Here is a 111661-nt window from a genome sequence, read left to right as displayed (position 1 = left end):
GGCGGCCAAGGGGTAGAACAGCGAAGGTATTTTTTCCTGTTTCGAAGGAGAGCAAGGTGCTCTCGCACGACCGCGTTTGGGCCGCCATCGACGCTCTTGCCGAGCGTTATTCGCTTTCGGCCTCCGGACTGGCCAGGCGCGCTGGCCTCGACTCGACCGCCTTCAACAAATCGAAGCGGCTGTCCTCAGATGGGCGGCCGCGCTGGCCGTCTACCGAATCGCTGGCCAAGATCATCGAGGCGACCGGCGCCTCGCTGGATGAATTTGCAGAACTGGTCGAAGGCCGGGGTAATTCCGGCGCACTGCCCGTGCAGAAATCGTCGGTGCCGCTGCTTGGCTTCGCCCAGGCGGGCGCCGGTGGCTTCTTCGACGATGCCGGGTTTCCGGCGGGGCAGGGATGGGACCTGATCGAATTGCCGGCACGGGCAACCGAAACCTCCTATGCGTTGAAGGTCCAAGGCGATTCCATGCTGCCGCTCTACCGCAATGGCGATGTCCTCATCGTCGAGCCGGGAGCTACCACACGAAAGGGCGATCGCGTCGTCGTCAAGACCAATGCCGGCGAGGTGATGGCCAAGGTGCTCGACCGCCAGACACCGAAGTCGATCGCGCTGGTCTCCCTCAATCCCGATCACCCGGACCGCGACATCCCCATGCGCGATGTCGAATGGGTGGCGCGGATTGTCTGGGCAAGCCAGTAGGCGCGGGGCCGGTGCGTCTGCCTCACCTTGCCTTGGCTGTTCTGGCGATCCCGGCAATGGCCACGGCAATTGTCGCCGGCGGCCGCGCCGTCCAGAGCGAAAGCGGCGGCCCCTGGGAACAAATCCAGGTCGGCGCTGAACCGCAGCCCGCCGCGCCGGCTACGTCGGCCATCCCGAAACCAGTGCCGGCCAAGCAGGCGGCGCATTCGAGGGCAATCGATCCAGAAATCGTGGTGCCGCCGCAGCTCGGTTCCAACGAGCTTGAACGGATAGAGCCGCGCGCCCCGTTGAGCGATCTAGCATTGGCCGGACCGCCCAAGCCGCCAAAAACGAAAATGCCCGACGACTGGAAAGGCACGAAACTATTCCAGCCCGTCGCGTCGGCCGCCGGGGTCATCGAAGCAAAGGGGTATTCGATTGCGGTTTCCGGTATCGACATCGTCAAGCAGGAGGAGACTTGCACCGACGGCGGCGAGTCCTGGAATTGCGGCATTCGGGCGCGAACGGCCTTCCGCGCCTTTCTCCGCAGTCGTGCTGTGGTCTGTGCCGTGCCGCCCGAAGGCGGTCGTGATCTGATCGCCGCCGAGTGCCGGATCGGCAATCAGGATATCGGCCAATGGCTGGTCGAAAATGGCTGGGCGCGCGCCGCCAAGGGCGGCCCTTACGTAGAAGCCGGCGAGAAGGCGCGTGCAGCAAAAAAAGGCGTCTTCGGGCCGGCGCCGAGCGTTTCAGGCCTGCCGCCGCTCCCGGCTGCTGCGTCGCGATCCGCGCCTGTAGCGCCTAGCTCGATCCTGGAGGAGCAGGACGGCGCCCTCATGCCGCCAGCTGACCAGCCAGCGCCCGCTGAATGAGCTCACGCGTTTCGGCGATGCCGTAGAGGGCGGCGAAGGAGCCGAAGCGCGGCCCGCGTTCCTGACCTATCAGCACCTGATAGATCATCTGGAAGAAGGCGACGGAGACACCGGGTCCGCCCTCCGGGCTCTGCTTGGAATGATCCTGGTAGCGCTCAATCTTGCGCGCAACATTGAGGGCAGCGTTCTGGATCGCCTCGCTGTCGGCATTAGCCGGCAGCGCGGCGAGCGCTTCCGAAAGCTTGGTCAGCGCCTCGCGCTCGACTGCGTCGGCGGCACGATACACTTTCGCCGGCTTCACGAAATCGTCGAAATAGCGGATGGCATATTCGGCCAGCCGGTCGAGCTCGGGATGGGTCGTCGGCGTCACACCCGGCGCGTGGCGCGAAATGAAACCCCACAGCACGCTCCTGTTCTGCGCATTCGAGGCGCTGACCAGATTGAGCAGCAGCGCGAACGATACCGGCAGGTTGATAACAGGCGGATTGCCGTCGTGCATGTGCCAGACCGGATTGCCCAGGCGCTCTTTCCACTCCTGCCGGCGATAGGCGGACAAAAAGGCGTAATACTCATCCACGGCCTTCGGAATCACGTCGAAATAGAGTTTTTTGGCCTGCCGCGGCCGCTGGTACATATAGAGTCCGAGGCTCTCGGTCGGCGCGTAGGTTAGCCATTCATCAATAGTAAGTCCGTTGCCCTTCGACTTGGAGATCTTCTGGCCGTTCTCGTCCAGGAACAACTCATAGACGAAATGCTCCGGCGCTCGCCCGCCCAGTATGTTGCAGATGCGGTCGTAGATGACGGCATTCGTCTGATGGTCCTTGCCGAACATTTCGAAATCGACGCCGAGCGCTGCCCAGCGCATGCCGAAATCCGGCTTCCATTGCAGCTTCACCCTGCCGCCGGTTATGGGAAGCGTGGTTTCGGTGCCGTCGTCGTCGAAAGTGATGGTGCCGGCCTTTGCGTCGACATGCTTCATTGGGACATAAAGCACGCGGCCGCTTCTGGGGGAGATCGGCAGGAAGGGGCTATAGGTCGCCTGGCGCTCCTCGCCGAGCGTCGGCAGCATCACCGCCATGATCTCGTCGAAGCGTTCGGCGGCGCGCAGCAGCGTTTCGTCGAAACGGCCAGCTTTGTAATATTCCGTCGCGCTGGCGAACTCGTAGTCGAACCCGAAGGTGTCCAAGAAGCGGCAAAGCATTGCATTGTTGTGGTCTGCGAAGCTCTTATAGTGGCCGCCGAAGGGATTGGGGACGGACGAGAGCGGCTTGTGCAGGTGCGGCTCGAGTGCGGCGCGATCCGGGACGTTGTCCGGGATCTTGCGCATGCCGTCCATGTCGTCGGAAAAGCACAAGATCTTGGTCTTGACCGCGTCCCTGGTGAGGACGCGGAAGGCGTGGCGCACCATCGAAGTTCGTGCCACCTCGCCGAACGTACCAATGTGAGGCAGCCCTGACGGACCGTAACCGGTCTCAAACAGGATGGTCTCGGGAAAGTCGGTACCTTTGTAGCGCTCGACGATCTTCCTGGCTTCCTCGAACGGCCAGGCTTTGCTTTCAGCCGCGGCCGCAAGCACCTCGGGATTGAGATCGATGATATTTGATCCCGCCATGTCGCTGTTTTCCAAATCATTCGCCGGCATCGCCGCAAGAAGGGGCCGGAAGAGGGGTTTCAACCGGTCTCTAGGCGTGCCTGCCGTGGGCGTCAACGATCGCCGCTCTTTTTCCTTGCGGCGCCGGTCCCTCGTTCCTAACTTCGGAACCATCTCAAGGAGTTCCAAATGCCTTTGTCGCCGCACGAAGCCATGATCTACCTGATGGTCATCACTTCGGCGTCGGACCGCGACATGACCGACATCGAACTGGCGCGGATCGGTGACGTCGTTCGATCCTGGCCGGTGTTTGAGGATTTCAATCAGGAGCGGCTGGTCGATGTCGCCCAGGCCTGCCAGGAAATGCTGCAGGAAAAGGACGGGCTGGAGGGCGTCCTGGCGCGTGTCGCCGAGGCGCTGCCCGAACGGCTGCGTGACACCGCCTATGCGGCCGCCTTCGAGGTTGCGGCCGTCGATCTCGAAATGCGCCTGGAGGAGGTGCGCGTGCTGCAGCTCGTCCGCCGGGAACTCGATCTCGATGCGCTGACGGTCGCCGCCATCGCGCGAGCCGCCAAGGCGCGCCTTCGCACGCTGACCTGAGCCGGCAGTCAGAAAAAGCTGACCGGAAAATAGCGAAGATAGAACTCGGCGAACGTACCTTTCACCGAAATTTCCTGCAGCGCGTAGTCGAATGCGGCGGCCAGTGCCGGATCGTCGGCCCTGGTGGCGATCGCCATGCCCGAGCCAAGGTATTCGGGCGCCAGATAGGGGCCGCCGGCAAAGCGGCAACAGCCAGCCGCATCGGAGCCGCCGAGCCAGAAGGCGAAACGCATGCCGTCGCCGAAGGCGGCGTCGATCTTGCCGGCTTTCAGCCTGCCATAAAGCTCCTCCGGCGTTGCGAAGGGGACGATTTGGACGTCGCCGAAATAAGTGCGCAGCATCCGCTCATGCGCGGAATCGGCTATCACGCCGACACGTTTGCTGCGCAGCCTGTCGAACATTGGTTCGGTCAGCGCCTGTGTCTTCAGCATGATGAAGCGTGCCGGAAATTGCAGGTAGGGGCGTGAGAATGCGTATTTCGACCGCGATTCCGGCGTCGCGGCGATGCCGGCAATGATCGCTTCGCCTTCGCCTTTCCCGAGCGCACCTTCGAGCTCGGCCCAGGGCAGCGCCTGGATCTGGCATTTTTCGGCAATGCCGAGCTCGGCGCAGATGGCGCGCGCCAGGTCGACATGGAAGCCCGACAGCCGGCCTGCCCCATCGAGGAAATTGAACGGCGGGAAATCCGTGGTGGTCAGGAATCGCAGCCGCGGCAGCATAGAAAGGTCCGGCTTTGGCAGCCGCTCCTTGGCGTCCCAAAACACCGGCACCTGCGGCTCCGCGGCGAGCGCATCAGCCGCAAGCGATTGCGCTCCGATCAATATCGAGATCAATGAAATGGATATGCGCCGAAACGCCACGCAACGACTCCGTCCGGTCTTGCCCCGACTTTAGTACGAAATAACACAGTTTTTTGTACGAAAATAACACAGGCACAACGGTTTTTGGTTTCATCGTGACGATTTAGGGATATTGTTTAGTGAGTTTGCAAATGACTGTGTGATGCCGGCTGAAGAGGAGCGGTAGGCCGCACAAAGGGAGCAGCTTTGCAGTCCGGGGTTGATGGCATAGTGCGGGTTGATCGCTGCCATTGGTCTCAAGAGCGGAAGGCAACATGGGGTAGATGTTGCGATGGGTCATTTCGATCGTACCCTGGAGTTGATAGATCAGTTGCAGCACGCCGGTACAGCGGCCGCCGTCTGCGCAAAGCTGCTGGGGGTAACAAGCGGGTTCGGGCTGACGGCGCTGATGGCCGGGACGGTTCCGCAACCCGGCACGCCGAGAAATCGGCAAAAGGACCATGTGTTGCTTTGCGACTGGCCGGCCGAATGGCTTGAGCGCTACGTTGCGCGCAACTATGTCGATCACGACCCAGTCGTCAGTCACATGAAGCAGCTTCAAGCGCCATTCCAGTGGCGGGAAGCGTCTCAGGGCATCCGTATCGGCAAGAGCGGCGGCGATGTCATGGGTGACGCCGGTGAATTCAAGCTGCGCGACGGATTGGCCTTCCCGCTGATCACGCTCGATGGCCAGATCGTCATGGTGTCGCTAGGCGGCGAGGCTGTCGAATTGTCGGGCGCCGAATTCGGGCTTGTGTCGCTGGTCTCGACTTATGCGATTGGCCGCGCCATGCAGCTCCACACTATGGCGGGCAAAACCATCGACCATGTCGAATTGACGCCGCGTGAGCGCGAATGCCTGCAATGGGCCGCCGTTGGGAAGTCCGAATGGGAGATTTCACAAATTCTCGGCATTTCTGAACACACGTCAGAGAAACACCTTCTTAACGCCAAAAGCAAACTCGGTGCCGTCAACCGGGTCCAGGCCGTCGCGGAAGCGATAAGGCGCGGCTATATTAACTAGGTCGGCCGCGCCGGCCTAGAAATTCTTGCCTACGCGATCGCGTAATTTTTTCGGGGAAGCACGGCCGTATCTTCCTATTGAAACTAGGAGACGGCAAATGCTTTTTTCCCTCACGACCCAGGAATTGATGGAACGGCCCGACCTCTGGGAGGCAGTTCATCGTTTGCGTTACAGAGTTTTCGTCGAAGAGATGGGATGGACCGATCTGCAGCGCCCCGACGGCCTCGAGATCGATCAATTCGACCACGACGAGGCAGTGCACCAGATCGTCATCCGCAATGGCGAGCTCGCCGGTTACCAGCGGATGTTGCCGACGACTCGGGCACATCTTCTAACCGATGTGCTGGCGGACCTTTATGAGGGAACCCCACCGTCGGGCCCGAATGTCTATGAACTGACCCGCTATGCGGTTGCACCGGGGTTCCGCGACGGCCGGCGCGGCGTGTCGACGGTCGGCACGGAGCTGATCGCCGGCTTCGTCGAGTGGGGTCTGAAGCGCAACGTCAACCAGGTTATCATCGAATTCGAGCCGATGTGGGTGCTTCGCGCGCTGCAGCTGCATTTCCTGGCAACGCCGCTCGGTTACCAGCGTACCTATGGCAACCAGCAGGTGGTTGCCACACTGCTCACCTTCAACGAGCACACGCTCGACGTGGTGCGTTCGCGCCGCAACCACTTTGCGCCGGTGCTGGCCAGAGGGTACCCGGACATGCTCGGACAGAGACGCGCCTCGTGAGATTGGAGAGAGGCCATGAACGTTCATTCAAAAGCAGAATTCCGCAATCACACGCTGATCGTCACGGTATCGTCGGGTGACGGCCGCCCGGTGCTGGACAGGCTGGCCTATGAAAGCCTGGCCAGGACATTCCATGAAGCCGCTGCCGACGACGACGTCCGCGTCGTGGTCCTGCGCGGTCTGGCCGGGTGCTTCTGCCTCGGCGCCGATTTCTCCGAATTTCTCGACGCCACCAAACATCGGCGACTGATCGACGCCGTTACCGATATGTTTCGCACGCTGGCGACATTCCCGAAACCGGTCCTTGCCTGTGTCGACGGCGACGCCGTCGGCGTCGGCTGCACCATCCTGTTCCACTGCGACATGGTGATCGCCTCGAGCAAGAGCACGTTTCGGGTGCCGTTCGTCGATTTCGGCCTGGTGCCGGACGCGGCGACCAGTATCCTGGCGCCGCAGAAGCTCGGCTATGCCGGGGCGTTCCGCTTCTTCTGCCTGGGCGACACGCTCGCCGCCGAAGATGCCAGGGCACTGGGCCTTGTCGGCGAGATCGTGACGGACGCCAGCGTCGAGGAAGCCACGTTGGCAAGAGCCAGGCAACTCGCCAAGAAGCCTGTCGCGGCGCTGCAGCAGACGCGCGACCTGCTTAGGGGCGACACCGGCGCGCTCTGCGACCGCATCGACCAGGAGATCTCGCTTTTCCAGCAGGCGCTGCAGGACGACACTACGCTGAAGCGACTGCAGCGGATTGCCCGGCTGGCGGCATGACAGCCGCGTATCGATGAGGTGAGCTTATTTTTCGAGGAAAGTCGGCCCTTCGCCGATGATCTTCTTGTCCACCTTACCGATGACGTCGAGATCGCGGCCGTCATAGGGAAGCGACAGGAGAATGCGCTGCATGACGGCCAGCCGCGCGCGCCGCTTGTCGTTCGCCCGCACAATGATCCAGGGCGCGAACTCCTTGTGCGTGCGTTCCACCATCAGGTCGCGCGCCTTGGTGTAGTCGTCCCATTTGGTGATGCCGGCGATGTCGATCGGCGAAAACTTCCAGCTCTTCAGCGGGCTCCAGCGACGGTCGTGGAACCGCTCGAGCTGTGTTTCCCGGCCGATGTTCAGCCAGAATTTGAAGAAATAGATGCCTTCGTTGCGGATCATCCGCTCGAAATGCGGAACCTCGTCCAGAAATTGCTCGTGCTGCTCGGGCGTGCAGAATCCCATCACCGGTTCAACACCGGCGCGGTTGTACCAGGAGCGGTCGAAGGTGACGAATTCGCCCGACGTCGGGAAGTGGTCGACGTAACGCTGGAAGTACCATTGTCCAAGCTCGGTGGGTGTTGGCTTGGTCAGCGCCACGTTGCGCGCCGTGCGAGGGTTCAGATACTGGCGCAAAACGAAGATCGTGCCGCCCTTGCCGGCAGCGTCGCGCCCCTCAAACAGCGACATTACCCGCTTGCCTGTCGACTGCAGCCACGCCTGCGCCTTGACCAGCTCGATCTGCAGCTTCTCTAACCTCTCGTCATACTCCTCGCTCTTCATTTTCTTGTCGTAAGGGTAGCCGCCGGCGGTGAGCTTGCGGTCCTCGATCCAGTCGGGAAGCGTCGGGGCCTCGATGTCGAACTCCCGCTCCTTGCCGTCGATCATGATCTTCAGCGGCCCCGATGAAGCTGCAGCGGGGCTTTCCTTGGCGTTTTTCATCGAGACGAACCTTTCCAGCCTCCGGACTCATGCTATTGGAAGCCTTACTGCATCGGCCCGAATATCGGAATCGATTTTCGGAAAGAACGATGCAGCAGATAAACCGGTAGAGCGTCCTTTGTGCGCCCAATTGGACGCACGGCGCTCTAGCGTCGGTCCAGCAGGAAGTTATTGAGCGTTGGCCGCACACGGAGCGCAGGCGACGGAGCGCAAATGGCCGATATCGGCACAGAGCGGAAAGGCAGGGCGCAAGCCATCGCCATGCGGCTGTGGAACAGCCGCTGGCTGCTCGCGGCCGGCTTCGTTGCCGTTCTGATCGTCTATGGTTTTGCCGGCATGTCTAGCTATGTGGTGCTGCTGGCAGGCGCCGTGCTGGTTGCCGCGGCGATACTGCCGGCCGGCGTCGCCCGTCAATCGACCGAAAATGCCGCGGCCGTCGAGGCGAGCGGCTTGCAACAACTTTCCGGCGAATATCTCGCGGCAGCGGTTGCCGATCCGCTGATCATTTTCGATCGTTCCGCCGCCATCGTCCATGCCAACGCCGCCGCCTTTGCAGCCTTTGGCGGGATTGCCCCCGGCATGTCGCTGTCGCTGAAATTCCGCGCGCCGGAAATGCAGTCCTTGCTGGATAATATCTTGGCAGGCAACGTCGCGTCGGACAGCGTTGACTACATAGAAAGGCTGCCGGTCGAACGAGCCTATCGGGTGAGCGCGTCTTCTGTCGGTCACGCCACGGATCTCTACGTGCTGGTGTTCAAGGACCAGAGCGAGGCGCGCCGGATCGACAGAATGCGCGCCGACTTCATTGCCAATGCCAGCCACGAGCTACGCACGCCTCTCGCCTCGATTGCCGGCTTCATCGAGACGCTGCGCGGGCCGGCCCGCAACGACCCTGCGGCACGCGAGCAGTTCCTGCAGATCATGCAGAACCAGACCAGCCGTATGGCGCGCCTCATCGACGACCTTCTGTCGCTGTCACGGCTGGAGATGAAGCCCTATCTCAAGCTGGGAACCGAGGTCGATCTGCGCCAGGCCATCGACAGCGTCATCGATTCGCTTGGGCCGCTCGCCAAAGAAAACGGCGTCGTGATCGAGCGTGATTTCGCGGAAGGGCCGCTCGCCGTGCCCGGCGATCGGGACGAGCTTTTCCAAGTCTTCGAAAACCTGCTGGAAAACGCCTGCAAATATGGCCAGTCGGGCGGACGCGTCGTGGTGTCGATCACGCGCAGCGACGGCGATACCGAACCGGGGATCGACGTCACTATCAGGGATTTCGGCCCCGGCATTCCCGAAGAACACATCCCGCGCATCACCGAGCGCTTCTACCGCGTCGACGTCGAGAACAGCCGGACCCAGAAGGGCACCGGCCTTGGCCTGTCCATCGTCAAGCATATCCTGACCCGGCACAACGCCAGGCTCTCCATCTGGTCGGAAGTCGGCAAGGGTGCGGCGTTCACCGTCCATTTGCCGGCTCGCTGACGCAGTACTATCTCTAGCCCATGATGGGCCGTTTCTTTTTTCTGTCATCCGGCTAGCGTATCAGCGGGGATTCGAGGGAGCGACTCAACCACAAGATCCCGGGAAGGCATTTGGTCCATGCAGTCCGTGCACATCGTCAGCGCCTATGACGAGGAGCTGAAATATCTGTCGAAGCGCATCGCGGCGATGGGCGGGCATGCCGAGCGCATGGTCGAGCAGGCCGTCGCGGCACTGGTCAATGCGGATCCGGGACTTGCCCAGAAAGTCATTCGAGACGACCTGGTTCTGGATGAGGGGCAGCGCGAGATCGACGATAAGGCGATCATCATCATCGCCAAGCGCCAGCCGATGGCGACGGATCTGCGCGAGATCGTCGGTGCGATCCGCATCTCGGCGGACCTCGAACGGGTAGGCGACCTCGGCAAGAACGTCGCCAAGCGAGTGGTTGCTGTCGCTGATGGGCGCCAGCCGAGCAGCCTGTTCCGCGGCCTCGAGGCTTTGGCTAATCTGGCGCTGACACAGCTCAAGGAAGTACTCGACGTCTACGCATCGCGGTCAGTGGAAAAAATCGGTTTCGTGCGCGACCGCGACGACCAGATCGATGCCATGTACACCTCGCTGTTTCGCGAGTTGCTGACTTACATGATGGAAGACCCACGCAACATCACGCCCTGCACGCATCTCCTGTTTTGCGCCAAGAACATCGAGCGCATCGGCGACCACGCCACCAACATCGCCGAGACGATCTACTATATTGTCACCGGCGACCAGATGCCGGCCGATCGTCCGAAGGGCGACAAGACGGACAAGATTATTCTTCCCGCAACGCAACCAGCGAAATGAGTGTCTCTCGATACCAATGCGAATTTCGGATTCGCCACCTGACCGAAAATTGCGCTAAGCTTTCGACGCGCTGACTTCTCGGTTCCGCGATGAAGGCCCCGCCTTCAGGAGGCTGCGATGGAATATGTCCGCGAGTTTGCTCCTGCGCCGCCGATGTCGGGTATAATCGCTTGCGGCGTCTATACGGCTGGGCGGCGCATCGCCGACATTCCGATCGAGGAAGCCGGCGAATGGGCCGGGAAGCCGGGCCATGTCGTCTGGATCGGACTGCTGGAGCCCGACCGCAATTTGTTACTGCGCGTCCAGGCGCAATTTCATCTGCATGAGCTGGCGATCGAGGACGCCGAGCATCCGCACCAACGGCCGAAGATCGAGCAATATGGCGATGCCCTGTTCATCGTTGCCCGCACGGCGCAGTTGATCGACAGCCGTGTCACCTTCGGCGAGACGCATCTGTTCGTCGGCGCCGGCTATATCGTCAGCGTCAGGCATGGCCCGTCGACCTCCTACGCCGCCGTTCGCCAGCACTGGGAAAGCTGTCCGCATTCCCTCGCCAAGGGCGAGGATTTCGTCCTCTACGCCATTCTCGATTTCATCGTCGACAACTACATGCCCGTGCTCGAGCAGATCGAAAACGAGGTCGAGGCGATCGAGGACAAGGTTCTGCTGAAACCGATGACCGGCTCCGATATCGAGCGGCTTTACATGCTGCGCCGCGATCTCTTGCGCCTGCGCAACGCTGCTCTGCCGCTGGTGGAGGTCTGCCGGCGGCTGACCAGCGCCGATCTGCCGCAAATCCACACAGCCATGCATCCGCTGTTTCGCGACGTCACCGACCATATCCGCACTGTCCAGGAAAAGATCGACAGCCTGCGTGAGGTTCTCGCTTTCGCCTTCGAGGCGAGCCTTCTGGTCGGTCAAAGCCAGGAGACGGCGATTTCCAAGAAGCTTGCCTCATGGGCGGCCATCTTGGCCGTGCCCACGGCATTCGCCGGCATTTACGGCATGAATTTCAGCGACATGCCGGAACTGAGGATGGAATATGGCTACCCGGCCGTCCTGGCGGCAATTGCCCTGATCTGCACGTTTCTTTACTGGCGGTTTCGCAAGAATGGGTGGCTGTAAGGGTAAGGGAATAGGCAGTAGCCAGTAGGGAATAGGCAATACGGAAGTGGGTTGTTGGCGAAACGATCCTTGTGAAGCGCTATCTTCCCCTACTGCCTACTGCCTACTCCCCACTGCCTATCGCCTATCTATGCCGCCGCCGCTCCGATGCTGGCTGAAACGCCACGCGGGCGTGGTACTTGCAGTAAGGGCCGGTTTCGGCGGCGTCGTTGCCGCAGAAATGGAAATCTTCCGAGAGCGGATCGCCATTCGGCCATTTGCAGGTGCGCTCGTTCAGCTCGACGAGTTGCAGATGCCGCGAGATTGGCACGACGACGTTCTCGACCGGGCGGATATAGTGGCGCGCTACCGGTTCGGCATCGAACTGCGCCTTGAGCGCGGTCGCACCGATCGACATCGACGTGGTGGCATGGCGCGTGGCGCTTGCTGCCCGGGACACCGATTTCTGGATCGTCGATCCCTGTACCGTCTTCTTCTGGCGTGCCGGTGAGGCGGTCGTGCGTCCGCGACCGGACAGTTTCAGCCGGTGCACTTTGCCGATGACGGCATTGCGGCTGACCCCGCCAAGCTGTGCGGCGATCTGGCTGGCGCTGAGGCCCTCCGACCACAATTTTCTGAGAAGTTCGACTCGCTCGTCAGTCCAGTTCATGAGACCGCGCTCCTGCTGAAACGTGCGGCAATCGGAATCCATTCCCGACCCGGCTTCTGCCGGGCAGACACCACATATATCGGGTGATTAGGTCCGCCGCACGAAATCTAGTTATTTCTCTACTACAATTACCTTATGCGCTGACTCGGTGACAAGAGTCCCAAGGCCAACACGAATCGGTTTTTTCGGTTTTCCCCAACTTGCCCGGTCGCTTATGAGCCGGCGTTATGCTGGAGGGCTTGCCGCACGTCCTTGCGCGACCTTTTCGTTGACTTCACGGCCGAAAAACACGATAAGCCACAAGGGCCGCCGCTTTGGCGGCTTTTTGATTTTTCCGGTTCCGGAGACGCATATAATGAGCGGTTCGGCGCTTTTCGAGACCTTTGTTCGCGCACCCCTGGCTTTCGACCACGGTGAAGGCACCTGGCTGGTCACCGATAAGGGCGAGCGATATCTCGATTTCGCCGGCGGGATCGCCGTCAATTCATTGGGCTACAGCCATCCGCATCTGGTCGCGGCCCTCACCGAGCAGGCCGCCAAGCTCTGGCACGTCTCCAATCTGTACGAGATTCCGGGACAGAGCCGGCTCGGCGAGCGGCTGGCCGACGCCAGCTTCGCCGACAAGGTGTTCTTCACCAATTCCGGCGCAGAGGCGCTCGAATGCGCCATCAAGACGGCACGGCGCTACCACTTCGTCAAGGGCCATCCCGAGCGATACCGCACAATCACCTTCGAAGGCGCCTTCCACGGCCGTACCCTGGCGACCATCGCCGCCGGGGGCCAGTACAAATACCTGGAAGGTTTCGGCCCCAAGGTCGACGGCTTCGACCAGGTCGGCTTCGACGATGTGGATGCCGCCAAAAAGGCGATCACACCTGAAACCGCGGCGATCCTGATCGAGCCGGTGCAAGGCGAGGGCGGCATCAGGCAAGTGCCGACGCAATCGCTGAAGCGGCTCAGGCAGCTCTGCGATCAGCACGGACTGCTTCTGATTTTCGACGAGGTCCAATGCGGCGTCGGCCGCACCGGAAAGCTGTTCGCGCATGAATGGGCGGGCGTCACCCCCGACCTGATGGCGGTGGCCAAGGGCATCGGCGGCGGCTTCCCGATGGGTGCCTGCCTCGCCACCGACGAGGCGGCGGTCGGCATGACCGCCGGCGTGCACGGCACCACCTTCGGCGGCAATCCGCTGGCGATGGCGGTCGGCAACGCCGTGCTCGACGTGGTGCTGGAAGACGGCTTTCTCGAGGACGTCCGGCGCAAGGCGCTGCTGTTGAAGCAGGGGCTTGCCGGTGTCGCCGACGAATTTCCGGATGTTATCGAAAGCATCAGGGGCACCGGCCTGATGCTTGGGCTTAAATGCGCGATGCCCAACACCAAGGTCACGGTGGCACTGCGTGACCAGCATCTCTTGACGGTTCCGGCCGGCGACAACGTTATCCGCCTGCTGCCGCCTCTCACCGTCACCGACGCCGAGATCCACGAGGCGCTCGAGCGCATTCGTGCCGGCGCCAAGAGCCTGGCGGATGCCATCGTCGCTGCCGCTGCGAAGTAATCCTGGAATTCCTGATGTCCCTTCGCCATTTTACCGATCTTTCTGCCGTTTCCGAAGGCGATCTGCGCTTCATGCTCGACGACGCAGCTGTGCGAAAGGCAAGGCTCAAGGCCGGAGAACGCAGCAAGCCGCTCGAAGGCAAGGTGCTGGCGATGATCTTCGACAAGCCGTCGACGCGCACGCGCGTATCGTTCGACGTCGGCATGCGGCAGTTGGGTGGCGAGACGATCATGCTGACCGGCACCGAGATGCAGCTTGGCCGCTCGGAGACCATTGCCGACACGGCCAAGGTGCTGTCGCGCTATGTCGATGCCATCATGATCCGCACCACCTCGCATGACCGGCTGCTGGAACTGACGGAAAACGCTACGGTCCCCGTCATCAACGGGCTGACCGACGAGACCCATCCCTGCCAGCTGATGGCCGACATCATGACCTTCGAAGAGCACCGCGGTCCGGTGGCCGGCAAGACGATCGCCTGGACCGGCGACGGCAACAACGTGCTGCATTCGCTCCTGGAGGCATCTGCGCGGTTCCATTTCAAGCTGAACGTCGCCGTGCCCGAGGGCAGCGAACCGGCTCAGAAGCATGTCGACTGGTCGAAAGCCAATGGCGGCAAGCTGAAATTCACCCGCTCGCCCGAGGAGGCCGTTCACGAGGCCGACTGCATCGTCACCGACTGCTGGGTGTCAATGGGCCAGGAGCACCGTGCCCGCGGCCACAATGTCTTCCTGCCCTATCAGGTCAATGCGGCACTGATGGCGAAAGCCAAGCCGGACGCGCTGTTCATGCACTGTCTGCCGGCACATCGCGGTGAGGAGGTTACCGACGAGGTCATCGACGGACCGCATTCTGTGGTGTTCGATGAGGCCGAGAACCGGCTCCATGCCCAGAAGGCGGTCCTGGCCTGGTGCCTGGGCGCTTGATACGGGCCGCGATGATCCGGGCCGGCCTGATCTGCGCCGCCTTGATCCGGGCCGCCTTGATCCGGGAGTGGGTGGTGCCTATCTCAGGCGCATCACGCAAATCGAGCGCGTCTCGTCGCATGCGCCCCGGAGGGCGGCATCGCCGCGCCCCGGAGCTTTGTCATGTTGGAAACTCATCAATTGGCTGAACATAAACCCAAGCTCGGCGAATTCGGCTACGCCGGCGACGATCATGTCGTGCCGTTCGAGGTCGGCCCGCTCGACGTGCGCGGCCGCACCGTCCAGCTCGGGCCGATGCTCGACGCCATTCTCAGCCGCCACGACTATCCCGAGCCGGTCGCCCGGCTCCTGGCCGAAGCCTGTGTGCTGACGGTACTGCTCGGAACTTCGCTGAAATTCGAGGGCAAGTTCATTCTGCAGACCCGCACCGACGGGCCGGTGGACATGCTGGTCGCCGATTTCTCCACGCCGCACGCGCTGCGCGCTTATGCCCGCTTCGATGCCGGCCGGCTGCAGGCTTTGACTTCGGCCGGCGAGACGTCACCGCAGACGCTGCTCGGCAGCGGCGTCCTGGCGCTGACCATCGACCAGGGCGCTCACACGCAACGCTACCAGGGCATCGTCCAGCTCGACGGTTTCACACTTGAAGATGCCGCACGCACCTATTTCCGCCAGTCGGAGCAGATTCCGACCGACCTCCGCCTTTCGGTTGCCAAGCTTCTGACGCCCGGCGTCGGCGGTGCCCGCGAGCAATGGCGGGCCGGTGGCCTGCTGGCACAATTCCTGCCGCAGTCGGCGGAGCGTATGCGCGTACCCGACCTTCCCGGTGGCGACGGCGATCCGCGTGAGGAAATCCATGACCCGACCGACAATTCCTGGCAGGAGCTGCTGGCGCTGCTTGGTACTATTGAACCGACCGAGCTGATCGATCCGACGATCGGCGCCGAACGGCTGCTTTACCGGCTTTTCCACGAGCATGGCGTCCGCGTGTTCGGCGGCGTGCCGGTCGCCGACCAGTGCTCATGCTCGAGGGAGAAGATCCGCGGCATTCTCGAAGGCTTTTCCGCCGAGGAGATCAGGGACAGCACCGAGGATGGCAGCATTCACGTCGCCTGCGAATTCTGCTCGAAGCAATATGACTTCGACCCGGCGGAGTTTGCAGCGGCTGGATGACGGCCCTCAATTGACGGTGCGCCGCGTGCCCGGCAAATCGAGCGAGAAGGCGGGGATGGCGACGTCGAACGTCTCGCCCCGCTTGTTGCGCATTGTGTAGTGCCCGACCATGATGCCGGACGGGGTCGAGAGCGGGCATCCGGACGTATACTGATAGCTGTCGCCGGGGTTGAGTCCGGGTTGCTCGCCGACGACCCCGGGGCCGCGCACTTCCTCGACTTTGCCGGTACCGTCGGTAATGTGCCAGTAGCGTGACAGAAGCTGCACGAACTCATCCGACTGATTGTCGATGGTCACCTGGTAGCCCCAGACATAGCGGTTTTGCGGCGGATCGGAGTGATCCTCCAGATAGAACGGCCTGACCTGCACTTCGATGTTGCGGGTGACGGCGCTGTACATAAACTGCTCCAAAGCAATGTAGATGGAACTTTCGATGCTCAGCGCAGTTTGGTCAACGATGCGCAGCATCTTCTTGCCCGATCTCAAGCGCAGGTGCCGAAAAACAATGTCATTTGAGTGACACATGACAATGATGGTGTGCAGGCTTGTGCCGGACGACTCAGCGTTCTGTCGAATTGTTGAAAACGGCTGTCATGCGGCCGGCATTTCTGGAGCGACCAGATCTCGATGGAACCGACATTCGCAGCCGCCCTCCTTTCCATAGCCCTCCTTCTTTCAAATCTCGCCAGCATCCTGTTAGCTTCGCAGAAGCTGAAGCGACCAGCCAGTATTGCACCGCCCGCGGCCAACGCGCCGCCGGTATCGATCGTCATCCCGGCGCGCGGCGTCGAGCCGTTTGCCGAAGAGACGCTGGAGCGCGCCTTCTCACTCGACTGGCCGCGCTACGAACTCATCTTCTGTGTCGCCCATGCCGACGACCCGGTGGTCAAGCCGATCACCGCCGCAATGGCGCGCTTTCCAGCTATTCGCGCCCGCCTTCTGGTCGGTGACGACCGCATCAGCGGCAATCCAAAACTCAACAATTGCGTGAAGGGTTGGGAGGCGGCGCGTTATCGCTGGGTCATCCTTGCCGATTCCAATGTGCTTATGCCGAGCGACTACGTCCAGCACCTGATGGCGGCGTGGCGGCATGACACCGGCCTCGTCTGCTCGACGCCAATCGGCTCGCGGCCGGACGGCTTCTGGGGGGAGGTCGAATGCGCCTTTCTCAACACGCTGCAGGCACGCTGGCAGTACGCTGGAGAGGCGCTCGGCCTCGGCTTCGCCCAGGGTAAGAGCATGTTGTGGAACAAGCCAATGCTCGATGCCAATGGCGGCATCCGCGCGCTTGCCGCCGAGATCGCCGAGGACGCCGCCGCGACCAAGCTGGTCAATGGGCTCGGACTACGGGTCAATCTTGTCGCCTCTCCCTTCGAACAGCCGCTCGGCCGGCGCACGCTTGGCGAGATCTGGTCGCGGCAGGCGCGCTGGGCGCGGCTGCGCCGCGTCACCTTTGCACTGTTCTTTGCCCCCGAAATCCTGATCGGAGCGGCACCGCCGCTGGTGCTTGCACTGATCGCCGCGGCTGACGCCGGCGTCAGCCTGCCGGCAACCGCCGTCGCCGTGCTGGTCGCGGCCTACCTGCCGGAATGCGCCTTGGCCTCGGCCAAGGGATGGCACCTGTCGCCGCGCACGATCCCGGCGATGATGGCACGAGACCTGATGCTTCCCGTCATTTGGGCGCGCGGATGGCTGAGCGGCGCCATCGACTGGCGCGGCAACGTGATGACTATCCAGACGAAGACTGTCGCGGAGCTGGAAGAGACCCCGTCCGGCGCCTGATCGGCACGTCCCCGCTGCCTCTGTTCGGCCAGCCCTTATCCGGCAACTCTCAGTGCCTGCTCGATGTCTTCGAGCAGGTCGTCGGCGTCCTCAAGGCCGACTGACAGCCTGAGCGTTCCCGGTCCGATGCCGAGCTCGGCGCGGGCTTCATCAGTCAAGTTCTTGTGTGTGGTCGTCGCCGGATGGGTGATCAGGCTCTTGGCGTCGCCGAGATTGTTGGAAATCAGCACGACGTCGAGTGTGTTCTGGAAGGCAAAGGCCGCCTGCTTGCCGCCCTTCACATCAAAGCAAATCAGCGTCGAGCCGCCCGACATCTGCTTCTTGACCACGGCCGCTTGCGGGTGGTCGGCGCGGCCGGGATAGATGACGCGGGCGATTTGCGGGCGCTCGGCCAGGAAATCCGCGATGCGGCCGGCACTTTCCGTCTGCTGGCGTACGCGTAGCGGCAGCGTCTCCAGGCCTTTCAGCAGCGTCCAGGCATTGAAGGGCGAGAGGCTGGGGCCGGTGTGGCGGAAATAGTCATGCAGATTCTCGTCGATCCATTTCTTGTCCGACAGAACGATGCCGCCAAGACAACGCCCCTGGCCGTCAATATGCTTCGTGGCCGAATAGACGACGATGTGGGCGCCGAGCTGCAGGGGTTTCTGCTGCAAGGGCGTAGCGAAGACATTATCGACGATCAGCCTGGCGCCGATCGAATTGGCAAGTGCCGCCACGGCGGCAATGTCGACTACCTCCAGCGTTGGATTGGTAGGGCTTTCCAGGAAAAACAGTTTGGTGTTTGGCTTGACCGCCTTTTCCCAATTGGCGATGTCGGTGCCGTCGACCAGCGTTGCCTCAATGCCGTATTTCGGCGCCAGCGTCTCGATCACCCAGCGGCAGGAGCCGAACAGCGCGCGGGCCGCTACGATATGGTCGCCCGCCTTGGCGCTACACAGCAGTGCTGCCGTCACCGCCGCCATGCCGGATGCCGTGGCGCGCGCGTCCTCGGCTCCTTCCAGCGCGCACATGCGTTTCTCAAACATGTCGACCGTCGGATTGGCATAGCGCGAATAGATGAAGCCCGGCTCCTCGCCCTTGAAGCGGGCCTCCGCCGCTTGCGCCGTCTCGTAGATATAGCCTTGGGTGAGATACATCGCCTCGGAGGTCTCGCCGAAGCCGGAACGCAGCGTCCCGGCATGCACGAGTGCGGTCTGAGGCTTCCAGTCGCGCTTCTTGGTCATCATTCCATCCAAACACCAAAATTGGTCCAAACAACAAAAAACCGGCCGCGAAAGTCGCAACCGGTCCATATGGCCTTGCGGCCGACGGTCCTTTAGCGACTTGTTTAACGTGGCTGCAAGCCGACCGGCCAAATCACCACGGGATAACGAGCTTTAGACCCGCGCCACGCTTGCGTCAATTGCCGGCATGATTAAGAGGATTGTACCAAGCAGGTGCCAAAGGCGTCCACGGTCGGACCTGCGACAGAACAAGACCTCGCCCGGCGTTCGAACGGAGCCAGACCCTTGCGGCAGACAGGCATTCTTCCCGATCAGGATATTTCCGCGCTGTTCCAGACGGGCGCGCTGAAGTCGCCGCGCATGCTCGATGCCGATCAGATCCAGCCGGCCAGCCTTGACCTCAGGCTCGGCGACAAGGCATGGCGAGTGCGTGCTTCCTTCTTGCCCGGCCCGGACCACAGGGTTGTCGACAAGCTCAACCGGCTGAAGCTGCACGAGATCAACCTCGCCGAAGGTGCGGTGCTGGAAACCGGCTGCGTCTACATCGTGCCGCTGCTCGAAAGCCTGGCGCTGCCCGCCCATATTTCCGCCTCCGCCAACCCGAAAAGCTCGACTGGACGGCTCGATATCTTCACCCGGGTAATGACCGACCGTGGCCACGAGTTCGACAAGATCGCCGCCGGCTATGAAGGCCCGCTCTATCTGGAGGTCAGCCCGCGCACTTTCCCGATCATCGTGCGGACCGGCTCGCGGCTGTCGCAGATCAGGTTCCGCACCGGCAATGCGCTCTTGTCGGAAAGCGAGCTGCACGAGTTGCACCGCGCCGAAATGTTGGTCGCCACCGAACCACCCAACATCTCAGGCGGGGGAATCGCGCTGTCGATCGATCTCGACGGCGACAAGGACGGGCTGGTCGGCTATCGCGGCAAGCACCACACCGGCCTGGTCGACGTCGACAAGCGCGCCGCGCAGGATGTCGTCGATTTCTGGGAGCCGCTCTACAAGAGCGGTGCCGGCGAGCTGGTGCTCGATCCGGACGAATTCTATATTCTGGTGTCGCGCGAGGCGGTGCATGTGCCGCCACTCTACGCCGCCGAAATGACGCCTTTCGACCCGCTGGTCGGCGAGTTCCGCGTCCATTATGCCGGTTTCTTCGACCCGGGTTTCGGCCATTCGGCGTCGGGCGGCACCGGCAGCCGGGCGGTGCTCGAGGTGCGTAGCCACGAAGTGCCGTTCATCCTCGACCACGGCCAGATCGTCGGACGGTTGGTCTACGAGCATATGCTGAAACGGCCGCAGGCACTCTACGGCACAGATCTCGGCTCGAACTATCAGGCGCAGGGCCTGAAACTGTCCAAGCATTTCCGCGCCGCGCGATGAGTTTGGAACTGCCAATCTCCCCCACGAGGGGGGAGATCACGCTGTCATCGACGCCTCAAAGCGCCTTCACCGCCACCTTCACCGGCTGCTCGATTTCAAGCGGGTTGCGCAGCGGCAGGCCGAAATCCTGCGCCTCGATTTCGAATACGTCACCGGCCTCGGTCCTGATGCCGTCGGCGAAGGACAGCGTCGCCGTGCCGAACATGTGCACATGCACGTCGCCCGGCTGGCGGAAGGCCGAGTATTTGAAGTGGTGATGCTCGAGATTGCCAATGGTGTGCGACATGTTCGCCTCGCCCGACAGGAACGGCTTTTCCCAAAGCAGCTTGCCGTGGCGCAGGATGCGTGAAGCGCCGCGAATGTCGGACGGCAGGTCGCCGATCAGGATCTCCGGCCCGAACGAGGCGTTGCGCAGTTTCGAATGGGCGAGGAAGAGATAATTCACGCGCTCGGTGACGTGGTCGGAAAACTCGTTCGACAGCGTGAAGCCGACGCGGAACGGGGCGCCGTCGTCGCCGATCACATAGATTCCGGCGATTTCCGGCTCCTCGCCGGCATCCTGGGCGAAGGCGGGCGACATGAGCGCCGCGCCGGGCGCCACTGCCATGGTACCGTTGCCCTTGTAGAACCATTCGGGCTGCACGCCGATCTGGCCCTTCGCCGGCTTGCCGCCCTCCAGCCCCATGCGGAACATCTTCATGGAATCGGTCAGCTGTTCCTCGCCGCCATCGCTGAGCTTCTTGTGCATGGAATCGCGGGTCGCGGCGGAGCCGAGATGCGTCAGCCCGGTGCCGGTGAGATGGAGATGCGCCGGATCGGGATGGTTGATCGGCGACAGCAGCCGTCCCTTCTTGTAGGCTGCATCGAGATCGACGGTTTCGCCGAAGCCCTTGCGCTCGATCAGGGCGACAAGCCCGGTGCCGGTGCGCGCGGCTTCCATCGCCAGCGAATAGACGCTGCGGGCCCCGTTGATGACGCGGGTCTTGCCGCCGTTGCGGGCAACGACGCGGATCGTCTCGGCGTCGTCGAGGATCTGGGAGATCAGCATGGTAACCCTCTCTGAATTGCGGCCTGCCTTCTTGGCAAACCCTGCCCGGCGCGGCTCAGACCCTGTCCACGCCGCGGTTGAAATTCTTCGTCCGGATTGCGCTCGCGGGTCAGGTCCCTCGGGGGACTTCTTCGCGCCGCCCGGCAGCGCCGCGATGTGACCCGTATGCCTCCTGGTTGCCTCTCAAGCCTTGTTCTTGTTGTAGACGTCGAAGACGACGGCGCCGAGCAGCACCAGGCCTTTGACCACCTGCTGCCAGTCGACATTGACGCCCATGATCGACATGCCGTTGTTCATGACGCCCATAATGAAACCGCCGACCACCGCGCCGATGACCTGGCCGACGCCGCCCATCGCCGAAGCGCCACCGATGAACACTGCAGCGATGACGTCGAGCTCGCTGCCGAGGCCGGCCGCCGGCACAGCTTGCCCCAAGCGCGCTGCGATAATCAGGCCGCCGAGTGCCGACAGCACGCCCATATTGATGAACACCATCAACGTCAGCCGTTCGGTCTTGATGCCCGATAGCTGGGCTGCCTTGGCATTGCCGCCCATCGCATAGATGCGGCGGCCGATCGTCATGCGTTTGGTAACGAAGACGAACAACGCGATCAGCACGCCCATCACCATGAGAACGATGGGGAGGCCCCTATAGGTGGCGAATTGGTAAACGAGAAACAGCGCCAGCGCGCTGATCACCAGGGTCTTGACGACGAACAGCGAGAAGGGCTCGGCTTCGTAGCCATGCTTCTCGCGGGTGCGCCGTGCCCTGAGCCCGAAATAGGCATAGGCGAGCACGGCGACGAGGCCGATCACGATCGTCGTCAGGTGCAGCGTGAGGCCGCTGCCGACAATGGTTTTGCCGGCGGCGTTCACGGTTGGCGGTATCAGCGTCAATGGGCCGATCAGGTCCGGAATGAAGCCGGAACTGAGCGCCTTGAAGCCGACTGGAAGCGGCCCCACGGAAGACCCGCCACCAAGCAGCGCCTGGCAGATGCCGCGGAAGATCAGCATGCCCGCCAGCGTGACGATAAAGCTCGGTATTCGGTGATAGGCAATCCAGTAGCCTTGTGCCGCGCCGATCGCACCACCGACGATCAGGCAGATGATCGACACCACCAGCGGATTGCTCAATGGGCCAAGCGGCCAGATGACCATCATCATCGCCGCCAATGCGCCGATGAAGCCGGCGACGGAGCCGACGCTGAGATCGATGTGACCCGAAACGATCACCAGAAGCATGCCCAGCGCCATCACGATGATGAAGCTGTTCTGCTGCACGAGATTGCTGAGGTTCACCGGCTTGAACAGCGTTCCGGACGTGGTGAACTGGAAGAACACCATGATTGCGATCAACGCCAGCACCAACCCGTATTCGCGCAGATTGGTGACCAGCGCCGAGACGGCAATGCGAGGTCCCTGTTGTAGATCCTGGGCAACGCCGGTCTGCGGCCCGGGAGCGCTTTCGGTGCTCATGATGCTTTTCCTTCTCCGCGGACGATGGCGCGCATTATCTTTTCCTGGCTGGCGTCGCTTGCCGCCATTTCGCCGACGATGCGTCCTTCGTTCATGACGTAGATGCGGTCGGTGATGCCGAGCAGTTCGGGCATTTCCGACGAGATGACGATGATTGCCTTACCCTCGGAGGCGAGACGCGCGATGATCGTATAGATTTCATATTTGGCGCCGACGTCGATACCACGTGTCGGCTCGTCGAGGATCAGCACTTCCGGATTGGCGAACAGCCATTTCGACAGCACCACCTTCTGCTGATTGCCGCCAGAAAGGTTGCCGGTCATCTGGTAGACGCTCGAGGCGCGGATGTTGGTCCTGCCGCGATAATCGTTGGCGACCGAAAGCTCGCGCAAATCGTCGATCACGCCGTGGCGCGACACGCCGGGCAGGTTGGCCAGCGTGATGTTGTGCTTGATGTGGTCGATCAGGTTGAGACCGTAGGTCTTGCGGTCCTCGGTAACGTAGGCGATGCCGTGTTCCACCGCCTTGCTCACCGAAGAGACGTCGATCGGCTTGCCGTTTAGGAACACCTCGCCGGTTATGCGGCGGCCGTAGGACCGGCCGAACAGGCTCATGGCAAACTCGGTCCGGCCGGCGCCCATGAGCCCGGCAATGCCGACCACTTCGCCCTTGCGGGCGTTGAGGTTGATGCCCTTGATGACCTGCCGCTCGGCATGGATGGGATGGTAGACCGACCAGTTTTTCACTTCGAGAACGGTCTCACCGATCTTCGGCTCTCGCGGCGGGTAGCGGTCGTCGAGCGAACGGCCGACCATCGACGTGATGATGCGGTCCTCCGAGATGTCCTTCTTGGCCAACGTCTCGATGGTCCGGCCGTCACGGATGATCGTGACCTTGTCGGCGACCCGGTTCACCTCGTTGAGCTTGTGGGAGATCAGGATCGAAGTGATGCCCTGCCGCTTGAATTCGAGCAGCAGATCGAGCAGCGCCTGGCTGTCCTTTTCGGACAGGCTCGCCGTCGGCTCGTCCAGAATGAGCAGCTTCACTTCCTTGCTGAGCGCCTTGGCGATCTCGACCAGCTGCTGCTTGCCGACGCCGATATTGGTGATCAGCGTGTTGGGGTCTTCCTTGAGGCCGACCTTCTTGAGCAGGGCGCTGGTGCGCGTCTCGTTGGCATTCCAGTCGATGACGCCGTATTTGGCCTGCTCGTTGCCGAGAAATATGTTTTCGGCGATAGACAGCATCGGCACCAGCGCAAGCTCCTGGTGGATGATGACGATGCCCTTGCGCTCGCTGTCATGGATGCCTTTAAAATGGCACTCATCGCCGCGATAGATGATCTGGCCGTCATAGGTGCCGGACGGATACACACCCGACAGCACCTTCATCAGCGTCGACTTGCCGGCGCCGTTCTCGCCGACCACGGCATGGATCTCGCCTTCCTCGACCATGAGCTTGACGTTCGACAGCGCCTTGACGCCTGGAAACGTCTTGGTGATGTCGCGCATCTCCAAAATCGTCGATGCCATTGAGAATACCACTCCTGCGAGGTCCGCAAACAATACCGGGCTGGCTCGCCAACGAAAAGGGGCCCTGCCTGCGCAGGACCCCAGGCTTTGTAACCGCGATTACTTCAGTTCTTCGGCCTTGATGTAGCCGGAGTCGACCACCAGCGCCTGGTAGTTCGACTTGTCGACGTCATGCGGCGTCAACAGGATCGAGGGAACGACCTTGACGTCGTTGTTGTAGGTCGTGGTGTCGAGGCCTTCCGGCTTGCCGCCCGAGAGCACCTTGTCGACGAGTTCGACCGTCGCCTTGGCGAGTTCGCGGGTGTCCTTGAACACGGTCGAATACTGTTCGCCGGCAATGATCGCCTTGACCGAAGCGGTCTCGGCGTCCTGTCCGGTGACGATCGGCCATGGCTGATCGGCAGTGCCGTAGCCTACGGCACGCAGCGAAGCGATGATGCCGCGCGACAGGCCGTCATAGGGCGAGAGCACGCCATCGACGCGGCTGCCGTCCGAGTAGTTGGCGGAGAGCAGATTGTCCATGCGGGCCTGGGCGGTTGCCGCCAGCCAGCGCAGCGTGCCGACCTTGTCCATGCCCATCTGGCCGGACTTCACGACGAGGGTCTTGTCGTCGATCAGCGGCTGAAGAACCGACATGGCGCCGTTATAGAAGAAGAACGCATTGTTGTCGTCCGGCGAACCGCCGAACAGCTCGATGTTGAACGGACCCTTCTTCTCGGGATAGCCGAGGCCCTTGAGCAGCGATTTTGCCTGGATGACGCCGACGCCGAAATTGTCGAAGGTGGTGTAGTAATCGACATTTGGCGTCTTCTTGATCAGGCGGTCGTAAGCGACGACGACAACGCCGGCGTCATTGGCCTTCTGCAGCGCATCGCCCATCGTGGTGCCGTCGATCGAAGCGATGATCAGCGCCTTCGGTCCCTTGGTGATTTCGTTTTCCAGCTGGCTGAGCTGGTTCGGAATGTCGTCCTGCGCATATTGCAGGTCGACAGTGTAGCCCAAAGCCTCGAGCTGGGACTTGACGGCGTCGCCGTCGTTGATCCAGCGCTGCGAGGTCTTGGTGGGCATCAGCACGCCGACCAGGCCTTCGCCCGCCTGCGCCGGCAGCGTCATAGCGGCGATGCCTAGGGCCGCGACGGCGGCCAGTGTCTTGATAATCTTCACATTAACTCTCCCTGGTTGATGGACGCGTACCCTTGGGTTTCGTGGGCCGCGCAATCGTGCAGGAGCGCCAAAGGCGCCGCTGCCGTCATCGATCTCCGGTATCCTCCCAATCGGCCCCGAAACTCTGGGTTCAATCGATACGAGTTTTCTCTCGTCACCGATCGTCAAGTCTCAGGACGCGCGAAGGGTGTGTCGCTTTGCCATAACTGTCAAATGCGATCTTTGATGGTTGCTATATCGCGACTGATATGGCTTAGGCTAGTGACGACGCTGCCGGATCCAGCTGGGGCGCCGGGCGTAGGAGTAGGGAAAAATCATGGCGGCGCTGCGAAATCCTGGTGGAATATCAGCCGGTTACGATGAGATTCCGCGCGATGGCGGAACCCTGCTGCGCAGCGGCTTGAGCCTGCGTCACATGCGTATGATCGCAGCCCTCGACGAGCACGGCCGGGTGAGTGCCGCGGCCCAGGTCATGAACATCTCGCAGCCGGCGGCTTCGCGCATGATCGCCGAGATGGAGGCGGTGCTCGACGTCAAGCTCTGCGAAAGGCTGCCGCGTGGCATCACGCTGACGCCCTATGGCAAGGCGTTGGCACGGCGCGCGCGGTCGATCCTGCTCGAGATGCGCGAGGTCGACCGCGAGATCTTCGAGCTCAAGGCGGGCAAGGGCGGCTCGGTGTTCCTGGGCGCGGTCACGGCACCGGCGATCGAGCTGGCGGTGCCGGCGATCCGCGAGATCCGGCGCCTCTATCCGCGCATCGAAATCACCATGCAGGTCGAGACCTCGAACGTGCTGGCGCGCGAGCTGATCGCCTCTCGGCACGATTTCATCATCGCCCGCATCCCCGACGACCTCAATCCGCGGCTGTTCGAGGCCCGCGTCATCGGCGTCGAGAAGGCCTGCCTGATCGTGCGCCGCGGCCACCCGCTGACCAAGGGCAAGGCAGTGCGGTTGGAAGACACCGCCGCCTATGACTGGGTTTTCCAGTCGGGCGGCTCGCCGCTGCGCCAAGCCATGGAAAGCAACTTTTTGAACCGCAACATCGCGCTGCCGGATCGCATCCTCAACACCAGCTCGCTGTTACTGACTCTGGTCATGGTCGCGCAATCCGACGCGATCGCGCCGGTGTCGATCCAGGTCGCGAAGTTCATTCAGAACCCCGAAGGGCTCGACGGCGCCATCGACGTCGTCCAGACCGAGTTCGACATCGAGGTCAGGCCCTACAGCCTGATCACGGTAAAGAACCGCGCGCTGTCGCCGGCGGCCAAGATGCTGCACGATTTTATTTTGCGGGAGGTGGGCTGAGGATTGGAGCGGGTAGCGGGGCGCATCCCGTGGCCGGCCAGACGACCAGACAGGCCCACCAGCAGCGGCGCCGATGCAAGTCGGCTACAACTGCTGCGTGATGCTCAAAAAAAGCCCGCCAGCAGAAGCCAGCGGGCCAAGGGTAGACATTCCGGTTGGGGTCATTCGAGGCCCCGCCGACCCTCAATGTGAGATATTCGACGAACTGGCACATCGGCCAAACAGATGAAGGACGGCCAGCCGAGCTGTAAAACTGTCTGTAAAGCCGCAAGTTTTCAACATCGCCAACTCAGGCGCAACCCGTGTGGCAAAAGCTGGAGCGGGTAGCGGGAATCGAACCCGCGCGTTCAGCTTGGGAAGCTGACAAGCTACCATTACATCATACCCGCGCTGGTTCCTCCGATATCATGGCCCGGCGCCGATGCGCAATCCGGTTTGAGGGCTCGGCTTGATGCCGGGCGGTCAACTGCGTATTTCTGGGCATGTGCCCGAATCGCGGCACCCGACTGTGGAGACAGGCCTTGTCCGCACTGAACCGCTTTCTCGGCGATACGCCGCTCCGGGTGATCTTGAAGCTGCTTGTGGTGTCGTTCCTCGTCGGCCTGGTCATGAACGCCTTCGGCTGGTCGCCGATGGACGTGCTCTACGGCATCCGCAAATTCTTCATCGACCTGTGGAATTTGGGCTTCCACGCCATCGACCGCTTCCTCGGCTACATCCTGCTCGGTGCCGCGATCGTCGTGCCGGCCTTCATCCTGCTCAGGATCGCCAATTTCAGGAAGTAGAGCATGATCCCAAAAAGTGGGAACCGGCTTTCGGAAAAGATCATGCTCAAACAAACAGCCTTTCACGCGTAGCCCGCAGCCACCTCGAACAGGATGGCGTGGCGTGCGGCAAGTGCTGCGACATCCGTCGAATAGCCGCCGCCGATAACGCCGCACACCGGGACGCCTAGCGTGCGGAAATGGCGGATCACCATATCGTCGCGGGCGCGCAGCCCGTCATTCGACAGCGGCAGCCTGCCGAGCCGGTCCTCGGCATGGACATCGACGCCGGCATTGTAGAAGACGAGATCCCAGCGCTTTCGCGCCGACAGCTCCGGCAGGATGGCGCCCAGCCGCTCCAGATAGGCTGCATCGCCGGTGCCGTCGGGCAGGGCGACGTCGAGGTTGGAGGCGATCTTGCGCGCGGGGTAGTTGCGGTCGCCATGCATGGAGAAGGTAAACACGCGCGGCTCGTCGTTCAGGATATCCGCCGTGCCGTCGCCCTGATGCACGTCGAGGTCGACGACCAGGATGTTTTGGGCGGCACCTTCGGCGAGCAGCACCAGCGCGGCAACCGCCACGTCGTTGAAGGTGCAGAAGCCGGCGCCTTGCGCGCGCCGCGCGTGATGACTGCCGCCGGCCGTGTTGCAAGCGATTCCGTTCAGCAAAGCCAGCCGCGCCGCCATCACCGTGCCGGCCGTTGCGAGCTGCGCCCTCAGCGAAACCCGCGGTCCCACGGGAAAGCCGATCTCGCGCTCGATCCTCACCGGCACGTCGCAGGCAAGCACCTGGTCGACATAGTCTGCCGCGTGGGCAAGCTTCAGCCATGATGGCCGCGCCACCGCTGGTATGTTGAGCGCTTCGGGCCGCGCCAGGCCGCGTGCCCGCAAGGCGTCCATCAGCAGCGGATATTTGCTCATCGGGAAGCGGTGGTTGACGGCGAAACCGGCGTCGTAATCGGGATGATGAACGATCTGCAAGGACATGGGACGGCCGGTGCGCCAGAGGCGGGTTTCGGTTGACCATGCCGGGATGGATGGTTGCGCGAGGTCCGCAAACTGGGGCACATCGGCTAGCCGATCAAGCCGCAACAGGAAGCGACACGCGTTTGGAGCAGGCTTTACCCACCGAAGCCCACGTCACCGAAGCCAGGGCTTTCGTCGTCACCAACCGTTCGGTGCTCGCCATCGCCGTGCCGATGACGCTTGCCTATCTGACGACGCCGTTGCTCGGAATTGTCGACACGGCGGTGGTCGGACAGTTCGGCGACGCCGCCCTTCTCGGCGGCCTGGCGGCCGGCGCCCTGATCTTCGACGTCGTTTTCACCACCTTCAACTTCCTGCGCTCCGGCACCACCGGCCTCGTCGCCCAGGCCTTCGGGCGCGGCGATGCACTGGAGGAGCAGGCGGTGTTCTGGCGCGCCGTGCTGATCGCGGTCGTCGCCGGCATCGTGTTTACCGCACTTGCGCCCCTGGTTTCGGCTGCCGGGCAATGGTTCATCGGCGCCGAGCCGCGCGTCGGCGCGGCGATGGACGTCTATATCCGCATCAGGATGCTCGCAGCACCGTTCTCGCTTATCAATTACGCCATCCTTGGTTATGTGCTGGGGCGCGGCGAGGGCGGGCTCGGGCTGATGCTGCAGCTGGTGCTGAACGGCATCAATATCGCGCTCTGCTTCCTGCTCGCCCTGGAGCTTGGCTGGGGCGTTGCCGGCGTCGCCTGGGCGACGCTCACCGGCGAGTTCGTCGCCATGCTGCTTGGTCTCGCCATCGTCGGCCGGCGCTTCTGGGCCGCACCCAGGCTGCCGCGCCATAGCGTCCTCGATTTGCCGGCATTCCTGCGCATGATGTCGCTCAATCGCGATATCATGATCCGCTCCTTCTCACTGCTCGCCGCCTTCGCGCTGTTCACGCGCCAAGGCGCGCAATTCGGCACGCTGACGCTGGCCGCCAACGCCGTGCTGATGAACCTCTTCCTGGTTGCCGGCTATTTCCTCGACGGTTTCGCCACCGCCGCCGAACAACTGGCCGGGCGCGCCATCGGCGCCCGTGCCGCCACGGCGTTTGACCAGGCGGTGCGGCTGACGCTGCTTTGGGGGCTCGGCCTGGCAGGCGTGGCGACGCTCGTGCTCCTGCTGGAAGGCACCGGTCTGGTCGCCCTGATCACGACCTCGACAGACGTCCGCGCCGTCGCCGACATCTACTTGCCATGGGCGGCATTCACCGCACTCAGCGGCGTGCTGGCTTTCGAGATGGACGGTGTTTTCATCGGCGCGACATGGTCGCGCGACATGCGCAACATGATGCTGGTGTCGTTCCTGGCTTTCAGCGCCGCGTTGCTGATCCTGGCGCCGGCGTTCGGCAATCACGGCCTGTGGGCGGCGCTGCACGTGTTCCTGCTGGTACGCGGCTTCAGCCTGCTCACTATATTGCGGCTGCGGGTGCGCACGGCCTTTAACTGATCGCTAAAGCGGTTTCGTCGCCCAGTGATCGAGGCGGCTGTCGCGAAGCTCGCGCAGCGACTTCAGCCCTTGACTGTCCATGAAACGGACCATGCCGGAAAGAATACGCCCCGGCAGCGCAGGCCCGGCATAGATCATGCCGGTATAGAGCTGGACGAGATCGGCGCCGGCACGGATCTTTTCCAGCGCCGTCTCGGCGGAATCGACGCCGCCGACGCCGATGATGGCGGGATCCGGGCCAAGTAGTTTTCGCATCCTTGCCAGCACGATGGTCGAGCGCTCGAACAAGGGTTTTCCCGAAAGCCCGCCAGTCTCGCCGGCAAGGCCGGCGCTGCGCAGGCCGGCTCGCGCGATCGTGGTGTTGGAGACGATGACGCCGTCCATTTGCTTGTCGGTGATCTCGGCGGCGATGTCCTCCAGTTCGGCCTCGACCAGGTCCGGCGCGATCTTGAGAAAGACGGGCGGCTTTGCCGGTGCCGCCGCAGGCGCGGCCATGACCCGCGACAGGAGTTCACCAAGCTGTTCGCGCGCCTGCATGTTGCGCAGGCCCGGCGTGTTTGGCGAGGAGATGTTGATCGTCAGATAGCCGGCGTATCGCGCAAACCTGATCACGCCGCGCTCATAGTCGCCGACGCGGTCGGCGCTGTCCTTGTTGGCGCCGATGTTGACGCCGACGACGCCGGCGCGGCCCTTGCGGGCAGCAAGACGCTTTTCCGCGGCGGCGTGGCCTTCATTGTTGAAGCCCAGCCGGTTGATCACTGCCCCGTCCGAAGGCAGCCGGAAGATGCGCGGCTTCGGATTGCCCGTCTGCGGCAGCGGCGTGATCGTGCCGACCTCGGCGAAGCCGAAGCCGAGGCCGAGCAGCGCGTCCGGCACTTCGGCATTCTTGTCGTAACCCGCGGCCATGCCGAGCGGGTTCGGAAAATCGAGCCCGCAGATGCGTGTCTTCAACCTGTCGTCTCGCAAAGGGCGCCCGGCGACCGGCAGGCCGCATCTCAGCGCGGCAATCGACAGCCCATGCGCGGTTTCCGGATCGAGCGTGAACAGCAGTTTTTGGCCGATCCGGTCGAACGCGCTCATTCGGCCTCCAGCGCCGGGAATTCATGCCGGCCGTGGGCGCCGAGCGGCAATGCCTGCACCGAAACGACCGCATCGAGGCTGAGCGCGTCGTAAAGATGCGGGAACAAGGCGCCGCCGCGCGAGACTTCATATTTCAGCGCATCGCCAAGGTGCGCGCTGTCGACGGCGACCAGCAGCAACCCGCCCTGGCCGGCGAAATGTTTGGCCGCCGTTTCCCGAACCTGCCCGGCGGTGGAAAAATGGATGAAACCGTCGGCGACGTCGATCGGCGCGCCGGTGAAGCGGCCTTCCCTTTCGGCCTCGCGCCAAAGCGCCTCGGGAACTATCTTGTAGATGATCTCGGACATGGTTGCGCTATAGTCCGAACCGACCACGCGGGGAAGGGCAGGCCCGTGTTCTTCCCCATTTCAGGTTCGTCCCCATTTCAGGCGCAAACTGTGATAGATTGCGCTGACTGGCTCATGGAGGAAAACATGCGTCTGAAACACGTTTTGATCCCCGCAGCACTGGTCTCGCTTACAGCGGCGTCGGCCTTTTCCGAGGAAGCCGATCGCTACCGGTTGGAAAAATCGGCCAATGGCTATGTCCGCATGGATACGCAAACCGGCGCCATGTCGCTCTGCGAGGAGCGCTCCGGTCAGCTTGTCTGCCAGACGGCGGCCGACGAACGTGCAGCCTTCCAGGATGAGGTCGACCGGCTGCAAAATTCGGTGAAGGCGCTCGACGAACGCGTCGCCAAGCTCGAAAATTCGCTTGCCGCACGTCTCGAATCGACTTTGCCCAGCGAGGAGGATTTCAACAAGACGATGGGCTACATGGAGCGCTTCCTGCGTAGCTTTATGGACATCGTCAAGGACATGGACAAGGACGAAGACGGCGCCAAGCCCAATTCGCAAAAGACCTAGGCAATTCGCAACAAGACCTGGGGCGGGAATAGCAAGCCGGCCACGCCGAACAGCAGGCATGGCGTTATGATCGTTCAGATCCTGCAAGGCGGAAAATCGCCAACGGGATTCGGGGAGGGAATCACCGTTGGGCTACACATTCGTCATTGCCGACGATCATCCGCTTTTTCGCGGTGCATTGAGGGAGGCACTCGCGGGCATCGGAGACGTTGCCGCCATTCACGAGGCCGGCGATTTCGAAAGCGCCAAGGCGCTGGTCCTGGCCAATGAGGATGTCGATCTGGTGCTGCTCGATCTCTCGATGCCGGGGGCAAGCGGTCTTTCCGGCCTGATTTCGTTGCGCGGCATCCATCCGGCGGTGCCAATGATGGTCGTCTCGGCGCATGACGATCCGGTGACGATCCGGCGCGCGCTTGATCTCGGCGCCTCCGGCTTCATCTCCAAATCGGCCAGCATGGAGGAGATCCGCAATGCGGTGCAGTCGGTGCTCGCAGGTGATATCGCGGCACCCGCCGGGGTCGATCTGGGCGTCGAGCGCGATCCCGAGATTTCCGACCTGATCAAGCGGCTGCAGGCGCTGACCCCACAGCAGACGCGCGTGCTCGGCATGCTGGCTGAGGGACTGCTCAACAAGCAGATCGCCTATGAGCTCGGGGTCTCCGAAGCGACGATCAAAGCGCATGTCTCGGCTATCCTGCAGAAGCTCGGCGTCGACAGCCGCACCCAAGCGGTCATCCTTTTGTCCAAAATCGGCAGCGACCCGCTGCAGACGGCCGGCTGACTCCTATTCGGCCGCCGGCGCCAGCGGCCTGACCCTGGCCATCATCGAGCGCAGCATCGCCGGTTTCAGCGGTTTGCTGATCACCGGCACGTCGAGCCTGCCAGCAGCGGCGCGAACCTCGCTGGAGCGGTCGGCGGTGACCAGCACGGCCGGCAGGTCCTCGCCATGGATCGCACGCAGCTGGGCGATCAATTCGAGGCCGGTCCTGTTGTCGAGATGATAGTCGGCAAGCACGATGTCCGGCCGATGCATGCCGGACCTGTCGAGCTCCTCCGCGCCGGAAAGCGTGTCGACGCTGCAGCCCCAGCCCTCGAGCAGGAGCCGCATGCCGTCGAGGATGCGGCCGTCATTGTCGATGCAGAGCACATTGAGCCCGGCAAGCGAGGCCGCGGCACGGGCAGGCGGCTTCGCCTCCGCCTCGCGTCGCGGCGCCTGCACGGCCGCCACAGGCAGCAGCACGGAAAAGCGTGTGCCCTTGCCGGGGTTGGAAAAGATCCGGACTTCGAGGCGCAGGACGCGGGCGATGCGGTCGACAATGGAGAGCCCAAGGCCAAGGCCTTCCGCCTCGCGTGCGCCTTCGTCCAGCCGGGTGAATTCGCGAAACACGGTGTTCAGCTTGTCGCCGGCAATGCCGATGCCGGTGTCGATCACCTGGATCTCGGCCAGTTCGCCGCGCCGCCGCACGCCGACCAGGATACGGCCACGGCGCGTATACTTGATGGCGTTGGAGACCAGGTTCTGGATCAGGCGGCGCAGCAGATTGCGGTCCGTCATCACGCTGAGCGACGACGGCATGATCGAGAGCTCGAGCTTCTTTTCGGCGGCAAGCGGCCGGAAGTCGTTGCCGATCTGGCGCAGCAGCCCGTCGAGGCCGAAGGTCGTATCGTCCGGCTTCATCGCGCCGGCATCGAGGCGCGAAATGTCGAGCACCGCGCCGAGGATGGTCTCGACCGATTCCAGCGACGATTCGATGTTCATCGCCGCCTTGCCGGCGGGCCCCTTGCCGGTCTTCTCGATCAGCGACGAGCAATAGAGGCGGGCGGCGTTCAGCGGCTGCAAGATGTCATGGCCGGCGGCAGCGAGGAAGCGGGTCTTGCCGAGATTGGCCTCCTCGGCCAGCATCTGCGCCTGCGCCAGCTCCTCGTTGACGCGGGTGAGCTCGGCGGTGCGGCTCTTCACCCGCTGTTCCAGGGATTCGTTGGCGCGCTTGAGCGCCAGATCCTGCTCGACGCGTCCGGAAATGTCAGCGTAGGTGGCGACGATGCCGCCGTCCGGCATCGGGTTGGAGCGCAATTCGAGAATGCGCCCGCTGGTCTTCAGCTCCATCTGCCAGGGGCTGACGAAGCTGGTCAGGCGGTTCAGCATGGTAACGCGTTGATCTGCCGGTATATCGCCGCGCTCGGCAAGGTGGCGCAGGATACGATCGAGTGAGACGCCGACCTGGCCCATCTCGTCGGGCAGGTCGAACAGCGCCCGGTACTGGCGGTTCCAGCAGATCAACCGAAAATCCCGGTCGAAGACAGTGATGCCCTGTTCCATCTGGTCGAGCGCGATCTGCAGCAGGTCCCGATTGTGCTGCAGCGCCTCTGTGGCGTCGTCGAGCAGGCGGAAGGCGTCCTTGGATTCGCGGTCGTTGCGGCGCAGCAGCAACGACAGGATCAGCCGCGCCGAGGACGAGCCGACGGCGCTGGCCAGAAGCTGCTCGGAGAAACGGATGACATCCATGCTGGCCTGCTCGTTGCCGTGCAGTGAAGTGCCGCTGCTCTTTTCGAATGACTGGAATGACCGCTCGGTGCGTTCGACACCGAGATAGCGCGCGATCGTGTCCTTGAGGTCGTTGACGGTGATGGTGGTGCGGAAGCGGCGCAGGCTCGGCAGCGGCCCCGCCTCGCGCGGCACGAAGATCGACGCCTGGATGCGCTCCAGCGGCACCGACGCCCGCGACAGCGAGCCGAACACAAAAAACAGCGTGTTGATCGACAGGCTCCACAGCACGCCATGGTTCAGCGGCTCGGCGACGGTGCCGAAAAGAGCTTGCGGCCGCAACGCATCTAAGCCGAACAGGCCGTGGACGAGGATGCCGGTATCGGGCGCGACGAGCGAGGGAAGCAGCAGCGTGTAGCTCCAGACGACGATGCCGGCGACCATGCCGAGTGCGGCACCCCGGCCGTTGGCGCCGCGCCAGACCAGGCCGCCGATCATTGCCGGCGCGAACTGCGCGATCGCGGCGAACGACATCAGGCCGATCGAGGACAGACGCGCGTTGTTGGTGCTCTCGCGGTAGTAGAGGAAGGCGATAAACAGCATGATGAAGATCGCCGCCCGCCGCACATTCAAGATGAGCGTCGACCAGTCCTCGTTCTCGGAGGTCGTGGTCCGCAGCAATCGCCTCACGAACAGAGGAATGACCAGATCGTTGGAGATCATGATCGACAGCGCGACGCTCTCGACGATCACCATTGCGGTCGCCGCCGACAGGCCGCCGATGAAGGCGGCCATGGCCAGCACGTCGTGGCCGCTGAACAGCGGCAGTGACAGCACATAGAGGTCGCTGCTGGTTCTCGTGCCGACCAGTTCCAGGCCGGCTAGCGCGATCGGCAGCACGAACAGGTTGATCGCCACCAGATAGAGCGGAAACACCCATGTCGCGGTGCGCAGCTCGGCCTCGCTGCGGTTTTCGACGATGGTGACGTAGAACTGGCGCGGCAACATGAGGATGGCAAAGCCGCTCAGGCATGTCAGCACCAGCCAGGTAGCGAGGGAGGTGTTGTAGCCCATCGCCTGGCGCACCTGCGTGTTTTCGGCGAGCCGGTCGAACATGTCGCCCGGCCCGCCGAAGATCAAGAACGTGACCATCAGGCCGATCGCCAGGAAGGCGGCGAGCTTGACCACCGTTTCGACTGCCACAGCCAGCACCAGCCCGTCCTGGTGTTCGGTGGCGTCGGCATGGCGCGTGCCGAACAGCACCGCGAACAGCGCCAGCAGCATGGCCACGACCAGTGAGATGTCGCTGACGAACGGATCGAAGGAGGGCGGCGCGCCGGTATAGTATTCGACCATCAGGCTGACCGAGCCGGAGATTGCCTTCAATTGCAGCGCCATATAGGGCACCGCCCCGATGGTCGCGATCAGTGTGGCGATCGCCGCGACAGCAAAACTCTTGCCGTAGCGGGCGCCGAGAAAGTCGGCGATCGAGGTGATCTTCTCGGTCTTGGCCAGCCTGATGATGCGCTGGAGCAGCGGAAAGCCGAACACAAACACCAGCACCGGTCCGATATAGATGCCGAGGAACTCGAGGCCGCGCTCGGAGGACAGCCCGACCGAGCCGAAGAAGGTCCAGGAGGTGCAGTAGATGGCAAGGCTGAGCGCATAGATGAAGGGCCGGGCGCGGCCGGGGCCGGATGAAGTCGAGCGCCGGTCGCCCAGGCTGGCGATGGCAAACAGCAACGTCACATAGGCAATCGCGATGATGACGATGAACCAGCCCTGCACGCCTCGAACTTCCTCCCTGCGCCGGCTTTTCATCCGGCCTTGCTGACGCAATCACAGCTTGGCGATCGAGTCCATCGCGGCTTTCGGCGTATTATAGCGGCTGCGTCAGGCAATCGTGACCGGCTGAAACCAGCTTTTGCTCCTGTTGCAACCGCAGGTTTTTGCTATTCTGCTGGCCGGTCAATGCCGAGGAGCGGACGGCAGAACGGCCGGTCAGGACAAGGAGGAGTCGAATGCTGAAAGAGTTTCAGGAATTCATTTCCAGGGGCAATGTGATGGACCTGGCCGTCGCCGTCATCATTGGCGCTGCCTTCGGCAAGATCGTCACCTCGCTGGTCGACGACATCATCATGCCTATTGTTGGCGCGATCTTCGGAGGACTGGACTTCAACAACTACTTCATACCCCTGTCTTCCGCGGTGAATGCAACCTCACTGGCCGATGCGAAGAAACAGGGCGCTGTCTTCGCCTATGGCAGCTTCATCACCGTGGCGCTGAACTTCCTTATCCTCGCTTTCATCATCTTCCTGATGATCAAAGCGGTGAACAATCTGCGCCAGCGGCTGGAGCGCGAAAAACCGGCTGCCCCGGCCGCTCCGCCGCCAGCCGACGTCGCGCTGCTCACCGAAATTCGCGATCTCCTCGCCAGAAAATAGCACTTGCGAGAACCTCTCTGGACCAAAACCCTGGTCGCTTGCGGCCGGGGTTTTCTGTTTTCGCCCGCCCTGAAACACGCTAGCAGTCGAGCAAACGAAAACGGACCTATCCATGACCTTGATCGATACCTTGCGCGCCGAGGCTCGGGCGGCGCCTGAAAGCGGCATTGTCGCCGTCATGAACCGTGGCCGCGGCCGCGACGGCATGATCCCGCTCTGGGCCGGCGAGGGTGACCTGCCGACGCCCGCCTTCATCACCGATGCCGCCGCCAAGGCACTCGCCGGCGGCGAAACCTTCTATACCTGGCAGAGAGGCATTCCCGAACTCAGGCAGGCGCTCGCCCGCTACTACACCAGGCATTTCGGCAAGACTTTCGCCAACGAAGAATTCATCGTCACCGGCTCCGGCATGCATGCCATCCAGCTGGCCATCGACGCGGTGGCCGGCAAGGGCGACGAACTCGTCTACCTGTCGCCGGCATGGCCGAACTTCGCCGCCGCCGCCGGGGTAGCCGGCGCCGTGCCAGTCGCGGTGACGCTCGATCAGTCGGGCAATGGCTGGTCCTGCGATGTCGACAAGATCGCAGCGGCGATCACGCCACGGACCAAGGCGCTGTTCGTCAACACGCCGTCCAACCCGACCGGCTGGACTGCCGACAAGGAAACGTTGCAGGCGATCCTCGATCTTGCCCGCCAAAGGGGTCTGTGGATTATCGCCGACGAGATCTACTCGCTGTTTCATTACGGCCACGGCCGCGCGCCGTCGTTCATCGACATCATGGCCGATGAGGACCGCATTCTGTTCGTCAATTCTTTTTCCAAGAACTGGGCGATGACCGGCTGGCGCATCGGCTGGATCAAGATCCATCCCACCTTGCAGCAGGTGTTCGAAAACCTGGTCCAGTATTCGACTTCCGGCGTTGCCCAGTTCATGCAGCGCGGGGCCGTCGTTGCGCTGGATGAGGGCGATGCCTTCATCGTCGAGCAGGTGGAGCGGGCGAGGGCGGCGCGCGACCTGGTCTGCGGTATTCTTGCCGAAACCGGCCGGGCGCGCTTCACCGTGCCGCAGGGCGCATTCTATCTGTTCTTCGCGGTCGACGGCGTCACCGATTCCCGCGCCGCCGCCTTCGACATGGTCGACCGCGCCAATGTCGGCCTGGCCCCCGGCACCGCCTTCGGCCCCGGCGGCGAAGCCTTCCTCAGGCTGTGCTTCCACCGCCGCCTCGACCAGCTCGAAGAAGCCGCGCACCGGCTGGCGAAATGGATGACGAGTGTGTGAGCTGCCTCAAAGCCTGAGTAGAGTTTCAAACGGGCTTCACCCGCCCGACTTCGGCACCAGCAACGGAATGACGCGGTCGCTCTTGGCTACTGAAGGCCGGCCGGCCGAACCGTAGGGAATCCCCAACGCGTCCCATGTCTCGACCAGCGCGTCCTGCAGGGAGGCAATCAGCGCGTCCGAATGGAACGGTGTAGGCGTGATGCGCAGCCGCTCGGTGCCGCGCGGCACTGTCGGGTAGTTGATCGGCTGGATATAGATGCCGTGCACACCGAGCAGGCGGTCGCTGGCCATCTTGCAGAGCTCGGGATCGCCGACCAGAAGCGGCACGATGTGGGTAGGCGATTCCATCACCGGCAGGCCGGCTGCGGCCAGCACTTGCTTGGTCCGTGTCGCCTGACGCAGCTGTGCGTCGCGCTCGGCCTGCGAACGCTTGAGATGGCGGATCGAGGTGGTTGCCGCTGCAGCGATCGCTGGCGGCAACGCCGTGGTGAAGATGAAGCCCGGCGCATAGGAGCGCACCGCGTCGATCACCGCAGTGTTGCCGGCGATGTAGCCGCCAAGCGTGCCGAACGCCTTGGCCAGCGTGCCCTCGATGATGTCGATGCGGTCGGCCAGCCCTTCGCGCTCGGTGATGCCGCCGCCGCGCGGCCCGTACATGCCGACGGCGTGGACCTCGTCGATGTAGGTCATGGCGTTGTAACGCTCGGCGAGTTCGACGATCTGCTTGATCGGCGCGATGTCGCCGTCCATCGAATAGACGCTCTCGAAGACGATCAGCTTGGCGCGCTCGCGGCCGGCCGTCTGCAGCAGGGTTTCGAGATGTGCCACGTCATTATGGCGGAAGATCTTCTTCTCGGCGCCCGAGCGCCGCACGCCCTCGATCATCGAAGCGTGGTTGAGTTCGTCCGAGATGATCAAGCAATTGGGAAGCAGCTTTGCAATGGTCGAGATCGACGCCTCGTTTGAAACGAAGCCGGAGGTGAAAACCAGTGCCGCTTCCTTGTCGTGCAGGTCGGCAAGCTCCAGTTCGAGCTCGACCAGCGGGTTGCTGGTGCCGGAGATGTTGCGGGTGCCGCCGGCGCCCGACCCCATCTTGCCTGCCGCCTTCTGGAACGCGGCAATGACGTCGGGATGCTGGCCCATGCCGAGATAATCGTTGGAGCACCAGACGGTGATTTCCTCGGCGCGGCCATTGGCGCGCCAGATGGCGCGCGGGAATTTCCCGACGATACGCTCAAGGTCGGCGAAGACGCGGTAGCGACGCTCTGCATGGAGCTGGTCGATCGCTTCCTCGAAAAACCGCTGGTAGTTCATGTCGCCTTCCCAATTTTGCGCGCGATCATAGTCATTGGCCCATTCATCGTCCACTTGGCCTTTTTGGTCAAAATGCCACGCCCCGAGCCTGTTCCTAACGACCACGGAACGTGGCCTATTCCCTTGATGTGGATCAATCTTGTTTCAGGACAATGCCACGCGCCGATGAGACCGGTTACCGCAGGTTCTAATGGCTCGGCGGCAGGTTTTCCAGTAAGGCGACGATTGAGACAGTTCCGACAAATCATGAATAGCGAGGATGCGGATGACGGTTTTGGTGACAGGCGGGGCCGGCTATATCGGTAGCCATATGGTCTGGGAATTGCTGGACACGGGTGACAGCGTCGTCGTCCTCGACCGGCTTTCCACCGGCTTTGAATGGGCAGTGGCTCCGGAAGCAAAGCTCGTTGTCGGCGATGTCGCCGACAGGGAACTGGTTGCCTCGATCATCCGCGACAATAAGGTCGACGCGATCATCCATTTCGCCGGCTCGATCGTGGTCCCCGAATCGGTCGCCGACCCGCTTGCCTATTACGAGAACAACACCTGCAAGACGCGCACCTTGATCGAGACCGCGGTGCGCGAAGGCGTGCCCAATTTCATCTTTTCCTCGACCGCCGCCGTCTATGGCGGCGCCGGCCTGGAACCGGTACGCGAGGATGCCCGGCTTGCGCCGGAATCGCCCTATGGCCTGTCCAAGCTGATGAGCGAATGGATGCTGCGCGATGCGGCGATTGCCCACGGGTTGCGCTATACGGCGCTGCGCTATTTCAACGTCGCCGGCGCCGATCCGAAGGGCCGCACCGGCCAGTCGACGCCCGGTGCCACGCATCTGATCAAGGTCGCCTGCGAGACGGCGCTCGGCAAGCGCTCCTTCATGCAGGTGTTCGGCAGCGACTATCCGACGCCGGACGGCACCTGCATGCGCGACTATATCCACGTCAGCGACCTGGCGGCGGCGCATCGGCTGGCGCTTCAGCGGCTGCGTGCCGGCGGATCGAGCCTGGTCGCCAATTGCGGCTACAGCCATGGCTATTCGGTGCTCGAGGTCATCGACAGCGTCCGCCGCGTCTTCGGCCATGATTTCGACGTACGGATGGGCGATCGCCGCGCCGGCGACGCCGCCGCGGTCGTCGCCAATTCGGAGCTGGCGCGCGGTGAGCTCGGCTGGACCCCGCAGCGCGACAACCTCGACCAGATCGTTGCCGATGCGCTTGCCTGGGAGCGCATCCTGACCAGCAAGAATTCGGCTCTGGGGTGAAGCGGGCTCTCCGCAAAGGTTGGTTCGGCGCGCTGGGGGCGGAATGAAAATCCTGGTACTTGGGGCCGGCGTCGTCGGTACGGCGGCGGCCTATTATCTGGCCAGCGACGGCCATGAGGTGACGGTGATCGAGCGCCATCCGGCGGCAGCACGCGGCACCAGCCGGTCGAATGCCGGCCTGGTGTCGCCCGGAGACGCCATCGCCTGGGCCTCGCCAGCCGCGCTGAAGACGTTCCTGCGCGGCCTCTACAACCACGATCTCGGCATCAAGGTGCGGCTGCGCTTCGATCCGTATTTTTTCGCCTGGAGCCTGCGCTTCCTGCGCCAGTGCACGCATAAGCGCATGCGCGCCAACACCGATGTCAAGCTGCGTCTGGCGCTTTATTCGCGCGACTGCATCAACGCCGTCTGCGCCGAGACCGGCATCCGCTATGACGAGCGCAAGAAGGGCATTCTGTATTTCTTCCGCTCGCAGCAGAGCTTTGATACCGGCACCGACAATTACCGCTATCTCGGCGAACACGGCCTGCCGATCGAGATCGTCGGCCGCGACCGGCTGGTCGAGCTCGAGCCCGGCCTTGCCGCCGCCAAGGACAAGATAGCCGGCGGCGTCTATTCGCCGATGGACCAGACCGGCGACTCCAGCCAATTCACGCAGCGCCTCGCTGCCTATGCCGCCGAAAAACTCGGCGTCCAGTTCCTCTACGGCACGACGGTCGAAGGCCTCGACATCGACGGCGGCCGCGTGCTCGCGGTGATGACCTCGGCCGGCCCGGTGGCCGGCGATGCGGTGGTCATCTCGATGGGGCCGGAGAGCGGTCTGCTCGGCCGCCGCTACGGCATCGATCTGCCCGTCTATCCGGTGAAGGGCTATACCGTGACTGTTCCGCTGGAAGATGAAAGCAAGGGGCCGATCATGGGCGGCGCCGACGAGGACCGGCTAATCGGCTATTCCAGGCTGGGAAACCGGCTGCGGATGTCCTCGACGGCGGAGTTCACCGGTTTCGACCGCACGTTCAAGCCACGCGATTTCAACTCGATCCTGAACACCGGCAAAGACCTGTTCCCCGGGGCTTTCGACGAGAGCAAGGCCGAGCTCTGGGCTGGACTTCGCCCGATGATGCCGAACTCCGTGCCGGTCATCGGCCGGGCGCGGTACGACAATCTCTACCTCGACACCGGCCACGGCCATCTCGGCTGGACCATGGCCTGCGGTTCGGGAAAGTTCCTCGCCGACCTCGTTGCCGGCCGCAAGCCGGAGATCGATCCACAAGGATTGCTCTACGTGGGCTAGGCATCTCCGAACATCAGGACGCCATGAGCTCGGCGGTCAGGCTCGTTCGTCGAACGCCGAACGCCAGGAGCGCACGTAACTTGTCCAGACCGGATCGGCCGAGGGTTCGGTCCTTTCGCCTCTGCCTTGCGGTGTCCCCCGGTCCGACGCCAGCAGCGCGGCGCCGATGCTGGTGCCTGTCGCAGCCTCGGAGGCAATGGCGGCGCGCGCAGTCGCCGCAGCCAGCATGCGGGTGAACAGCCGGTTGCGGGCGAAGGGTCCTTCGACTACGGTGGGACCGTCCGCGCCGATCAGATCGAGGCAGGTCGCGGTCATCAGCGCCAGGTAGAACGAGATGGCGACAAAGCGCTGGCCGGCGCTCATACCGTCCGCGTTAAACCATGATGCGGTACGATGCGGAAACGGCCCCGAACCTTGTTGCGTGGAAGGCAATAGGGACGTCTTGCGCGCCAGCACGGTAGCAACATCGTCTTCCGTCCAGTTCTCCGATTGGCCCTCGGTCAGCACGGAAAACTCGCGGCCGCCCATGAAGCGCGCCGACGGCACGGGATCGCCGAGTGCGTTGACATTGACCAGCGTGTCGCGTGCCGGATCGAGCGTGACCTTGCTGCCGCCGACCGCCATCGACACCACCCAGGTGCCGGTCGAGACGACGGAGAAAGGCGGCTTGCTGGATAGGAGATGCGGCAGCAGCGAGGCGTTGGAATCGTGCAGGCCGCAAAACACCGGCGTTTGCGGGTCGAGGCCGGTTTGCCGCGCCAGAGCGGGCAGGATCGGGCCCAGGCGGTCCTTGGCCTGCCGCACCGGCGCCATTAGCCGTCGCCATTGCAGCCGGTCGACCAGCGAGGAAAAATCCGCTTTCCACGGGTTCCATAGATCAGTGTGGCAGCCGAGCGACGTCACTTCGCTGGCGGCGACGCCGGTCAGGCGCAAGGCCCAGTATTGCGGGTACATCAGCATCGCGGCGGTTTTGGCGAAATCCGCCGGAAAGCGCTTCTGCTGCCAAAACAGCTGCGCACCGAGATTGAGGCCGGCCGGCAGGCGCGGCGTGCCGGTCTCGGAGAACGCGGGACGGATCGTGTCATAGTCCCTGGCAAGGGCATCCGGCCCGTCGAATTCGTAGTCGAGCACCGGCAGCGCCAGTTCGCCTGATGCGTCGACCAGCACGCCCGTTGCGCCATGGGTGGTGATCGATATCGCATCGATGCGCTGCTCGCGATCGATCTCGGCCAGGCTGCCGAGGATAAACGCCCATAACCGCTCGACGTCATGGTGGGGGTACTGGCCTTGCCGAACCGGCTCGTTCGCCACCGTGCGCAGGGCCACTTCGCTCGATGTGGCGAGATCGACCAGCGCCACCTTGGCGTTGGTCTTGCCGATATCGATGACGGCGACGTTGCTGGTCATTCCATATGGAACATTGTTTCCAGCGGCACCGCCACCGGCTCGTTGTTCGGCCTGGTCTCCATGATGTCCGCCATCTCGGCCCACCAACGCTGCATCACCGGATGCTTCGGCAATTCGTCCATCCCGTGGTCATCGCGTCGCCACAGCACGCCGAACAGGGTGTTGGTCTCCTCGTCGAGATGGATCGAATAATCGGAGATACCGGCCTGTTTCAGCAACGCTACGAGTGACGGCCAGATGTCGTCGTGGCGCCTCTTGTATTCGGCCTTCATGCCCGGATTGAGCTTCATCTTGAACGCATATTTTTCGGGCATCAGGCAAAGCGCTCCCGCCGTACGCGCCGCCACAGGATCGGCAGTGCGATGACGATGATCAGCAGCAGGCCGATGAAGATCGACATGACGATCCCCGGCACGTTGAGCAGGCCGAGGCCGAAGGTCACCAGTCCCATGATGAACGCCGCCAGCACCACACCCAGAATGCTGCCGGCGCCGCCTAGGATGCTGACGCCGCCGAGCACCACCATGGTGATGACTTCCAGCTCGTAGCCCTGCGCGATGGACGGCCGGGTCGAGCCGAGCCGCGATGTGATCAGCACCGAGGCGATGCCCGCCATCAGGCCGGTCAGGCAAAACAGGATGAATTTGATGCGGCCGACACGGACGCCGGAAAACTGCGCCGCGACCGGGTTGTTGCCGATGGCAAAGACCCGGCGGCCGAAGCTCGTGCGGTGCAGAAGGAACCAGTAGACGACTGCCGCGATCAGGAAAAGCGTCAGTTCGAACGACACCACCCACCAGACATAGCCCTGGCCGAAGAAGGCGAAGTTCGCGGGATAGCCCTTGTAGGCCTGGTCGCCCAGGATGATGAAGGCAATGCCGCGAAACAGGCTCATCGTGCCGATGGTGACGACGATCGACGGCAAGCCGAGCCTGGTGACGAGCACGCCGTTGAAGGCGCCGCAGCCGAGCCCGACGACGAGGCCGATTGCCACCAGCGCCGGAGTGCCGGCGCCGGCCTGCACTGCCATGCCCATCATCGTTGACGCCAGCGCAATGATGGCGGCGACCGACAGGTCGATTTCGCCGGAGATGATCAGCAGCGCCATGGCCAGCGCGATCAGCGCCTTTTCCGTGAAGTTGAAGGTCAGGTCCGAGAGCGACCAAGCGTCGAGGAAATAGGGCGAGGCAAAACTGTTGACGGCAAAGATGGCGACCGCCACCGCGACGAGCAGCGCCTCCCAGGAGAAGACCGCCGCGGTGAAAGGGTTGTCGAGCCGATCCGGAATGTGGCGTGCGGCAGGGGCGTTGGCGATATCGGTCATGTGACAACACCATCCGAAACTTGGCGCTGCCCCTTGTATCTGCACGGGGAGAGGGCAAGGGTGAGGGGCAGCGTCCACTTTGAAAACGGGACTGTTGCGGACGGCAACATTCCAATCGTCCCAGAGAAATGAAGCGAGGCGTCCATCATGCCGCTTCCGCCTTTTTGAGAATGATGCGGCCTTGCCGGCGTTCGCCGCGTGCGTTGAGCACCACGGCCAGGATGATGGCGCTGCCTGAAATCGCCATCTGCCAGAAGGGTGAAATGTTGATCACCGGCAGCGCGTTCGAGATGATGCCGAGGAACAGCGCGCCGAGCACCGCGCCGCCGACCGAACCGATGCCGCCGGCAATCGAAATGCCGCCGATGACGCAGGCGGCGATGATATTGAGCTCATAACCATTCGCGACCTCGACCGAGGCGATGACGTAGCGCGAGATCCACAGATAGCCACAGAGGCCGCCGATCATCCCCGAGATGCAGAAGACGATGAATTTCGTCCGGCCGACATCGATGCCGGCATAGACCGATGCGGTCGGGTTGACGCCGATGGCATAGATCGAGCGGCCGAGCGCGGTGCGCGTCATCACCAGGAAAAACAATGCAATGACCAATATGGCGATCCAGGACAGAACCGGAATGCCGAGGAAAGCCGCGCGCTGCAGGCCGATGAACTCAGCGCTCATCTGGTCGGCGTTGACCCAGGCGCCGCCTGATATGACGAAGGTAGCGCCGCGGTAGATGGTGAGGGTGCCGAGCGTTACCACGATCGAGGGAATGTTCAACCGCCATACCAGCAGGCCGTTGATGGCGCCGAGCACCAGGCCGACCAGCAGTGCGATGACGATCAGCAGCGGGATCGGGATCGCCGGATGCGCGGCGTTCAGCATCGCCACCACCATGCCGGTGAAGCAGAGGTTGGAAGCCATCGACAGGTCGATCGAGCGGGTCAGGATGACGACCATCTGGCCGAGCGCCAGGATCATCAGGATCGACGTGTCGTTGAACACCTGGCGCAGATTGGCCGGATCGGCAAAACCTGGAAACCGCGTTGAGATCAGCCCGATCAGCACGACGATTGCCGCCAGCAGCAAGACCTCGCGATATCTGAGAAAAGCCTTCATGACGCGATCCCCGCTGCCGTCCTGACCAAGGTTTCGGCGTCGAGCCCCTTATTGTCGTAGACCGCGGCAATACGGCCCTCGCGCATGACAACGACGCGGTCGGACATGCCGAGGATTTCCGGCAGTTCGGACGACACCATGATCACCGACAGGCCTTGCGCGACGAGCTCGGCCATGAAGCCGTGCACGGCCGCCTTGGAGCCGATGTCGATGCCCTTCGTCGGCTCGTCCAGGATGATCACCCTGGGCGCGGTCGCCAGCCATTTGGCGATGACGATCTTCTGCTGGTTGCCGCCCGACAGCGTGCCGACGTCCTGGCTGAGAGAAGAGGCGCGCAGATCGAGCCGCTCGGTGTAGGAGCGGGCCAGCGCGAACTCTTCGGCCAGCCGCAATATGCCGGATTTGGATGTCCGTTTGAGCGAAGGCAGCGAAACGTTCTGGAAGATCGGCAGGCCGATCACCACACCTTGTTTGCCGCGTTCCTCCGGCACATAGACGATGCCGGCATCGATCGAATCCGCCGCCGATTTCGGCGCGATCGCCTTGCCTTCCAGCGTGATCGTGCCGCGGCTGGTGCGGGTGATGCCCGATATCGCCTGCATCACCTCGCTGCGCCCGGCGCCGACAAGGCCGTAGAAGCCAAGGATTTCGCCCCTGTGCAGCTCGAAGCCTATGTCGTCGAACTCGGTCGGGTGCGACAGGCCGGAGACGGCCAGCACCGGCGCGCCGATCTCGGCCTTGCGCTGCGGAAAGATGTGATCGACCGAGCGGCCGACCATCATGCGCACGATCTGGCTCTGGCCGGCGTCCTTGATCAGCCCTTCGCCGACCATCTCGCCGTCGCGGAACACGGTATAGCGGTCGGCGATGCGGTAGATCTCATCGAATTTGTGGCTGATGAACAGGATCGCCTTGCCGTCGCTCTTGAGGAATTCGATCAGCAGGAAAAGCTCTTCGATCTCCTTCATCGAAAGCGCTGCCGTCGGCTCGTCCATGATGACGATCCGGGCGTCGATCGACATGGCGCGGGCAACCGCCACGAGGTGCTTGTTGGCGATGCCGAGATCCTTCAGCCTGGCGTCGGCTTCGATATGGCCGGCGCCCATCGTGTCGAGCACCTCGCGGGCATTCTTGCGCATGGTGCGCCAGTCGATGGTTTTGAAACGCGTGCGCGGCGCATGGCCGAGGAAGATGTTTTCGGCCACCGTCAGATCGTCGAACAGCACTGTTTCCTGGTGGATGGCGGTGATGCCGTGCCCGAACGCGGCGTGCGCGCTGGGCAGTGTGACCGGCTGGCCGTCGATGCTGATGGTGCCAGCATCCGGTTGGTAGATGCCGGTCATTATTTTGACCAGCGTCGACTTGCCGGCGCCGTTTTCGCCGATCAGCGCGGTCACCTGGCCGGGATAGAGCGACAGGCGGACGTCGTGCAGCGCGCGCACGCCGGGAAAGCTTTTCGAGATGCCGGACAGCGTCAGGCGCGGTCCGGAAGACAAAGGCGCTTCCTTTGCCATTTCGTGTTGGGCTGTCGTGTCCATAATCGTATCAAGCCCTGAAACAAGGTTCGTTTGAAAGCGCGGCGGGACCTGAGCCCCGCCGCACCGTTTCGAAGGCTCCAGGATCAATAGATCTTGGAGAACTTTTCGATGTTCGACTTGTCGAACTGGAAGGGCGGAGCCATGGCAGCCGAATTGGTGTCGTCGAGCGTGACCTTGCCGACGCGGCCGATCGACAGCGTAGCACCGGGCTTGGCTTCTTCCTTCTTCACCGCCAGGTCGTGGGCGAGGTAGACGGCGGAGTAGCCGAGATCGATCGGGTTCCACAACGCAACCGCCTGGCTGGCGCCATTGTCGATGAACTTCTTGAACTCCGACGGCAGCGCCAGGCCGGTGACGTTGACCTTGCCGATCAGGCCTTCATCGGTCACCACCTGCGCGGCGGCAACGACGCCGACCGTGGTCGGTGCGATGATCGCCTTGAGGTTCGGATAGGACTTCAAAAGACCCTTGGCTTCATCCGTGCTCTTGGCCGAGTCGTCGTCGCCATAGACGGTGGCGACGAGCTTGATCTTGGGGAACTTCTCCGGCAGCACCTTCTTGGCCGCGTCGATCCAGGCATTCTGGTTGGTCGCGGTCGACGAAGCCGACAGGATGGCGAGGTCGCCGCCTTCAGGCAGGTAGTCGGCGGCAAGCTTGATGATGGTCTCGCCGATCAGGTTGGTGTCGGAGGGGTTGAGGTGAAGCTGGCGTCCTTCCGGCGCGACGCCCGAATCCCACGAGATGACGGTGATGCCGCGCTCCATCGCCTTCTTGAGCACCGGCACCAGCGCGTCGGCGTCGTTCGCCGAAATGGCGATGGCGTTGACCTTCTGTGCGATAAGCGAATTGACCACTTCGATCTGCGCTTCGGCGGTCGCCTTGGTCGGGCCGGTGTAGATGATGTCGACATCGCCTAGTTCCTTGGCCGCCTCTTCGGCGCCTTTGTTGGCGGCGTCGAAGAAGCCGTTGCCGAGCGACTTCACCACCAGCGCGATTTTGACGTTCTCAGCATAGGCGGCATTCACGAACATGGCGGCGGAGAACGCCGCCGTAACCATCAATTTCCTAAAGAAGCTCATCGAATATCCTCCCTTGAGCGTTGCATTCCATCGCCGCTGCGGGCGTGAGTTTTCTCAGGCCTGCAGCGAAGATTCTTCTTTATTGCTTGCCGTTGTGCGGGCGATGATCAGCGTCACGCCGGCGGTCTCCAGCATCTTGGCTTCGCGATCCTCGATGCCGTCGTCGGTGATCACCGTGGCGATGCGCGACAGGCCGCACAGGATCAGGCTCGAGCGTCTGCGGAACTTCGAGGAATCGACCAGCACCACCAACTCGTCTGCCTGGTCGATCAGCTTCTGCTCGGCCTGGATCAGCAGCGGGTCGCCTTCCATCAGACCGAGCGGTCCCAGTCCCTGCGCGCCCATGAACATGCGGCGCGCGTAAAAATTGCGCGTCACGTCATTGTCGAAGGGCGACAGGATGATGTTCTGCTCGCGGTAGATGGTGCCGCCCGACAGCATTACCGTGTTCTTGGAATGTCTGAGCAGGTGCTCGGCGATCGGAAAGGAATTGGTGAAGATCGGCATGCGCCGGCCGGTCAGGAAATGCACCATCTGGAAGGTGGTGGTGCCGCCATTGATGATGATCGGCTCGCCATCCTTGCAGAGTTCCACGGCTTCCCGCGCGATTGCCCGTTTCTGCGCAGCGTTGATGGTCTCGTTGACGGAAAAGGGCCGGCCGGCAAGGCCGATGAACTGCGGCGGCGAAAGCGCCTCTGCACCGCCGCGCACCCGGCGCAGGCGTTTTTGCACGTGCAATGCCGCGATGTCGCGCCGAATCGTCGCCTCGGACGACTCCGTCAGGTCGACCATCTCCTGCACCGTCACCACAGGTTTTTCCTGGACGGCGGACAAAATGATCCTGTGGCGCTCTTTCTCGTGCATGGTTCCTCCCTGCTTGAGCATCTAGGCACCCAAAGCGCGCAGTGTCAATCATTTCCGATCAGATAATTTCATTGTGCAATGCAATATGACTGATATTGATCGTTTGTGATTGACAAGACAGCCGCTTGCGTAGAAATTCGTACAAAAGGGACCGGCGCCGTTTGCGTGTCCCAAAGGGAGGATACCTATGCTCGACAAGCGCTCCGGCACGCGCCTCGCCAATCTTTGGGATAACGCAAAAGCGCAAGCAATGAGCGAACCGGAACGTCTGGTCTATCGCTCGAACGTCCTTGGCTCCGACAAGCGCGTCACCAATTATGGCGGCGGCAACACCTCCTCCAAGATCTGGCAAAACGATCCGCTCACCGGCGAAAGCGTGGAAGTGCTGTGGGTCAAGGGCTCGGGCGGCGACAGCGCCTCGATCAAGCTCGACGGCTTCGCCACACTGTACATGGATAAACTGCGGGCGCTGAAGGGTCTCTATCGCGGCCTCGAACATGAAGACGAGATGGTCGGCTATCTGCCTCACTGCACCTTCAATCTCAACCCGCGCGCGGCCTCGATCGACACGCCGCTGCATGCCTTCGTGCCGAAGCCTTATGTCGATCATATGCATCCCGACGCCATCATCGCCATTGCCGCCGCCAAGGATTCGCAGGCGCTGACCAAGGAGATCTTCGGCGACACGATCGGCTGGCTGCCATGGAAACGTCCGGGCTTCGAACTCGGCCTGTGGCTGGAGAAATTCTGCCTCGAGAACCCCGACGCCAAGGGCGTCGTGCTGGCCAGCCATGGTCTGTTCAGCTGGGGCGACACGCCGAAGGAATGCTACGAGACCACGATCTCGGTTATCAATCAGGCAATCGACTGGTTCGAGCGCAAGAGCCAGGGCAAGCCGATCTTCGGCGGCGAAGTCGTCAAATCCCTCGATGCGCCGGCGCGTCGCGCCGTGGCCGCAAAACTGATGCCGAGGATCCGCGGCCTGATCTCCGAGAACAGCCACAAGCTCGGCCATTTCGATGATTCGCCTGCCGTGCTCGAATTCGTCAATTCCAGGGATTTGCGGCCGCTGGCGGCACTCGGCACGTCCTGCCCGGACCATTTCCTGCGCACCAAGATCCGGCCGCTGGTCATCGAGTTCGACCCTCAAAATCCCGACGTCGATGCCATCATTGCCCGTCTTGCCGATGACGTGGCGGAGTATCGCGTCGGCTATCAGGCTTATTATGACCGCTGCAAGCACCCGGATTCGCCGCCGGCGCGCGATCCCAACGCCGTGGTCTATCTGGTGCCCGGCGTCGGCATGTTCACCTTCGCCGGCGACAAGGCGACGGCGCGCATTTCAGGCGAATTCTACGTCAACGCCATCAACGTCATTCGCGGCGCCTCGACGGTGTCGGCCTATGTCGGCCTGCCCGACCAGGAAGCCTTCGACATCGAATACTGGCTGCTCGAAGAGGCAAAGCTGCAGCGCCTGCCGAAACCAAAGGCCCTTGCCGGCCAGATCGCGCTGGTCACCGGCGGCGCCGGCGGCATCGGCCGGGCCACCGCCAACCGGCTGCTGCGCGAAGGCGCGTGCGTCGTGCTGGCCGACATCGACGAAGCAGCCCTTGCCAGCGCCAATGAGGAGCTTGCCAAGGCTTATGGCAAGGATTTCGTGCGGCCCGTCGTCATCAACGTCACGTCCGAGGACCAGGTGATCTCCGGTTTTGCCGAGACGGCGGTCGAATTCGGCGGCATCGATATCCTCGTGTCGAATGCCGGCCTGGCAACCTCGGCGCCGATCGAGGACACCACGCTGGCGCTGTGGAACAAGAACATGGACATCCTGTCGACCGGCTATTTCCTGGTTTCGCGCGAAGCGTTCCGGCTGTTCCGGGCGCAAAACATCGGCGGCAACATCGTCTTCGTCGCTTCCAAGAACGGGCTTGCCGCATCGCCCAACGCCGCCGCCTATTGCACGGCCAAGGCCGCCGAGATCCATCTGGCACGCTGCCTGGCGCTGGAAGGGGCGGAAGCACAGATCAGGGTCAATGTCGTCAATCCCGACGCCGTGCTGCGCGGCTCGAAGATCTGGAGCGGCGAGTGGAAGGAACAGCGCGCCGCCGCCTACAAGATGTCGACCGACGATCTCGAGGAGCATTACCGCTCGCGTTCGATGCTGAAGCGCTCTGTATTCCCAGAGGACATCGCCGAAGCGATCTATTTCTTCGCCTCCGATATGTCGGCAAAATCGACCGGCAACATCATCAACGTCGACGCCGGCAACGCACAGAGTTTTACGCGATAAGCGACCGTCTTTGAGGGGTTGGCGCCGAGGCCGGAACTTTACCCTTCTCCCCGGGGGAGAAGGTGCCGGCAGGCGGGTAAGGGGCAGCGCCAACCGAACGCATTTGGGAGGAACCATGTCCGAAACCATCATCTCCGTCGACCTCGTCGACAAGCATAATGCCGCGCGCAACGCCGACCTCAAGCGCGATTACGACTCTCTCGGCGAGCGCCTCGACCGCCGCGGCATCGCCATCGACGCTGTCAGAGACAAGGTCGAGAAATTCGCGGTCGCCATTCCGTCCTGGGGCGTCGGCACCGGCGGCACCCGCTTTGCCCGTTTTCCAGGCGCTGGCGAGCCGCGCGACATTTTCGACAAGATCGAGGACTGTGCCGTCATCCGGCAACTGACGCAGGCGACGCCGACCGTCTCGCTGCATATTCCCTGGGACAAGGCCGATCCGAACCGGCTGAAGCAGGCGGCATCCCGCTTCGGTCTCGGCTTCGACGCCATCAACTCGAACACCTTCTCCGACGCCAGCGACCAGAAGCTTTCCTATAAATTCGGCTCGCTGTCGCATGCCGATGCAGCAACACGCCGGCAGGCGGTCGAGCACAACCTCGAATGCATCGAGATCGGCAGGACGCTGGGCTCGAAAGCGCTGACGGTGTGGATCGGCGACGGCTCGAACTTCCCCGGCCAGGTCAACTTCGCCAAGGCATTCGAGCGCTATCTCGACGCGATGAAGGAGATCTACGCCGGGCTGCCGGACGACTGGAAGCTGTTCACCGAGCACAAGATGTACGAGCCGGCCTTCTATTCGACCGTCGTGCAGGATTGGGGCACCAACTACATCATCGCCAAAGAGCTTGGCGACAAGGCGTTCTGCCTGGTCGACCTCGGCCATCACGCCCCCAACGTCAATATCGAGATGATCGTGTCGCGGCTGATCCAGTTCAAAAAACTCGGAGGCTTCCACTTCAACGATTCGAAATATGGCGACGACGACCTCGACGCCGGCTCGATCGATCCCTACCGCCTCTTTCTGGTCTTCAACGAACTGGTCGATGCCGAGCTTTCAGGCGCCGAAGGCTTCGATCCGGCCCACATGCTCGACCAGAGCCACAACATCACCGATCCGATCGAAAGCCTGATGCTGTCGGCGATAGAAGTGCAGCGCGCCTATGCGCAGGCGCTGCTGGTCGACCGCAGGGCGCTCGAAGGCTTCCAGGATACCAACGACGCGCTGATGGCGACGCAGACGTTGAAGATAGCCTATCGCACCGATGTCGAGCCGATACTTGCCACGGCACGGCTGAAGACAGGCGGCGCCATCGATCCAGTCGCCGCCTACCGCGCCGCCGGCTACCGGGCGAAGGTTGCAGCGGAACGGCCGGCGGTGGCGAGCGTCGGCGGCGGGATTGTTTGATGCTGGTGAAAATGAAAAACCCGCCTGAGGCGGGTCGTTGGAGCCAAATAGCACCATACCCAAATTAGTAGCATAGCTGCCGGCACAAAGCAAGAACAAAATTGCTTGTCAGCGTTGGATCGTGGCTTCATTTCAGCTTGGGTTCCTCTCCGCCATGAATGGGTGCCATGAATGGTGTCGATAGAAGGCGCAAGCCTCGCCATATCTTCCCATTAATGTCAGTAGACTCAACCTCTCCAAGCGCGTTTCCTAGGCCTACCCACGCCTCGGAGAACGGCCATGCACAACACCCGCCGAACCCTAATCGCCGTCACCCTTTCCCTCACCCTGACCTTCGTGCCGTTCCTCGCCTTTGCCGCCTCGCCGCAGCCGGCGAAGGGCGAGCACGGCATGGTGGTGACCGCCCAGCATCTGGCGTCGGAAGTCGGCGTCGAGGTGCTGAAGAAGGGCGGCAACGCGGTCGATGCAGCGGTCGCTGTCGGCTACGCTCTGGCTGTCGTCTACCCGACCGCCGGCAACATCGGCGGCGGCGGCTTCATGACCATCCGCTTCAAGGACGGCCGTTCGACCTTCGTCGATTTCCGCGAGCGCGCGCCGCTCGCCGCGACCAAAACCATGTATCTCGACAAGGACGGCAAGCCGGTAAAGGGCGCCAGTCTCGACGGCTATCTGGCGGTCGGCGTGCCCGGTTCGGTGGCCGGCTTCGAGATGGCGCGGGAGAAATACGGCACGCTGACGCGGCAGGATTTGCTGGCGCCGGCTATCCGCTATGCCAAGGACGGTTTCGTGCTGGAGCAGGGCGATGTGGCCTCGCTCCTGGGCGGCGCCGAGCGGCTGGCCAGGGACCCAGCGGCGGCCGTCATTTTCCTCAAGCCGGACGGCAAGCCCTATGCCGTCGGCGAGCGCCTTATCCAGGCCGATCTCGCGGCCTCGCTTGCCGCGATTTCGGAACGCGGCGTGGATCCCTTCTACAAAGGTGCGATCGCCGACGCCATCGTCAAGGCGAGCGGCGAGAAGGGCGGCATTCTGGCCAAGGCGGATTTCGAAAATTATGCCGTGCGCGAGCTCAAGCCGGTGACCTGCAATTATCGCGGCTACGAGATCATTTCCTCGCCGCCGCCAAGCTCCGGCGGCGTCATCATCTGCGAGATCCTCAACGTGCTTGAGTTCTACCCGCTGTCCTATCTCGGCGCCGGTTCGGCCGAGACGGTTCACGTCATGGTCGAGGCGATGCGCCACGCCTATGTCGACCGCAATTCGGCGCTCGGCGATCCCGGCTTCGTCGACAATCCGGTCGCAAAACTGCTCGACAAGAATTACGCCAGGGAAATTCGCGAAAAGATCGATCCGTTCCGGGCCGGCGTCTCGCAGGAATTGATGCCGAAGGGCTTTGGCGAGAGCAGCGAGACGACGCATTTTTCGATCATCGACAATGATGGCAATGCCGTCGCGGTAACCTACACGCTGAACGGCTCGTTCGGCGCCGGCGTCGTCGCCGCCGGCACCGGCATCCTGCTCAACAACGAGATGGACGATTTCACCCAGAAACCCGGCGTGCCCAATCTCTATGGCCTGGTCCAGGGCGAGGCGAATGCGATCGCGCCGAAAAAGACGCCGCTGTCGTCGATGAGCCCCACCATCCTCGCCAAAGACGGCAAGCCGTTCATGGTCATCGGCAGCCCCGGCGGTTCCCGCATCATCACCATCACGCTGGAGGCGATCGTCAACGTCGTCGACCACGGCATGAACATCCAGGAGGCCATCGACGCACCGCGCATCCATCACCAATGGTTGCCCGACACGGTCTATATCGAACCTTTCGGCCTGTCGCCCGATACCGAAAAGCTGCTTACCGGCATGGGCTACCGTCTCGATCTTGCCGACACGACCTGGGGCCAGGCGGCCGGCATCCTGGTCGGCGGCAAGAGCCTGGCGGAAATCGAGAAGGGTGGCGGCGCCCGCTACAATGGCGCCATCGACAGCCGCGCCGCAGCCGGCAAGGCTATCGGGTATTAAACCCCAAAAAGTGGGAACCGGTTTTCGGATAAGATCATGGTCAACAAGAAGATTGCGCCTTGCTTCAGGTGACCAGCGCGATTGTCGACGCAATCAGCATCAGCGCCGCGATGCCGACGAACAGCGCGTAGATGCGCGGCCGGTCGAGCAGAAGCGCATTGCCGGATATCCATGCTGCAGTGGCGCCGCCAAGCGCGAAAAAGAAGGTGCTGCGGCGCCCGAAGCTCAAGCCGGCAGCCATCAGGCCGCCGATGATCAGGGCGCCGAACACGATGATCACGGCGACTGCGTATTTTTCGAAATCGTTGCCGCCGGCGCTCGGGCCGATTGCGTTCAACCTCGACAGATCGTCCGGATCGAACGGGCTGGTCGACCCATATTCGTCTTGACCGACAGGCTCATGCATCATTCGTTCTCCGCAAACCGACAGCAAATCATCAAGCCTCGCCGAGCGCAACCGCTCGCCGAATGTGATTGGCACGGTGTTCAACACTTTCTGGCGGCGGCTTGCCAGAGATTTTTGGGTGCGTGCCTTGATCGCCCCGCTGTGCGGTCTGGTCAAGCGCTTTGCAGGAGTTGAATCTTCAGGCCGCTCTGGCCAAAGACTGCGTTGCCTGAACGGAAGCTCCAAGCACCGCCTGTGCGGTGTCGGCCTGCCTTTCATCGACGTGCGCCAGCACCAGGATCACACCCTGTTCGGCATCCCGCCGGCCTGGCTGCTTGCCGCTATCGGACAATGTGTCGAAAAGCCTGCCGGCAATGCAGCCCAAGGCTGCACCGACGAGGGTAGATGCCAGCCATCCCGCGCCGACGGGATCGACGCCTGGGATATCAAAGGCGCCGAGGCCGGCCAACAAACCCGCCGCCGCGCCAAGGGCGGCACCGCTGCCTGGACCGCGCAAGACGGCGCCGATTTCATCATCGTAGGGTCCGATGACGCTGATCTGGTGGCGCGCAATTCCTGCTGCCTGAAGCGTTTCGACGGCACGCGCCGCCTGGTCATGGGAATCGAAAAGTCTGCTGATTGTTCGCATTGAAACTGCCTGTGAGGCCCCCCGGCCGTCCATGTACGGCGGGTTCCTGCCGAGCGACGACGCCGCGGAGCCGCCTAACGCAAACGTCACCCGCCGCTCATTCTGAGGGGGGGGTGACGGCTGCCTGAATTTTCACGTCACTCGATGATCTTGACGATCTTGCGCGTGCCGGGATCGACGACGACGGTGCGGTTGTCGACGACGACATAGCGGTATTTGACGTTGGGGACTTCATGAAGCTCGACTGTATCGGGAAGCGTTGAGCCGATATTGAGCTCCACCCCAGGGATTTTCACCGAGGCCAGCGGCTGCTTCTTCACATACTCCTTGATGACCGTTTCCTGCTCCGGCTCGATGACGACGTCTTGCGCCGCAACGGCTCCGACGCCTGCCAGCAGCAGAAATCCCGCCACTGCGGTGGAAAAATGCATTCTCATGGATCGTCTCCTTTGCGAACTCGGTCCGCTCTTCACGCCAAGGCTCACTCGAACGGAAGGCAGCTGAAAACGTTCCGTCGACGGGGCTTCGGTCCTGCCCGGCAGGGACCAACCGACGTGTTACCGCAGGACCTAAGTCTGATCCGTGCGCGCAAAGGGTGGGTTTGCCGCGTGACCCGGAACCGTGGCGGCGCGTGGCCGTTTCGGGCTGCACGTGCCGGGAGGATTCCATGGAAAAGTCGACGGTTGCTCGCACCGATCTTGGCTGTTCCACTCCGATCGAACCCGACAGCTGCGCAGCCTGTCCCTTCCTGCGCCGATAGGTTCGCCCGTCAGTTTGTGGCGAGCGAAACCTCAAATTGCTGCGTGCGTCAAAGCTGACCCCCGGAAGCGAAGAGAAGGGGCGAGGAGAACAGAAATGGCCGACGACAAGAGCAAGCGAGACTTCAGCGACCGCAAGCGTGTTTCGGTGGATGAGTATTACGAGGTCGAATATTTCGCGCGGGAAAATGGTGTTTCGCCCAGCCAGGTGAGCAAGCTGATCAAAAGGACCGGCGGCGACCGGATGATCCTCTCGCAGGCGGTGAAGGCATTGCGCGAGCGCAAGTGAGATGGCGGCGAAGCCAACGGTGGAGAGGCACTGATCGCGATTGGCCGAGATCGCGGCCATCTGCCGACAACGTGCCCGGATGCCGAGCTTCGGCCAAGCGCAATGCCCCACTACTTCTTTGATTCCGATGAAGACGGAATCGTCTATTCCGACGATCAGGGAACCTTATATGACGATTTCCCGCTGGTCAGGAAAGAAGCCCTTCGCACATTGGCCGAGATGGCCAGGGATGGCCTTCCTCACCGCAGGATTGCAGTCAAGGTCCGGGACGACCGTGGCGGTATGGTCCTCGAAGTGGCTTTGACCTTTGCCGTCGAAACGCAGCATTTCGACGAGCGTATTTTCCAGATCGACTTGCGCACGAACTGACGCCTCGATCGTCATCGCGCCGACCATGAGTTTCTGGTGCAGCCGCATCTTCCCTAGACTGGAACATTAGAAGTCTCTAATTGTTATCCTAAGCAGCGGGAACCTCCCGGGTTTCTGCTGCAGATCGGGGTGCAAACCCGGTCGGCCCGCGCCCTCCGCCAGAGGCGCGGGCTTCGTTTGTTTAGCCGATGCGCAACGCCGTTCGGCAGCAGCATATTGGAGACCTGCGGGAGCATTCGTAGCATCAGTCGCTACCGCGGCGCCCTGGCGCCCAGGCAACGGAGCCCGTCGTCCGACAGGGCGGCGGGCTTTTGACCCCTTTGCGCAATCGGTGGAATTCTGGCCGGCGCCGATTCGTGTGGCATGGGTAAGGTGCCCCGACGCAGCGCCGGCCAAGCGGAAAATCAGGTCCGCCGCAGCCAGATAGTAGCCGGGTCAGCGCGGCAGGGAATTGCGTGATCGCGGAAGCTACCGCTGGCCTATTGCACTCGCCACGGGCCCGGCCTGTGCAGCGGCTGACCCGAGGCATTCATTCATTCTGACGATGCACCGGACGCCCCGACGGCGGAAATTGGACGCCGCGCTCGCTCTGGCCGGTGGTGTTCCCCCGCAGATTTCGGACGAAAGGCCATTTTATCCTTGTTGCGCCTGGATTCCTATCAGATCGTGGCAAGGATTGCCTTTCCGGCCGCGTTTGCCGGCGTTCTGCTGTTCGCCCTTTTGCCGGAGCAGCTCCTGCTGGGTCTTGGCCTGGCTTTCACGTTTGATCACGACAAGCTCAATCACGCCGCCGCCTTCGTCGTCCTGGCGGCTCTCGGAAGTCTCGGCTGGCCGGAACGCAAGGCGAAGCTGATCGTACTGCTCGTTCTCACGGGCGCAGCGATCGAGGGGCTTCAGGCCGTGCAACTGATAGGGCGCGACCCGGATCTGTTCGACTGGGTTGCCGACTGCGTGGGAATTGCGTGCGGACTGATGGTTGCAGGCTGGACAAAGCGGCTCGCTGGCGGATTGCCATAGGTGCTGAGAGCCTAACGTCGCCGGCGCACCCGCGCTCCAGGGTTGTGAAAATGGCCGGCGCCACTTGGGGGGCGCGTTGGGGTAAGTTGCCTGATCGGGCGCCGGCCAGGCGGAAAAATCAGATCCGCCGCAAAGTAACGTAGCAGGAATGGCAATGCGCGGCAGTAGCGTGATCGCGGAATGTCCGCGCTCGCGCCTCCGGTGCGGTGACCCGTTTTGGGTCAACAATTCTGGCACCTGAATTGCACTGTAAGCAATGCCGGGGAACACTCCGGCGATCGTCCCCGAATATGGGGCCTCGCCGCTTCGCAAATGGAGCGGCGGGCCTTTTTTTGAAAGTTCGGTGGCGTCGAAGGTTTCCGACGCGTGGGCGTCGAAAAGCGGCCGATCAGCGGCTTAGCTGACCACGGTGCGCTTGCCCGATTTCCCCGATCAAGTGCTTATTCTCACAAGAGAAATTCTAACGCGCGCAAGCTTCTGTGCTTGACACAGGTCTCGACAATTGGATAAGTGGATACACAGATACGCTTTTGACCGGACCAAGGACGTGGCAGCAGACGCAATCGAGCCGTTGGGTATCACGACCGCCGAGGAGGAGGCTTATCGCCACATTCAGCGGGCTCTGAGGATGGGGCGTTACCGGGCCGGGGACCGGCTGATCCCGGAAGAGATCGCGACGGAAATCGGCATGAGCCGCATGCCGGTTCGCGAAGCATTCCGCCAACTGGCTGCGGAAGGTCTTGTGGTCATTCGCCCGAACCGTGGCTGCATCGTCGCCGGGCTTACCCTCGATGAGATCTACGAAACCTTTGAAATACGCTCCGTGCTCGAAGGGTTGGCGGTGAGGCTTGCCATGCCGCACATCGATGTCGAAGTGCTTGAAGAACTGGAACGCCAGCTCGACCGGATGGAGCGCGCCAGCCAGACCGGCAGCAGCGACTGGGTCGTGCGCCATCAGGCCTTCCATCTGCAGATTTGCCAATTGAGCAACAGAGCCAAGCTGGTCCGGCAGATTGCCAGCCTGCACGTCGTGATCGAGCCCTACCTGCGCATCTGGTTCGACTATGTCGACAAACCCGCCAGCGCGCGCGCCGAGCACGAGATCCTGATCGAGGTGTTGCGGTCAGGTGATGCCGGCAAGGCAGAGATCGTCATGCGGGATCATATCGTCGAGACAGCGCCGCTTCTGGCTAGCTTTGCAAGTCCCGGCCGCCGCTAGGAATACCATCTAAATCGTTGAAGCCGGAAGATAATCCGGCACGACGAAAGGGAACTGCCACACCGGCAAAAGAGGAGATTGACATGAAAATTAGCCGCATCGCAGCCATTGCGTCGGTCCTGTTCGGCCCGGTCCACGCCGCTGTCGCACAAGAAACGCCAAAGGCAATTACCATTGCCACCGAAGGAGCCTACGCGCCTTGGAACTTCACAACGGCCGACGGCAAACTGGACGGCTTCGAGGTCGATCTCGCCAATGATCTGTGCGGGCGAATGAAGATCGAGTGCAAGATAGTCGCACAGGACTGGGACGGCATGATCCCCGCGCTGACCGTCGGCAAGTTCGACGTGATCATGGCGAGCATGTTCATCACCGAAAAACGTCTGAAGGTCATCGATTTTACCCAGCCATATGCGGTGGATCCCTCAGGTTTCGCGGTCGCCAAGGATAGCGAACTGGGCAAGCTCGGCATTTCCAACGAGCGGTTCAAGCTGGACAATGAAGCCTCTGCGCAAGCGGCAATCGACAGGCTCAAGCCATTGCTGAAGGGAAAGATCATTGGAGTTCAGGCTGCGACGGCAAACCTGGAATTTGTAAGAAAATACTTCTCGGACGTCGCCGAGATTCGCGAATACAAGACCACCGAGCAACACGATCTCGATCTCGCCGCGGGTCGCATCGACGCGCTCTTCGCACAGCAGACAGCGCTGGCTGCCACGCTGAGCAAACCGGAGTTCAGCGACTATACGCTTGCAGGACCAGGATTTGTCGGGGGTCTCTTCGGTCTTGGCTCCGGGGCCGGTATCCGCAAAGAGGACACCAAGCTGAAAGACATGCTCAACGGCGCCATCGACGCCGCGACCGCCGACGGCACGATCAAAACCCTGTCGCTTAAATGGCTCAAGAGCGACGTCACTCCAGTCAAGTAGGCGCTTGCCGGCGAACGGCCATTCCTGACCCGTTTCGGAGCTGAGCCGTTCGTCCTGCCGGGGATATCAATGGTTGACGCATTCCGGCTGCTTGGTTTCCAGAACGGAGGTTGGGGGGCTGCTCTTCTCATGGCGGCCTCGATCACAGTGCTCCTGTCTGTGCTGGGCTTTGCGCTTGGCGCTGTATTTGGCGGGCTGGCAGCGGCCGGGCGTCTCCACAACTCCCAACTGCTAAGGTTCTTGGCCCTTGGCTATTGCACGGTTTTCAGGGGCGTGCCCGACCTTCTGACCATTTATCTGCTTTACTATGGAGGTAGTGTCGCCCTGACCTCGCTTGGTCATAGCCTGGGCGGGTCCGGATTCGTTGGCGTTCCGGCCTTTGCCACTGGAACCTTGGCTATCGCAATCATCTCGGGCGCCTATCAAGCCGAGGTCTATCGAGGGGCTTACGTCGCCATCGACCAGGGACAGCACGATGCCGCTTGCGCGCTTGGTCTCAACCGGCTGCAGCGGCTGCGCCAGATTATTTTTCCCCAGCTCCTGAGATACGCGCTGCCAGGCCTCGGCAATGTGTGGCAATTGGTTCTGAAGGACTCGTCGCTGATATCGGTAATCGGCCTCGTTGAACTGATGCGCCAGGCACAGATCGCCGCAGGTTCGACCCGTGAACCGTTCATCTTCTACATTGCTGCAGCCTTGCTCTATCTGGCTATCGCTTCCGTCACGGGCAATGCCTTTTACCGTCTGGAACGAAAGGCGCCGTGGCGCGTCCGGTCGGCATGATAGATTTCAGGTTTTTCCTCGAAATCCTGCCGAAACTACTCGCCGGCCTGCCGCTTACGATGGAACTGGCCCTGACTTCCATCGTTGCCGGCTTCGTTCTTGCCGTCACATTGGCGCTTGCCCAGCAATCGGAATCGCCCTTCGTCGTCCTACCGATCCGTGGCTTCGTTGCCGTGTTCAGGGGGACGCCCCTGCTGGTGCAGATTTTTCTGACCTATTATGGCCTTGGTCAGTTCCGGCACCAACTGTCGGCAATTGGATTATGGGCCGTTTTCCGCGAACCCTACTGGTGCGCAATCATCGCGCTGACACTCAACACCACCGCCTATGGCAGCGAAATCCTGCGCGGCGCGATTCAATCGGTGCCACACGGCCTTGTCGAAGCGGCCCGGTCTGTCGGCCTGTCCACCTGTTTGACCTATCGGCACGTTATCCTGCCGCTGGCCTTTCGCCAGGCGCTGCCGAGTTACGGCAATGAAATCATCCTGATGATCAAGGGCACGTCTCTGGCTTCCATCGTAACCTTGATGGAGGTGACTGGAATTGCCCAGGGATTGATCTCCCAGACCTACCGCGCCTTTGAAGTCTTCATCTGCGCGGGCGCCATTTATCTCACTTTGAACTTCGCGATCATCCGTGCCTTGGCGGCACTCGAATACTGGATGTCGCGGCATCTGCGGCACCGCCCCTCGACGATGAGCGACGCCGCCTCTTGAGCACGACCAGAAGGGCATAGCATGCGAAATTTTGAGAAACCAACGCGCTCGGTTGTCGTTTCACGCGAGGCCATGGCCGCCACCTCTCATCCGTCGGCGACCCTGACGGCGGTGGAGATCATGGCGGCCGGCGGCAACGCCATGGATGCCGCCATCGCAGCCTGCGCGGTGCAATGTGTCGTCGAGCCAGCCTCGACCGGCATTGGAGGCGACTGCTTCGCTCTTCTGTCGCGAAACGGATCCGGCGAGGTCATCGCCTACAACGGATCGGGCAGGACACCCGCCGCCCTGACAATTGACTGGTTCCTTGAACGTGGCATGGCGGAGGTGGCCCGTAATTCTCCTGGCTCCGTCACCATCCCGGGGGCGATCGATGCCTGGACCAGATTGCACGCTGATCACGGGCATATGCCCTTCGATCAAATCCTGGCCCCCGCTATACGTTTCGCCGAGGAAGGCTACGCCATTTCACCGCGGGTCCATCGTGATTGGGCGTTGGAAGAAGAACTTCTGGCCTCTGATGTTACGGCGAAACGGATTTTCCTGCCAAACGGCCGCGCGCCAGACGTTGGCGAAGTGCATCGCCAGCCTGAGTTGGCTGCAACGCTGCGGCTGATCGCCAAGAAGGGACGAGAGGCCTTCTACACTGGCCCTGTGGCCGAAGACATGGTCGCCTATCTTCGTGGGCTCGGCGGATTGCACACACTCGAAGATTTCGCCGCGGCAACAGGCGAGTACGTGACCCCGATCAGCGCGGCGTTTCGAGGCTGCGATGTGTTCGAATGTCCGCCGAATGGCCAGGGTGTGATCGCCCTGCTGATTCTAAACATCCTCTCGCGCTTCGAAGCCCACGGCGACCCGCAATCCGCGGACCGGCTTCACCTGGAAATCGAAGCAACACGCCTCGCTTACGCCGCGCGTGACCTGCTCGTCGCCGATCCCGACACTTCCGAGGTCCCGGTGGCCGAGATGTTGTCGAATGCCTGGGCCGATCGTCTGGCCGGCATGATTGACCTAAAGCGCGCCCGCGCGGACCTGCCGGCGTTCGATATGCCGCTGCACAGCGACACGGTCTATATTTCCGTTGTCGATAAGGACCGCAATGCGGTCAGTTTCATCAACTCGGTCTTCGACAGCTTTGGCTCGGGCCTGGTCTCGCCACGCTCCGGTGTCGTCTTGCACAATCGCGGGCAAAGCTTTTCGCTTGACCCCAGGCACCCCAATGCAGTGGCGCCGAACAAGCGACCTTTGCATACCATCATACCCGGGATGCTTGCGAGAGACGGCCGGGCAGAAATGCCTTTCGGCGTTATGGGCGGCTACTACCAGGCAATGGGCCACGCGCACCTGCTGACGAAGGTGCTCGATTTCGGGATGGATCTGCAGGAGGCGATTGATCTGCCGCGGGTCGCCCCCGTCAGCGGCACCATGAACGTCCAGGCCGAACACGGGCTCGCTGGCGAAACCGTAGCTGAACTTAGCCGACGCGGTTTCGAAATCATTCCCGCCACGGACCCGATCGGCGGTGCGCAGGCCATTCGCATTGATTGGGCAAACGGGACCCTGCTGGGCGGTTCTGAACCGCGCAAGGACGGCTGCGCCCTCGGTCTGTAGAGCGGTTATGGCCAGAGCGGGATCCGAGATGCCGAAGACGTTTTCATCGACATTTGACCGGCGTCGCTGGCGCCATGGTCCAGATAATTCTCGCACGCCATCGACAACGGCAGGCAGCTGGATGTAGCGACAAATCATAAGTCGCGACTTGGGCTAATCTGGTGAATTGAGCGTGGCAAAATCGATCTGACTCAGGCGAGCGGGATCGCCGATCACTTCAATGGCTCGGATTTTCTCCCCTGCCGCGTCTATCGTCAGTGCATATCGCGCACGTCCGGTCGGCGCCACAACAATCCCTGGCGCCCCGTTCAGAAGCATTGGCGTCGCGAATTGCGTACGTGCCGCGAAGGCAAGAGCCCCCCTCGCAACTGTTGTGGACCCATGTGCTTCCACCGCTCTTCCGTCAGGAGCCGCAGACGAATCAACACGGATAACGACGTCCGGGTCGAGGAGGGCCACGATCGCATCAATGTTGCCGGAACGAACTGCGTTAAGAAACTCATCCACAAGCCGCCGCCGCCCGTTCAATTCAGCAGCGGAAACAGTGGGCTGACCCCGTATGCGACGACGAGCTCGGCTTGCCAGTTGCCGCGCCATGACCGGGGTGCGGCCGACGATAGGGGCAATCTCTTCGAAGGGCACATCAAAGACGTCGTGCAGCACGAAGGCGACACGTTCGGCAGGAGCAAGCTTTTCGAGTACGACACTCAACGCAAGGCCGACCGAATCGGCAATCGCTAATTCCTTGTCGAGGTCCGCGGCGTCTCCCGAATCCGCGCCCCACGCGGAGAGCGCCTGCAGAGTCTCCGCGCGTGATTTGCGCGCCCGCAGCATGTCGAGGCAGACGCGCGCAACGACAGTAGTGAGCCAAGCGGTAAGATTGTCGACGCTCCGGGCATCTGAGCGGCTGAGGCGCAGCCACGCTTCTTGCACTGCATCGTCGGCCTCTGTCGATGAACCGAGCAGGCGGTATGCAACCTTCCGCAGACGCGTGCGGTCAGCTTCGAAGCGCTCTGCCAGCCATTCATCAGGTTCCATCTGTCACATTTTCCCATCGCTGTCCGTCACAGTGATGACGGAGGAGGCTCATCCGATGTGACAACTCCATTTCAACGGCCTGGGATGAGACAAAGGAGATATCATCATGGAACTGACCAACCCACTGATTCCGATCTTTGTTGCCTTGCTCGGGACTTGGTTCGGCGCAGCCGTGTTTTATGTGGTGGTCATAGCCCCCGCCGTCGTTCAAGCGGGGCCGTCCGGCGTCGGATTCCTGCAGACGCTCGCGCGACGCTACGGCACCGGCCCCTTCTATGCCGTCTTGGCCTTTCTGACGGTTGCGACCGGCATGTGGATGTACGTGGCCGGTGCCCGCGGCGTGTGGACAACGCTGAGCGTAGGCTTGGCAATACTGGCGCTGTTTCTCGGTGCATCGGCCAATCGGATCGCCGAGAGGAAGTGGGTCCACCTGGTCGGGAACATCCGGGGCTCTGCAACAGGAGACCAGGGCAGCGACGTGGCGACAGCAATCGCCAAAGCCGAAAGGGTCAACGTCGTGACGACGGTCGTGCTCGGGCTCGCGCTCCTCTGCGTGGTTCTGAGTCGAACTATGGAGTAACAACTCGCAAACGCGCGGCAATCCACATTGATCGCGGGAATTCGTATTCCCTCAACCACCGGCTATTTGTTCAAGCTCAGTCCTTCTTGAACTCGAATAGCTCGATGACGTTGCCCGATGGATCTTCGAGCAAGATGGCGCGACCGGCACCGCCGTCGCTGATGTCGCCGCGGAATCTTGCATCAGCCCGGCGCAACCGCTCAATGAGCACATCGAGTCCCTTCGTAACGATCATAAATCGGTTCCACCCGCCCGGCTTCGGAACGCCGCCCGCCTGACCACCGCTCCCCGCACCTGGGGCGCTGAGATACAGCGTCAAGTCGTCACGCAGCAGCGCGGCGAACTTGCCCGGATTGCGCATTTCGATCTTGAAATCGAGATAGTCTCGATAGAATGCGGCCGCCTCATCGACGTCCGCAACGATGTATCGGACGGAAGCCATTCAACCTTCTCCTCTGTCTTGGAGCTACAACAGTCAATTTCGGCAAAGGTTTCCCTGTCGGTGGAGCTGAGTGCAGAAGCGGGCTTTCTGGATGCCAGCCGAAAAAGTCGGATGAGGTTTTTGGACAAAAAGATCAACCTCGGCCAGGTCTTCGCAGGCCAGACCGTCGGCATCAAACAGGCCGAGGACCATATCTGGCTGGTCAGTTTCCTGGACTATGATCTGGGCTATTTCGACGATGAGACATGTAGGCCCGAACCACTCCAAAACCCTTTCGGGCCAAAAGTGTTACCTATGTCTCCGGTATAAACCGTAACCTATGTGTCCAGAATGGACCGGAGGTGGATGGTGCCCAGAGGCGGATTCGAACCACCGACACGCGGATTTTCAGTCAAACGTTGATCGGCCAATAACAAGGGCTTGCGGCGAAACAACCGTCAAACCCACGATCGAAGATCAATCACTTAGCCGCGATCTGTCAAACCCGGCGACGTTCCCGGATGAACCGGAAAATTGGCAACTTCTAGCTGCCAAAGCAAGCGTCGTCGACGCTGCATGTCGAGTATTCGGACAGAAGGCGGCCAAGCAACTTTGGTCTGAGCTGGGCCTTCCGCCGATCGCGGGCAGGGCCCCCGGAACCCCCGATCCTATATTGCTGCAGCATGTGGTCGAATTCGTCGACGCGCGCCTGGTCGCAGATTGTCGCGTCGGCATTGCCGCGGCGCAGCTTCACAGAGCCTATGGCATTTGGTCCATCGAAACCGGCGCGCCGCCGCTATCCCTTACTCGATTTGGCTTGCTGATGCAGAAGACCGGCATTCGGCGTGTGGCTGGCCGCACAGTCACATACGAAGCGAGGTTCAAATGACCAAAACCCCGTACCCCCGTTTTGGGTTGGCGCACAGCCGAAAAGTAGTGCTTTCCTTGTTTTTATTAGCTTTTTCGGCGCGACACTCGCGACAGTTCGCGACAGTTCGCGACAGTTCATTCAGCGAAGATAACAAAACGAAATCAAAGGCTTGCGACAGTCCGCGACAGTTTTGTGGGGTGTATACGTAGAGACAAAAGGGTGCGGGATATTTTCTCCCACCTCTAATACGGCGAAAACTATCGCAACTGCCGAACCTATTGATATCTAACAACAATACTATCGCTAAACTATCGCTAAACTATCGCTAAGTGGTGCAGAGGAAAATAATGGATAAGGATTTGAAGCTGTCAGTGGCCGGCCGAGTGATCGGCACGAGGAGGTTGAGACAGAGCCTTTATCTGGAGGAGCCTGACTTCGCCAAGGAGCCGACCCGGATCATCCGATTGCGTCTAGCGTTACAGGCCGAGGCGGTTCGTCTGTTGGTGACCGAGCGCGGCTGGAGTGTAGATGATCTCGCTTCCTGCCTTGGCTTTCGAGCCAAGAAGGTTCGCGAGTTGATGAGATATTTTCCGCCCGCCATTCGCGAGGCAATGAAGGGTCGCGCCCCACCCCCCGGTGTAGGGACCGTATCAGCGTTTCCGCCCCATACGGGCCCGGGGGAGCCCGGGATTTTTCTAGTAGGCGACTTCGCAAGCGGTACACGCAACACGCGTTCCCCACGCGTGCAGCACACATCATGCAACCTGAAGGAGAATACGAATGATTGAGAAGACCGTCACCCTGTCCCGCCGCTATGAAGCGCATGGCGCTGTTTTCGAAACGGTGAAGGTGCGCGAGCCGCGGTTCAACGACTTGATGCAGCTGGGCGAGCCCTACGAGATGCAGCGCGCCGCCGGCAACAACGTCGTCATCGAGAACGTCGAAACGGTCGCCGCCTATGTCCGGCGTTGCGTCGTCGAGCCAGGCGTCGACATGCTTGGCGAGCTCGGCATCAAAGACGCCAGGGCGGTTCGGGTCGCTGTGCTCGATTTTTTTACGTATGGCGAGCCAGCAATCGCCTCGCCTGCCTCGAAGTCGGAACCCGCGCCGACGAGCTGATTTTCCGGTTTGGCATGCGGGCGGCGGATGTCGCCTGCATGCCCATGTCGGAAATCCTCGCCTGGTTCGCGCGCGCCGTCGCATATCACAATCGTAGGAGCCAAAAATGAGCAATCGTACCGTCGAAGCCGTGATGCGGCTTTCTGCCAAGCTGGGCCCGATGGGCGCCTTCGATAAGATGGGCGCCAAGCTGAACCAGGTCAATCAGAAGTCGATCGCGTTCAACAGGACGCAAGGCCTGCTCAATCGCACGATGTCGGCCATGCCGATCGGGCGCTTCATTGGCCCGGCCATCGCGGGATACGCCCTCACGCAATCGATCAAGGAATTTGCCTCTGTCGAGCGCCAGCTCACGCGCATCGGCCTGACGCTTGGCGCGTCGCGCGACGAGATGCAGGGCCTATATCAGGACGTGAACCACTATGCCAAAGCCTACGCCCTGCAGTCCGACCAGGTCATGGAGACCGTCGGCGCCTACGCGGCCGCCGGCGCCAGCCTCACGGACATCCGCAACGATCTGGACCTGCTCACCAAGTCGCAGCAGGCGCTCGGCGCGTCGGGCGAGGATGTCGTGAACAGCTGGAACACCGCGCGCCTGTCGCTCGGCTTGACGACGAAGGACGCCGAAAAGTTCTTCTCGATCATCGCCGCCGGCAGTTCGGCCGGCAAGTTCGAAGCGCCCGACATGGCGCGCTTCCTTCCCTCGCTGCTGCCGTCGGCGGCCAAGCAGGGGTTCCAGGGGATCGAGGGCGCGCAGCGCATGGTCGGATTCCTCGAGGTGATGGCGAACTATACCGGCACTGTCGGCGAGGCCGCGACGTCGGTCGGCGATTTTCTCGAAAAGCTTTCCAGTCCGGACGTCGAGAAGCGGCTCTCAAAAATCAGCGGAAGCTTCCTGAAACGCATGTCGGCCGCTCGCGAAAATGGCGAGGACATGCTCAAGGTGACGCATGATATTTTGATGGAAGCCACCGGCGGCAAGGCGGACCGGCTTGGCCAGATTTTCGGCGACAAGGAGGCCCGCCAGGCCGCAACCGTGATCCTCACCAAATATGACGAGATCGTCGCCGCCCAAAAGGAGATCGCGGCGAATGCGCCTGGCGTCCTCGATCGCAACAACGCGCAGCTGCTGAAGAACACGCAAGCCGGTCTTGACCGGATCAAGGAAACGCTTAGCGAGCTGCAGATTCAGGCCGGCGATTTCGCCGCATCGCTCGGCGTCGTCGACGGGCTGAAATACATTGTCGACACACTCGGTTATGCCAACTCGGTCAATGCCGGTCTCGAAAAAATCGGCGTCCATGGGTTCGCCGCGCGCACGGCGTGGGGCATCACCCACGGCGACGAGGACAAGGACCAGATGGCCCGGATCGGCGGCTATCGATCGGATGAAGAACGCCGCGCCGCTGCCGCCTACAAGCAATATGGCGATTCGCGACGTGCCGGCATGCCTCGCGATCCCAGTTTCGGCGCCGGCACCGACGCCAATGGCGTGCCCATTCCGCTGCCCTACGGCGCGCCGACGCCGCTCGGTCCGGTGGTGCGCAGCAACCTTTACCCGGCACAGCACGGCCGAGGATCTTCGTACCGGCCGGATAGCGACTGGTCGCTGCCGCCAGGTGCGGGCGGCGGGTCGCAGCCGGCCGGCGACTGGTTCGCCCCCGTAGGCGCCGAGATCGAGGATAAGATCGCCAGCGGCGGCCAGCAGGCCGGCCAATCGATCACCGACGGCGCCAAACAGGCCGGAGGAATATTTGCAGCGATGGTCGCCGGCATTGGCAAGCAGCTCGGCACCGAGGCCGGTGCAGCGTTCAACGCGACAGCAAGGGCGCCGACGCCGGCAGTGCGTGCGGATACTGGACGCTCGAGCGCTGGCCGTCTGATGGGGCCGAGGTGATGGCGGTCGATATCGACTATCTCACCGAACGCGTTCGCCTCATCGCCGACGAGCAGGCTGACATGATCCGGATGGCTTGCGCCATGGGCGCAATCGACGATCGGGACGATCGATTGTTTCGTGGGAGGGTGATCGTCGAGGCAGGTTCACGCATCGCCGACCTCTGGAAGGAGATCGCAGCGCACATAGCGGGTGGGGGCGCGGGGGTCGATGCGTAAGAGAGCGGTCTCATTGGCTGGAGGCACTATCTCACCGTCGTTTCAGTGCTCTTCCCGTGAAACATTGCCGACGTTTCACGCTCGCGCCGTACCCTCGCTGCCGGCTTTGAGCATCGCCACAGCGCAAACCGCTTCTACGCGGCGAGCCACCGCACGCGGCCATGCCATGGGTGCCTGGCGCGGTGAGAAGGGCGCATGGTGCTCGTCGTGCGACCGCTGCGGAGAATCGCTAGACCTAGCCATAGGTGCGCTCAGCGCGGCCGGCGTGGCTGCCGTGAAGGCGCATGGTGGCATTGCTGGCGAGATGGAAAGCGGCGTGGTTTACGTGCTTGGCGGTGCCTTGGAGCCCTGTCCTGTCGATGTCTAAGGGCGATAGTTTGCGGGCGGGGCTCAAAAGCTCATGGGGGCCGGGGGTAAACGATCCCCGACACAAGGGTTTGAGCGAAGCGGCCGAAAGGCTTCGCCGTCTCGCTGACTTCATTGTGGCCGACAGGCCGGTCGACCGGGGCGACGCGCTCTGGTTAATGCTGATGCTTCGCGACATCGTCGAATTGGACGATGACCGGCCGCCAGACCCGCGTCTTATTCGCAGAAAGGCGCTGAGGCGCATCTGGCACAACTTCTATCCGACCACACCGCGCACGACGGCGGCGCGCATCATGGCGGTCGAATGGCGTAATGCCGCAGCCAAGGATAATGCGCTGGCTGGGACCATCGCAGATTATTTCCAGCGGCTCAGCCGCTCTAGCATCCGGCCTGTTTCCGAGCGCCAGATCATGGACGATCTCGACTACGACCTGTGACTGCATTTTTCTGCATTTCGGATGCGCCGCGCGGTCAAATCGCCGAAGCTTTAGCTATCTTTTCAAATCAAAAATGGCAGTTCGTCAGATGCAGAAATTCACGATCGATCCGCAAAGGCTTGCCGCGATCAGCGCGGCGGCCGATGGCGCGCGCGCGGTGCTCCTGAATGCCGGCGAAGCGGAGAGGGAAGCCAGGCAAAAGCTGTTCGAGCTCAAGCAGAGAGTCGCCCGGTACGATGACAGACGGTTTGCCAAGGCGTTTGCCGAGGAACAACAGCCTGAGATCGAAAAGCTCGAGGCCGAAGTTGCGCGCCTGGTGGAGAAAAAGAACCAGCTATCTGAAAAGTGGGACCATCTCGGGCGCATCAAGGCGAGTTGCGAAGAGTATGCAGAACCCCGCCGACCCCAGCTATTTATTCCGCGACCGGGCGAGCCAGGTGGCATTCCGATGCCGAAGGGGAGCCTTTGATCATCATGAAAGGAATTCTGAAAAGCGCGATGTCGACGCTCGATCGCACGGTCCGCACCGCTCGCTCCGACATCGACACGCTTCGCAACCGGATCGTCGACCTGCAATCCGAGCGCCATTCTGTCGAGATGAAGCCGAATGACCGCGCCACGATGGAAAGGGAAATCGACAAGGAAATCGCCGCATCGCTGGATCGCAATCCGTTGCATTTTCCAGCACTCGTTCGCTCCGAATTTTTCCTCTATCGGGGAAACCTGAGCGCCGACTTGCAGCATGCCCTCGTCGCGGATCCCTTCGCCGTGTTCGCTGCTTTCGATGGTCCTCGCCTGAAGGCGGCGATCCTCGCCACCATGCCTAGCGACGGCATATCGCCGGAAGCCCGTTCGGCCAGGCTGGCTAAAATCGACGCCGATATCCTGTCTGCTGAGATCGCAGAGGAGGTCGCCTGCCGCGAGCTGGAGCAAGCCTTAGGCGCCGACGTGTCACGCCGCGAGGACGCCAATGCCGCCATTCTGCTGGCCCCCGACCAGGAACTTGGCGTGGAGCCGGCGGAAGCCTGAACTTTCAAAAAGAGGAGCGTGACGATCGATGGCAAAAAGCATGTTGGCCGCAATTCGCGAGGCTGTGGTGACACCGCCTGAAGGCCTCACGGCCGGAAGCGGCTCCATTTCTCCGGAGGCGGCGTACGACCGGGCTTACCAAGCCTCGTACAAAGAGGGCACCAAGCTGGCAGGGGACCGATGGAAGGCGATTATGGGCGCGCCTGGCATCGCGGGTAACGGCGAGCGGATGGCCAAGGTTCTCGATGTCGGTATGCAGTTCCCGGACATGGCGGCAGCTGACGTTGCTTCCTTCGTGGTCGGTCATCTGGTCGGGACCGCCGTGAACGCAGAGGCATATGAGGCCATGCGTCTATCAACCGGCGGGATCTATAGGGCCGTTGCCGGCCTTGCACGCCCGTCGGCAGCTCGCGGGGAGGCTTCTTGGAAGGCCTTCACAGAGGCTCGGAATGCCCGGTTCGAAGCGGAAAACTCCTCCTCAACGGCAAAGTTTGACAGGGATACCTCGCCGCCGTCCGCCGGCAACGGCTCCGTCCGATAGCGACGGCGCGCAGCCAGCTGCTAACTCGGGTGCGGTCGCGGGTAAACCTTGGAAGGGCTGTATCTGATCGCCTGAACGCGAATTTCGACAGAGAAAAGGCGGTCAGGATTATAGACCCCTGACAGGGGACGCCAAGTTCGAGGCGCAAGAGACCCTTCCCCAACAAGAGCAATGGAGTGAACCAAATGGCAGCACCTGACCTATTCGGCGTTCTCGATGTCGTCAAGAAACTGACGCCGCCGGCCGGCATGGGCACCGCCCATGTCGATGGGTTCTCCTGGGCGCGCAACGGCCTGTCCTATGGCGATTCGACCAAGCTGACCGCCGACGACTGGAACCGCATCATCGCCAATCTTCGCGTCGTGCTGATCGCCTCCGGCGTCGATCTGTCAAGCCTCGACCCGGCCGACCCGGCGCTGCTGAAGACCGTGCTGGAGCTCTATCTCGGTGCGGCGGTCACCGACATCCTGTCCGGCGTCGATGTCGGCGGCTACGGCATGATGGCCAAGGCCATCTATGACGCCAACAATGACGGGCTGATCGATATCGACCATGGCGGTACCGGCGCGTCGAGCCTGATCGACGCCGCCGACAATCTGTCGGCCATGTCGACCGACATCGCCAGTGGGGTGACCACCGATCTCGGCGACGCCACCGGCATCAATGTCCGCATCATTGGCACGGACGCTATCTCTTCCTTCGGCTCGGCGCCGAACGGCGCCATCCGCCGGCTGACCTTCGCCGCGGCGCTGACGCTGACCCATAACGCCACCAGCATGATCCTGATCGGCGGCGCCGACCTTGCGACCGAGGCCGGCGATACCGCGTGGATGCAGTCGCTCGGCTCCGGCAACTGGCGGATGCTCGGCTTTTTCAGGGCAAGCGGCGCTCCGCTGAGCAGCATTCTGCGGCAAGGCTCAAACCCGCTGCCGACCGCCGAAGGCGACGCGCGCTGGGATACCGACGACAACATCCTGGTCATCGGCGACGGCGCCGGACAAAGACTGTTCCTGGCGGCGCCGGCAGGCCTGGTGGCGGGTGACCTGCTTTATGCGACGGCGCCGAAGGTTCTGGCGCGCCTGCCCAAGGGCGCGGCCCGACGCACGCTGCGCATGAATGCCGCCGCGACCGCACTGGAATATGGCGGCGGCAACGGCCTGCCCGATGCCATCCTCGAGGATCAGAAGCCGTCCGGAACCAACGGCGGCAGCTCGGCGCCAGGCAATGGGGCCTGGGTAACGCACATCCTGAACACCAAGGTTCGCGACCCCTACAGCCTGATGGCGCTGGCCAGCAATGTCTTCACGCCGGCGAACGATGGCTGGGTCGAATGGCAGGTCGCTGCGCAAGGCATCGATCTGCAAGCGCGGCTATTCGATGTTACTGCAGGCGTCCAGGTCGGCATTGGCCTTGGCGGGCAGGGCAACACGTCGCCCGATACCGGCTGCATGGCGGTCGGTGGCGCCCTGGTCGTCGGCGGCCACGCCTATCGCCTGGAATGGCGCACCACACACACACACGCCAACGGCCTTGGCCTCGCCTTCGGCTTCGGCTCGGCCGAGATCTTCGCCCGCCTTAAGTATTGGGCAGACGGGTGAACGCGGAATTTAAAGGTTGGACCTGGGGTAATCGGAGAGGTTCGGCTAACCTTCAGGTAGCCGGAGTATCCTCGTCCTCTTTCCAATGGTAGTCACCCGCTATTTCATGCAGAGCCCGCTTCACGTTTCGGACAGCGGTCGTTTGCTTGGCTCCCCAGGGGATGTCTGTCTCGGCGTACTTGGCGCGGACCTTCGCCTCGATCGAATCGAGATCGATGCCGTCAAGCAATCCTTTCGCCCGAACCACTTCGAGTAGAAACATCTCGCGAATGTTCGACATGTTCGTTGATGCCGGATGAAGGAACTTCGCCAGCGTCTCAGTTTGGCTCTTCATCACTGGCAAATCGGCCCGTCGAATATCTGATTCTAGGTTTGACACGCGCTTTTCTAAGCCCGTCAAAAAACGCTGAAGATCGAGGTCTACCATGATTCTCTCCTGCCAAGCGGGCTGCATAAAAGCACTGTTAAAACGGCCCCCAAGAATCGGGGCTAAATGAGAATGTGATCAACCCGTCGTTTCGAGTTGTAAGGACATTCCTCGTCTCGTTCCGGAAGGGCCCGCTTTTTGTGAATCGTCGATAGAACGGGATGGTCTTTTGTGTGTCGTACATGTAGCCCTTGTCGGAAATGACGACGTAGAAGGGCTTGCAGTATTCGAAGATCTCTTCGCAGCAGCCGCTTTCCCGGCCATGATGGGAGGCAACCAACACGGTTGTATCTCGAAGAGCCTGGCGGAAATTTTCTCCCTCCAGAAGCTTCAACCATCCGGCGCGCTCGATATCGCCTGGAAACATTATACCTTTGCCGTTGCAGTTGAGATGCACGACCATGCTTAGGTTGTTTTCGTCTTCAAACGTTGGGTAGGAATTGTAAAATACTTGTTTCTTCATGCCGGCGAATGTCGGCTGCGGCGTGACCGAAGCGTCTCCAGTGAACACGTTGTCGATCGCGTCGACCAGCTTGGCAATTCCGGCTCCCATGCCGTCCTCGCTTTTCAGTTCGTGGATCGTATGCGAGGTGACGGATTTGTTTCTCAGAAGCCATTTTATGTTGATGTTCCGATCGTACAGGTTTGGCAGGCCTGCAACGTGATCTTCATCGTAGTTTGTGACGGCCAGCATATCGAGGGTAGTGATATCTCGATCATAGAGGTAGTTGCCCGGGCGCCAACCGGTGAGCCCGTTCTGGCCGCAGTCCAGCATCAGCCTGGTCTGGTCATCGCAAGTGGCAAGCGCGCAGGCGCCGTGTTCAACGTCGAATATTTCTACTAACATTTTGATTGAAAAACCGCCATTTTGTTCCACTTCAGTTGCTGCCGGAGCGCTAAAAAAAGCAAGAGGCGACCTGTCACCGTCAGGGTTTTCCCACCGAGTTATTTTAGACCGCGCCTGCCTCCACAGTCGCAAATGTGACGAAGACTTCGATGCTGAACAGCCGATAGAATTTTAGATACCGCTTGAAGAGTTGAAACGAAATAATGGCAAAGCCTACCGCCGCCATGACTTCGTGAGCAGCGCTGCCGAACGTGTCCAGCCGGGGCGCGACCCAGGCTTGAACTAGCAGCAGCTCAGCGGTGACAGCCGCGATGAACGACAAGTTGCGGCAAAAGCCATAGACATTCAGAAAATTCTCAAGCCTTGGCTTAGCATGGTCGTCTCGCTTTGCCACGGTGTAAGCTACCCAATAGGCGTCGTCGCCATAAAGACCCGTTCCAGCTTTCTCCAGCGCGGTTTGGACACGCGCTCGGGTGGGCCGTGACAAAGGGGTGAAATAGGACGGCAGCAGAGACCGCAACAGACGAGAGGCCTTCGGCTCAGCCAACAGGAGATGAACGGATGGCGGCTTAAGCATGTCGTGAACAACGCCGGCCTCGAGGATCCGGGACGCAGGACCAGCCACCAGATGTCCCGCCGCGTACGAAAGAAACAGGACAAACACGCCCGTAGGAATATCCCAGCTGGCATGGATGACGAAGGTGGTTCCGAAGAAATAATCGAAAGCCGCCAGCACGAAAAAGCCCTGCGGCAGGTACGCGAACACATCGTAGTCGCTAAGGCGACCAAAAATATCCATTCTTCCCCCCCGGAACCGCCCGGCCAATCCCCCCAAGGAGGTCGCGCAATTGCGTAGTGTATGCAAGGTCTTGTCGGCGGGGAAGGGGAAGAGCATGGGGCAACGCCCCCGAGTGTTATTTAAGAGCTTATTCCCACGAAACACGATGGAAGGTGGTCTCGTTTACGTGCTTTGGCAGCGGCCTCGAACCTGTTTCTGCGAGGGTTTGCGGGCAGGGGCCAAACATCAAGGGGAAGGGAGGCCTCAAGGATGTTTATTCTTCGCCGCCAAGTGTTGTTTTACCTCCGTGGATCACACCGCCGCGTGCTTCATGCGGTCGAGCGCGGCGGTAGAGGGCCGATTCCAAGACCATCGTCCTAACCAGGTTGTCGTCTGCTTGCTTTTGCATTGCGTCAATTGCGCCCTGAAGGACGGCCTCGATATTTCCAGACAGCCTTTCGCTCATCATCTGTTTCCCGTCTTTTTCAGCCGAACGCCCGGCCCTTCGCCGTTCTCGTCGACGAAGATCACCCCGGCCACCTCGAGGGCTGCTCTGACATCCTCCAACGTGCGATCGTAGGGGGTGCGTTTCCCGCGTTCGAAATCCGCAAGGGTTTTAGTTGCGACCTTCGCGGCATCCGCGAGCTGCGCTTGCGACCAGTCTACTAGACCTCTCGCCGCGCGGCATTGCGCCGGAGTAAGTGACATGTTTTGGGAAACCTTACATAAAATAGGTTGACTTTAAACCGGTAACATTACATGAAATGGGTTATCGCACAATGCGAACCTAGGAGCAAATGCAATGCCGAACGCACTCGTTGCGGCAGCCGCCGAAGGCTTGCCGTCAATCAACCGCCGCCAGGTCCTCCATAGCCTGGCTGCATCGTCAGCCGCCGCCGCTGCCTTGGTAGCGGCTATTCCGGCCGCGCCTGCCGCCGAGCATCCTGACGCCGATCTGTTCTGGCTTGATCAAGAAATGGCAGAGGCCCAGGGTCAAATGAATCTGGCTAACAAGGCCTGCTGCCGAATCGGCAGGAAGGCCGATAAGCTCTATCCGCCGCAGCCTGCGGCATGGGAGGAACGGCGCATGCCGGACGACCTTCATGAGATGACGGGCGGCATGCTTGTGCGCGACCTTGCGTTTCCGGAGAAACAGCCGGCGCCTTTGCGGGATTTTCACAGGGCGCGTGAAGAGCAGCGGGCCGCGCACAGGGCTTTGCAGGATGCCTTCGTCGACAAAGTGGCTGAGATAAATCGCCAGGCCGGCGTTGATGCCGCAGAGGCCGCCTACAGCGCGCGCTCCGCCGAGTTTTACCAGGTCGGCGATCGCATCTTGGCAACGCCTGCCCACACGTTGGAAGGGATCCTGGTCAAGCTTCGGGCGGCCGACAGGATGGGTTGCAACTCCGCCGACGAAAACTATGCATTGTTGTCGATCGCCCCTGATATCAGGCGCCTCGCAGGGGAGGCGGCGTGATGGGCAGAACCGACGCAAAGCTTTTGCGGCTCGAGGCAAAGTTCAACGCCGCGGACGATCGACGGAAACAGGCTACCGCCACAACAGCGGAACTTGAGGAGGAGCTTGATCGTCTCATGTCACTTGTTCGCAAGGCGGAAGAGAAAGAAGCCAAAAAGGCCGCGGCGACTGCTCGCGCGTTCGATCGCGTCATGGAGGCTCGAGCAAGGAGTTTGGCGGGTCTGCTTGTCAAGGTGAGGGTTAGAAAGCGGTGGAACACCGATGACGAGGAAAGCGAGATAACGATCCTCAAAAGCCTCGTCGCGGACATAGAGGCGATGACGACGACTGCCTTGTGATAGCTCAGCGTGAGCACACGTCGCGCGATAAGTCTTGATTATTCCCGGGCGGCCCTTTCGGTCGCCCGTTTCGCGATAGTTGTGCGGTTGAGCCGTTGAACACAAGAAGGGGAGCGGGGAAATCCCCTCGTCTTATTCTTTTTTCTCAGACCTGTTCTTGCGCAGCTCGTCGAACTTTATCTTGATGACTGAGAGCATCGACAGCATGTCGCGCCGGATCAGATCGTCGGCATCTTTTTTGTACATGTTGATCAGGAAATCGACCTGTTCGAAAATCTCTTCGAGCGAAGGCGCCACAGGAAACTCGCGGTCCAAAACCTCTATGATCTCGGCATTCATTGATCGCCCGTTTCGGTGAGCCTCGATCGCAATGCGCTCCCGCATGCCGTCGGGCATGCGCAACACGAATTTGTCGACGAGATCGGAAGGGGAGATTTTCGCTGCCATTTGCCAAGCCTATTTGGTCTAGTGGCGGTCCGCTAGTAAAAAAACATTGCCCGATCGTTGACAATGATAGCGCTCCGCCATGATAGTTGCGGCTCGGAATGATTTGCCCAAAGGAGGCCCCAGCCGTGGCACAGCAGAAGCAGCCCTCGGATTTGCTGGAGAAGTTCGTTGTTCGCATGCCCGACGGGATGCGAAACCGCATCGCGGAAGTTGCGCGCGACAACATGCGGACAATGAACGGTCAGATCAATTTCATGCTGCAGAAGGCGCTCGACGCTCGAGGCGATGAACATGACAATCGCAACACTTAATCTGCGCGTTGCACCGCGCCGTATGCTTTCAGAGCGCGAGGCGGCGGCATATTGCGGTATTCCCGCCAAGCGCATTGCGGCTGCCGTGCCGCCCATCGTGATGCCGGGCGGTGCCAAGCTCTACGATATGCACGACTGCGATGCATGGCTCGACGGACTGAAAGGCGGCGACGTCGCCGCCGATGACGACATTCTCGGCAAGCTCGACTGATGGCCATTGTGCGCGCCAAGGGCTTCGCCATCTGGCAGGACCGGAAGCCGCCCTACAAGTGGCGCTGTCGGCACCGCAAGACCGGAACCATGATCGACCTTGCAAAGTTTCCCCTCGGCGGCCTGACCTTCCTTGCCGAGTGTGGGCGCATCGTGGCGCTCAACGACAAGGCGGATGATCCGAAGCCCGGCACACTCGGCCAGCTCATCGCCCGCTATCGCGCCAGTGTGTTTTTCACCGACCTGGCCGCGCGCACGCGCGCCGATTACCAGCGCTGCTTTGATTATCTACAGCCGATAGCCGGCACGATGCTGGAGCGCTTCACGCCGCCGCTGGTCGTCAAGATCCGCGATAAGGCGGCAGCAAAGCACGGCCGGCGATTTGGCAACTACGTCAAGACCGTTCTCGCCCTGACATTCGCGTGGGGCGTGGAGCGCGGCTATTTGAAAATCAACCCGGCGATGAAGATTAAGGGCATCCGTCGGCCGCGCGGATTGGCTGATGCGAATCGGCCATGGTCTGATAGCGAGCGCGATGCCGTCGCCGCCGCGCTGCCGGCGCATATGCGCGTGCCGATCGCTCTGATGATGTATTGCGGCCTCGATCCGCAGGACGCGCTTAAAATCCCGCCTACGGCCGTTTCCGAGGGCATGATCGACGCGAGGCGAGGCAAGACAGGCGTTCCGATGTGGTTTCCCCTGCCGGCGCCCGTCGTGGCCGAGCTGGCGGTGGCGCCGAAGCATGCCGCCATCACGCTCTGCGCCAACAGCTACGGCAAGCCCTGGACGCCATCAGGCTTTCGCGCGTCCTGGCGCCCGATTCGGCAGCAGCTCGAGCGCTCGGGCGCCGTGCAGCTGGGGCTGACGCTGAAAGGCCTCCGCCACACCGTAGCGACCATCCTTGCCGAAATGGGATACGACGAGCGGACGATTGCCGACATGCTCGGGCAGAAGACAATCGAGATGGCGAGGCACTATTCCAAGCGCGCCAACAAGAGCCAGAAAATGAGCGCTGTTGTCACCAATTTTGACGCCGAAGTGAACAGGCGGCGAACAAAAACTGTCAAACCCGCCTAAAGAAAACGTCAAACCGATGGACATCGACAGCATGAGTGGAGCCGAAAACGACAATGGAAACAAAGCGGTAGGATGGTGCCCAGAGGCGGATTCGAACCACCGACACGCGGATTTTCAGTCCGCTGCTCTACCAACTGAGCTATCTGGGCCTGCTCCGGTAGGCGGCAATCTGCACACCGGGTTCATGAAAGCGCCGTCGGCACCCCTTGAAAGCGCGTGGGTTATAGCACGGGAATTCGGCCTGTCCAGCGCTTAGAGCATGATCCCGAAAAGTGGAATCCGGTTTTCGGAAAAAGATTATGCTCAGACAAAAAGCATGATCCCGAAAAGTGGAATCCGGTTTTCGGAAAAGATCATGCTCAGACAAAACGCCAAAACCTGTTCCGTCCGACACTACCCGGATGGAACAGGTTCCGGACATTGATTTCAGTCAGAAGCGACAGGCAGTCCGCAAGGCCGATCATCGGTCACGATCGCGGCTGCGAAACCGTCCCAAGCCTGTGGAAAACCGCAGGTGGACGGTGCTATTTCTGGTCGTCGTTCTCATCCTCGTCGTCGCGGCCCGGGATGACGTAGACCCCCTTCAGCCAGCGGTTGAGGTCGATGTCCTTGCAGCGCGTCGAGCAGAACGGATAGGTTTCGCGCGCCGATGGTTTGCCGCATTCCGGGCAGGGCCGCTTGGGACGCAGCGGCGTGACCTTGTCGTCCGAGCTCATATCCGTGCACCCGACAGCCAGTTGGCGTGCACCTTGAAGCCTTCGCCGCTGAGCAGCGCCACCGTCTCGTAGAGAGGCAGGCCGACGACGTTGGTGTAGGAGCCGACAAGCTTGACGACGAAGGCGCCGGCAAGCCCCTGGACGCCATAGCCGCCGGCCTTGCCGCGCCATTCTCCGGATGCGATGTAGGCCTCGATCTCCTCGCGCGGCAGCCGCTTGAAACGCACCCTGGTCTCGACCAGCCGCAAGCGCTGCTTGCCGCCCGGCGTGATCAGGCAGATGCCGGAATAGACGCGGTGCGAACGGCCGGACAAAAGCCCGAGGCAGTTGGCGGCGTCGTCGAACGTCTCGGCCTTGGGCAGGATGCGCCGCCCGACGGCGACCACGGTGTCGGCGGCCAGCACGAATGTCGGCACGTAGTCGGTCTCGGTCTTCAGCGAGGCCAGCGCCTTCTCGGCCTTCTGCGTCGCCAACCGCTTGGCCAGCGAGCGCGGATGCTCGGCACGCAGCGGCGTCTCGTCGACATCAGCCGGCAACACACGGTCCGGCTCGATGCCGGCCTGCTGCAGCAGCTCTATCCGGCGTGGCGAACCCGAGGCAAGCACGAGCTTCTGCAAAATGCCCATCGCGATCCCGGCCGGGTCCTTGAACTTACTTGAAGCGGTAGGTGATGCGGCCCTTGGTCAGGTCGTAGGGCGTCATCTCGACCAGGACCTTGTCGCCGGTCAGAACGCGGATGCGGTTCTTGCGCATGCGGCCGGCCGTATGGGCGATGATTTCATGTTCGTTTTCGAGCTTGACCCTGAACATCGCGTTGGGCAGCAGTTCCGTCACGACACCCGGAAACTCGAGGACTTCTTCCTTCGGCATTCGATACCTTTGCTTGGATGGGTACTTCCAGCGCCCCGGCCGGAAAGTTGCGCGGAACCTATATGATAAACGTCCGCTTGTGAACATGCTTAATCCGCGGCGTTTTCAGCCCCGTTGCCGAGAAAACGGCGGCCGATCCGCGCCTTCAGCCGCTCGCGCACGTCGCGATAGGCAGCCATGATCTGCTCGCGCGTGCCGCTGACGCCGGTCGGGTCGGGCATCGGCCAATATTCGACCTCGACGGCCAGCGAACGGGTGAGCTCGAGCGCGGTGTGGTGGGCTTCCGGCGCCAGCGTCACGATCAGGTCGAAATAATCGTCCTCCAGGTCGTCCATCGTTCTCGGGTGCCGTTCGCCCAGTGAAAGGCCCTCTTCGGCCAGCACGGCATCGACGAACGGATCGCGTTCCCCGCCGCGCACCCCGGCCGAGGCAACGAAGGTGGTGGGCGGGAGCACCTTGCGTGCCAGCAATTCGGCCATCGGCGAGCGCACTGCGTTCATGCCGCAGACAAACAGGATCGAGCGGGGCAGGATCGGGCGGGGCAGCGGGGCGGCCAGTTCAGCCTCGCCAGTGCAGCACGCAAACCAGCGTGAACAGCCGGCGCGCCGTGTCGAAGTCAATCTCGATCTTGCCGGCAAGCCGGTCCATCAGCGTTTGCGAGCCTTCATTGTGCAGGCCGCGCCGACCCATGTCGATCGCCTCGATATGGCTGGGCGTCGCGGTTCGGATGGCATCATAATAGCTTTCGCAGATCATGTAGTAATCCTTGACGATGCGCCTGAGCGGCGTCAGCGACAGGATGTGGGTGACCACGGCTGCGCCGTCCTCGCGCGTCACGGCGAAAACCAGCCGGGATTGGGCCAGCGACAGTTTTAGTCGGTACGGCCCGGCGCCATCGTCATTGACCGGTTGAAAACGGTTCTCCTCGATCAGGTCGAAGATCGCCACCGCCCGCTCATGCTCGACATCGGGCGTCGAGCGGCCGATCGTCTCGTCGAGCTCGACATCGATCAGCCTGGCGCGGGTTTGGTCGTAGTCGGACATGTCTACATGTTCAGCCGGATGCCGACGGAGCGTCCATGCGCATCGAGGCCTTCCGCCTTGGCGAGCGTAATCGCCGCCGGCGCCAGCGCCCGCAACTGCTCCGGCCCGAGCTTCAGGACCGAAGTGCGCTTGACGAAATCGAGCACCGAAAGTCCGGACGAGAAGCGCGCTGAGCGCGCTGTCGGCAGCACGTGGTTGGAGCCGGCGACATAGTCGCCGATGGCTTCCGGCGTATGGCGGCCGAGAAACACCGCGCCGGCATTGCGCATCCGCGCCAGGAATGCCTCGGGATCGTCGATGGCAAGCTCGACATGTTCGGCGGCGATGCGGTCGACCAGCGGCAGTGCCGCCTCGATCGTCGGCACCAGGATCACGGCGCCGAAATCGCGCCAGCTCGCCGCCGCCGTTTCTCCGCGCGGCAGGTTCTGCAACTGCCGCTCCACCGCCTGTTCGACCGCCTCGCCAAAGGCAGAATCATCGGTGATCAGGATCGACTGCGACGATACGTCGTGCTCGGCCTGGGCGAGCAGGTCGGCGGCGATCCAGTCCGGATCGTTGCTGCCGTCCGCCACAACCAGCACTTCCGAGGGCCCGGCGATCATGTCGATGCCGACCGTTCCGAACACCTGGCGCTTGGCCGCCGCGACATAGGCATTGCCGGGGCCGACGATCTTGGCGACAGGTTTTATCGTTTCGGTGCCAAAGGCAAGGGCGGCGATCGCCTGGGCGCCACCGACGCGGTAGATTTCGGAGACGCCGGCAAGGTCGGCCGCCACCAGCACCAGCGGCGGCACGTCGCCGCCAGAGGCCGGCACCACCATGGCGATGCGCTCGACGCCGGCGACCTTGGCCGGCACCGCGTTCATCAGCACCGAGCTCGGATAGCTCGCCGTGCCGCCCGGCACATAGAGCCCCACGGCCTCGATCGCCGTCCAGCGCGAGCCGAGCTCGACGCCGGCGGCATCGGTGTAGCGGTCGTCCTGCGGCAGCTGGCGCTGGTGATGGGCGCGGATGCGCTCGCGGGCGAATTTCAGCGCCTCGACCGTTTGCGGATCGGCTGCATCGTAAGCCTGGGCAATGTCGTCCCTGGAGACGGCGATGCCGAGCTCGGCCAGGTCGCCGCCGCCGAATTTCTGCGTGTACGCGACCAGCGCGGCGTCGCCCTCGGCGCGCACCTTGGCGATGATCTCGCGCACGACGGCGTCGACATCGGCCGAGACTTCCCGCTTGGTCAGCAGGAACGCGGCAAAGCGCTGCTCGAAATCGGCGTCGGACTGGCGAAGCGTGATGGCCATCGGCTCAAACCCTGTGGGCCGGGCGCGACGTCGCTTCCCAGGCGCCGCCGACATCGGCAAGCCGCGCCTCGATGCATTCGACATCGAGCATGATCGCGCCGCCGCCCGAAAAGATCAGCTCGACGATGCCGGCCGGCTTGTCGAGCGCGAGAAAGCTGATCGCCAGCAGCGACAGCACTTCGTCGGGCTTGTCGCGGGCAATGCCGCTGGTCTTGGCGCCGAGCACCCGGTCGAAATGCAGCACAGCCTGCCGCCGCTCGTTGTGGTGGCGAAAGAAGCCGGATTTGGCCTCCCAGACGAAGCGATTCATGGTCAGCACGAAGCGCTTTACCGAAGGCAGGTATTCAAGATCGCTGACCTTCATGACGGCATCCTGGACATGCGCCGAGATGATGCTCAGATCCTGATCGTCGAGCGCGACAAGCTTGAGGGCCATGCGGATTTCACACCTGAAGGTTGGACTATTCAGCCTTCTGTTAGGCGGTCTTTCCGGTCCGTGCAACCGCGCCACAAGCCCTGCGGAAAGGCTCTAGCCCGAAATGCGCTCGATCTCCGCGCCGCAGCCGGACAGCTTTTCTTCCAGCCGCTCGAAGCCGCGGTCGAGATGATAGACGCGGTTGACCGTGGTCTCGCCTTCTGCCGCAAGGCCGGCGATGACCAGCGACACCGAGGCGCGAAGGTCGGTTGCCATGACAGGCGCGCCCTTCAGCTTCGCCACGCCGTCGACGATCGCCGTCTGGCCGGACAGCGTGATGTGGGCGCCGAGCCGGGCGAGCTCCTGGACGTGCATGAAGCGGTTTTCGAAGATCGTCTCGGTGATGCGCGACTTACCCTTGGCCATCGTCATCAGGCCCATGAACTGCGCCTGCAGATCGGTCGGGAACGCCGGGAACGGCGCCGTCGTCACGTCGACCGGCGAAATGCCGGCGCCGTTGCGCCTGACGCGGATGCCGGAATTGGTCTGCGTGATCTCAGCACCGGTCTGCGAAATGATGTCCAGCGCCGTCTGCAACAAGTCGGGCCGCGCGCCTTCCAGCACGACGTCGCCGCCGGTCATCGCCACCGCCATCGCATAGGTGCCGGTCTCGATACGGTCGGGGATCACCCTGACGCGGGCGCCCGACAGCGCCTCGACGCCGTCGATGGTGATGGTCGCGGTGCCAGCGCCGGAGATCTTCGCACCCATGGCGTTGAGGCAGTCGGCAAGGTTGACGATCTCGGGCTCGCGGGCTGCGTTTTCGAGCACCGTCTCGCCCTTGGCCAGCGAGGCCGCCATCATCAGCACATGGGTGGCGCCGACCGAGACTTTCGGGAACACGTAGCGGTTGCCGACCAGCCGGCCGTTCCTGGTCTTGGCGATGACATAGCCGGTGTCGACGTCGATATCGGCGCCCAGCGCCTGCAGGCCTTCCAGGAAGAGGTCGACCGGCCGCGTGCCGATGGCGCAGCCGCCGGGCAGCGACACCTTGGCCTCGCCCATGCGGGCCAGCAGAGGGCCGATCACCCAGAACGACGCCCGCATCTTCGACACCAGCTCGTAAGGCGCCGTCGTGTCGACGATGTTGCGGGCGGAGAAATTGATGGTGCGCGAATAGCCCTCATGCTGCTTTTCGCGGCGGCCATTGACCGAATAGTCGACGCCGTGATTGCCGAGGATGCGGATCAGCTGCTCGACGTCGGCCAGATGCGGCACGTTTTCCAGCGTCAGCGTGTCGTCAGTCAAAAGCGCGGCGATCATCAGCGGCAGCGCGGCGTTTTTCGCGCCCGAGATCGGGATGCTTCCGGCAAGCTTGTTGCCGCCGACAATTCTGATGCGATCCATGAAGAGCGTCCCCTCGGCCGAAAAGCCGGTTTAAATCGGTTGAGTCAGTTGCGGCCCATCTAGACCATTGGCCGGCTTGGTTCAAGAAACAGGCTATTTCCCCGCGTTGGCCCACGATACCTTGGCCAAAATACCGGCGACCAACATAGCCGATTCGCGTTAATCCTTCTGCTTTGCCGCCTGCAGCCCGTCCGGCCGCTGGTCGGCCCCGCCGGTTCGCCGTGAGCGCGATTGCGCCTTGCGCTTCTGCAGATTGGCACGCAACTGCTCGGCCAGCCGGTCCTTCCGGCCAGCCTTTTTTGGTAGACCATCCTTGTCGGGAGAAATTGTCTTGTCGTTCATCGTCCCGTCCCCGGCCGGCGACCCGCCGGTGCGGATCAAGGGATAGCCAACATTGTGGCACGGCCATGTCCGCAACGATCGCCTGGTGCGGCCTTTCAACCCGGCCCCGTTTGTGCCCCTTGTCTTGGCCTTGCGCTTGCCGGTTCGATATGGCAGAAGCCCCGCCATCGGCGGCTGCGGTAGCTCAGTGGTAGAGCACTCCCTTGGTAAGGGAGAGGTCGAGAGTTCAATCCTCTCTCGCAGCACCAGATTCTCGGTCACTGAGGATTTGTGTTGCGCCTGAATTTCATCGCCCTTTGACTCGCCGTGTCTTTGCGGCCTTTAGGGCCCGGCCCAGCATGCTCCTGGGCCAGGCTTGCAGCGCCGTTCCCGCATCTCGCAATTTTTCGGACGCAGCGCGGCTCCCGGGTCACATGGCGTCGGGCGGTGCAAGAAAACAGTTCTCATGCTCTTCGGTCGGATGAAGGCAAATATGATAATTGCCATCCTGCGACGGAATCTCATCACCATACGGAATGAAGTATCGCTGCTGCCGCGTGATCTTCCGATGATCCCCAGGCCTCAAGATGACAACCCAGCCACTGGGACGAACATGAACCGCCCGCGCTGGGATTCGCTGACACTCACCGTGTTCCGCGTCGCCGTGACAGCAGGCCAGCGGATAGCTCCACCCTGACGGGGCATCATGCGCCCTCGAGGGAACCAAAAACCCTAACGACGAAAAGGCCGCAAGGACGACCGCGGCAGTGGCTCGGCGCCGCGCCATTCCCTTTTCCGGTTGCCGCTTCGGCCACATGTTGAAGTGACCATATGCCTGATAATTAGCACTAGCTAATAAAAAGATGCTGGCGTCCTCCTATGCAGCCGTTCTTGCGTTCCGCTCCGGCATGCTGACTACCCCGTGTCTCTCCCTCCATTTTGTTGACTTTTGAAATAGTCATAGCTAATATAGAGAAAGCTAATGTTAGGAGAGTAAGCCCCTTTATCTAAACTACTTGAGTTCCCTTCAGAATTAATAGAAGTCAGCGATCAACCGCCCCCCCAACAGTTTAATAAGCTCATGAGGATAGATGGGAGATGCAAGTCCTATCCTTTAGCGCACTGATCGCAGGATTGCTGAAAATTGTGCTGGTCTCTGTCCAGTATATTCACGCAAATCCTCACACGATCGGTCTTTCTCCTCGTGGAATTCGCGAGAAGGTTGCCCTTGAGAATCCGATCAACGAAGTCGATGTCGCAATCGTTCTCGCGGCCGACATGTCCGGCTCTATCAACCAGATAGAGGCAAACCTACAACGCGAGAGCTATGCGGCTGCTTTGGAATCAGCGACCGTGCTTAAGGTGATCAAAGAGGGTATGCACGGCAAGATCGCCGTCACCTTTGTCGAATGGTCGAGCCGCGGCTCCTCGGAAACCAGGGTGAGCTGGACCATTCTTTCTGACGCAAAGGATGCGGCCGTCATCGCTAAGGCACTCCGGAAGAAGTCTGGAAGGCTGCGTTCTGGTCCGCACGGATCGAATACGTCGATCTCATACGCCATCGACGCCTCCGTGGACGCCTTTGACAAACTGCCTGTCCCAACCTTGCGCAGGATCATCGACATTTCAGGTGACGGAGCGAACAACGACGGAACGTCTGTCGATGACAGCCGTCAGAGAGCACTTCGGAAAGCCATCGTGATCAATGGTCTTCCGATAGGCGCCGACGTTGAAAATGGTGAGACGACGACGGAATATTATTCGAGGCACGTGATCGGAGGACCCGGCTCGTTCGTCATTCCCGCCGACAGTGCCGCTTCCTTTCAATCGGCAATAATCAGGAAGTTAATTCGAGAAGTGAGTTCCGCCTCCGGCAAAGCACGTTCTTAGACGGATCCTGCGGTCTGCCCGACGAAGCTCTGAAAATAGTCCAACAGTTGACGGATTGTCGCTGATTGAACGTTACTTAAGAAAGGTTCGAGCGATTTTGGGGGGATCCAAAAATCGGCCAGGCTGATCTCGAAGCAAAACGGTAGCCGACGGCCCCGTTTAGGGTTCGAAGTAGTCTTGCGGGTGTCTGACGTGAGTCCAACGGTCCAGCCGTCCAAAATCGGCTCGCGCATGGCAGCCAGAGCCGTTCAAGCGGTCGCTCGAAAATCCCTTAGGTGCCAAGCATCTCGCCATGCTAGGAAAATGCCAAGGTCGGCGCACAGCTCCGCTCGCATGCGCCATGATGCGTGCGGGGAAAGGCTTCTGGTCTGCCCCTGCTGCAGGCGGCTTAGCAAAGCTTGCAGCCGGGAACAACCACTCAACGACTCGCGTTTCTTGCCAGGGCCCGCTTCTTTTGCAACAGGGCGGCGGGCGTCGAAGGCTCGCAAATGTCGCGCCGGCGTTTCAATAGCACTCGCCTCAGCCCTCACGATTTGGCTATTTGTGAACGCGTGTTTGATCAGGTTTGCGCAGATGAGCACATTGACCCTCTAAGCCTGGCTGCCGAAGCCTTGGCGGTGATGATTGTCGCAATCTTCCGAAACGTGACTACCAATGAGCGCGAATTGCTGGAGGAAGTTAGGTCTCTTCGTGGCTCAAAAGGCACAGAGAAGGCGCACTAGCTTGGCAACGTTCTGCGGCGAATTGGTCTAGTCCGGCTTTGGCACAGCCGTTTGGCATCTGAATTGCTCATTGAGAATCGCCAGGGTGTAGCCACCGAGCTTGCGAAGGGGATGGAAATGGGCTTAGCCGAAGACTTATCAGATGTCGCGCTCACATTCGAATGTCCGGATTGCTTGCATCCGGCGGTAAGAAAGGGCTCTGCACTAAGAACAATCGCGCACTTCAAATGCGATGGGTGCAACGCAAAGGTGCGGATAACCTATCCGCAGAAGCTAGCGATCTTCGAAAAGCACAGGCTATTGGCCGCGGGCGACCGCCGCCAGCAAGGCCAGGAACACTACGGTGCCCGCAACAACATCGATCGGGCCGCCGATGCGGCCGAAGTGGCTTCGCGACCGCTGCCGCGCGCGGCGACGCGTGCTTAAGCCTTCCTCATCCGCGCGACCTTCACGCATGTGACCACGGCAATGCCGTCCATCGGAATAATTCGGGCGAAGGGCGCGTTAGTTCATTAGACGATGCTAAAAATACGGCAACGTGTCCGAATGTCACTTCATGAAGCCCGCCAGACAGGCTGCGGCTTGCTCTGGCCTAACCTCGAAGGGAACCAGGGATGAAAATTTCGACCTCTTTGACAAGACGTAGTGTTGTCGCCGGGCTGGCGCTGGCCGCCGCATCGACGTCGGTATTGCCTGCCGACAACGCACTCGCCCAGGCTAAGAAAGCCACATCGGGGAAGACTCTATATGAGCGCCTGGGTGGTGTGTTCGCCATCGCAGCGGTGATCGATCATTTCAGCGACGCCGTCGTGATGAACCCGATTGTCGGCAAGAAGTCCAAGAACCCACAATTGCGCAAATGGCACACCAAGAACCTTGAAAGGTTGCCCGGCCTCAAGTTCATGCGGACGCTGTGGGTCTGCGACGTTTCTGGCGGGCCCTTCAAGTTCGTCGCCACCAAGCCCGGCACGACGCCGCTCGGCCTCGAGGAGGCGCATCGCGACCTGCGGATTTCCCCCGCGGAATTCGATGAGGTCGCAGCGGAACTCGGGCGGACCTTGGATCATTTCAAAATTCCGAAGCCTGAGAAAACCGAAGTCCTGGAAGCTTTCGCCGCTCACAAGGACGAGGTCACCGCCGGCTACGTCAAGCCGGGCTGAAGCGCTTATATCGCGCGGGCATTCGTTCTGAGCATGGGGCGCGGCGCCGTGGCTATGCGGCGCGGCCGCAGCTCAGCGCGCAATTTTCCGATGGTTCCTACTCCGAACCCGCCCGAGCTGTCTCCACTCTGAGCGACCCTTCCGGCAACGGGCGCAGGAGTTCAGCCTCGGACCTCGTCAGGTGGATCCAGGCCGCCCAGTCCGATGGCCGCAGCACAACCACTTGCCGGTTGTGATATGGCGCCACGTCCGGCCCCGGCTCGCTCGTCAGCATCGTGAACGTCGGCGGCTTGTTGCCGATACCCTCGCGCCACAACCCGGCAATCGCCATGAACGAATGGCCATTCAGCGTGAACCTGTGCTTGGTTTTTGGATATTTCGTTCCCGTGAATTCGAAGAATGCCGACGCCGGAACGAGACAGCGCTTGCTGTTGCCGAACTGCCGGCCCTCCGAGCGAAAGTTGAATACAGGTCCGCCTTTTGGCCCGGCCGGGGGAAAGCCGAACGTCATCGACGCCAGTTCGATTGCGTCGCCGGCGGCGCGCATTACAGGCGCGGGGTCGTTGATGTGGATGTCATCCGCCTGCGGCAGATCCAGTTCGGTTTGATGGCTGGGGATTTTGAGCGCCAGCGATTCCATCATCCGGCAGTATTCGGCCCAGGCGACGTGCTGCTCGTAGTCATTGCACATGGAAAGGCTCCGTACGCTCGACCGAGATCAGCTCAACATAGCGTTTATCGATTGGCGCCGATCGCTAGCGGATTGATATAAGCCTATTTGGGCCGGCGTGCGGCAGCGATGGTCTGCAACAGATTGATGCTGTTCACGTCAGGTTGACTGGATGCGGCGACGGCAAGTGCGGCGGCCTCGGCTATTTTCGCGACGTCGTCGCTGCTGATCAATCCGCGCTTTTCCAGCAGATTTACAAGCTCGACAACGAGAAGAAAGGCGTTCACACCATATCGTTCGGCTTTGAGCTCGAACTCGCCTCGGGCCAATTTCTCCCTGTCTCCTTCAGCCCGTTTGTCCACGTCGGCGTCCTCTCCTATGGCTACAAGCTATTAACGCTTAGCACGAATGGTTTAATCCTTCGAACTGGCCACAACCTTCGCCAATTGCCGGGCATAGTGTCGCCGGTGGCAAGGGCATGGGTTCAGCCAAGGATGAGACCAGCCAACAGAACGGTAAGAATAAAGGACAACACGACGGTAAGTAGCCCGCATGCTTCCAAAGTGTTGGTTTGCCAAGCTTTCGTCGGGCGCCTCCGGTTTGAATTCCTGTTTCGCGAACCAAACTTCATCGGGCACCAGATCGGACGCGGAGCCGGCTTGAATTTGGCGAAGCGCTCCTCTTCATCGGCCCGGAAGGCATCTCCGCGAAACTCCGGAGCACCGTATGCGCGGCGCCGGCCTGCCTTTCATCGACCCGGGCCATCACCAGTATGACACCTTCTGCGATCTTCGGCTTGCGCGGCTTCTGGGCGAAATTGGCGAAAGTTCCGAGAAGCACGCCGGCAAAGCCGCCCCACGCCGCACCGACCAGAGCCATGCCGGTCATCCCCGCAGGATCGACGTCTTGAGCTCCAAAAGCGCTGAAACCCGCTAACAGACCAGCCGTGGCGCCAAGTGCGGCACCGGCGACGGCGCTCCGCCAGACAGCGCTCATCTCATCGTCGTAATATCCAGCAACGCTGATCGGTTCATCATTGTCGTTGTAAGATCCGACGACGCTGATCTGGCGGCGGCGAATCCCGGTAGCCTGAAGCGCGGCAACGGCACGTGCTGCCTGGGCATGGGAATTGAACAGTCTGCTGATTGTTTGCATTTACGCCCAGGCCCGACGCTCGTTAGCGGCGTCGGGCCTCTCCTCCCTGGCTTTGAACTCTTCCGCCCGGACGCATCTTCGTCGCGCCAAAGCTCACCACAACGTGAGCCAGCCGGCTACGTTCCTCAGCCGAGGCTTCGGTCCAACCCCAGAGTGTCTTGCTTGGGACCTAAGTCTGACCAGCTTGGGCGTGCTGAGGCCATGCCGCGCGGGGACGGTCGCCAGCTCGAAGAGAGGGTTCAGATGCTATCGCAGACCCAAAAAACTCAAAATGGCTATTACGATCACTATCGCGCCGACCAGCCAGATAATGTTGTTCATGATTGCACTCCTTCGCCTCCGGGCGGGGCGCACGCCGGGGCGAAGCCCGCCACGCAAGTAGAACATTAGATACGGCTAAAGGTTCCTCGCGGGGCCTCGCTGTCGAAAGAGCCCACCGCACCAGTCGGCACGGCGGGCGAGGCAGAGTTTCACCCCGGTGGGGGCAGAAGACGGCGTTGCGTCCAAGGCTCAGCTGATGCTTCTGGACCAGTCATCAACCTGGCGCTCCGCCTCTTCCTTGGCGATGCCATATCGCTCCTGGATACGCCCCAAGAGCTGGTCCCGGTTGCCCTCGATCCGATCAAGATCATCGTCGGTTAAGTCACCCCACTGCTCTTTCGCCTTGCCTTTGAACTGCGTCCATTTTCCCTTGATTTGATCCCAGTTCATATGTTCCTCCTTGCTTCCTGGGCCCGCACTGAAGCGGAGCGCGGACCGATCGGCATTTCAATGTCGGTGACGAATGAAGATTAGCGGCCGCTAAAAGTTCCGGTGCCGGCGCAAAAAGCCCGCCGTGCCCGTGCCGGACTGCGAGGTGATGTTGATGATGCCTGGAGCTTGATGCTCCTTGCAGCGCCACCCTATCCCGTTGAAGTCGCTGAGCTTCTTCCTGGTTGGCTTTGGCTGGCAAGTCTCGACAGGCTGCCCAGCAGCATCGTTCTGTCCTTGCCGATCATCAGCACGCCGCTGTCGGGCGCCAACAGTGCCGAGAACGGCAGCATCGCCGCGCCGATCGGCGAAGCCTCGGGGCCGAATTGTCCCGATACGATTTCCGGCGCCACGATGCCGATGGCGCTGATCCTGTTGAACTGGGTCTGCACCTTTGCCAGCAGCTCGAGATGGATCGGCCGCGGCAGGATGCTGTCGAGAACGATCGCCTCGATGTCGATGACCGAGGTGATGGCGATGATCGCCTCGATCAGCGCATTGGCGCAATCGTCGATCCATTCGGACAGCGGCTCGCGCGCCCCCGGCGGCAAGGGGTCGAGTTCGCGCACGCGATTGATTTCGATGCCGCGCGATTTGAGATGATTGACCAGCACATAGATCGAAGCGCGATGCAGCAGGCTCTGGTAGCGCGCCGGCTTGGCCGCCACCGAATCGAGGCTTGAAGGCGAGACCGGCAAAGGACCGAGCGCGGCGCTGTTGCCGTGCGGCCCGGTGTGGACCTTGCCGCCTTGCACCAGTCCGCCGCCGACAAAGGTGTCGATCGAGATATGCATGAAGTCGCGGAACCGTGCGCCGGTCCCTTGGATGAGCTCTGCGAGTGCAGCCGATGACGCGTCGTTTTCCACGAAGACCGGGGTCTTCGGCTTTGTGGCGAAGAACGTCGTCAGATCGATTGCTTCCCAGCGGCTGCCAAGGTCGTCGGGAAAGCCGAGTTCCTCGCTCCAGCCGCCGAGGAAATACGGCGAGGCGATGCCGACGCCGACGATGCTGGCATCGTCAAGCCCCTCGATCAACTTGTCGAAATTGGCCAGCGACATGTTGCCGGCCTTTAGCACCATGTCGGGGTCCGGAAAGCGATATTCGTGCGACTCGCGCGAGCGGACCTCGCCGGCGAAGTCGACGAGCACGGCTTCCAGCGCGCGCCGGCCGATCTTGATGCCGACGCTGTAGATGCGCTCCGGTGCAAGTCGGTAGAGAGTGGACGGCGATCCGCGTTGTCCGAACCTTTTTCCCACTTGCTTTACAAATCCTGACGATTCCAGCCCGTCGACAATAGCGGCGACCGCGGCCGGCGTCAGATTTGCGGCGCGCGCCAGATCTGACTTGGATGCCTCCTTCAGGCGGCGGATGGCATCAAGCACGAAACGCTCGTTATAATGCCGCACCTTGACCGAATTGCTGCCTTTTCCGGACAAAACCGGCGCCTCCCCATTCATTCCCGCAGAGTCACTCCAGTCGTCGGCAGCTTTGGGACTGCCGTGGGAGAGAGCACTCAAATCGCACCCGTGCGCGACGCGACAGTGCCCTTCGCGGCCATGGAAGTCAATTTTCCAGTTGCGGCATTCAGCCATTTAATATAGCAAATTGAAAAAACAGGACCAGGGAGGAAAGGTGCTGCACTTGGGCGCATTAGGCGAAGCCGACGCCATGGTGAAGAACGACGCGGCTGTCCCCGTTGCCCTGGTTCAGGCGACAAAAGCCTTCGGCGGCACGATTGCCCTCAAGGACGCGTCCTTCGAATTGCGCTCAGGCGAGGTGCTGGCTCTGCTTGGCGAAAACGGCGCCGGCAAGAGCACCTGCGTAAAGCTGCTGGCCGGCGTGTATCTCCCGACCGGCGGCCATGTCGAAGTCGATGGCAAGCCTGTGGTCTTCCATTCACCGCACGACGCCCAGGCTGCCGGCATCTCGGTCATGCACCAGCACCCCGGTCTTTTCCCTGATCTTTCGGTGGCGGAGAACATCTATCTCGGCCATATGCCGCGCGACCGCTTCGGCGGCATCGACAACGCCGCCATGCTTACGGGCGCCCGCAGGGTGCTGTCGACAGTCGGCCTCGACGTGCCGGCCGAAACCCGGCTCGGAACGTTGCGCACCTCCGAACAGCAGCTGGTCGAGATCGCCCGTGCCCTGTCGCTCGACGCACGGGTGCTGATCATGGACGAGCCGACGGCCGCCCTGTCGCAACGCGAAGTCGAGCGGCTGTTCACTGTCGTCGCCGACCTGCGGCGGCACGGCGTGGCGATGATGTTCGTCGGCCACCGCATGGACGAGATCTTCCGCATCGCCGACCGCATCGCGGTGCTGCGCGACGGACGTCTCATTGGCGTCAAGCCGAAGGCCGAGCTTGGCCGCGCCGCCGCCATCGGCATGATGGTCGGCCGCGAGGTGACCGACCTCTATCCGCAACGAAGCCACGCCACCGGCGCACTGGTGCTGGAGGCGAGGGGGCTTTCGCACGCCGGTGGCTTTTCCAATATCGACCTCAAGCTCCATGCCGGCGAGGTGCTCGGGTTCGGCGGCCTGGTCGGCAGCGGTCGGACCGAGATCGCGCGCGTGCTGTTCGGCATCGACCAGCCCGATGCCGGCGAAATCCTGATCGACGGCGAAGCTGTGCGCCTCGCCTCGGCACGCGACGCCATGGATGCGCGCATCGCCTATGTCTCGGAAGACCGCATGGGCCAGAGCCTGGTGATGGATTTTTCCATCCTCGACAATGCGGTGCTGCCCGTCCTCGACAAGGCAGCCCGCTCCGGCTTCTACGGCACGAACCGCGCGATCGATCTGGTTTCGGGTTGGCTGAAACGCATGAAGCTTCGTTTTTCCGGCTACGCGCAGCCGGTGAAGGAACTGTCCGGCGGCAACCAGCAGAAGGTCGTGTTGGCCAAATGGCTGCGCACCGAACCGCGCGTCCTCATCCTCGACGAGCCGACGCAAGGCATCGATGTCGGTACCAAGGCGGAAGTGCATGCGATGATCGCCGACCTTGCCGCGCAGGGCATGGCCATCATCCTGATCTCCTCCGAAATGCCCGAACTCATCGGCATGTGCGACCGCATTATCGTCCTGCGCGAAGGCCATCGGACGGCCGAATTTGCCAGGGGCGAAGCCACCCAGGAAAAGGTGCTGGAAGCAGCGACGAAAGCCGGCGAAAGCGCCGATGCGGCGGCACAGGCCGCTGGCGAGGAGAAGAGAAAAGGGGCGCTCGACATACTGAAGCGGCGGGAGTTCGGCCTGCTCGCCGCGATGCTGGCGGTCGCGATCCCGGTCACCATCATCAACCCGCGCATGGTGAGCGCGGCAAACCTGACCGCCGTGTCGATGGATGCCGCGCTGCTCGTGGTTGCAGCACTCGCGCAGATGCTGGTGCTGATTACCCGCAACATCGACCTTTCGATCGCCGCGGTGATTGGCCTGTCGGCCTACATGGCGGCCAGCATGGTCCAGGCCTATCCAGGGCTCGACATCGGCATCGGGCTGATGACCGCATGCGCCGTCGGTGGCGTCGCCGGCCTGATCAACGGCCTCGTCGTCACCAGGGGAAAGATCCCGGCGATCGTCGTCACGCTGGCCTCGATGTCTATCTTCCGCGGCTTCAACTCGATCTGGGCAGCCGGCGACCAGATCAGCGCCGACGAAGTCACGCAAGCCTGGCTCGACATGACCGGCCTGAAGATCGCCGGCGTGCCGCTGATCGTCGTCATCGCAATCGTCATCCTGTGCCTGGGCTACGTGCTGCTCTATCGCACCGCCTTCGGGCGCGAATTGTTCGCCGCCGGCTCCAATCCCGACGGCGCGCGTCTGATCGGCATCCCTGTCGACCGGCGCATTCTGCTGGCCTTTGGCATGGCCGGCCTGCTCGGCGGCCTGTGCGGCGCGCTGTGGGCATCGCGCTATGCGACCATCGACGCCCGCGTTGCGCTCGGCTTCGAACTCACGGTGATCGCGTCAGCGGTGGTCGGCGGCGTCGCCATCCGTGGTGGTTCGGGCACGCTGCTCGGCATCATCCTCGGAGCCCTCACGCTGCTGGTCATCAAAAACGGGCTGACGCTGGTGCGCGTCGATCCGCTGTGGCTGCAGGGCGTCTACGGCCTGGTGATCCTGGTCGCCATCGGCATCGACACCTTCATCGTACGGCGCGCCGAGCAGGCAAGACAGGCGAGGGCGCGGTGAAAAAGTTCCTCCGTTCGATCGACTTCTGGGATCTGCTGCTGGCGACCTCTTGCCTGGCCATCTTCCTCTACGCGGCGATCTTCGTGCCGAATTTCGTCTCCGGCTTCAATCTCTCGCAACTGGCCGCGAGCGCCTCGGAAAAGGCATTGCTGATCCTGCCGATGACGCTGCTCATCATCACCCGCGAAATCGACCTGTCGATCGCCTCGGTGCTGGCGCTGACGTCCGTGATCTTTGGGCTGCTCCTCCAGGCCGGCGTGCCGACGCTCGCCGCAATCCCGCTGACGCTTGTCTTCGGCGGCCTGCTCGGCGCCTTCAACGGCTATCTGGTTTCAGGGCTGGGCCTGCAGTCGTTGGTGGTGACGCTCGGCACCATGGCGCTCTATCGCGGCATTGGCTACATCCTGCTCGGAACCGGCTCGGTCAACATGCTGCCCCCCGCAATCGTGGATTTCGGCATCAACAACCTGCCGGGCACCCAGATACCGTGGACCATCGTGCCCTTCCTGGTGCTGGCGCCGGTGTTTGCGGTCGTGCTGCAGAAGACGCCGACCGGCAAGCGCATCTACGCGCTCGGCGGCAGTCCCGAAGTGGCGCGCTATTCCGGCATAAACACGCGCCGGATGGTCCTGAAGTTGTTCGTTGTCTCGGGCGTCGTCGCCGCCATAGCCGGCATCGTCTATACCGCGCGCCTCTCCAACGCCCGCGCCAACAATGCGCTCGGCATGGAGCTCGACGTCATCACCATTGTTCTGCTCGGCGGCGTCAGCGTCTTTGGCGGCAAGGGCCGCCTGACCGGCGTCATGCTGGCGCTGGTCCTGATCGCCATCATCCGCAACGTGCTGGCGCTCAACCAGATCGGTGGCGACGCGCAGGGCATGATCATCGGCCTGCTTCTGATCGGCTCGCTGCTGGTCGGCAATTACTGGCGCTCCACACAGGAGCTGCTCAGCAGATCCCGCGCAATGCGCGAGACAAAGGGGTGATCTCGGGCCCCTTCCTTCAAGCCCGAATTTTGACGGAGGAGTCACAATGAAAGCGTTTAGATTAGCCCTGCTCGCGTCCGCGGTTCTGCTCGCGCCAACCTCGCTGGCGTTCAGCCAGGAATGCGCCAAGGAACCGGTAACGGTCGGTTTCCTGCCCAAGCTCGACACAGACCCCTACTTCAAGGTGGCCTTTGGCGGCGCACAGGAGGCAGCCAAGGAAATTGGCGGCACCGCCACCCAGGTCGCCCCATCGCAGGCGACTGCCGAGGCGCAGATCGAATTCATCAACAGCCTCGTGTCGCAGAAGGTCGGGGTCATCGCAATTGCCGGCAACGACGCCAATGCCGTCGCGCCGGCGCTGAAGCGCGCCGTTCAGCAGGGCGTCAGGGTGATTTCGTACGACTCCGATGTGGCTGTCGATGCCCGCGCGGTGTTTGTCAATCAGGTCAAGGGCGACAGTCTGGCAGAAATGATGCTGGAAAGTGCATTCGCCCTCAGCGGCGGTGAAGGCGAATTCGCGATCCTGTCGTCGACGCCGACGGCGACCAACCAGAATGCCTGGATCGACTTCATGAAGGCGAAGATGGCGGCCGAGCCGAAGTTCTCCAAGATGAAGCTGGTGCAGGTGGCCTATGGTGAAGAAAGCGAACAGATCAACCAGCAGCAGGCATTGGCGCTGGTCCAGGCGTTTCCCGATCTCAAGGTGATCATCGTCCCGGCAGGCATTGGCCTTCCAGCGGCCGCGCGTGCACTCGAGGAAGCGGGCATGATCGGCAAGGTCAAGCTGACCGGCCTCGCGCCGGCCACTCTGATCTCGAAATACATCAAGGACGGGGCGGCTCAGGATATCTGGTGGAACGTCACCGATCTTGGCTATCTTACCTATCAGACAGCCCAGGCGCTTGCGCAGTGCAAGATCACCGGCAAGGAGGGTGAGAAGTTCACGGCAGGCAGGCTCGGCGAATACACGATTGGCGCCGGCGGCGAACTGATCCTTGGTCCGGCCAAGATCGTGACCCCCGAAAATCTGGCCGAGTTCAAGTTCTGATTCTATGGAGCTCAAGCTCCAGAGGGGCGCCGGGTCCATCGGCGCCCTTCCTAAACCATCTCGAATGAAAACAGTGCAGGGCGGCAATGAAGATATTGCTTGCAGGCGAAACCTTTGCAGCGACGACCTCGGTTGCCATCGGCAGCGACGTGCTTACAAGTGCGGCCTCGACAAATGGCGCGACGGCCTTCAATGCCGCGCTTGCTAGTGAAGGCATCGCCGTCACGCAGATCGGCGGCGAGCGTTGCAGCGCGGAGTTTCCCTATGACCTCGATGGGCTCGCCCAATATCAGGCGGTGGTGATCTCCGACGTCGGCGCCCTGACATTGCTGGTCACGCCGGATGCCCGCGCCGGGCGTGTCGGCGTCAACCGCCTCGATGTGCTCAAGGCCTATGTCGAAGCTGGCGGCGGGCTGATGCTGGCCGGCGGTTACATGGGCTTTCAGGGCATGTTCGGGACGGCGCGTTTCCACGACACCCCGGTCGAGGACATTCTGCCGGTCCGTTGCCTACCCTACTGCGACGGCATGGAGGTGCCGCAAGGCCTGCAGGCCTCCATCCTGCAGTCGTCACATCCGATTTTTTCCGGGGTGGAGGGGCCTTTGCCGCCGATTCTCGGCATGAACAAGCTGGAATTCAGGCGCGACGGTTCGTCCCGGCTTCTGGCGACCTGCCACCACCGCGGCGCCGACTGGCCGCTCCTTGCGGTCGGCAGCTACAGCCGCGGCCGCACGATTGCATGGGCAACCGATATCGGCCCGCATTGGCTCTCGCAGGATTTCCTCGCATGGCCGTTCTACGGAAGACTGATGGCGAACATGGTCCGTTGGCTCGCCGGCGATGAATGAGGAAGCCGGACAACCAGGTTCACCCAGCGCGGTTGTCCTGGCGCGGCCGCTGCCGCGCGAGGCGCCGGTGACCAGCACCACCTTGCCGGCGAGGTGGAATTTCGGCGTAAACTCATTTGCCATGCAATTCCACCTTGTTCTTCAAATCGGTCCGGCTGCCGTGTCGGACCGAATAGGCTCGCGTGAATTCTGCGCCCAGCAGAAATATCTCCGCCGAATAATAGACCCATAACAGCACGACGAGCAGGGCGCCGGCCGCGCCGTATGACGATGAGATGGCGCTGGTTCCGATATACCAGCCAATCAGCGACTTGCCGATGGTGAACAGAAACCCGGTGACCACGGCGCCGAGGCCGACATCGCGCCATTGCAGGCTGCGGTCGGGCAGCACCTTGTAGATCGCGGCAAACAGCAGCGTGATCAGGACAAACGAGACGATCCCGTTGATGGCGCTGAGGATGATGGTGCCGAACGGCAGATAGGCGTTGATGACCTCTCCGAGCGCCGAAATTGCAGCGCTTACGACCAGCGACACCAGGAGCAGGAAACCAAGCGCGGCGACCAGGCCCAGGCTTGCAATGCGTGCCCGAACCAGCCGCGAGATCGTTGCCCCGCTCGGTTTGACTTTCCAGATTTCGTTCAGCGCCAACTGCATTTCGCCGAACACGCCGGATGCGGCGACGAACAGCGTGACCAGCCCCAGAATGCTGGCAAGGGTTCCCGCTTCCTTCTGCGAGGCGTTCTCGATCGTCGCCTGCAGCAGCTCGGCACTTTGCGGCCCCATCAGGCCGGCGATCTGTGCCGAAAGGGCGAGTTGCGCCGCCTCGTGCCCGAAGGCCATGCCGGCGATAGCGACAACGATGAGCAGGATCGGCGCAAGCGAAGTCGTGGCATAAAACGCTATCGCCGCCCCATGGCTCAGCGCATTGTCGTTGACGAAGCCGAGGATGCTTTGCCTGAGGAGTACCCAGCCCTCCGTCGCCAAGTTCCACATGTGGGCCTCGCATAATTGTCATTAAACAAGTAGCGGCGAGATAGAAGTGGGCGAGGGTAGTGGACGACCTGGCCGCCGGCTCTGAAAAAACCTCGCGGAGGCGCAGGTGTTGCTGGCCGAATTGCGGTAGCCCGCGAGAAACCGACGCAGCCGCTTTCGTTGAGCCGCTCACCCTTATTGCCTAAAGGAAATTGGACGCGCTCATGATCCAACCAATGGAACTGCGACAGTCGTCCCATAATTTATCGGATACCGATCGAAGTACGGGAACTCGATAACGAAAGCATACCTGGCCGTGAGATGTGCCATTCGAAAGCCGCCGTTGGGGGCGTCGATTGCTATTGTTACGTCTACGTCTTTCAATCCCAAAGTCAGCAATTTTGCCGTGGCTATGGCTTCTATCTCGGCCTGCGTCAGCGAGTTCTTCATCTGCAGCGCACGCGCGGACGTTTCCAGCGTATACCGAACACTGGACATGGCATTCAAGGCCCAGCCGAATGCGAAGACGCCGATCAAGACCATTATCAGAACAGGGGCGATCAGCGCGAACTCCAAAGCAGCTCCGCCTGATGCTCCCCGTATGAAGGCCCTCGCCTTAGCGAACACGGATCACCTGTTGGTGAGTGAGCTCGCGCGAGAGCGAAAACGCGCCGAAACTGAAGGGCGGTGACCAGGTGGCTGTCGCTTGGATTTCGACGAAAACCGCGGGAGCTTTCAAACTGTCGCACAGGACAGATGGATCGACCACGGTGGTCCCGCACATATATTTCCGGCTCAGCGTCACCTGCGCGTCGCCGGGATGGTTTTCCCAGCCTGAAAGAGCGACAGCTTGGATAGTCGCATCCTCGGCTGCTCCTTGCATCACGAGATTCGCCGCCGTTTTGACGCCTGCACGCATCGACAACGCGTTCGACACAAAAGACCAGCCGTCAATGATGCCAAGGAGTACCAGGCAAAGGATCGGCACAATCAGCGCAAACTCTACCGCGGCAGCACCCGAATCGCTGCGGAACATCCGGACTGCTGACCCTGTCACGAAGATTACTCGACAAGCTTAATGGATTGCGTCGCCGGAATGTCTCGCATTCCAAGGCTCGTGCAGTCCTGATTGACGTTCGCGTTGCCGGACCACTGCACGGTACTGGCGACGACCTGAGTGCAACCGCCTTTGCCCGAGAAATTGCCGAGATAATTAACGTCTTGCGTTGGAAAATACAAAGCGCCGGTCAAAAGCGAATCTGCGGTGCCATTAACCGTGTTCGATCCAGTCAGGTTGGCTTTGTCGCCGTAAAACAGCACCCCCGAATAGGTGCCCGACGTTGGTGCGCTGAGCTTGATGGTGGCCGTGCCGTTCATGCTGACGCCGGAGCTGCCGGCCAGATAAATGATGACTCCGTCGCCGGAAATATTCGCGTTCGAGTTCGCTTTGAAATCACCGCCTTGAATGACGTATATCCCGGGCGAAAGCGTTACATTGCCGCTCAAGCTGAGCCCCCTGCAGTATGTTCCAGGTTGCAACACCGACTGATTGCTGTTTCGACAGGGGTTCGTGGCCGGTGGCGCCGGCAAGTCGGCAAAAGGATCGGCAGCGGGCAACGCCTGGGTTATCGGCCTGGCGCACACGGTCGTCACGGGGTTGCTCAACGAAACACCGCCTGCCGATACCAGGCAATCGACCTGAAGGCTTGCCGATCCCTGAAGCTTGATGGCGTCCGCGGCTATCGAATTCGACATCACGACGCAGCCGTTCAGTTTGAGATTCGAACTGCCGGAAAAGAGCGCCGCTTTCGGAGCGGAATGATTGAGAGCTAGAGCGCAGGCCTTTGAGGCGTCGGTGATAAGAGCCACCGCTCTTGCCTGTGCGCCGACCGCATTTTGCGTGAATATCGATGTAAAAAACCGATCGAGGGTCTGATGAACGATGACCTCGACAGCCTTTTGGGCCACATTCGGGCCGGAGGACGGGGGCGTGAAGATTTCGATTGTGCCTGTCGACGGGTCCCAGCCATTCGTTGTCGCAGACAATGTCGCGGCGGAGACTATCGTTGGTTTGTCGGATCCTGAAACCTTTTCCAAAGCGCCAGCATAGGCTGCCGCATCCGCCACCGCTTGTAGCTTCAGGCCGCTGTAATACCAGTACGAAGTCTCAACGCCGAGACCCGCGCCGCCGACGACGATCGGCAACGACAGGGCAAAAATAGTGGCAACGTTGCCACTCTTGCCGGTTCGTCGCATGCAGAAAAAACGCCTGAAGATACGGGCACGCCAGTCCATTCCTCATTTAAGCCGGGATGCATAAAGGAATAACTAAGAATTTCCGTCCATTTCTTGGCTGTGATCCATTCAAACGGCGCTTAGCGGTTCTGCTGCACCCGTTCGCCGGTTGTGCCCTGAGAGGCATTTTCTAATATCTGAGAACGCGGACGTTGGGCCCACAGGACCGTCGGTAACACTTTGGCCGGGTGCATTGTCTTCACAGAAAGCAATCCGAATTTTGGGGCCAAGCGCAAGAAAACACCGCCGGCGGCCGGTTTCGTTGGCAAACCGTTACCGTTCCCTGCTATTCCCGCATCCTGATGCATGTTGCCCAAGTGTGCCGCGGTTTTGGGACAGCGACATGCACAAAACAAAGACGTAAAGCAGTGGACGCTCTCGTATGACCAATGTCGCCTTGACCGGGCTTGCCCGCGATCTTGCCAAGCGCGCCGCACAAGGCCGCCCGGTGCGCATCGGCGTCATCGGTTCCGGCGAGATGGGAACCGACCTGGTGACGCAAGGCATGCTGATGCCGGGCATTTCGGTTTGCGCGATCTCGACGCGCCGCCCGCATACGGCGCGTGATGCCATCCGCATCGCCTATGGCGACGAGGCGATGGCACGGGAGGCCAATACGCCGTCGAAGCTCAGCCAGGCGATCGAAAGCGGCAAGATCGCCATCACCTCGAACGAAATGCTGGTCACCAATCCGCTTATCGATGTCGTCATCGATGCTACCGGCAAGCCCGGCGTCGCCGCCGATTTCGACCTGATGGCGATGCAGCACGGCAAGCATCTGGTGATGATGAATGTCGAGGCCGACGTCACTATCGGCTGTTATCTGAAGCAGCAGGCCGACCGGCTCGGCGTCGTCTATTCGGTCGGCGCCGGCGACGAGCCGTCGAGCTGCATGGAGCTGATCGAGTTCGCCTCGGCGCTCGGCTACACCATCGTCTCCGCCGGCAAGGGCAAGAACAACCCGCTCAACCACGACGCCGTTCCCGACGACTATCGCGAGGAAGCGCTACGCCGCAACATGAATCCGCGCATGCTGGTCGAGTTCGTCGACGGCTCGAAAACCATGGTTGAGATGTGCGCCATTGCCAACGCCACCGGGCTGGTGCCCGACGTTCCCGGCATGCACGGCCCCAAGGCCGATCGCGACGAGCTGGTCAAGGTGCTGATCCCGCGCGAGCAGGGCGGCATCCTGTCGAAGAACGGCGTCGTCGACTACACCGTCGGCAAGGGCGTGGCGCCCGGCGTCTTCGTAATCGTCGAGGCGACGCATCCGCGCATCATCGAGCGCATGGACGATCTGCATATCGGCCACGGCCCCTATTACAGCTTCTTCAGGCCCTACCATCTGACCTCGCTGGAAGTGCCGCTGACGGCCGCTCGCATCGCGCTTTATGGCAAGCCCGACATGGTGCCGCTGCCACGGCCGGTGGCCGAGGTCTGCGCCGTGGCCAAGCGCGATCTGGCGACGGGCGAGACGTTCGATGCGATCGGCGAGACCTGCTACCGCTCCTGGACCATGACCGTCGAAGAAGCCCGCGCCCATCGCGCCGTGCCCGTCGGCCTGCTCGAAGGCGGCAAGGTGCTGAAACAGGTGCGGCAAGGCGAATTGCTCACCGCCGACAATGCCGCGCCCGACCCGACGACCAGGCTGTTCGCCTTGCGCCGGCTGCAGGACGGGATGCTGTATGGAGCGTAAGGCTCTCGACCGGTGAGCCGTCGCAATGGCCTCCGGCCGAGCACTGGCGTTGTCATGACGAATTCTCTATATTGTAGTGACGATGAAGGCGGAGGCGATTACATGAATCTTCAGATCAGGGATCCGCGCGCACGCGAACTGGCGCGAGAGCTTGCTGCCAAACGCAAGATTTCTATGACGGAAGCGGTCATCGAAGCGCTTGAATCCGAGTTGAAGCGGGAGAGCGGACGCATTCCCTTGGCCGAGCGGCTTGCTGCCATTGCCAACGACTTCAAGGCCAAGGCAGGCCAAGATGGTCGGGCTATGACGAAGGATGAGATCGATGAGATGTGGGGCCATTCCTGATGTTCGTCGACACCTCCGTGGTTGTCGCGATTCTTTCAGGCGAAGAGGATGCCGGCGAGTGGAGCAACCGCATCGAGGCAGCGCCCGCAAGAATAACTTCGGCGTTGGTGGTGCTTGAAGCGGCGATGCGGCTTTCGACGATGCTTGCCGTGCCGCCGGTTGTCGCCGGAGATGCGATAGAGGCGTTTCTTCGCGAGGCTGAAATCGAAATTGTGCCTATCGACGCCAGCGATGCCAAGCTCGCAATCCATGCATTTTCAGATTACGGAAAGGGGCGCGGACATCCCGCCCAGCTCAACTTAGCCGACTGCCTTTCTTATGCTTGCGCAAAAAGTCATGGCTCCGCACTGCTCTACAAGGGCAACGACTTTTCGCATACCGATCCCGCGTAATCCGCAATCGGCTGTTACTTCCCCAGTTCGATCGATCGCAGCCGCGCCGCTTCCACCGCCTCAGTGAGCAGGCGCGTCAGACGGTCCTCGCCCATCAGCACGGCAAGGGCGGCAGCCGTGGTGCCGTTGGGGCTGGTCACCTGCTGTCTAAGCACGCCGGGCTCCTCGCCGCTTTCGGCGGCAAGCGAGGCGGCGCCGTAGACCGTTTGCATGGCCAGGAGCTTCGCGACCTTGCCAGGCAGGCCGGCCTTCTCGGCGGCCACGGTCAGCGCTTCGATGAAGTGGAAGATATAGGCCGGCCCCGACCCGGAGACCGCCGTCACCGCGTCCATCAGGCCCTCGTCGCCGATATCGGCCACTTGCCCGTTTGCCGAAAGCAGGTCGGCGACAAGGCGTTTGGTGTCTTCGGAAACCAGCCTGTTGGGAAACAGCACCATCATGCCCTTGCCGATCGCCGCGGGCGTGTTGGGCATGCAGCGCAGGATCGGCGCACGATCGCCGAGAATGCCTTCGAACGTAGCGACCGGCGTCCCGGCGGCGATGCTGAGGAAAGTGGTTCGGCCATCGTTGAAGCGGATATAGCCAGCGGTGACGTCGCGGATCACCTGCGGCTTGACCGCTATCACGACGAGGGCCGGCACGGCGTCCGCCGGGATGGCGCCGGCGTCCGCGGCAGCAGAGCAGCCCAGTGCTTCGGCACGCTTGCGCAACTCGGCATTGGGCTCGACCACGAACACCGCAGCCGGAGCGAGCTTGCCGGCTTTCAGCCAGCCCGAAAGCATGGCGGAGCCCATATTGCCGCAACCGGCGAGAACAAGCCTGATCGTCATCGAAAGCCTCCCATAGAGATGGCTTCCCATAGCCGTTCGCGGCAGGGCGGGGAAGCCCCGTTGGGACTGTGATCAGGCGGAAACTCGGACCGTGCGGTTGGATGCGCATGTAGCCGCGCAGGCGCGCGGCGATCACATTAACCTTTTATTTTCTATGCGTGTTTAGCATCGCTTAACCAGTGGCGGTCGCGACGTCCCAGCCCGAGGGGGAAGCTCCAGAAACCATGGCTTATAGGAATAATCGTGAACACTGGAGGAACGAGCAGTCCCTGCTGTCGTTCGTCGAGGCAGCGCGCGACGAAGACGAAGCAGCGCTGGTTTCCCTGGAGGACCGTACAGCCCCGTCATGGCGCGAGGATGCCGCCACACGCCATCGTCTGGCCCGCTCGCGCCGCGAAGCGCGTGCCAGCCCGATCCTGTTGGCAGATGCCGGCATAGGCCAGCCCCATCCTGATGAGCCAAAGGCCGGCACCATGCTGATGGAAGAGGCTACAGCTGCCGATCGGTTTTTCGACCCCGTAGGCTCCCTTGACGGCCCCGATTCCGGTTCCGCTGATCGCGCCGCATACCCGGCAGCGCCGCCTCCCGCTCTGCCGGTCGAGGTCGCGCGCACCAAACGTCCGGGTCCGATCGGTGCCGTGTTGTCGGCGCTGAGCCGGCTCATGCCCGGCAGAGCGCCGGCGCAGAGGGCATCCGGTGAAACTTCCACCGCGACAAACTCAAGCGCAGCCATGTCGCCTGCCTTCTACCCGCAGCCGCTCTATGCCGGTCGGGCATCGTATCCGCAGCAACGCACGCCGCCGCATTCGGCACATACTCAGGCCTGGTCGAGGGACGCAATTCAGGCCTCGGAAGCCGCCGATCAGCAAAGCCAGATCGAGGAAATCCGCGCCAGCCTGCGCGAATTCCGCGAGGCGGTTCGCGAGCTCACCGAAAACCGCACGCATCGCCGCTATTTCTGAGCGTCGAATAAAACATGCCGGTTTCGAGTTAACGGCATGGGACGGCGCATTGACGGGATTGCCCGGCTCGATTTTCGTGAAAATGCCGCGCTGCATGTCCGCCCGCCCGCGCATGGTTCTGGGCAACGACCTGCATAAAAACATATCTGGAGCACGCCGCATGGATGCGGCAGGCTTAGCAATAGGCGTCGAGGGTGGTTCATGGCCGAGTTGATTGACGGAAAAAGCGTCGCCGAAGACGTGGTGCGGCGGGTCAAGACACTGACCGCCGAACTAGCGGAAAAAGGTGGGCAGCAGCCCGGTCTCGCGGTGGTCATCGTCGGCGAGGATCCGGCGAGCCAGGTCTATGTCGCATCCAAATCCCGTACCGCCAAGGAATGCGGCTTCCATTCGGTTCAGCACACGCTGCCGGCCGAAACCTCCGAGCCGGACCTTTTGAAGATCATCGGCCAGCTCAATGCCGATCCGGCCATCAACGGCATCCTGGTGCAGCTTCCGCTTCCCGGCCATATCGACGCCGGCAAGATCATCCAGACCATAGCGCCGGAGAAGGATGTCGACGGCTTCCACTTCATCAATGTCGGCAAGCTCGGCACCGGCGAGCTCGAGACCGCCTTCGTGCCTTGCACGCCGGCCGGCTCGATGCTGCTGATCGAACGGGTGCGCGGCAAGGACCTGTCCGGCCTCAATGCGGTCGTCGTCGGGCGTTCGAACATCGTCGGCAAACCGATGGCCAATCTTCTGCTTGCCGCCAACTGCACCGTCACCATCGCACACAGCCGCACCAGGGACCTGCCGGCGCTTGCCCGCACCGCCGATATTCTGGTTGCAGCCGTCGGCCGGCCCGAAATGGTCCGCGGTGACTGGGTCAAGCCTGGCGCAACCGTCATCGACGTCGGCATCAACCGCATCGCCGCATCTGAGAAGGGTGAAGGCAAGACCCGCCTCGTCGGCGATGTCGCCTTTGCCGAAGCAGCGACGGCGGCCGGCGCCATCACGCCGGTGCCTGGCGGCGTCGGACCGATGACCATTGCCATGCTGATGGCCAACACGCTAGCTTCCGCCTATCTCGCGGCCGGGTTGAAACGGCCTTCCTTCTGACCAGAAAGCAGCGTCCTTGCCGAACCTCACTGTTCCCTTAGAACGGCCGGTCACCAATGATCCCGTTCAGGGCGGCCGGCAGTTCGGGTTTCTGCTGGTCGACAAGTTCTCTATGTTCTCGCTGGCAGCGGCAATCGACACGTTCCGGTCGGCGAACCGGCTGCTCGGCCGCGATTTCTATGGCTGGACGACGGTGTCGGCCGACGGCGATGCCGTCATGGCGTCCAACGGCCTGCCGCTCAAGATCGACTACGCCGTCGCCGATCTGCCGCCGGTCGATATCCTGTTCGTCTCGGTCGGGCTGACGACGGAATTTCCCGGCAAGAGCAAGGTGCTGGCGGCGCTGCGCAGCTGGGGCCGGCGCGGTAATGCGCTCGGCGCGCTTTCGGTCGGCTCCTATCTGCTTGCCGAGGCAGGCCAGCTCGATGGCTATCGCTGCACCATCCATTGGGAAAACCGCGCCGGTTTCCTCGAGCGTTTCCCGGATATCAACTGCACCGGCAACGTCTTCGAGATCGACCGCAAGCGCTACACTTGCGCAGGCGGCACCACCTCGATCGACCTGATGCTGGAGATCGTGCGCGGTGATTTCGGTTCGAGCCTCGCCAATGGCGTCGCCAACCAGTTCCAGCATGAGCGCATCCGCTCGGCCGGTGACCGCCAGCGCGTCGGCCCGGAGCGCGACCTGACCGGCAAGTCGGAGAAGCTCCGCCGAATCGTCGAGCTGATGGCCGACCATCTCGACGAGCCGCTGTCGGCGGTGCAGCTTGCCAAGTCGGCGGGCCTGTCGGTGCGCCAGGTCGAGCGCCTGTTCCTGCGCCATCTCAGCGTGACGCCCGGGCGCTACTATATGCGGCTTAGGCTCGAGCGGGCGCGCGAACTGCTGCGCCAGACCAACATGCCGATCCTCGACGTGGCGATCGCCACCGGCTTCACCTCGCATTCCTATTTTGCCCAGAGCTATCGGCTGCAGTTCGGCCGGCCGCCTTCCGAGGAACGCCGCACGACCTATTGAGGGTTTTGCACAGCGGCGGCGCAGCTTCGTGCTCCAGCCGGGCTTGTGTCGCGACGCGGCGTCAAATAGCTTTCCGGCGCCGAGCGGCGGCGACTGATGGGGAAATATTCGATGGTGGGATTTGTGCGGAGCGCCGCGGCGGCGACCCTGCTGCTGTGGATGACGGGGTTCGGCTTCGCCGCCGATCGCGTCATTATCGTTCTCGATGCCTCCGGCTCGATGTGGGCGCAGATCGACGGCAAGCCCAAGCTCGAAATCGCCCGTCAATCGCTACGGAACGTACTGCAATCGGTCCCCGCCGACGAGGAAATCGGCCTCATGGCCTATGGCCATCGCGAGAAGGCCAGTTGTGACGACATCGAACTCATCGTGCCACCGCAGGCCGGCTCGGCCAGTGCGATCTCAGCCGCGGCCGACAGCCTGAAATTTCAGGGCAGGACGCCGCTGACCGCCGCCGTCAAACAAGCGGCGGAGGCGTTGAAATACACCGAGGGCAAGGCGACGGTCGTTCTCATCACCGATGGCATCGAGACATGCAACGGCGACCCCTGTGCGCTCGGCAAGGAACTGGAGGCTGCCGGCGTCGACTTCACCGTCAATGTCGTCGGCTTCGGCCTGACGGCGGCCGAGGGCAAGCAGGTCGCTTGCCTCGCCGAAAACACCGGCGGCAAATATATCGAAGCGTCGGATGAAAAGGCATTGCAGGACGCTCTCGTCGAGACCGTCGCGCCTCCGCCACCCGCCCCTGAACCGGCTCCCGCCCCGCAGCCTGCTCCCCAGCCGGCGCCCGCGCAGCCGGCGGAGTCCAATTTCGTGCCCACCGTCCTGCTTGCCGAGGGTGGCGATCCCGTCACCGACGGCAATGCCTGGGAGATCTACAAGGCAAATTCCGACGGCACGCGCGGCGATCCCGTCACCACTGAATATGGCGCCTACAAGGGCAATCTTGAGCCGGGCGACTATATCGTCGTCGCACGCGCCGGCGAGGCCAGGGCCGAACAGAAGATCAAGATAGAGCCTGGCCAGGCCGCCAAGCCGCACTTCAATCTGAATGCCGGCACGCTGGTCATCCACCCGCGGCCAAGCGAAGGAGCGGACGTTGACGGCGGCGCGGCTGTCGTAGTCGGCTATCCCGGCGTCGACACCCCGCCGACCTATTACGGCGACACGAAAGTCGTGCTGCCGGCCGGCGACCAGAAGGTGACCGTCACGATCGGCCAGGGCATGGTTACCGAGACGATCCCGCTTGCCGCCGGCAGGGTCATCGACAAGGACGTCATCGTCGGCGTCGGGCGTATCGTCGCCAACGCCTATTATGCTGCCGGCGGCGACAAGGCCGAGGGTTCGGGCGTCGGCTTCAAGGTGCTCCAGGCGAAAAAGAGCGTCGACGGAACCAGGCGGGAGGTGACTTATGCCTACGGTCCGGACAGCAAGTTCGATCTGCCGCCCGACGATTATGTGCTGGTCGCGACGGTCGACCTTGCGGTTGCCGAGCAGCCGTTCAGCGTCAAGGTTGGCGACCATCAGGATCTGAAGATCGCGATGAACGCCGGCATGCTGACGATAACCGCGCCAGGGGCCTCGAAGATCGAGATATTCGAGGCCAGGAAGAACATCGACGGAACCCGCAAGTCGGTCGGCTACGCCTATGACCAGAAGTATGAAGCCACCCTGTCGGCCGGCGACTACGCGGTGGTTTCGGAGAAATCGGACAACAGCTCGAAGGAACGCACAGTCACGGTCAGGGCCGGCGCGCGAGCCGAACTCACGGTTCAATAGATCTAGAACAATTCCAGGAAAAGTGTGGAACGGTTTCCGTCCGGAATTGCGCAGGAGCAAAGAGGGAGAGCAGCGATCGGCCACTCTCCGAAAAGGTCACGCTGTACCGAAGGCGCTGGCGCCATGGTCGGCGCGGCCTACCAACTGCCGGAACCCGGCGAAAAGCTCGCGGCCGAAGCCGAATTCATTGCCTATGAGGTCGCTGTCGGCGGGCCGGCGCAGGGCAAAGTCGCCGGCCGGCACCAGCACTTCGAGAGTCCCGGCCTCGGCGTCGAGCCTGATGATATCGCCGTCATGGATCCTGGCGATCGGCCCGTCCTCCGCCGCTTCCGGCGTCACGTGGATCGCCGCCGGCACCTTGCCTGAAGCGCCCGACATGCGCCCGTCAGTGACCAGCGCCACATGCTGGCCGCGGTCCTGCAAGATGCCGAGCACGGTGGTCAGCCTGTGCAATTCCGGCATGCCGTTGGCCTTCGGACCCTGGAACCGAATGACGGCGATGAAGTCGCCGGTCAGCGACCCCGCCTTGAACGCCTCGTTCAGCCCTTGCTGGCTGTCGAACACCTTGGCCGGCGCCTCGATGATGCGTCGCTCCGGCTTGACCGCCGATGTCTTGATGACGGCGTGGCCGAGATTGCCTGAAAGCACTTTCAGCCCGCCGCTCGGCTGGAACGCCTTCTTGAACGGTGCCAGCACCTTCTCGTTGCCGCTTTGGCGCGGGGAGGCCTCGCGTACGACGCCGCCGTCCGCACCGAGCTTGGCCTCGACCGCGTAGGGGCGCAGCCCTTCGCCCCACACAGTCTGCACATCCTCATGCAAGACGCCTGCGTCGAGCAGTTCGCGGATCAGGAAGCCGAGCCCGCCGGCGGCGTGGAAATGGTTCACATCGGCAAGGCCGTTCGGATAGACCCGCGCCAGCAGCGGCACCGCTTCCGAGATATCGGAGATGTCCTGCCAGGTAATGGCGATGCCGGCCGCCGCTGCCATGGCGATCAGGTGGAT

At 62.0% G+C, this 111661-nt stretch carries 115 protein-coding genes, 3 tRNA genes, 1 pseudogene and 1 riboswitch (1 of these 120 cut by a window edge); of the genes and pseudogenes, 65 read left to right on the top strand and 54 right to left on the bottom strand.

All coding sequences use genetic code 11. The features are described from left to right. Positions 1–56: 56 nt before the first annotated feature. Both NKJ12_RS09045 and NKJ12_RS09040 read left to right on the top strand, forming a co-directional pair. The gene (locus NKJ12_RS09045; protein WP_352702294.1) at positions 57–701 is read left to right on the top strand and encodes a S24 family peptidase; all 645 of its coding nucleotides are present in this window, start codon (positions 57–59) and stop codon (positions 699–701) included. 11 nt (positions 702–712) lie between these two features. Further along, complete coding sequence (locus tag NKJ12_RS09040; RefSeq protein WP_352702293.1) at positions 713–1552, top strand: thermonuclease family protein; 840 nt, start codon at positions 713–715, stop codon at positions 1550–1552. Here NKJ12_RS09040 and NKJ12_RS09035 read toward each other — a convergent pair. Next, the gene (locus NKJ12_RS09035; RefSeq protein WP_352702292.1) at positions 1515–3164 is read right to left on the bottom strand and encodes a lysine--tRNA ligase; all 1650 of its coding nucleotides are present in this window, start codon (positions 3162–3164) and stop codon (positions 1515–1517) included. The two genes, NKJ12_RS09040 and NKJ12_RS09035, sit on opposite strands and share 38 nt — an antisense overlap. A gap of 168 nt (positions 3165–3332) precedes the next feature. Between NKJ12_RS09035 and NKJ12_RS09030 the strand changes: the two genes are divergently transcribed. Further along, positions 3333–3743 carry a tellurite resistance TerB family protein gene (locus NKJ12_RS09030; RefSeq protein WP_352506179.1) on the top strand — a complete coding sequence of 137 codons (411 nt, stop codon included), beginning with the start codon at positions 3333–3335 and terminating at the stop codon, positions 3741–3743. 8 nt (positions 3744–3751) lie between these two features. Here the strand turns inward: NKJ12_RS09030 and NKJ12_RS09025 are convergent, their stop codons facing one another. Further along, positions 3752–4603 (bottom strand): ABC transporter substrate-binding protein, encoded by an 852-nt coding sequence (locus NKJ12_RS09025; protein WP_352702291.1) that lies wholly within the window; start codon positions 4601–4603, stop codon positions 3752–3754. Positions 4604–4874: 271 nt separating this feature from the next. Between NKJ12_RS09025 and NKJ12_RS09020 the strand changes: the two genes are divergently transcribed. From NKJ12_RS09020 to NKJ12_RS09010, 3 genes are all read left to right on the top strand, one after another. Next, a complete protein-coding gene (locus NKJ12_RS09020; protein WP_352702290.1) occupies positions 4875–5606 on the top strand; it encodes a helix-turn-helix transcriptional regulator in 732 nt (243 codons plus the stop codon). A gap of 97 nt (positions 5607–5703) precedes the next feature. Continuing rightward, entirely contained in the window at positions 5704–6342 is a 639-nt protein-coding gene (locus NKJ12_RS09015; RefSeq protein ID WP_023677342.1) for an acyl-homoserine-lactone synthase, read from the top strand. A 15-nt stretch (positions 6343–6357) separates the two neighbouring features. Further along, a complete protein-coding gene (locus tag NKJ12_RS09010; protein ID WP_352702289.1) occupies positions 6358–7107 on the top strand; it encodes an enoyl-CoA hydratase-related protein in 750 nt (249 codons plus the stop codon). Between the two features lie 24 nt (positions 7108–7131). Here NKJ12_RS09010 and ppk2 read toward each other — a convergent pair whose 3' ends face one another. Then, positions 7132–8034 (bottom strand): polyphosphate kinase 2, encoded by a 903-nt coding sequence (ppk2, locus tag NKJ12_RS09005; RefSeq protein WP_352702286.1) that lies wholly within the window; start codon positions 8032–8034, stop codon positions 7132–7134. A 213-nt stretch (positions 8035–8247) separates the two neighbouring features. Between ppk2 and NKJ12_RS09000 the strand changes: the two genes are divergently transcribed. From NKJ12_RS09000 to NKJ12_RS08990, 3 genes are all read left to right on the top strand, one after another. Further along, entirely contained in the window at positions 8248–9513 is a 1266-nt protein-coding gene (locus NKJ12_RS09000) for a sensor histidine kinase (RefSeq protein WP_352702284.1), read from the top strand. 117 nt (positions 9514–9630) lie between these two features. Next, a complete protein-coding gene (gene phoU / locus NKJ12_RS08995) occupies positions 9631–10356 on the top strand; it encodes a phosphate signaling complex protein PhoU (protein ID WP_254816325.1) in 726 nt (241 codons plus the stop codon). A 117-nt stretch (positions 10357–10473) separates the two neighbouring features. After that, positions 10474–11481 (top strand): magnesium and cobalt transport protein CorA, encoded by a 1008-nt coding sequence (locus NKJ12_RS08990; RefSeq protein WP_023677347.1) that lies wholly within the window; start codon positions 10474–10476, stop codon positions 11479–11481. Positions 11482–11605: 124 nt separating this feature from the next. Here NKJ12_RS08990 and NKJ12_RS08985 read toward each other — a convergent pair whose 3' ends face one another. Continuing rightward, positions 11606–12130, bottom strand: coding sequence for a GcrA family cell cycle regulator (locus tag NKJ12_RS08985; RefSeq protein ID WP_352475925.1), 525 nt, complete (start codon positions 12128–12130; stop codon positions 11606–11608). A 355-nt stretch (positions 12131–12485) separates the two neighbouring features. Between NKJ12_RS08985 and NKJ12_RS08980 the strand changes: the two genes are divergently transcribed. The 3 genes from NKJ12_RS08980 to NKJ12_RS08970 all read left to right on the top strand — a co-directional run bounded on the left by NKJ12_RS08980 (position 12486) and on the right by NKJ12_RS08970 (position 15784). After that, on the top strand, positions 12486–13685 hold the full coding sequence (locus NKJ12_RS08980) for an aspartate aminotransferase family protein (protein WP_352702282.1): 1200 nt from the start codon (positions 12486–12488) through the stop codon (positions 13683–13685). 14 nt (positions 13686–13699) lie between these two features. Next, positions 13700–14611: an ornithine carbamoyltransferase gene (gene argF, locus NKJ12_RS08975; RefSeq protein WP_254816329.1), complete on the top strand. Its 912-nt coding sequence runs from the start codon at positions 13700–13702 to the stop codon at positions 14609–14611. Positions 14612–14773: 162 nt separating this feature from the next. Then, the gene (locus NKJ12_RS08970) at positions 14774–15784 is read left to right on the top strand and encodes an Hsp33 family molecular chaperone (protein ID WP_352702280.1); all 1011 of its coding nucleotides are present in this window, start codon (positions 14774–14776) and stop codon (positions 15782–15784) included. Positions 15785–15790: 6 nt separating this feature from the next. Here NKJ12_RS08970 and apaG read toward each other — a convergent pair whose 3' ends face one another. Next, entirely contained in the window at positions 15791–16183 is a 393-nt protein-coding gene (gene apaG / locus NKJ12_RS08965; RefSeq protein ID WP_254816331.1) for a Co2+/Mg2+ efflux facilitator ApaG/CorD, read from the bottom strand. A gap of 228 nt (positions 16184–16411) precedes the next feature. On the opposite strand from apaG, the gene NKJ12_RS08960 reads away from it, so the two are divergent. Then, positions 16412–17566: a ceramide glucosyltransferase gene (locus NKJ12_RS08960; RefSeq protein WP_352702277.1), complete on the top strand. Its 1155-nt coding sequence runs from the start codon at positions 16412–16414 to the stop codon at positions 17564–17566. A gap of 35 nt (positions 17567–17601) precedes the next feature. On the opposite strand, the gene NKJ12_RS08955 is transcribed toward NKJ12_RS08960, so the two are convergent. After that, on the bottom strand, positions 17602–18792 hold the full coding sequence (locus NKJ12_RS08955) for an O-succinylhomoserine sulfhydrylase (RefSeq protein ID WP_352702275.1): 1191 nt from the start codon (positions 18790–18792) through the stop codon (positions 17602–17604). Positions 18793–18861: 69 nt separating this feature from the next. Continuing rightward, positions 18862–18939: riboswitch (SAM riboswitch) on the bottom strand. 135 nt (positions 18940–19074) lie between these two features. Between NKJ12_RS08955 and NKJ12_RS08950 the strand changes: the two genes are divergently transcribed. Then, complete coding sequence (locus NKJ12_RS08950; RefSeq protein ID WP_352702273.1) at positions 19075–20169, top strand: 2'-deoxycytidine 5'-triphosphate deaminase; 1095 nt, start codon at positions 19075–19077, stop codon at positions 20167–20169. Between the two features lie 55 nt (positions 20170–20224). On the opposite strand, the gene araD1 is transcribed toward NKJ12_RS08950, so the two are convergent. The 4 genes from araD1 to chvE form a co-directional block, all read right to left on the bottom strand. Beyond that, positions 20225–21217 (bottom strand): AraD1 family protein, encoded by a 993-nt coding sequence (gene araD1, locus NKJ12_RS08945; protein ID WP_023719489.1) that lies wholly within the window; start codon positions 21215–21217, stop codon positions 20225–20227. Between the two features lie 183 nt (positions 21218–21400). Further along, positions 21401–22693 (bottom strand): multiple monosaccharide ABC transporter permease, encoded by a 1293-nt coding sequence (gene mmsB, locus NKJ12_RS08940; protein WP_292659525.1) that lies wholly within the window; start codon positions 22691–22693, stop codon positions 21401–21403. After that, positions 22690–24222 carry a multiple monosaccharide ABC transporter ATP-binding protein gene (mmsA, locus tag NKJ12_RS08935; RefSeq protein WP_023719487.1) on the bottom strand — a complete coding sequence of 511 codons (1533 nt, stop codon included), beginning with the start codon at positions 24220–24222 and terminating at the stop codon, positions 22690–22692. Before mmsA ends, mmsB begins: the two co-directional genes overlap by 4 nt. Before the next feature lie 99 nt (positions 24223–24321). Beyond that, on the bottom strand, positions 24322–25386 hold the full coding sequence (gene chvE, locus NKJ12_RS08930) for a multiple monosaccharide ABC transporter substrate-binding protein (protein ID WP_023719486.1): 1065 nt from the start codon (positions 25384–25386) through the stop codon (positions 24322–24324). Between the two features lie 316 nt (positions 25387–25702). Between chvE and NKJ12_RS08925 the strand changes: the two genes are divergently transcribed. Next, positions 25703–26692 carry a LysR family transcriptional regulator gene (locus NKJ12_RS08925; RefSeq protein WP_352482475.1) on the top strand — a complete coding sequence of 330 codons (990 nt, stop codon included), beginning with the start codon at positions 25703–25705 and terminating at the stop codon, positions 26690–26692. Positions 26693–27007: 315 nt separating this feature from the next. Here the strand turns inward: NKJ12_RS08925 and NKJ12_RS08920 are convergent. Further along, positions 27008–27081 (bottom strand) — tRNA-Gly (locus NKJ12_RS08920). A gap of 132 nt (positions 27082–27213) precedes the next feature. Between NKJ12_RS08920 and NKJ12_RS08915 the strand changes: the two genes are divergently transcribed. Beyond that, on the top strand, positions 27214–27477 hold the full coding sequence (locus NKJ12_RS08915; RefSeq protein WP_352475918.1) for a DUF6460 domain-containing protein: 264 nt from the start codon (positions 27214–27216) through the stop codon (positions 27475–27477). A 62-nt stretch (positions 27478–27539) separates the two neighbouring features. On the opposite strand, the gene NKJ12_RS08910 is transcribed toward NKJ12_RS08915, so the two are convergent. Continuing rightward, positions 27540–28442, bottom strand: coding sequence for a histone deacetylase family protein (locus NKJ12_RS08910; protein WP_352702271.1), 903 nt, complete (start codon positions 28440–28442; stop codon positions 27540–27542). A 50-nt stretch (positions 28443–28492) separates the two neighbouring features. Here NKJ12_RS08910 and NKJ12_RS08905 point away from each other — a divergent pair, with 50 nt between their 5' ends. Next, positions 28493–29917, top strand: coding sequence for an MATE family efflux transporter (locus NKJ12_RS08905; protein WP_352702541.1), 1425 nt, complete (start codon positions 28493–28495; stop codon positions 29915–29917). 3 nt (positions 29918–29920) lie between these two features. Here NKJ12_RS08905 and NKJ12_RS08900 read toward each other — a convergent pair whose 3' ends face one another. Further along, positions 29921–30997: a quinone-dependent dihydroorotate dehydrogenase gene (locus NKJ12_RS08900; RefSeq protein ID WP_352702269.1), complete on the bottom strand. Its 1077-nt coding sequence runs from the start codon at positions 30995–30997 to the stop codon at positions 29921–29923. After that, complete coding sequence (locus tag NKJ12_RS08895) at positions 30994–31344, bottom strand: DUF952 domain-containing protein (protein ID WP_352702267.1); 351 nt, start codon at positions 31342–31344, stop codon at positions 30994–30996. Before NKJ12_RS08895 ends, NKJ12_RS08900 begins: the two co-directional genes overlap by 4 nt. Before the next feature lie 126 nt (positions 31345–31470). On the opposite strand from NKJ12_RS08895, the gene NKJ12_RS08890 reads away from it, so the two are divergent. Next, positions 31471–31902 carry a hypothetical protein gene (locus NKJ12_RS08890; protein ID WP_352702264.1) on the top strand — a complete coding sequence of 144 codons (432 nt, stop codon included), beginning with the start codon at positions 31471–31473 and terminating at the stop codon, positions 31900–31902. A gap of 127 nt (positions 31903–32029) precedes the next feature. Next, on the top strand, positions 32030–32683 hold the full coding sequence (locus NKJ12_RS08885; RefSeq protein WP_254816346.1) for a response regulator: 654 nt from the start codon (positions 32030–32032) through the stop codon (positions 32681–32683). A gap of 3 nt (positions 32684–32686) precedes the next feature. Here the strand turns inward: NKJ12_RS08885 and NKJ12_RS08880 are convergent, their stop codons facing one another. Further along, positions 32687–36175: a PAS domain-containing hybrid sensor histidine kinase/response regulator gene (locus NKJ12_RS08880; protein WP_352702539.1), complete on the bottom strand. Its 3489-nt coding sequence runs from the start codon at positions 36173–36175 to the stop codon at positions 32687–32689. Positions 36176–36408: 233 nt separating this feature from the next. Between NKJ12_RS08880 and mscL the strand changes: the two genes are divergently transcribed. Together mscL and NKJ12_RS08870 are read left to right on the top strand one after the other, a co-directional pair. Then, a complete protein-coding gene (mscL, locus tag NKJ12_RS08875; protein WP_352506200.1) occupies positions 36409–36831 on the top strand; it encodes a large conductance mechanosensitive channel protein MscL in 423 nt (140 codons plus the stop codon). Positions 36832–36943: 112 nt separating this feature from the next. Then, positions 36944–38110, top strand: coding sequence for a pyridoxal phosphate-dependent aminotransferase (locus NKJ12_RS08870; RefSeq protein WP_352506201.1), 1167 nt, complete (start codon positions 36944–36946; stop codon positions 38108–38110). Positions 38111–38146: 36 nt separating this feature from the next. Here NKJ12_RS08870 and hemA read toward each other — a convergent pair whose 3' ends face one another. Further along, positions 38147–39424 (bottom strand): 5-aminolevulinate synthase, encoded by a 1278-nt coding sequence (hemA, locus tag NKJ12_RS08865; protein ID WP_352506202.1) that lies wholly within the window; start codon positions 39422–39424, stop codon positions 38147–38149. Between the two features lie 265 nt (positions 39425–39689). Here hemA and galE point away from each other — a divergent pair, with 265 nt between their 5' ends. After that, the gene (gene galE / locus NKJ12_RS08860; protein WP_352702262.1) at positions 39690–40685 is read left to right on the top strand and encodes a UDP-glucose 4-epimerase GalE; all 996 of its coding nucleotides are present in this window, start codon (positions 39690–39692) and stop codon (positions 40683–40685) included. Positions 40686–40728: 43 nt separating this feature from the next. Beyond that, entirely contained in the window at positions 40729–41979 is a 1251-nt protein-coding gene (locus NKJ12_RS08855) for a D-amino acid dehydrogenase (protein ID WP_352702260.1), read from the top strand. Positions 41980–42015: 36 nt separating this feature from the next. Here the strand turns inward: NKJ12_RS08855 and NKJ12_RS08850 are convergent, their stop codons facing one another. The 7 genes from NKJ12_RS08850 to NKJ12_RS08820 form a co-directional block, all read right to left on the bottom strand. Then, complete coding sequence (locus NKJ12_RS08850) at positions 42016–43386, bottom strand: FGGY-family carbohydrate kinase (RefSeq protein WP_352686732.1); 1371 nt, start codon at positions 43384–43386, stop codon at positions 42016–42018. Next, positions 43383–43700 (bottom strand): L-rhamnose mutarotase, encoded by a 318-nt coding sequence (rhaM, locus tag NKJ12_RS08845; RefSeq protein WP_352702258.1) that lies wholly within the window; start codon positions 43698–43700, stop codon positions 43383–43385. Before rhaM ends, NKJ12_RS08850 begins: the two co-directional genes overlap by 4 nt. Next, positions 43700–44710 (bottom strand): ABC transporter permease, encoded by a 1011-nt coding sequence (locus tag NKJ12_RS08840; protein WP_352702256.1) that lies wholly within the window; start codon positions 44708–44710, stop codon positions 43700–43702. Before NKJ12_RS08840 ends, rhaM begins: the two co-directional genes overlap by 1 nt. Before the next feature lie 145 nt (positions 44711–44855). After that, positions 44856–45833 carry an ABC transporter permease gene (locus NKJ12_RS08835; RefSeq protein WP_352702254.1) on the bottom strand — a complete coding sequence of 326 codons (978 nt, stop codon included), beginning with the start codon at positions 45831–45833 and terminating at the stop codon, positions 44856–44858. Then, the gene (locus tag NKJ12_RS08830; RefSeq protein WP_352702251.1) at positions 45830–47371 is read right to left on the bottom strand and encodes a sugar ABC transporter ATP-binding protein; all 1542 of its coding nucleotides are present in this window, start codon (positions 47369–47371) and stop codon (positions 45830–45832) included. Before NKJ12_RS08830 ends, NKJ12_RS08835 begins: the two co-directional genes overlap by 4 nt. Before the next feature lie 83 nt (positions 47372–47454). Further along, positions 47455–48450: a rhamnose ABC transporter substrate-binding protein gene (gene rhaS / locus NKJ12_RS08825; RefSeq protein WP_352702249.1), complete on the bottom strand. Its 996-nt coding sequence runs from the start codon at positions 48448–48450 to the stop codon at positions 47455–47457. A 54-nt stretch (positions 48451–48504) separates the two neighbouring features. Then, entirely contained in the window at positions 48505–49314 is an 810-nt protein-coding gene (locus NKJ12_RS08820) for a DeoR/GlpR family DNA-binding transcription regulator (protein WP_352702247.1), read from the bottom strand. 187 nt (positions 49315–49501) lie between these two features. Here NKJ12_RS08820 and NKJ12_RS08815 point away from each other — a divergent pair, with 187 nt between their 5' ends. The 3 genes from NKJ12_RS08815 (at position 49502) to ggt (NKJ12_RS08805) (ending at position 55028) form a co-directional block, all read left to right on the top strand. After that, positions 49502–51604 carry a bifunctional rhamnulose-1-phosphate aldolase/short-chain dehydrogenase gene (locus tag NKJ12_RS08815; RefSeq protein ID WP_352702245.1) on the top strand — a complete coding sequence of 701 codons (2103 nt, stop codon included), beginning with the start codon at positions 49502–49504 and terminating at the stop codon, positions 51602–51604. A 115-nt stretch (positions 51605–51719) separates the two neighbouring features. After that, positions 51720–53012: an L-rhamnose catabolism isomerase gene (rhaI, locus tag NKJ12_RS08810; protein ID WP_352506211.1), complete on the top strand. Its 1293-nt coding sequence runs from the start codon at positions 51720–51722 to the stop codon at positions 53010–53012. A 279-nt stretch (positions 53013–53291) separates the two neighbouring features. Further along, on the top strand, positions 53292–55028 hold the full coding sequence (gene ggt / locus NKJ12_RS08805) for a gamma-glutamyltransferase (protein ID WP_352702242.1): 1737 nt from the start codon (positions 53292–53294) through the stop codon (positions 55026–55028). 64 nt (positions 55029–55092) lie between these two features. Here the strand turns inward: ggt (NKJ12_RS08805) and NKJ12_RS08800 are convergent, their stop codons facing one another. After that, a complete protein-coding gene (locus tag NKJ12_RS08800) occupies positions 55093–55437 on the bottom strand; it encodes a hypothetical protein (RefSeq protein WP_352702240.1) in 345 nt (114 codons plus the stop codon). Positions 55438–55561: 124 nt separating this feature from the next. On the opposite strand from NKJ12_RS08800, the gene NKJ12_RS08795 reads away from it, so the two are divergent. Beyond that, positions 55562–56065, top strand: a complete 504-nt coding sequence (locus NKJ12_RS08795; protein WP_352702238.1) for a hypothetical protein — start codon at positions 55562–55564, stop codon at positions 56063–56065. Positions 56066–56199: 134 nt separating this feature from the next. Here NKJ12_RS08795 and NKJ12_RS08790 read toward each other — a convergent pair whose 3' ends face one another. Continuing rightward, complete coding sequence (locus NKJ12_RS08790) at positions 56200–56499, bottom strand: DUF1236 domain-containing protein (RefSeq protein WP_352506214.1); 300 nt, start codon at positions 56497–56499, stop codon at positions 56200–56202. 418 nt (positions 56500–56917) lie between these two features. On the opposite strand from NKJ12_RS08790, the gene NKJ12_RS08785 reads away from it, so the two are divergent. From NKJ12_RS08785 to ggt (NKJ12_RS08750), 8 genes are all read left to right on the top strand, one after another. Then, positions 56918–57109 carry a DUF3606 domain-containing protein gene (locus NKJ12_RS08785; RefSeq protein WP_254820019.1) on the top strand — a complete coding sequence of 64 codons (192 nt, stop codon included), beginning with the start codon at positions 56918–56920 and terminating at the stop codon, positions 57107–57109. 102 nt (positions 57110–57211) lie between these two features. Then, a complete protein-coding gene (locus NKJ12_RS32250; protein WP_352777886.1) occupies positions 57212–57478 on the top strand; it encodes a DUF6894 family protein in 267 nt (88 codons plus the stop codon). Between the two features lie 639 nt (positions 57479–58117). After that, positions 58118–58495: a VanZ family protein gene (locus NKJ12_RS08775; RefSeq protein WP_352686698.1), complete on the top strand. Its 378-nt coding sequence runs from the start codon at positions 58118–58120 to the stop codon at positions 58493–58495. Between the two features lie 547 nt (positions 58496–59042). Next, a complete protein-coding gene (locus NKJ12_RS08770) occupies positions 59043–59714 on the top strand; it encodes a GntR family transcriptional regulator (RefSeq protein WP_352506217.1) in 672 nt (223 codons plus the stop codon). 83 nt (positions 59715–59797) lie between these two features. Further along, positions 59798–60643, top strand: coding sequence for a transporter substrate-binding domain-containing protein (locus NKJ12_RS08765; protein WP_352702537.1), 846 nt, complete (start codon positions 59798–59800; stop codon positions 60641–60643). 69 nt (positions 60644–60712) lie between these two features. Further along, complete coding sequence (locus NKJ12_RS08760; RefSeq protein ID WP_352506218.1) at positions 60713–61426, top strand: ABC transporter permease; 714 nt, start codon at positions 60713–60715, stop codon at positions 61424–61426. Continuing rightward, entirely contained in the window at positions 61423–62142 is a 720-nt protein-coding gene (locus tag NKJ12_RS08755) for an ABC transporter permease (protein ID WP_352506235.1), read from the top strand. The genes NKJ12_RS08760 and NKJ12_RS08755 overlap by 4 nt, the downstream gene beginning before the upstream one ends. Positions 62143–62163: 21 nt before the next feature. Beyond that, the gene (ggt, locus tag NKJ12_RS08750) at positions 62164–63756 is read left to right on the top strand and encodes a gamma-glutamyltransferase (RefSeq protein ID WP_352506219.1); all 1593 of its coding nucleotides are present in this window, start codon (positions 62164–62166) and stop codon (positions 63754–63756) included. A gap of 153 nt (positions 63757–63909) precedes the next feature. Here ggt (NKJ12_RS08750) and NKJ12_RS08745 read toward each other — a convergent pair whose 3' ends face one another. Next, entirely contained in the window at positions 63910–64794 is an 885-nt protein-coding gene (locus NKJ12_RS08745; RefSeq protein WP_352506220.1) for a sigma-70 family RNA polymerase sigma factor, read from the bottom strand. A gap of 106 nt (positions 64795–64900) precedes the next feature. Between NKJ12_RS08745 and NKJ12_RS08740 the strand changes: the two genes are divergently transcribed. Next, a complete protein-coding gene (locus tag NKJ12_RS08740) occupies positions 64901–65374 on the top strand; it encodes a hypothetical protein (protein WP_352702232.1) in 474 nt (157 codons plus the stop codon). 76 nt (positions 65375–65450) lie between these two features. Here NKJ12_RS08740 and NKJ12_RS08735 read toward each other — a convergent pair whose 3' ends face one another. Next, positions 65451–65816 carry a VOC family protein gene (locus NKJ12_RS08735; RefSeq protein WP_352702230.1) on the bottom strand — a complete coding sequence of 122 codons (366 nt, stop codon included), beginning with the start codon at positions 65814–65816 and terminating at the stop codon, positions 65451–65453. Between the two features lie 123 nt (positions 65817–65939). Between NKJ12_RS08735 and NKJ12_RS08730 the strand changes: the two are divergent. The 9 genes and pseudogenes from NKJ12_RS08730 to NKJ12_RS08690 all read left to right on the top strand — a co-directional run. Further along, positions 65940–66125: pseudogene (locus NKJ12_RS08730) on the top strand (IS481 family transposase); the annotation flags it as partial. A 1321-nt stretch (positions 66126–67446) separates the two neighbouring features. Further along, complete coding sequence (locus NKJ12_RS08725; RefSeq protein WP_352702226.1) at positions 67447–67785, top strand: hypothetical protein; 339 nt, start codon at positions 67447–67449, stop codon at positions 67783–67785. A 106-nt stretch (positions 67786–67891) separates the two neighbouring features. Continuing rightward, entirely contained in the window at positions 67892–69682 is a 1791-nt protein-coding gene (locus NKJ12_RS08720) for a phage tail tape measure protein (protein WP_352702223.1), read from the top strand. Next, positions 69682–69900: a hypothetical protein gene (locus NKJ12_RS08715; RefSeq protein ID WP_352702221.1), complete on the top strand. Its 219-nt coding sequence runs from the start codon at positions 69682–69684 to the stop codon at positions 69898–69900. Before NKJ12_RS08720 ends, NKJ12_RS08715 begins: the two co-directional genes overlap by 1 nt. A 287-nt stretch (positions 69901–70187) precedes the next feature. Next, complete coding sequence (locus NKJ12_RS08710) at positions 70188–70703, top strand: hypothetical protein (RefSeq protein ID WP_352702219.1); 516 nt, start codon at positions 70188–70190, stop codon at positions 70701–70703. 88 nt (positions 70704–70791) lie between these two features. Continuing rightward, a complete protein-coding gene (locus tag NKJ12_RS08705) occupies positions 70792–71172 on the top strand; it encodes a hypothetical protein (protein WP_352702218.1) in 381 nt (126 codons plus the stop codon). A gap of 5 nt (positions 71173–71177) precedes the next feature. Next, positions 71178–71732, top strand: a complete 555-nt coding sequence (locus tag NKJ12_RS08700; protein WP_352702217.1) for a hypothetical protein — start codon at positions 71178–71180, stop codon at positions 71730–71732. Positions 71733–71760: 28 nt separating this feature from the next. Further along, positions 71761–72273, top strand: coding sequence for a hypothetical protein (locus NKJ12_RS08695; protein ID WP_352702215.1), 513 nt, complete (start codon positions 71761–71763; stop codon positions 72271–72273). 185 nt (positions 72274–72458) lie between these two features. After that, positions 72459–73871, top strand: coding sequence for a hypothetical protein (locus NKJ12_RS08690; protein WP_352702213.1), 1413 nt, complete (start codon positions 72459–72461; stop codon positions 73869–73871). Between the two features lie 52 nt (positions 73872–73923). On the opposite strand, the gene NKJ12_RS08685 is transcribed toward NKJ12_RS08690, so the two are convergent. The 5 genes from NKJ12_RS08685 to NKJ12_RS08665 form a co-directional block, all read right to left on the bottom strand. Continuing rightward, on the bottom strand, positions 73924–74298 hold the full coding sequence (locus NKJ12_RS08685; RefSeq protein ID WP_352702211.1) for a hypothetical protein: 375 nt from the start codon (positions 74296–74298) through the stop codon (positions 73924–73926). 37 nt (positions 74299–74335) lie between these two features. Then, on the bottom strand, positions 74336–75175 hold the full coding sequence (locus NKJ12_RS08680; RefSeq protein WP_352702209.1) for a ComEC/Rec2 family competence protein: 840 nt from the start codon (positions 75173–75175) through the stop codon (positions 74336–74338). 73 nt (positions 75176–75248) lie between these two features. Then, positions 75249–75944, bottom strand: a complete 696-nt coding sequence (locus NKJ12_RS08675) for a hypothetical protein (RefSeq protein WP_352702208.1) — start codon at positions 75942–75944, stop codon at positions 75249–75251. A 253-nt stretch (positions 75945–76197) separates the two neighbouring features. After that, entirely contained in the window at positions 76198–76389 is a 192-nt protein-coding gene (locus NKJ12_RS08670) for a hypothetical protein (protein ID WP_352702206.1), read from the bottom strand. Then, the gene (locus tag NKJ12_RS08665) at positions 76389–76631 is read right to left on the bottom strand and encodes a helix-turn-helix domain-containing protein (RefSeq protein WP_352640426.1); all 243 of its coding nucleotides are present in this window, start codon (positions 76629–76631) and stop codon (positions 76389–76391) included. The genes NKJ12_RS08670 and NKJ12_RS08665 overlap by 1 nt, the downstream gene beginning before the upstream one ends. 94 nt (positions 76632–76725) lie before the next feature. Between NKJ12_RS08665 and NKJ12_RS08660 the strand changes: the two genes are divergently transcribed. Next, entirely contained in the window at positions 76726–77400 is a 675-nt protein-coding gene (locus NKJ12_RS08660) for a hypothetical protein (protein ID WP_352702204.1), read from the top strand. After that, a complete protein-coding gene (locus NKJ12_RS08655) occupies positions 77400–77738 on the top strand; it encodes a hypothetical protein (protein WP_352702201.1) in 339 nt (112 codons plus the stop codon). The genes NKJ12_RS08660 and NKJ12_RS08655 overlap by 1 nt, the downstream gene beginning before the upstream one ends. A gap of 132 nt (positions 77739–77870) precedes the next feature. On the opposite strand, the gene NKJ12_RS08650 is transcribed toward NKJ12_RS08655, so the two are convergent. Next, positions 77871–78185 (bottom strand): Arc family DNA-binding protein, encoded by a 315-nt coding sequence (locus NKJ12_RS08650; RefSeq protein ID WP_352640429.1) that lies wholly within the window; start codon positions 78183–78185, stop codon positions 77871–77873. Positions 78186–78310: 125 nt separating this feature from the next. On the opposite strand from NKJ12_RS08650, the gene NKJ12_RS08645 reads away from it, so the two are divergent. The 3 genes from NKJ12_RS08645 to NKJ12_RS08635 all read left to right on the top strand — a co-directional run bounded on the left by NKJ12_RS08645 (position 78311) and on the right by NKJ12_RS08635 (position 79783). Continuing rightward, on the top strand, positions 78311–78496 hold the full coding sequence (locus NKJ12_RS08645) for an Arc family DNA-binding protein (RefSeq protein WP_352702199.1): 186 nt from the start codon (positions 78311–78313) through the stop codon (positions 78494–78496). Then, a complete protein-coding gene (locus NKJ12_RS08640; RefSeq protein WP_352640430.1) occupies positions 78477–78707 on the top strand; it encodes a hypothetical protein in 231 nt (76 codons plus the stop codon). Before NKJ12_RS08645 ends, NKJ12_RS08640 begins: the two co-directional genes overlap by 20 nt. A gap of 152 nt (positions 78708–78859) precedes the next feature. Further along, on the top strand, positions 78860–79783 hold the full coding sequence (locus tag NKJ12_RS08635; protein WP_352702197.1) for a tyrosine-type recombinase/integrase: 924 nt from the start codon (positions 78860–78862) through the stop codon (positions 79781–79783). Between the two features lie 73 nt (positions 79784–79856). Here the strand turns inward: NKJ12_RS08635 and NKJ12_RS08630 are convergent. From NKJ12_RS08630 to NKJ12_RS08585, 10 genes are all read right to left on the bottom strand, one after another. Further along, positions 79857–79932 (bottom strand) — tRNA-Phe (locus NKJ12_RS08630). 375 nt (positions 79933–80307) lie between these two features. After that, positions 80308–80499, bottom strand: a complete 192-nt coding sequence (gene yacG, locus NKJ12_RS08625) for a DNA gyrase inhibitor YacG (RefSeq protein ID WP_352702195.1) — start codon at positions 80497–80499, stop codon at positions 80308–80310. After that, entirely contained in the window at positions 80496–81125 is a 630-nt protein-coding gene (locus NKJ12_RS08620) for a Maf-like protein (RefSeq protein ID WP_352702192.1), read from the bottom strand. Before NKJ12_RS08620 ends, yacG begins: the two co-directional genes overlap by 4 nt. 25 nt (positions 81126–81150) lie before the next feature. Then, positions 81151–81369: a translation initiation factor IF-1 gene (gene infA, locus NKJ12_RS08615; protein ID WP_006200926.1), complete on the bottom strand. Its 219-nt coding sequence runs from the start codon at positions 81367–81369 to the stop codon at positions 81151–81153. 89 nt (positions 81370–81458) lie between these two features. Then, a complete protein-coding gene (locus NKJ12_RS08610; RefSeq protein ID WP_292663983.1) occupies positions 81459–81926 on the bottom strand; it encodes an arsenate-mycothiol transferase ArsC in 468 nt (155 codons plus the stop codon). A gap of 1 nt (position 81927) precedes the next feature. After that, entirely contained in the window at positions 81928–82413 is a 486-nt protein-coding gene (locus NKJ12_RS08605; protein WP_352475885.1) for a UPF0262 family protein, read from the bottom strand. A gap of 2 nt (positions 82414–82415) precedes the next feature. Next, on the bottom strand, positions 82416–83708 hold the full coding sequence (hisD, locus tag NKJ12_RS08600; protein WP_352702190.1) for a histidinol dehydrogenase: 1293 nt from the start codon (positions 83706–83708) through the stop codon (positions 82416–82418). 4 nt (positions 83709–83712) lie between these two features. Beyond that, positions 83713–84144 (bottom strand): DUF2948 family protein, encoded by a 432-nt coding sequence (locus NKJ12_RS08595; protein ID WP_352702188.1) that lies wholly within the window; start codon positions 84142–84144, stop codon positions 83713–83715. Between the two features lie 93 nt (positions 84145–84237). Then, positions 84238–85530 (bottom strand): UDP-N-acetylglucosamine 1-carboxyvinyltransferase, encoded by a 1293-nt coding sequence (murA, locus tag NKJ12_RS08590; RefSeq protein ID WP_023719441.1) that lies wholly within the window; start codon positions 85528–85530, stop codon positions 84238–84240. A 159-nt stretch (positions 85531–85689) separates the two neighbouring features. Continuing rightward, positions 85690–85872: a hypothetical protein gene (locus NKJ12_RS08585; RefSeq protein ID WP_352702185.1), complete on the bottom strand. Its 183-nt coding sequence runs from the start codon at positions 85870–85872 to the stop codon at positions 85690–85692. 173 nt (positions 85873–86045) lie between these two features. Here NKJ12_RS08585 and NKJ12_RS08580 point away from each other — a divergent pair. From NKJ12_RS08580 to NKJ12_RS08565, 4 genes are all read left to right on the top strand, one after another. After that, a tRNA-Thr gene (locus tag NKJ12_RS08580) sits at positions 86046–86120 on the top strand. A gap of 829 nt (positions 86121–86949) precedes the next feature. Then, entirely contained in the window at positions 86950–87741 is a 792-nt protein-coding gene (locus tag NKJ12_RS08575) for a DUF1194 domain-containing protein (protein ID WP_352493809.1), read from the top strand. 773 nt (positions 87742–88514) lie between these two features. Next, on the top strand, positions 88515–88889 hold the full coding sequence (locus NKJ12_RS08570) for a hypothetical protein (protein WP_352702183.1): 375 nt from the start codon (positions 88515–88517) through the stop codon (positions 88887–88889). A gap of 188 nt (positions 88890–89077) precedes the next feature. Continuing rightward, a complete protein-coding gene (locus NKJ12_RS08565) occupies positions 89078–89623 on the top strand; it encodes a group I truncated hemoglobin (RefSeq protein WP_352475878.1) in 546 nt (181 codons plus the stop codon). 97 nt (positions 89624–89720) lie between these two features. Here the strand turns inward: NKJ12_RS08565 and NKJ12_RS08560 are convergent, their stop codons facing one another. The 5 genes from NKJ12_RS08560 to NKJ12_RS08540 all read right to left on the bottom strand — a co-directional run bounded on the left by NKJ12_RS08560 (position 89721) and on the right by NKJ12_RS08540 (position 93634). Further along, entirely contained in the window at positions 89721–90314 is a 594-nt protein-coding gene (locus NKJ12_RS08560) for an SOS response-associated peptidase (RefSeq protein ID WP_352702181.1), read from the bottom strand. 83 nt (positions 90315–90397) lie between these two features. After that, positions 90398–90655: a hypothetical protein gene (locus tag NKJ12_RS08555; RefSeq protein WP_352475876.1), complete on the bottom strand. Its 258-nt coding sequence runs from the start codon at positions 90653–90655 to the stop codon at positions 90398–90400. A 265-nt stretch (positions 90656–90920) separates the two neighbouring features. Continuing rightward, positions 90921–91448 (bottom strand): hypothetical protein, encoded by a 528-nt coding sequence (locus NKJ12_RS08550; protein WP_352702179.1) that lies wholly within the window; start codon positions 91446–91448, stop codon positions 90921–90923. Positions 91449–91958: 510 nt separating this feature from the next. Further along, entirely contained in the window at positions 91959–92159 is a 201-nt protein-coding gene (locus NKJ12_RS08545) for a CsbD family protein (protein ID WP_023677416.1), read from the bottom strand. 191 nt (positions 92160–92350) lie between these two features. Then, positions 92351–93634 (bottom strand): ROK family transcriptional regulator, encoded by a 1284-nt coding sequence (locus NKJ12_RS08540; protein ID WP_352702177.1) that lies wholly within the window; start codon positions 93632–93634, stop codon positions 92351–92353. Between the two features lie 196 nt (positions 93635–93830). Here NKJ12_RS08540 and NKJ12_RS08535 point away from each other — a divergent pair, with 196 nt between their 5' ends. The 4 genes from NKJ12_RS08535 (at position 93831) to NKJ12_RS08520 (ending at position 99271) form a co-directional block, all read left to right on the top strand. Beyond that, entirely contained in the window at positions 93831–96389 is a 2559-nt protein-coding gene (locus NKJ12_RS08535) for an ATP-binding cassette domain-containing protein (RefSeq protein ID WP_502905703.1), read from the top strand. Continuing rightward, a complete protein-coding gene (locus NKJ12_RS08530) occupies positions 96386–97375 on the top strand; it encodes an ABC transporter permease (RefSeq protein WP_352702172.1) in 990 nt (329 codons plus the stop codon). The genes NKJ12_RS08535 and NKJ12_RS08530 overlap by 4 nt, the downstream gene beginning before the upstream one ends. Before the next feature lie 46 nt (positions 97376–97421). Continuing rightward, the gene (locus NKJ12_RS08525) at positions 97422–98423 is read left to right on the top strand and encodes a rhamnose ABC transporter substrate-binding protein (RefSeq protein WP_352702170.1); all 1002 of its coding nucleotides are present in this window, start codon (positions 97422–97424) and stop codon (positions 98421–98423) included. An 86-nt stretch (positions 98424–98509) separates the two neighbouring features. Further along, complete coding sequence (locus NKJ12_RS08520) at positions 98510–99271, top strand: glutamine amidotransferase (protein WP_352702167.1); 762 nt, start codon at positions 98510–98512, stop codon at positions 99269–99271. A gap of 112 nt (positions 99272–99383) precedes the next feature. Here NKJ12_RS08520 and NKJ12_RS08515 read toward each other — a convergent pair whose 3' ends face one another. From NKJ12_RS08515 to NKJ12_RS08500, 4 genes are all read right to left on the bottom strand, one after another. Further along, positions 99384–100265, bottom strand: a complete 882-nt coding sequence (locus NKJ12_RS08515) for a YihY/virulence factor BrkB family protein (protein ID WP_352702165.1) — start codon at positions 100263–100265, stop codon at positions 99384–99386. A 201-nt stretch (positions 100266–100466) separates the two neighbouring features. Further along, positions 100467–100820, bottom strand: a complete 354-nt coding sequence (locus NKJ12_RS08510; protein WP_254820550.1) for a TadE/TadG family type IV pilus assembly protein — start codon at positions 100818–100820, stop codon at positions 100467–100469. A gap of 40 nt (positions 100821–100860) precedes the next feature. Then, the gene (locus tag NKJ12_RS08505; protein WP_352702162.1) at positions 100861–101280 is read right to left on the bottom strand and encodes a TadE/TadG family type IV pilus assembly protein; all 420 of its coding nucleotides are present in this window, start codon (positions 101278–101280) and stop codon (positions 100861–100863) included. A gap of 26 nt (positions 101281–101306) precedes the next feature. Beyond that, a complete protein-coding gene (locus NKJ12_RS08500; RefSeq protein ID WP_352702160.1) occupies positions 101307–102500 on the bottom strand; it encodes a pilus assembly protein TadG-related protein in 1194 nt (397 codons plus the stop codon). Positions 102501–102921: 421 nt separating this feature from the next. Here NKJ12_RS08500 and NKJ12_RS08495 point away from each other — a divergent pair, with 421 nt between their 5' ends. The 3 genes from NKJ12_RS08495 (at position 102922) to NKJ12_RS08485 (ending at position 104972) form a co-directional block, all read left to right on the top strand. Next, positions 102922–104235, top strand: coding sequence for an NAD(P)H-dependent oxidoreductase (locus tag NKJ12_RS08495; protein WP_352644230.1), 1314 nt, complete (start codon positions 102922–102924; stop codon positions 104233–104235). 102 nt (positions 104236–104337) lie between these two features. Then, positions 104338–104580 (top strand): type II toxin-antitoxin system VapB family antitoxin, encoded by a 243-nt coding sequence (locus NKJ12_RS08490; RefSeq protein ID WP_254820546.1) that lies wholly within the window; start codon positions 104338–104340, stop codon positions 104578–104580. Further along, positions 104580–104972, top strand: a complete 393-nt coding sequence (locus NKJ12_RS08485) for a type II toxin-antitoxin system VapC family toxin (protein ID WP_352644228.1) — start codon at positions 104580–104582, stop codon at positions 104970–104972. Before NKJ12_RS08490 ends, NKJ12_RS08485 begins: the two co-directional genes overlap by 1 nt. 14 nt (positions 104973–104986) lie before the next feature. On the opposite strand, the gene proC is transcribed toward NKJ12_RS08485, so the two are convergent. After that, positions 104987–105802 (bottom strand): pyrroline-5-carboxylate reductase, encoded by an 816-nt coding sequence (gene proC, locus NKJ12_RS08480; protein ID WP_352644226.1) that lies wholly within the window; start codon positions 105800–105802, stop codon positions 104987–104989. A 224-nt stretch (positions 105803–106026) separates the two neighbouring features. Between proC and NKJ12_RS08475 the strand changes: the two genes are divergently transcribed. The 4 genes from NKJ12_RS08475 to NKJ12_RS08460 all read left to right on the top strand — a co-directional run bounded on the left by NKJ12_RS08475 (position 106027) and on the right by NKJ12_RS08460 (position 110659). Beyond that, entirely contained in the window at positions 106027–106764 is a 738-nt protein-coding gene (locus NKJ12_RS08475; RefSeq protein ID WP_352702158.1) for a hypothetical protein, read from the top strand. A 201-nt stretch (positions 106765–106965) separates the two neighbouring features. Further along, positions 106966–107865 carry a bifunctional methylenetetrahydrofolate dehydrogenase/methenyltetrahydrofolate cyclohydrolase FolD gene (gene folD, locus NKJ12_RS08470; protein WP_352644222.1) on the top strand — a complete coding sequence of 300 codons (900 nt, stop codon included), beginning with the start codon at positions 106966–106968 and terminating at the stop codon, positions 107863–107865. 16 nt (positions 107866–107881) lie between these two features. Continuing rightward, positions 107882–108880 (top strand): GlxA family transcriptional regulator, encoded by a 999-nt coding sequence (locus tag NKJ12_RS08465; protein ID WP_254820541.1) that lies wholly within the window; start codon positions 107882–107884, stop codon positions 108878–108880. Between the two features lie 111 nt (positions 108881–108991). Then, complete coding sequence (locus tag NKJ12_RS08460; protein WP_352702534.1) at positions 108992–110659, top strand: vWA domain-containing protein; 1668 nt, start codon at positions 108992–108994, stop codon at positions 110657–110659. Positions 110660–110755: 96 nt separating this feature from the next. On the opposite strand, the gene edd is transcribed toward NKJ12_RS08460, so the two are convergent. Beyond that, a protein-coding gene (edd, locus tag NKJ12_RS08455; RefSeq protein WP_352702157.1) for a phosphogluconate dehydratase crosses the window boundary here: on the bottom strand, positions 110756–111661 show its final stretch. Its footprint extends 918 nt past the window's final position; the window shows 906 of its 1824 coding nt (coding positions 919–1824); its start codon lies off the right edge, out of view; it ends in the stop codon at positions 110756–110758.

The sequence above is a fragment of the Mesorhizobium sp. M0195 genome, from assembly GCF_040322115.1.
GTDB lineage: Bacteria > Pseudomonadota > Alphaproteobacteria > Rhizobiales > Rhizobiaceae > Mesorhizobium.
Note: the sequence above shows the minus strand (reverse complement) of the source record. Positions and strands in the feature narration are given on the sequence as shown.

Coding starts and splice junctions, on each gene's coding strand:
- NKJ12_RS08715 (WP_352702221.1), top strand. CDS start 69,682: ATGGCGGTCGATATCGACTATCTCACCGAACGCGTTCGCCTCATCGCC.
- NKJ12_RS08925 (WP_352482475.1), top strand. CDS start 25,703: ATGGCGGCGCTGCGAAATCCTGGTGGAATATCAGCCGGTTACGATGAG.
- NKJ12_RS08725 (WP_352702226.1), top strand. CDS start 67,447: ATGATTGAGAAGACCGTCACCCTGTCCCGCCGCTATGAAGCGCATGGC.
- NKJ12_RS08605 (WP_352475885.1), bottom strand. CDS start 82,413: ATGTCCGACTACGACCAAACCCGCGCCAGGCTGATCGATGTCGAGCTC.
- NKJ12_RS08685 (WP_352702211.1), bottom strand. CDS start 74,298: ATGGTAGACCTCGATCTTCAGCGTTTTTTGACGGGCTTAGAAAAGCGC.
- NKJ12_RS08595 (WP_352702188.1), bottom strand. CDS start 84,144: ATGGCCCTCAAGCTTGTCGCGCTCGACGATCAGGATCTGAGCATCATC.
- NKJ12_RS08575 (WP_352493809.1), top strand. CDS start 86,950: ATGCAAGTCCTATCCTTTAGCGCACTGATCGCAGGATTGCTGAAAATT.
- NKJ12_RS08665 (WP_352640426.1), bottom strand. CDS start 76,631: ATGTCACTTACTCCGGCGCAATGCCGCGCGGCGAGAGGTCTAGTAGAC.
- NKJ12_RS08505 (WP_352702162.1), bottom strand. CDS start 101,280: ATGTTCCGCAGCGATTCGGGTGCTGCCGCGGTAGAGTTTGCGCTGATT.
- murA (WP_023719441.1), bottom strand. CDS start 85,530: ATGGATCGCATCAGAATTGTCGGCGGCAACAAGCTTGCCGGAAGCATC.
- NKJ12_RS08850 (WP_352686732.1), bottom strand. CDS start 43,386: ATGACCAGCAACGTCGCCGTCATCGATATCGGCAAGACCAACGCCAAG.
- NKJ12_RS08690 (WP_352702213.1), top strand. CDS start 72,459: ATGGCAGCACCTGACCTATTCGGCGTTCTCGATGTCGTCAAGAAACTG.
- mscL (WP_352506200.1), top strand. CDS start 36,409: ATGCTGAAAGAGTTTCAGGAATTCATTTCCAGGGGCAATGTGATGGAC.
- NKJ12_RS08545 (WP_023677416.1), bottom strand. CDS start 92,159: ATGAACTGGGATCAAATCAAGGGAAAATGGACGCAGTTCAAAGGCAAG.
- NKJ12_RS08960 (WP_352702277.1), top strand. CDS start 16,412: ATGGAACCGACATTCGCAGCCGCCCTCCTTTCCATAGCCCTCCTTCTT.
- NKJ12_RS08840 (WP_352702256.1), bottom strand. CDS start 44,710: ATGACCGATATCGCCAACGCCCCTGCCGCACGCCACATTCCGGATCGG.
- NKJ12_RS08895 (WP_352702267.1), bottom strand. CDS start 31,344: ATGTCCGAGATCATCTACAAGATAGTTCCCGAGGCGCTTTGGCGCGAG.
- rhaS (WP_352702249.1), bottom strand. CDS start 48,450: ATGAGCTTCTTTAGGAAATTGATGGTTACGGCGGCGTTCTCCGCCGCC.
- NKJ12_RS08720 (WP_352702223.1), top strand. CDS start 67,892: ATGAGCAATCGTACCGTCGAAGCCGTGATGCGGCTTTCTGCCAAGCTG.
- NKJ12_RS08985 (WP_352475925.1), bottom strand. CDS start 12,130: ATGAACTGGACTGACGAGCGAGTCGAACTTCTCAGAAAATTGTGGTCG.
- araD1 (WP_023719489.1), bottom strand. CDS start 21,217: ATGCTGATCTCCCAGATCCTCGACGACGCCGAGACGATCCGCGTCGTT.
- NKJ12_RS08485 (WP_352644228.1), top strand. CDS start 104,580: ATGTTCGTCGACACCTCCGTGGTTGTCGCGATTCTTTCAGGCGAAGAG.
- NKJ12_RS08740 (WP_352702232.1), top strand. CDS start 64,901: ATGGAACTGACCAACCCACTGATTCCGATCTTTGTTGCCTTGCTCGGG.
- NKJ12_RS08820 (WP_352702247.1), bottom strand. CDS start 49,314: ATGCACGAGAAAGAGCGCCACAGGATCATTTTGTCCGCCGTCCAGGAA.
- folD (WP_352644222.1), top strand. CDS start 106,966: ATGGCCGAGTTGATTGACGGAAAAAGCGTCGCCGAAGACGTGGTGCGG.
- NKJ12_RS08970 (WP_352702280.1), top strand. CDS start 14,774: ATGTTGGAAACTCATCAATTGGCTGAACATAAACCCAAGCTCGGCGAA.
- NKJ12_RS08585 (WP_352702185.1), bottom strand. CDS start 85,872: ATGAACGACAAGACAATTTCTCCCGACAAGGATGGTCTACCAAAAAAG.
- rhaI (WP_352506211.1), top strand. CDS start 51,720: ATGTCCGAAACCATCATCTCCGTCGACCTCGTCGACAAGCATAATGCC.
- mmsB (WP_292659525.1), bottom strand. CDS start 22,693: ATGAGCACCGAAAGCGCTCCCGGGCCGCAGACCGGCGTTGCCCAGGAT.
- infA (WP_006200926.1), bottom strand. CDS start 81,369: ATGCCGAAGGAAGAAGTCCTCGAGTTTCCGGGTGTCGTGACGGAACTG.
- NKJ12_RS08550 (WP_352702179.1), bottom strand. CDS start 91,448: ATGCAAACAATCAGCAGACTGTTCAATTCCCATGCCCAGGCAGCACGT.
- NKJ12_RS08670 (WP_352702206.1), bottom strand. CDS start 76,389: ATGAGCGAAAGGCTGTCTGGAAATATCGAGGCCGTCCTTCAGGGCGCA.
- NKJ12_RS08990 (WP_023677347.1), top strand. CDS start 10,474: ATGGAATATGTCCGCGAGTTTGCTCCTGCGCCGCCGATGTCGGGTATA.
- NKJ12_RS08705 (WP_352702218.1), top strand. CDS start 70,792: ATGCAGAAATTCACGATCGATCCGCAAAGGCTTGCCGCGATCAGCGCG.
- NKJ12_RS08515 (WP_352702165.1), bottom strand. CDS start 100,265: ATGTGGAACTTGGCGACGGAGGGCTGGGTACTCCTCAGGCAAAGCATC.
- NKJ12_RS08560 (WP_352702181.1), bottom strand. CDS start 90,314: ATGTGCAATGACTACGAGCAGCACGTCGCCTGGGCCGAATACTGCCGG.
- NKJ12_RS08650 (WP_352640429.1), bottom strand. CDS start 78,185: ATGGCAGCGAAAATCTCCCCTTCCGATCTCGTCGACAAATTCGTGTTG.
- NKJ12_RS08855 (WP_352702260.1), top strand. CDS start 40,729: ATGAAAATCCTGGTACTTGGGGCCGGCGTCGTCGGTACGGCGGCGGCC.
- NKJ12_RS08890 (WP_352702264.1), top strand. CDS start 31,471: ATGCGTCTGAAACACGTTTTGATCCCCGCAGCACTGGTCTCGCTTACA.
- NKJ12_RS08800 (WP_352702240.1), bottom strand. CDS start 55,437: ATGATGCATGAGCCTGTCGGTCAAGACGAATATGGGTCGACCAGCCCG.
- apaG (WP_254816331.1), bottom strand. CDS start 16,183: ATGTACAGCGCCGTCACCCGCAACATCGAAGTGCAGGTCAGGCCGTTC.
- NKJ12_RS08675 (WP_352702208.1), bottom strand. CDS start 75,944: ATGGATATTTTTGGTCGCCTTAGCGACTACGATGTGTTCGCGTACCTG.
- NKJ12_RS08910 (WP_352702271.1), bottom strand. CDS start 28,442: ATGTCCTTGCAGATCGTTCATCATCCCGATTACGACGCCGGTTTCGCC.
- rhaM (WP_352702258.1), bottom strand. CDS start 43,700: ATGCCCGAAAAATATGCGTTCAAGATGAAGCTCAATCCGGGCATGAAG.
- NKJ12_RS08830 (WP_352702251.1), bottom strand. CDS start 47,371: ATGGACACGACAGCCCAACACGAAATGGCAAAGGAAGCGCCTTTGTCT.
- NKJ12_RS08790 (WP_352506214.1), bottom strand. CDS start 56,499: ATGAGAATGCATTTTTCCACCGCAGTGGCGGGATTTCTGCTGCTGGCA.
- NKJ12_RS08835 (WP_352702254.1), bottom strand. CDS start 45,833: ATGAAGGCTTTTCTCAGATATCGCGAGGTCTTGCTGCTGGCGGCAATC.
- NKJ12_RS08980 (WP_352702282.1), top strand. CDS start 12,486: ATGAGCGGTTCGGCGCTTTTCGAGACCTTTGTTCGCGCACCCCTGGCT.
- NKJ12_RS09010 (WP_352702289.1), top strand. CDS start 6,358: ATGAACGTTCATTCAAAAGCAGAATTCCGCAATCACACGCTGATCGTC.
- NKJ12_RS08785 (WP_254820019.1), top strand. CDS start 56,918: ATGGCCGACGACAAGAGCAAGCGAGACTTCAGCGACCGCAAGCGTGTT.
- NKJ12_RS08640 (WP_352640430.1), top strand. CDS start 78,477: ATGACAATCGCAACACTTAATCTGCGCGTTGCACCGCGCCGTATGCTT.
- NKJ12_RS08475 (WP_352702158.1), top strand. CDS start 106,027: ATGGCTTATAGGAATAATCGTGAACACTGGAGGAACGAGCAGTCCCTG.
- hemA (WP_352506202.1), bottom strand. CDS start 39,424: ATGAACTACCAGCGGTTTTTCGAGGAAGCGATCGACCAGCTCCATGCA.
- NKJ12_RS08870 (WP_352506201.1), top strand. CDS start 36,944: ATGACCTTGATCGATACCTTGCGCGCCGAGGCTCGGGCGGCGCCTGAA.
- NKJ12_RS08565 (WP_352475878.1), top strand. CDS start 89,078: ATGAAAATTTCGACCTCTTTGACAAGACGTAGTGTTGTCGCCGGGCTG.
- mmsA (WP_023719487.1), bottom strand. CDS start 24,222: ATGGCATCGACGATTTTGGAGATGCGCGACATCACCAAGACGTTTCCA.
- NKJ12_RS08490 (WP_254820546.1), top strand. CDS start 104,338: ATGAATCTTCAGATCAGGGATCCGCGCGCACGCGAACTGGCGCGAGAG.
- argF (WP_254816329.1), top strand. CDS start 13,700: ATGTCCCTTCGCCATTTTACCGATCTTTCTGCCGTTTCCGAAGGCGAT.
- NKJ12_RS08765 (WP_352702537.1), top strand. CDS start 59,798: ATGAAAATTAGCCGCATCGCAGCCATTGCGTCGGTCCTGTTCGGCCCG.
- NKJ12_RS32250 (WP_352777886.1), top strand. CDS start 57,212: ATGCCCCACTACTTCTTTGATTCCGATGAAGACGGAATCGTCTATTCC.
- NKJ12_RS08955 (WP_352702275.1), bottom strand. CDS start 18,792: ATGATGACCAAGAAGCGCGACTGGAAGCCTCAGACCGCACTCGTGCAT.
- NKJ12_RS09000 (WP_352702284.1), top strand. CDS start 8,248: ATGGCCGATATCGGCACAGAGCGGAAAGGCAGGGCGCAAGCCATCGCC.
- NKJ12_RS08660 (WP_352702204.1), top strand. CDS start 76,726: ATGCCGAACGCACTCGTTGCGGCAGCCGCCGAAGGCTTGCCGTCAATC.
- NKJ12_RS08900 (WP_352702269.1), bottom strand. CDS start 30,997: ATGAGCGCGTTCGACCGGATCGGCCAAAAACTGCTGTTCACGCTCGAT.
- NKJ12_RS08520 (WP_352702167.1), top strand. CDS start 98,510: ATGAAGATATTGCTTGCAGGCGAAACCTTTGCAGCGACGACCTCGGTT.
- NKJ12_RS08525 (WP_352702170.1), top strand. CDS start 97,422: ATGAAAGCGTTTAGATTAGCCCTGCTCGCGTCCGCGGTTCTGCTCGCG.
- proC (WP_352644226.1), bottom strand. CDS start 105,802: ATGACGATCAGGCTTGTTCTCGCCGGTTGCGGCAATATGGGCTCCGCC.
- NKJ12_RS08755 (WP_352506235.1), top strand. CDS start 61,423: ATGATAGATTTCAGGTTTTTCCTCGAAATCCTGCCGAAACTACTCGCC.
- ggt (WP_352506219.1), top strand. CDS start 62,164: ATGCGAAATTTTGAGAAACCAACGCGCTCGGTTGTCGTTTCACGCGAG.
- NKJ12_RS08700 (WP_352702217.1), top strand. CDS start 71,178: ATGAAAGGAATTCTGAAAAGCGCGATGTCGACGCTCGATCGCACGGTC.
- NKJ12_RS08620 (WP_352702192.1), bottom strand. CDS start 81,125: ATGGGCATTTTGCAGAAGCTCGTGCTTGCCTCGGGTTCGCCACGCCGG.
- yacG (WP_352702195.1), bottom strand. CDS start 80,499: ATGAGCTCGGACGACAAGGTCACGCCGCTGCGTCCCAAGCGGCCCTGC.
- NKJ12_RS08460 (WP_352702534.1), top strand. CDS start 108,992: ATGGTGGGATTTGTGCGGAGCGCCGCGGCGGCGACCCTGCTGCTGTGG.
- phoU (WP_254816325.1), top strand. CDS start 9,631: ATGCAGTCCGTGCACATCGTCAGCGCCTATGACGAGGAGCTGAAATAT.
- NKJ12_RS08735 (WP_352702230.1), bottom strand. CDS start 65,816: ATGGCTTCCGTCCGATACATCGTTGCGGACGTCGATGAGGCGGCCGCA.
- hisD (WP_352702190.1), bottom strand. CDS start 83,708: ATGGCCATCACGCTTCGCCAGTCCGACGCCGATTTCGAGCAGCGCTTT.
- NKJ12_RS08905 (WP_352702541.1), top strand. CDS start 28,493: ATGGTTGCGCGAGGTCCGCAAACTGGGGCACATCGGCTAGCCGATCAA.
- NKJ12_RS08495 (WP_352644230.1), top strand. CDS start 102,922: ATGACCAATGTCGCCTTGACCGGGCTTGCCCGCGATCTTGCCAAGCGC.
- NKJ12_RS08655 (WP_352702201.1), top strand. CDS start 77,400: ATGGGCAGAACCGACGCAAAGCTTTTGCGGCTCGAGGCAAAGTTCAAC.
- ggt (WP_352702242.1), top strand. CDS start 53,292: ATGCACAACACCCGCCGAACCCTAATCGCCGTCACCCTTTCCCTCACC.
- ppk2 (WP_352702286.1), bottom strand. CDS start 8,034: ATGAAAAACGCCAAGGAAAGCCCCGCTGCAGCTTCATCGGGGCCGCTG.
- NKJ12_RS09035 (WP_352702292.1), bottom strand. CDS start 3,164: ATGGCGGGATCAAATATCATCGATCTCAATCCCGAGGTGCTTGCGGCC.
- NKJ12_RS09030 (WP_352506179.1), top strand. CDS start 3,333: ATGCCTTTGTCGCCGCACGAAGCCATGATCTACCTGATGGTCATCACT.
- NKJ12_RS08500 (WP_352702160.1), bottom strand. CDS start 102,500: ATGCGACGAACCGGCAAGAGTGGCAACGTTGCCACTATTTTTGCCCTG.
- galE (WP_352702262.1), top strand. CDS start 39,690: ATGACGGTTTTGGTGACAGGCGGGGCCGGCTATATCGGTAGCCATATG.
- NKJ12_RS08760 (WP_352506218.1), top strand. CDS start 60,713: ATGGTTGACGCATTCCGGCTGCTTGGTTTCCAGAACGGAGGTTGGGGG.
- NKJ12_RS09015 (WP_023677342.1), top strand. CDS start 5,704: ATGCTTTTTTCCCTCACGACCCAGGAATTGATGGAACGGCCCGACCTC.
- NKJ12_RS09020 (WP_352702290.1), top strand. CDS start 4,875: ATGGGTCATTTCGATCGTACCCTGGAGTTGATAGATCAGTTGCAGCAC.
- NKJ12_RS08745 (WP_352506220.1), bottom strand. CDS start 64,794: ATGGAACCTGATGAATGGCTGGCAGAGCGCTTCGAAGCTGACCGCACG.
- NKJ12_RS08815 (WP_352702245.1), top strand. CDS start 49,502: ATGCTCGACAAGCGCTCCGGCACGCGCCTCGCCAATCTTTGGGATAAC.
- NKJ12_RS08695 (WP_352702215.1), top strand. CDS start 71,761: ATGGCAAAAAGCATGTTGGCCGCAATTCGCGAGGCTGTGGTGACACCG.